Source organism: Streptococcus henryi DSM 19005, from assembly GCF_000376985.1.
Lineage (GTDB): Bacteria > Bacillota > Bacilli > Lactobacillales > Streptococcaceae > Streptococcus > Streptococcus henryi.
This window is the reverse complement of the sequence record NZ_AQYA01000036.1, coordinates 115,344-220,347: the sequence shown is the minus strand read 5'-3', so window position 1 is coordinate 220,347 and position 105,004 is coordinate 115,344. Positions and strand designations below refer to the sequence as shown.

97 protein-coding genes, 4 tRNA genes, 2 pseudogenes and 1 riboswitch (1 of these 104 running past the window's edge) are annotated in these 105,004 nt (G+C 38.7%); of the genes and pseudogenes, 83 read left to right on the top strand and 20 right to left on the bottom strand.

Features of this window, described 5'->3' with window-relative positions:
* Window positions 1-3: 3 nt before the first annotated feature.
* The 10 genes from F601_RS0109875 (at window position 4) to F601_RS0109825 (ending at window position 8,529) form a co-directional block, all read left to right on the top strand.
* A tRNA-Lys gene (locus F601_RS0109875) sits at window positions 4-76 on the top strand.
* Between the two features lie 7 nt (window positions 77-83).
* Window positions 84-165: transfer RNA gene (locus tag F601_RS0109870), tRNA-Leu, on the top strand.
* Window positions 166-176: 11 nt separating this feature from the next.
* A tRNA-Thr gene (locus tag F601_RS0109865) sits at window positions 177-249 on the top strand.
* A gap of 6 nt (window positions 250-255) precedes the next feature.
* Window positions 256-327: transfer RNA gene (locus tag F601_RS0109860), tRNA-Glu, on the top strand.
* A 278-nt stretch (window positions 328-605) separates the two neighbouring features.
* Window positions 606-1,652 (top strand): D-alanine--D-alanine ligase, encoded by a 1,047-nt coding sequence (locus F601_RS0109855; protein WP_018165522.1) that lies wholly within the window; start codon window positions 606-608, stop codon window positions 1,650-1,652.
* Window positions 1,653-2,251: 599 nt separating this feature from the next.
* Window positions 2,252-3,616: a UDP-N-acetylmuramoyl-tripeptide--D-alanyl-D-alanine ligase gene (locus F601_RS0109845; RefSeq protein ID WP_018165520.1), complete on the top strand. Its 1,365-nt coding sequence runs from the start codon at window positions 2,252-2,254 to the stop codon at window positions 3,614-3,616.
* A 111-nt stretch (window positions 3,617-3,727) separates the two neighbouring features.
* Complete coding sequence (locus F601_RS12545) at window positions 3,728-4,417, top strand: TMEM164-related integral membrane acyltransferase (RefSeq protein WP_018165519.1); 690 nt, start codon at window positions 3,728-3,730, stop codon at window positions 4,415-4,417.
* 225 nt (window positions 4,418-4,642) lie between these two features.
* On the top strand, window positions 4,643-6,187 hold the full coding sequence (locus F601_RS0109835) for a peptide chain release factor 3 (RefSeq protein WP_018165518.1): 1,545 nt from the start codon (window positions 4,643-4,645) through the stop codon (window positions 6,185-6,187).
* A 347-nt stretch (window positions 6,188-6,534) separates the two neighbouring features.
* A complete protein-coding gene (locus tag F601_RS0109830) occupies window positions 6,535-8,052 on the top strand; it encodes a flavocytochrome c (RefSeq protein WP_018165517.1) in 1,518 nt (505 codons plus the stop codon).
* An 81-nt stretch (window positions 8,053-8,133) separates the two neighbouring features.
* Window positions 8,134-8,529, top strand: coding sequence for an HIT family protein (locus F601_RS0109825; protein ID WP_018165516.1), 396 nt, complete (start codon window positions 8,134-8,136; stop codon window positions 8,527-8,529).
* 49 nt (window positions 8,530-8,578) lie between these two features.
* Here F601_RS0109825 and F601_RS0109820 read toward each other — a convergent pair whose 3' ends face one another.
* Window positions 8,579-9,814, bottom strand: coding sequence for a YkvI family membrane protein (locus F601_RS0109820; RefSeq protein WP_018165515.1), 1,236 nt, complete (start codon window positions 9,812-9,814; stop codon window positions 8,579-8,581).
* A gap of 314 nt (window positions 9,815-10,128) precedes the next feature.
* Here F601_RS0109820 and F601_RS0109815 point away from each other — a divergent pair, with 314 nt between their 5' ends.
* From F601_RS0109815 to F601_RS0109805, 3 genes are read left to right on the top strand one after another with little or no spacing between them, the layout of a single operon-like run.
* On the top strand, window positions 10,129-10,566 hold the full coding sequence (locus F601_RS0109815) for a MerR family transcriptional regulator (RefSeq protein WP_018165514.1): 438 nt from the start codon (window positions 10,129-10,131) through the stop codon (window positions 10,564-10,566).
* Window positions 10,559-11,473 carry an amidohydrolase family protein gene (locus F601_RS0109810; protein ID WP_018165513.1) on the top strand — a complete coding sequence of 305 codons (915 nt, stop codon included), beginning with the start codon at window positions 10,559-10,561 and terminating at the stop codon, window positions 11,471-11,473. Before F601_RS0109815 ends, F601_RS0109810 begins: the two co-directional genes overlap by 8 nt.
* 1 nt (window position 11,474) lies before the next feature.
* On the top strand, window positions 11,475-12,116 hold the full coding sequence (locus F601_RS0109805) for a putative quinol monooxygenase (RefSeq protein WP_018165512.1): 642 nt from the start codon (window positions 11,475-11,477) through the stop codon (window positions 12,114-12,116).
* Between the two features lie 204 nt (window positions 12,117-12,320).
* Here F601_RS0109805 and F601_RS0109800 read toward each other — a convergent pair whose 3' ends face one another.
* On the bottom strand, window positions 12,321-12,515 hold the full coding sequence (locus F601_RS0109800; protein ID WP_018165511.1) for a hypothetical protein: 195 nt from the start codon (window positions 12,513-12,515) through the stop codon (window positions 12,321-12,323).
* Between the two features lie 103 nt (window positions 12,516-12,618).
* Window positions 12,619-13,629, bottom strand: a complete 1,011-nt coding sequence (locus F601_RS0109795; protein WP_018165510.1) for a lactonase family protein — start codon at window positions 13,627-13,629, stop codon at window positions 12,619-12,621.
* Window positions 13,630-13,808: 179 nt separating this feature from the next.
* Here F601_RS0109795 and F601_RS0109790 point away from each other — a divergent pair, with 179 nt between their 5' ends.
* The 7 genes and pseudogenes from F601_RS0109790 to F601_RS0109760 all read left to right on the top strand — a co-directional run bounded on the left by F601_RS0109790 (window position 13,809) and on the right by F601_RS0109760 (window position 20,366).
* Window positions 13,809-14,291, top strand: coding sequence for an NUDIX hydrolase (locus F601_RS0109790; protein WP_018165509.1), 483 nt, complete (start codon window positions 13,809-13,811; stop codon window positions 14,289-14,291).
* A gap of 104 nt (window positions 14,292-14,395) precedes the next feature.
* A complete protein-coding gene (locus F601_RS0109785; protein WP_018165508.1) occupies window positions 14,396-15,583 on the top strand; it encodes an AI-2E family transporter in 1,188 nt (395 codons plus the stop codon).
* Window positions 15,573-16,799 (top strand): tetratricopeptide repeat protein, encoded by a 1,227-nt coding sequence (locus F601_RS0109780; protein WP_018165507.1) that lies wholly within the window; start codon window positions 15,573-15,575, stop codon window positions 16,797-16,799. Before F601_RS0109785 ends, F601_RS0109780 begins: the two co-directional genes overlap by 11 nt.
* A 216-nt stretch (window positions 16,800-17,015) precedes the next feature.
* Window positions 17,016-17,735 (top strand): acetolactate decarboxylase, encoded by a 720-nt coding sequence (gene budA / locus F601_RS0109775; RefSeq protein ID WP_018165506.1) that lies wholly within the window; start codon window positions 17,016-17,018, stop codon window positions 17,733-17,735.
* Window positions 17,736-17,942: 207 nt separating this feature from the next.
* Window positions 17,943-19,373 (top strand): glycoside hydrolase family 1 protein, encoded by a 1,431-nt coding sequence (locus F601_RS0109770; RefSeq protein ID WP_018165505.1) that lies wholly within the window; start codon window positions 17,943-17,945, stop codon window positions 19,371-19,373.
* A gap of 273 nt (window positions 19,374-19,646) precedes the next feature.
* Window positions 19,647-19,730 (top strand): annotated as a pseudogene (locus tag F601_RS13710) (DUF3267 domain-containing protein); the annotation flags it as partial.
* Between the two features lie 72 nt (window positions 19,731-19,802).
* Window positions 19,803-20,366 (top strand): DUF3267 domain-containing protein, encoded by a 564-nt coding sequence (locus F601_RS0109760; RefSeq protein ID WP_026183184.1) that lies wholly within the window; start codon window positions 19,803-19,805, stop codon window positions 20,364-20,366.
* A 168-nt stretch (window positions 20,367-20,534) separates the two neighbouring features.
* On the opposite strand, the gene F601_RS0109755 is transcribed toward F601_RS0109760, so the two are convergent.
* Window positions 20,535-22,040 carry an ATP-binding cassette domain-containing protein gene (locus F601_RS0109755; protein WP_018165502.1) on the bottom strand — a complete coding sequence of 502 codons (1,506 nt, stop codon included), beginning with the start codon at window positions 22,038-22,040 and terminating at the stop codon, window positions 20,535-20,537.
* Between the two features lie 345 nt (window positions 22,041-22,385).
* On the opposite strand from F601_RS0109755, the gene F601_RS0109750 reads away from it, so the two are divergent.
* Window positions 22,386-22,823 (top strand): P-loop NTPase family protein, encoded by a 438-nt coding sequence (locus F601_RS0109750; protein ID WP_018165501.1) that lies wholly within the window; start codon window positions 22,386-22,388, stop codon window positions 22,821-22,823.
* Window positions 22,824-22,904: 81 nt separating this feature from the next.
* Here F601_RS0109750 and F601_RS0109745 read toward each other — a convergent pair whose 3' ends face one another.
* Complete coding sequence (locus F601_RS0109745; protein WP_018165500.1) at window positions 22,905-23,645, bottom strand: amino acid ABC transporter ATP-binding protein; 741 nt, start codon at window positions 23,643-23,645, stop codon at window positions 22,905-22,907.
* Window positions 23,645-25,813, bottom strand: coding sequence for an ABC transporter substrate-binding protein/permease (locus F601_RS0109740; RefSeq protein WP_018165499.1), 2,169 nt, complete (start codon window positions 25,811-25,813; stop codon window positions 23,645-23,647). Before F601_RS0109740 ends, F601_RS0109745 begins: the two co-directional genes overlap by 1 nt.
* A 359-nt stretch (window positions 25,814-26,172) precedes the next feature.
* Here F601_RS0109740 and F601_RS0109735 point away from each other — a divergent pair, with 359 nt between their 5' ends.
* Genes F601_RS0109735 through F601_RS0109720 form a run of 5 tightly spaced genes read left to right on the top strand, consistent with a single transcriptional unit; the run spans window position 26,173 to window position 30,170 of the window.
* Window positions 26,173-27,090 carry a CPBP family intramembrane glutamic endopeptidase gene (locus F601_RS0109735; protein ID WP_018165498.1) on the top strand — a complete coding sequence of 306 codons (918 nt, stop codon included), beginning with the start codon at window positions 26,173-26,175 and terminating at the stop codon, window positions 27,088-27,090.
* A gap of 58 nt (window positions 27,091-27,148) precedes the next feature.
* Window positions 27,149-29,140 carry an excinuclease ABC subunit UvrB gene (gene uvrB, locus F601_RS0109730; protein ID WP_018165497.1) on the top strand — a complete coding sequence of 664 codons (1,992 nt, stop codon included), beginning with the start codon at window positions 27,149-27,151 and terminating at the stop codon, window positions 29,138-29,140.
* Window positions 29,141-29,147: 7 nt separating this feature from the next.
* Window positions 29,148-29,513: an SbmA/BacA-like family transporter gene (locus F601_RS12540; RefSeq protein WP_018165496.1), complete on the top strand. Its 366-nt coding sequence runs from the start codon at window positions 29,148-29,150 to the stop codon at window positions 29,511-29,513.
* Window positions 29,514-29,531: 18 nt separating this feature from the next.
* Window positions 29,532-29,696, top strand: a complete 165-nt coding sequence (locus F601_RS13555) for a hypothetical protein (RefSeq protein WP_245686249.1) — start codon at window positions 29,532-29,534, stop codon at window positions 29,694-29,696.
* 9 nt (window positions 29,697-29,705) lie between these two features.
* Window positions 29,706-30,170: an 8-oxo-dGTP diphosphatase gene (locus tag F601_RS0109720; protein ID WP_018165494.1), complete on the top strand. Its 465-nt coding sequence runs from the start codon at window positions 29,706-29,708 to the stop codon at window positions 30,168-30,170.
* Between the two features lie 266 nt (window positions 30,171-30,436).
* On the opposite strand, the gene F601_RS13660 is transcribed toward F601_RS0109720, so the two are convergent.
* Window positions 30,437-30,523, bottom strand: a complete 87-nt coding sequence (locus F601_RS13660) for a putative holin-like toxin (RefSeq protein WP_342668885.1) — start codon at window positions 30,521-30,523, stop codon at window positions 30,437-30,439.
* A 163-nt stretch (window positions 30,524-30,686) separates the two neighbouring features.
* Between F601_RS13660 and F601_RS12535 the strand changes: the two are divergent.
* Window positions 30,687-30,863 (top strand): annotated as a pseudogene (locus F601_RS12535) (8-oxo-dGTP diphosphatase); the annotation flags it as partial.
* Between the two features lie 217 nt (window positions 30,864-31,080).
* Here F601_RS12535 and F601_RS0109710 read toward each other — a convergent pair.
* The 3 genes from F601_RS0109710 to F601_RS0109700 form a co-directional block, all read right to left on the bottom strand.
* Window positions 31,081-31,917: a sugar ABC transporter permease gene (locus F601_RS0109710; protein WP_018165492.1), complete on the bottom strand. Its 837-nt coding sequence runs from the start codon at window positions 31,915-31,917 to the stop codon at window positions 31,081-31,083.
* Window positions 31,917-33,284 (bottom strand): carbohydrate ABC transporter permease, encoded by a 1,368-nt coding sequence (locus tag F601_RS0109705; protein WP_018165491.1) that lies wholly within the window; start codon window positions 33,282-33,284, stop codon window positions 31,917-31,919. Before F601_RS0109705 ends, F601_RS0109710 begins: the two co-directional genes overlap by 1 nt.
* A gap of 436 nt (window positions 33,285-33,720) precedes the next feature.
* On the bottom strand, window positions 33,721-34,971 hold the full coding sequence (locus F601_RS0109700) for an extracellular solute-binding protein (protein ID WP_018165490.1): 1,251 nt from the start codon (window positions 34,969-34,971) through the stop codon (window positions 33,721-33,723).
* Window positions 34,972-35,300: 329 nt separating this feature from the next.
* Here F601_RS0109700 and F601_RS0109695 point away from each other — a divergent pair, with 329 nt between their 5' ends.
* From F601_RS0109695 to F601_RS0109670, 6 genes are all read left to right on the top strand, one after another.
* A complete protein-coding gene (locus F601_RS0109695) occupies window positions 35,301-36,341 on the top strand; it encodes a LacI family DNA-binding transcriptional regulator (protein ID WP_018165489.1) in 1,041 nt (346 codons plus the stop codon).
* Between the two features lie 185 nt (window positions 36,342-36,526).
* Window positions 36,527-38,053 (top strand): 4-alpha-glucanotransferase, encoded by a 1,527-nt coding sequence (malQ, locus tag F601_RS0109690; RefSeq protein ID WP_018165488.1) that lies wholly within the window; start codon window positions 36,527-36,529, stop codon window positions 38,051-38,053.
* 158 nt (window positions 38,054-38,211) lie between these two features.
* Window positions 38,212-40,473 (top strand): glycogen/starch/alpha-glucan family phosphorylase, encoded by a 2,262-nt coding sequence (gene glgP / locus F601_RS0109685; protein WP_018165487.1) that lies wholly within the window; start codon window positions 38,212-38,214, stop codon window positions 40,471-40,473.
* A 346-nt stretch (window positions 40,474-40,819) separates the two neighbouring features.
* Entirely contained in the window at window positions 40,820-41,245 is a 426-nt protein-coding gene (gene ndk / locus F601_RS0109680) for a nucleoside-diphosphate kinase (RefSeq protein WP_018165486.1), read from the top strand.
* Window positions 41,246-41,552: 307 nt separating this feature from the next.
* A complete protein-coding gene (gene lepA, locus F601_RS0109675) occupies window positions 41,553-43,388 on the top strand; it encodes a translation elongation factor 4 (protein WP_018165485.1) in 1,836 nt (611 codons plus the stop codon).
* A gap of 88 nt (window positions 43,389-43,476) precedes the next feature.
* On the top strand, window positions 43,477-43,662 hold the full coding sequence (locus F601_RS0109670) for a hypothetical protein (protein ID WP_018165484.1): 186 nt from the start codon (window positions 43,477-43,479) through the stop codon (window positions 43,660-43,662).
* A 190-nt stretch (window positions 43,663-43,852) separates the two neighbouring features.
* Here the strand turns inward: F601_RS0109670 and F601_RS0109665 are convergent, their stop codons facing one another.
* Complete coding sequence (locus tag F601_RS0109665; RefSeq protein ID WP_018165483.1) at window positions 43,853-44,113, bottom strand: metal-sensitive transcriptional regulator; 261 nt, start codon at window positions 44,111-44,113, stop codon at window positions 43,853-43,855.
* A gap of 148 nt (window positions 44,114-44,261) precedes the next feature.
* On the opposite strand from F601_RS0109665, the gene F601_RS0109660 reads away from it, so the two are divergent.
* The 11 genes from F601_RS0109660 (at window position 44,262) to F601_RS0109610 (ending at window position 53,279) form a co-directional block, all read left to right on the top strand.
* Window positions 44,262-44,591 (top strand): rhodanese-like domain-containing protein, encoded by a 330-nt coding sequence (locus F601_RS0109660; protein ID WP_018165482.1) that lies wholly within the window; start codon window positions 44,262-44,264, stop codon window positions 44,589-44,591.
* 1 nt (window position 44,592) lies between these two features.
* A complete protein-coding gene (locus F601_RS0109655; protein ID WP_018165481.1) occupies window positions 44,593-46,245 on the top strand; it encodes an FAD-dependent oxidoreductase in 1,653 nt (550 codons plus the stop codon).
* Window positions 46,238-46,537, top strand: a complete 300-nt coding sequence (locus F601_RS0109650; protein WP_018165480.1) for a rhodanese-like domain-containing protein — start codon at window positions 46,238-46,240, stop codon at window positions 46,535-46,537. The genes F601_RS0109655 and F601_RS0109650 overlap by 8 nt, the downstream gene beginning before the upstream one ends.
* A 55-nt stretch (window positions 46,538-46,592) precedes the next feature.
* Complete coding sequence (locus F601_RS0109645; protein WP_026183181.1) at window positions 46,593-47,246, top strand: HD domain-containing protein; 654 nt, start codon at window positions 46,593-46,595, stop codon at window positions 47,244-47,246.
* A 66-nt stretch (window positions 47,247-47,312) separates the two neighbouring features.
* Window positions 47,313-47,777: a GNAT family N-acetyltransferase gene (locus F601_RS0109640; RefSeq protein WP_026183180.1), complete on the top strand. Its 465-nt coding sequence runs from the start codon at window positions 47,313-47,315 to the stop codon at window positions 47,775-47,777.
* A gap of 147 nt (window positions 47,778-47,924) precedes the next feature.
* Window positions 47,925-48,431: a DUF2798 domain-containing protein gene (locus F601_RS13550; protein WP_018165477.1), complete on the top strand. Its 507-nt coding sequence runs from the start codon at window positions 47,925-47,927 to the stop codon at window positions 48,429-48,431.
* Between the two features lie 267 nt (window positions 48,432-48,698).
* A complete protein-coding gene (gene rfbA / locus F601_RS0109630) occupies window positions 48,699-49,568 on the top strand; it encodes a glucose-1-phosphate thymidylyltransferase RfbA (RefSeq protein WP_018165476.1) in 870 nt (289 codons plus the stop codon).
* Window positions 49,568-50,161: a dTDP-4-dehydrorhamnose 3,5-epimerase family protein gene (locus F601_RS0109625; RefSeq protein WP_018165475.1), complete on the top strand. Its 594-nt coding sequence runs from the start codon at window positions 49,568-49,570 to the stop codon at window positions 50,159-50,161. The genes rfbA and F601_RS0109625 overlap by 1 nt, the downstream gene beginning before the upstream one ends.
* A 260-nt stretch (window positions 50,162-50,421) precedes the next feature.
* Complete coding sequence (rfbB, locus tag F601_RS0109620) at window positions 50,422-51,468, top strand: dTDP-glucose 4,6-dehydratase (RefSeq protein WP_018165474.1); 1,047 nt, start codon at window positions 50,422-50,424, stop codon at window positions 51,466-51,468.
* A gap of 244 nt (window positions 51,469-51,712) precedes the next feature.
* The gene (gene trxA / locus F601_RS0109615) at window positions 51,713-52,027 is read left to right on the top strand and encodes a thioredoxin (protein WP_018165473.1); all 315 of its coding nucleotides are present in this window, start codon (window positions 51,713-51,715) and stop codon (window positions 52,025-52,027) included.
* A gap of 208 nt (window positions 52,028-52,235) precedes the next feature.
* Window positions 52,236-53,279 (top strand): zinc-binding dehydrogenase, encoded by a 1,044-nt coding sequence (locus F601_RS0109610; protein WP_018165472.1) that lies wholly within the window; start codon window positions 52,236-52,238, stop codon window positions 53,277-53,279.
* A 51-nt stretch (window positions 53,280-53,330) separates the two neighbouring features.
* On the opposite strand, the gene F601_RS12720 is transcribed toward F601_RS0109610, so the two are convergent.
* Both F601_RS12720 and mutY read right to left on the bottom strand, forming a co-directional pair.
* Window positions 53,331-53,852, bottom strand: coding sequence for a DUF6287 domain-containing protein (locus tag F601_RS12720; RefSeq protein WP_018165471.1), 522 nt, complete (start codon window positions 53,850-53,852; stop codon window positions 53,331-53,333).
* A 42-nt stretch (window positions 53,853-53,894) separates the two neighbouring features.
* The gene (mutY, locus tag F601_RS0109600; RefSeq protein WP_026183179.1) at window positions 53,895-55,043 is read right to left on the bottom strand and encodes an A/G-specific adenine glycosylase; all 1,149 of its coding nucleotides are present in this window, start codon (window positions 55,041-55,043) and stop codon (window positions 53,895-53,897) included.
* Window positions 55,044-56,477: 1,434 nt separating this feature from the next.
* Between mutY and rpsF the strand changes: the two genes are divergently transcribed.
* The 3 genes from rpsF to rpsR are packed head-to-tail and all read left to right on the top strand — an operon-like array spanning window position 56,478 to window position 57,569.
* Complete coding sequence (gene rpsF / locus F601_RS0109595) at window positions 56,478-56,768, top strand: 30S ribosomal protein S6 (protein ID WP_018165469.1); 291 nt, start codon at window positions 56,478-56,480, stop codon at window positions 56,766-56,768.
* 11 nt (window positions 56,769-56,779) lie between these two features.
* Window positions 56,780-57,292 carry a single-stranded DNA-binding protein gene (locus F601_RS0109590; RefSeq protein WP_018165468.1) on the top strand — a complete coding sequence of 171 codons (513 nt, stop codon included), beginning with the start codon at window positions 56,780-56,782 and terminating at the stop codon, window positions 57,290-57,292.
* 37 nt (window positions 57,293-57,329) lie between these two features.
* Window positions 57,330-57,569 (top strand): 30S ribosomal protein S18, encoded by a 240-nt coding sequence (rpsR, locus tag F601_RS0109585; protein ID WP_000068664.1) that lies wholly within the window; start codon window positions 57,330-57,332, stop codon window positions 57,567-57,569.
* Between the two features lie 159 nt (window positions 57,570-57,728).
* Here the strand turns inward: rpsR and F601_RS0109580 are convergent, their stop codons facing one another.
* Together F601_RS0109580 and F601_RS0109575 are read right to left on the bottom strand one after the other, a co-directional pair.
* Window positions 57,729-58,394, bottom strand: coding sequence for a DUF1129 domain-containing protein (locus F601_RS0109580; protein WP_018165467.1), 666 nt, complete (start codon window positions 58,392-58,394; stop codon window positions 57,729-57,731).
* Between the two features lie 132 nt (window positions 58,395-58,526).
* Window positions 58,527-59,471, bottom strand: coding sequence for a magnesium transporter CorA family protein (locus tag F601_RS0109575; RefSeq protein WP_018165466.1), 945 nt, complete (start codon window positions 59,469-59,471; stop codon window positions 58,527-58,529).
* A 660-nt stretch (window positions 59,472-60,131) separates the two neighbouring features.
* Here F601_RS0109575 and uvrA point away from each other — a divergent pair.
* From uvrA to nusB, 10 genes are all read left to right on the top strand, one after another.
* The gene (gene uvrA / locus F601_RS0109570) at window positions 60,132-62,957 is read left to right on the top strand and encodes an excinuclease ABC subunit UvrA (protein ID WP_026183178.1); all 2,826 of its coding nucleotides are present in this window, start codon (window positions 60,132-60,134) and stop codon (window positions 62,955-62,957) included.
* A 164-nt stretch (window positions 62,958-63,121) separates the two neighbouring features.
* Complete coding sequence (locus F601_RS0109565) at window positions 63,122-64,186, top strand: M24 family metallopeptidase (RefSeq protein ID WP_018165464.1); 1,065 nt, start codon at window positions 63,122-63,124, stop codon at window positions 64,184-64,186.
* Window positions 64,187-64,196: 10 nt separating this feature from the next.
* On the top strand, window positions 64,197-64,556 hold the full coding sequence (locus tag F601_RS0109560) for a hypothetical protein (RefSeq protein WP_155979165.1): 360 nt from the start codon (window positions 64,197-64,199) through the stop codon (window positions 64,554-64,556).
* 23 nt (window positions 64,557-64,579) lie between these two features.
* On the top strand, window positions 64,580-65,032 hold the full coding sequence (locus F601_RS0109555; RefSeq protein ID WP_026183177.1) for a deoxycytidylate deaminase: 453 nt from the start codon (window positions 64,580-64,582) through the stop codon (window positions 65,030-65,032).
* Window positions 65,033-65,235: 203 nt separating this feature from the next.
* Window positions 65,236-66,552: an SPFH domain-containing protein gene (locus F601_RS0109550; protein ID WP_018165461.1), complete on the top strand. Its 1,317-nt coding sequence runs from the start codon at window positions 65,236-65,238 to the stop codon at window positions 66,550-66,552.
* Window positions 66,553-66,599: 47 nt separating this feature from the next.
* The gene (locus tag F601_RS0109545) at window positions 66,600-67,688 is read left to right on the top strand and encodes a TFIIB-type zinc ribbon-containing protein (RefSeq protein ID WP_018165460.1); all 1,089 of its coding nucleotides are present in this window, start codon (window positions 66,600-66,602) and stop codon (window positions 67,686-67,688) included.
* 16 nt (window positions 67,689-67,704) lie between these two features.
* Window positions 67,705-68,874, top strand: a complete 1,170-nt coding sequence (locus F601_RS0109540) for a TPM domain-containing protein (protein WP_018165459.1) — start codon at window positions 67,705-67,707, stop codon at window positions 68,872-68,874.
* A 255-nt stretch (window positions 68,875-69,129) separates the two neighbouring features.
* Window positions 69,130-69,690 carry an elongation factor P gene (gene efp / locus F601_RS0109535; protein ID WP_018165458.1) on the top strand — a complete coding sequence of 187 codons (561 nt, stop codon included), beginning with the start codon at window positions 69,130-69,132 and terminating at the stop codon, window positions 69,688-69,690.
* A 34-nt stretch (window positions 69,691-69,724) separates the two neighbouring features.
* Window positions 69,725-70,114 (top strand): Asp23/Gls24 family envelope stress response protein, encoded by a 390-nt coding sequence (locus F601_RS0109530; RefSeq protein WP_018165457.1) that lies wholly within the window; start codon window positions 69,725-69,727, stop codon window positions 70,112-70,114.
* The gene (gene nusB, locus F601_RS0109525; protein WP_018165456.1) at window positions 70,107-70,544 is read left to right on the top strand and encodes a transcription antitermination factor NusB; all 438 of its coding nucleotides are present in this window, start codon (window positions 70,107-70,109) and stop codon (window positions 70,542-70,544) included. The genes F601_RS0109530 and nusB overlap by 8 nt, the downstream gene beginning before the upstream one ends.
* 164 nt (window positions 70,545-70,708) lie before the next feature.
* On the opposite strand, the gene F601_RS0109515 is transcribed toward nusB, so the two are convergent.
* Together F601_RS0109515 and F601_RS0109510 are read right to left on the bottom strand one after the other, a co-directional pair.
* Window positions 70,709-71,674: a LacI family DNA-binding transcriptional regulator gene (locus F601_RS0109515; protein ID WP_018165454.1), complete on the bottom strand. Its 966-nt coding sequence runs from the start codon at window positions 71,672-71,674 to the stop codon at window positions 70,709-70,711.
* Complete coding sequence (locus tag F601_RS0109510; RefSeq protein ID WP_018165453.1) at window positions 71,674-73,113, bottom strand: sucrose-6-phosphate hydrolase; 1,440 nt, start codon at window positions 73,111-73,113, stop codon at window positions 71,674-71,676. The genes F601_RS0109515 and F601_RS0109510 overlap by 1 nt, the downstream gene beginning before the upstream one ends.
* A gap of 236 nt (window positions 73,114-73,349) precedes the next feature.
* On the opposite strand from F601_RS0109510, the gene F601_RS0109505 reads away from it, so the two are divergent.
* The 18 genes from F601_RS0109505 (at window position 73,350) to F601_RS0109415 (ending at window position 94,081) form a co-directional block, all read left to right on the top strand.
* Entirely contained in the window at window positions 73,350-75,230 is a 1,881-nt protein-coding gene (locus tag F601_RS0109505) for a sucrose-specific PTS transporter subunit IIBC (RefSeq protein ID WP_018165452.1), read from the top strand.
* A 149-nt stretch (window positions 75,231-75,379) separates the two neighbouring features.
* The gene (scrK, locus tag F601_RS0109500) at window positions 75,380-76,261 is read left to right on the top strand and encodes a fructokinase ScrK (protein WP_018165451.1); all 882 of its coding nucleotides are present in this window, start codon (window positions 75,380-75,382) and stop codon (window positions 76,259-76,261) included.
* 224 nt (window positions 76,262-76,485) lie between these two features.
* Window positions 76,486-77,433: a mannose-6-phosphate isomerase, class I gene (gene manA / locus F601_RS0109495; RefSeq protein ID WP_018165450.1), complete on the top strand. Its 948-nt coding sequence runs from the start codon at window positions 76,486-76,488 to the stop codon at window positions 77,431-77,433.
* A 111-nt stretch (window positions 77,434-77,544) separates the two neighbouring features.
* Window positions 77,545-80,073: a preprotein translocase subunit SecA gene (gene secA / locus F601_RS0109490; RefSeq protein WP_018165449.1), complete on the top strand. Its 2,529-nt coding sequence runs from the start codon at window positions 77,545-77,547 to the stop codon at window positions 80,071-80,073.
* 219 nt (window positions 80,074-80,292) lie between these two features.
* On the top strand, window positions 80,293-81,324 hold the full coding sequence (locus tag F601_RS0109485) for a 3-deoxy-7-phosphoheptulonate synthase (RefSeq protein WP_018165448.1): 1,032 nt from the start codon (window positions 80,293-80,295) through the stop codon (window positions 81,322-81,324).
* Between the two features lie 5 nt (window positions 81,325-81,329).
* Window positions 81,330-82,397, top strand: coding sequence for a 3-deoxy-7-phosphoheptulonate synthase (locus F601_RS0109480; RefSeq protein WP_018165447.1), 1,068 nt, complete (start codon window positions 81,330-81,332; stop codon window positions 82,395-82,397).
* Between the two features lie 216 nt (window positions 82,398-82,613).
* Window positions 82,614-82,976 carry a holo-ACP synthase gene (gene acpS / locus F601_RS0109475; RefSeq protein ID WP_018165446.1) on the top strand — a complete coding sequence of 121 codons (363 nt, stop codon included), beginning with the start codon at window positions 82,614-82,616 and terminating at the stop codon, window positions 82,974-82,976.
* 141 nt (window positions 82,977-83,117) lie between these two features.
* Complete coding sequence (alr, locus tag F601_RS0109470; RefSeq protein ID WP_018165445.1) at window positions 83,118-84,221, top strand: alanine racemase; 1,104 nt, start codon at window positions 83,118-83,120, stop codon at window positions 84,219-84,221.
* Between the two features lie 147 nt (window positions 84,222-84,368).
* A complete protein-coding gene (locus F601_RS0109465; protein WP_051070631.1) occupies window positions 84,369-85,964 on the top strand; it encodes a CHAP domain-containing protein in 1,596 nt (531 codons plus the stop codon).
* Between the two features lie 48 nt (window positions 85,965-86,012).
* Entirely contained in the window at window positions 86,013-88,028 is a 2,016-nt protein-coding gene (gene recG, locus F601_RS0109460) for an ATP-dependent DNA helicase RecG (RefSeq protein ID WP_018165443.1), read from the top strand.
* Between the two features lie 417 nt (window positions 88,029-88,445).
* Window positions 88,446-88,802 carry a hypothetical protein gene (locus F601_RS0109455; protein ID WP_018165442.1) on the top strand — a complete coding sequence of 119 codons (357 nt, stop codon included), beginning with the start codon at window positions 88,446-88,448 and terminating at the stop codon, window positions 88,800-88,802.
* Between the two features lie 282 nt (window positions 88,803-89,084).
* Complete coding sequence (locus F601_RS0109450) at window positions 89,085-89,543, top strand: hypothetical protein (RefSeq protein ID WP_018165441.1); 459 nt, start codon at window positions 89,085-89,087, stop codon at window positions 89,541-89,543.
* A 20-nt stretch (window positions 89,544-89,563) separates the two neighbouring features.
* The gene (locus tag F601_RS0109445) at window positions 89,564-90,433 is read left to right on the top strand and encodes an ATP-binding cassette domain-containing protein (protein ID WP_018165440.1); all 870 of its coding nucleotides are present in this window, start codon (window positions 89,564-89,566) and stop codon (window positions 90,431-90,433) included.
* A 13-nt stretch (window positions 90,434-90,446) separates the two neighbouring features.
* On the top strand, window positions 90,447-91,154 hold the full coding sequence (locus tag F601_RS0109440; RefSeq protein ID WP_018165439.1) for an ABC transporter permease: 708 nt from the start codon (window positions 90,447-90,449) through the stop codon (window positions 91,152-91,154).
* Window positions 91,155-91,167: 13 nt separating this feature from the next.
* Complete coding sequence (locus tag F601_RS0109435) at window positions 91,168-91,737, top strand: hypothetical protein (RefSeq protein WP_018165438.1); 570 nt, start codon at window positions 91,168-91,170, stop codon at window positions 91,735-91,737.
* A gap of 349 nt (window positions 91,738-92,086) precedes the next feature.
* Window positions 92,087-92,716, top strand: a complete 630-nt coding sequence (locus F601_RS0109430) for a hypothetical protein (RefSeq protein ID WP_018165437.1) — start codon at window positions 92,087-92,089, stop codon at window positions 92,714-92,716.
* A gap of 11 nt (window positions 92,717-92,727) precedes the next feature.
* A complete protein-coding gene (locus tag F601_RS0109425) occupies window positions 92,728-92,937 on the top strand; it encodes a helix-turn-helix domain-containing protein (RefSeq protein ID WP_018165436.1) in 210 nt (69 codons plus the stop codon).
* Window positions 92,938-93,163: 226 nt separating this feature from the next.
* Window positions 93,164-94,081: an aldo/keto reductase gene (locus F601_RS0109415; protein ID WP_026183176.1), complete on the top strand. Its 918-nt coding sequence runs from the start codon at window positions 93,164-93,166 to the stop codon at window positions 94,079-94,081.
* A 425-nt stretch (window positions 94,082-94,506) separates the two neighbouring features.
* Here the strand turns inward: F601_RS0109415 and F601_RS13315 are convergent, their stop codons facing one another.
* Both F601_RS13315 and F601_RS0109400 read right to left on the bottom strand, forming a co-directional pair.
* The gene (locus F601_RS13315; RefSeq protein WP_155979164.1) at window positions 94,507-94,659 is read right to left on the bottom strand and encodes a hypothetical protein; all 153 of its coding nucleotides are present in this window, start codon (window positions 94,657-94,659) and stop codon (window positions 94,507-94,509) included.
* Window positions 94,660-94,689: 30 nt separating this feature from the next.
* Window positions 94,690-95,658 (bottom strand): asparaginase, encoded by a 969-nt coding sequence (locus F601_RS0109400; protein ID WP_018165431.1) that lies wholly within the window; start codon window positions 95,656-95,658, stop codon window positions 94,690-94,692.
* A 142-nt stretch (window positions 95,659-95,800) separates the two neighbouring features.
* Between F601_RS0109400 and F601_RS0109395 the strand changes: the two genes are divergently transcribed.
* Window positions 95,801-97,195 (top strand): HAD-IIB family hydrolase, encoded by a 1,395-nt coding sequence (locus tag F601_RS0109395; protein ID WP_026183175.1) that lies wholly within the window; start codon window positions 95,801-95,803, stop codon window positions 97,193-97,195.
* Between the two features lie 77 nt (window positions 97,196-97,272).
* Here the strand turns inward: F601_RS0109395 and F601_RS0109390 are convergent, their stop codons facing one another.
* Window positions 97,273-97,725, bottom strand: a complete 453-nt coding sequence (locus F601_RS0109390) for a universal stress protein (RefSeq protein ID WP_018165429.1) — start codon at window positions 97,723-97,725, stop codon at window positions 97,273-97,275.
* Between the two features lie 350 nt (window positions 97,726-98,075).
* On the opposite strand from F601_RS0109390, the gene F601_RS0109385 reads away from it, so the two are divergent.
* From F601_RS0109385 to mnmL, 7 genes are all read left to right on the top strand, one after another.
* Window positions 98,076-98,330: a DUF1912 family protein gene (locus F601_RS0109385; RefSeq protein WP_018165428.1), complete on the top strand. Its 255-nt coding sequence runs from the start codon at window positions 98,076-98,078 to the stop codon at window positions 98,328-98,330.
* Window positions 98,331-98,529: 199 nt separating this feature from the next.
* Entirely contained in the window at window positions 98,530-99,090 is a 561-nt protein-coding gene (locus tag F601_RS0109380; RefSeq protein ID WP_018165427.1) for an HAD-IA family hydrolase, read from the top strand.
* Window positions 99,091-101,043 carry a DNA topoisomerase (ATP-hydrolyzing) subunit B gene (gene gyrB, locus F601_RS0109375; RefSeq protein WP_018165426.1) on the top strand — a complete coding sequence of 651 codons (1,953 nt, stop codon included), beginning with the start codon at window positions 99,091-99,093 and terminating at the stop codon, window positions 101,041-101,043.
* Window positions 101,044-101,150: 107 nt separating this feature from the next.
* On the top strand, window positions 101,151-102,875 hold the full coding sequence (ezrA, locus tag F601_RS0109370) for a septation ring formation regulator EzrA (RefSeq protein WP_018165425.1): 1,725 nt from the start codon (window positions 101,151-101,153) through the stop codon (window positions 102,873-102,875).
* A gap of 330 nt (window positions 102,876-103,205) precedes the next feature.
* Window positions 103,206-103,440: riboswitch (FMN riboswitch) on the top strand.
* A 79-nt stretch (window positions 103,441-103,519) separates the two neighbouring features.
* The gene (locus F601_RS0109365; RefSeq protein WP_018165424.1) at window positions 103,520-104,080 is read left to right on the top strand and encodes an ECF transporter S component; all 561 of its coding nucleotides are present in this window, start codon (window positions 103,520-103,522) and stop codon (window positions 104,078-104,080) included.
* A gap of 22 nt (window positions 104,081-104,102) precedes the next feature.
* Complete coding sequence (locus F601_RS0109360) at window positions 104,103-104,759, top strand: phosphatase PAP2 family protein (RefSeq protein WP_018165423.1); 657 nt, start codon at window positions 104,103-104,105, stop codon at window positions 104,757-104,759.
* Window positions 104,760-104,809: 50 nt separating this feature from the next.
* Window positions 104,810-105,004, top strand: partial view of a tRNA modification radical SAM protein MnmL/YtqA gene (gene mnmL, locus F601_RS0109355; protein WP_018165422.1) — the 5' end (the start) only. It continues 738 nt past the right edge of the window; only the first 195 of its 933 coding nucleotides appear in the window; its start codon is at window positions 104,810-104,812; its stop codon lies off the right edge, out of view.

Sequence of the window (105,004 nt, the reverse complement as noted above, 5' to 3'; positions counted from 1 at the left end):
GAAGACTCGTTAGCTCAGTCGGTAGAGCATTTGACTTTTAATCAAAGGGTCGCTGGTTCGAGCCCAGCACGGGTCATAAATTTGCGGGTTTGGCGGAATTGGCAGACGCACCAGATTTAGGATCTGGCGCCGAAGGGCGTGGGGGTTCAAGTCCCTTAACCCGCATTAAGAGATGAGCCGGCTTAGCTCAGTTGGTAGAGCATCTGATTTGTAATCAGAGGGTCGCGTGTTCAAGTCATGTAGCCGGCATTATATGGTCCGTTGGTCAAGGGGTTAAGACACCGCCTTTTCACGGCGGTAACACGGGTTCGAATCCCGTACGGACTATATTTAGATACCTTTGGGTATCTTTTTTTGTTGACTTTTACTTCAAAATATAAGTATTTTTGATAAGCAAACTTCAATTTAATGATTTGGTTGATTTTTATCAGGCTATTTCAGGCTATATTCTGCATCTTCTAGAGGTAGAATGTAGCTTTTAAATTTCCGTTCTATTTTATCAGCTAGTTTCATTGTTTTTTGATTATTATTTACTTTTCATTGTGTATGCTTTGTGGTAAGATAGAACTTGGTTATTTCTGAATTTTTTGAATGGAAGAGAGATTATGTCTAAACAAACATTAGTGATTTTGTATGGTGGGCGTTCAGCTGAGAGGGAGGTTTCAGTACTTTCTGCTGAAAGTGTTATGCGTGCCATTAATTATGATAAATTTTTTGTAAAAACTTTCTTTATTAGTCAAAATGGGGATTTTATTAAGACTCAAGAATTTGATTCTTGCCCATCTTCAGATGTAAAGTTGATGACTAATAATTCAATTGTAGATAGTCAAAAGGTTAAGCCTAGCGATATTTATGAAGAAGGGGCTGTTGTTTTTCCAGTGCTTCACGGTCCTATGGGTGAAGATGGTTCTATTCAAGGATTTTTGGAAGTTTTGAGAATGCCTTATGTTGGTACAAATATTTTATCTTCTAGTGTAGCTATGGATAAAATTACAACAAAACAAGTTTTAGCATCTGCTGGAGTGCCTCAAGTAGCTTATGTTACTTATTTTGAAGGATCAGATCTTGAATCTGCAATTGCTCAAGTTAATAGTAATTTGGAGTATCCTGTTTTTGTTAAACCTGCTAATATGGGTTCCTCTGTTGGTATTTCAAAAGCAAATGATGAACTTGAATTACGTTCGGCTATTACATTGGCATTAAAATACGATAGCCGTATCTTAATTGAGCAAGGAGTTGTTGCTCGTGAAATTGAAGTTGGTTTGCTTGGTAATGAAGAGGTGAAGACAACACTTCCAGGAGAAGTTGTTAAAGATGTAGCTTTTTATGACTATGATGCTAAGTATATTGATAACAAGATCACTATGGCTATTCCAGCAAAAATCGATGCTCAAATAGTAGAGCAAATGAGATCATATGCAGGCATCGCTTTTAGAGCGATTGGAGGTTGTGGTCTTTCACGATGTGACTTCTTTTTGACTGAGGATGGTAATATTTACCTTAACGAATTAAATACTATGCCAGGTTTCACACAGTGGTCAATGTATCCTCTTCTATGGGAAAACATGGGCTTAGCTTATTCTGATTTAATTGAAGAGTTGGTTAGTCTGGCTGTGAAGATGTTTGAGAAACGTGAAAGTCATTTGATTTAGTCGAAGAATAGGGGAATTGATTCCTTTACTTCGCTGTTTGTAATTGATAATTTTATAATAATTAAGAGGGCTGGGATATTATTGTTCTAGCCCTTCTTGTTGTTTATACTCTTTTAAAACCAAAATGGTAGACGGTAGTTTTAATTTGACCTATTCTATTATTGCCATTTGAAGAGCTTTGATACATCGTCACCTTGGTCTTGCTGTACTCTGAACTGACTGAAAGACCTTTTCTTAATTTACCGTCTCCAAGAGTCTATCCACAGACTCTTGGAGCTTCCGACACTCAATTCCTTGTCTGGAAGCTCTTCATGCGACTAGACTGCCTTTGTCTCACTTCCACGGCTGTTTTTGATTTTTTATGTTATGAGCATGAAAAATATCTTATGTAAGTAAGTTTATAGTGATTTTTAGGAACTCATTCGAAAAGTAAAGACTTGTTTGATAATAGATTTCTTTTGATATATTTTTTGAGGTAAGATACCTTCTTTTTATGAAATTGGGTTTCTATGAAAACTTGTGCTATAATATTCTTATTCTAGCCTATGAGATGGGTTTAAATCTTTATCAAGAGGCTTTATTATTGCAAAGGAAAAAATATGAAATTAACATTACATGAAGTGGCCAAAGCAGTTGATGCTAAAAACACTATCACAGATTTTGATGACGTCCCACTGAATAGTATTGAATTTGATAGTCGTAAAATTGGACCAGGAGATATCTTTCTCCCACTTAAGGGAGTCAGAGATGGTCATGACTTTATCAATATAGCTTTTGAAAATGGAGCTGTCGCTACTCTTTCAGAAAAAGAGATTGTTGGCTATCCTTACATTCTAGTTGATGATTGCTTAGCTGCGCTACAAAAATTAGCAGCCTTTTATTTAGAAAAAATGCGTGTTGATGTCATTGCAGTTACAGGATCTAATGGTAAAACCAGCACTAAGGACATGATTGCAGCAGTGCTTTCATCTACCTATAAAACCTATAAAACTCAAGGAAATTACAATAACGAAATTGGTCTTCCATATACTGTTCTTCACATGCCAGAGGATACGGAAAAAATTGTCTTGGAAATGGGACAGGATCACATGGGTGACATTAAGCTTTTATCTGATATTGCTAAGCCACGTATTGCTGTAGTGACCCTTATCGGTGAGGCGCATTTAGAATATTTTGGCAGCAGAGATAAAATTGCAAAAGGTAAAATGCAGATAACATCAGGAATGGATTCTGATGGGATTTTGATTGTTCCTCAAGATGATATTATCAACCCTTATCTTCCTGATAATCAAATGGTTATTCGCTTTGGTCAAGGAGCTGAAATCTACGTGAAAGATCTTGAGGAGCGGAAGGAATCCCTAACATTTACTACAAATGTTTTGGAGCAAGCAGTGACTTTGCCAGTTCCTGGGAAATACAATGCGACAAATGCTATGGTAGCTGCTTATGTCGGTAAACTTTTGGCTGTTGCAGATGAAGATATTGTTGATGCACTTGAGCAATTGGAATTGACCCGTAATCGTACAGAGTGGAAGAAAGCGGCAAATGGGGCTGATATTCTTTCTGATGTTTATAACGCGAATCCGACTGCTATGCGTTTGATTTTAGAAACATTTTCTTCCATTCCAGCTAACGAAGGTGGTAAGAAAATTGCTGTACTGGCAGACATGAAAGAATTAGGAGAAGAGTCTGTTGCAATGCATACTCAAATGATAACTAGCTTAGCTCCAGATGTTTTGGATACTCTAGTCTTTTATGGTGAAGATATTGCTGAATTAGCTCAATTAGCTAGTCAGATGTTTCCTATTGGAAAAGTTTATTTCTTTAAGAAAACAGCTGAAGAAGATCAATTTGAGCAATTGGTTTCTAAAATGAAGGAAGTCATAGAATCAAGAGATCAAATCCTTCTAAAAGGATCGAATTCAATGAATTTGGCTAAGGTTGTTGAAGCATTGGAAAACTAAATGAACTGAAATCTCCATGCTGAAGTGGAGATTTTTCGTTTTAACGCTTATTTGTGATTAAAATTCATGTGTAATATAATTGAAGTAGAAAGAAAAAGTGGATAAATTATTATGAAATTTTTTGCAATCTTTCCCTCAAGCCCCCCAAAACTAGATGCGAATTGGTATAGCTTGGGTACGATATTAGTGGTTTTGCTCTTATATCTAACTTTTAAGTACTATCAAAATGAGGACTTCAAGAAAACTTTTAAGTTAATTCAGCTAGTTCAGATGATAGTGCTCTATTCTTGGTATTTGAGTGCAGGAGGTCCGTTAAAGGAAGCTCTGCCATTTTATCATTGTCGCATTGCCATGTTTGGTTTTTTTCTATTACCTAATCGACATCGATTTAAGCAGTTTCTCATGATTATGGCTCCGATAGGTTCATTTATGGCTTTGGCATTTCCTGTTTTCGACCCATTTGGATTCCCACATGTGACTAATTTTTCATATGTAATAGGTCATTTAGCTCTTTTGGTCAATAGCATAGCATATTTGCTGACCTATTATGAGATGGGAAATTTAACTGCTAAATCTGTTTTTCTCTATAATCTAAGTTTGAATAGCTTTTTGGCTGTTGTCAATATGCTTCTAAGGGCAAATTATGGTTTTATTATGGATTTTCCTGTGATTCAAAGTAGACAGCCAATTCTTAATATTTTCTTAGTAACAGTTGGGCTCTCAAGTTTGATGCTCCTAGTTGATAATCTTTGTTTAAGATTGAATGGTGATTCTCTAGGTATTTTTCAAAATAAATTATAATTTAGGTTATTGAAGACTAGATATAAATATGACTATTTTTGACTAGACTGGTTGGTAATCATTGCCAGTAGAGCGATTTTTCGTTATAATAAAAGAGCTGCAAAGCGCAGCTCTTTTTGTATGCGCTCAAAATGAACAAGGGAAGTAAGTCCTATGTAGAAATGTAAACCAGAGTTCAGCTCTGCTATTGACCAAGAAATATAGAAATCAAGTAAAGGAAGAAAAATGACAATTCAAGACGATATTAAAAAGCGCCGTACTTTTGCCATCATCAGTCACCCGGATGCTGGTAAAACGACTATAACTGAGCAATTGCTTTATTTTGGTGGTGAAATTCGTGAAGCAGGTACTGTTAAGGGGAAAAAGACAGGGAATTTTGCTAAGTCTGACTGGATGGATATTGAGAAACAGCGTGGTATCTCTGTAACATCATCAGTTATGCAATTTGATTATGCTGGTAAGCGCGTCAATATCCTTGATACGCCTGGGCACGAGGACTTCTCTGAAGATACTTACCGTACCCTTATGGCCGTGGATGCTGCTGTCATGGTAGTAGACTCTGCTAAGGGTATTGAGGCTCAAACTAAAAAGCTTTTTGAGGTTGTTAAACACCGTAACATCCCTGTTTTTACCTTTATCAATAAATTGGACCGTGATGGGCGTGAACCGCTTGATCTCTTGGAAGAGTTGGAAGAGGTTCTCGGTATTGCTAGTTATCCAATGAACTGGCCAATTGGTATGGGGAAAGCTTTTGAAGGGCTCTATGATTTACACAATCAACGACTAGAACTCTACAAGGGTGATGAGCGTTTTGCAGACCTTGAAAAAGGGGCGGAGCTTTTTGCTAACAATCCTTTCTATGAACAAGTTTTGGAAGATATTGAATTGCTTCAAGAGGCTGGGAATGAATTCTCAGAAGAAGCTATTCTTGCCGGTGAACTGACGCCGGTCTTCTTTGGATCAGCTCTTACTAACTTTGGTGTGCAAACTTTCTTGGATACTTTCTTAGAATTTGCACCAGAACCACACGGGCACAAGACGACTGATGGTGAGATGATTGCCCCTCATAACAAGGACTTCTCAGGTTTTGTCTTTAAAATCCAAGCCAACATGGACCCTCGTCACCGCGACCGTATTGCTTTTGTACGTATTGTTTCAGGTGAATTTGAACGCGGTATGAGTGTTAATTTAACACGTACTGGAAAAGGTGCTAAACTATCAAATGTAACTCAATTCATGGCTGAATCTCGTGAAAACGTAGAAAATGCTGTCGCTGGTGATATCATCGGGGTTTATGATACAGGAACTTATCAAGTTGGTGATACTCTGACTGTTGGTAAGAATAAATTTGAATTCGAACCACTGCCAACCTTTACACCTGAGCTCTTCATGAAGGTTTCTGCTAAAAATGTCATGAAGCAAAAATCATTCCATAAGGGTATTGAGCAATTGGTGCAAGAAGGTGCCATCCAGCTCTATAAAAACTATCAAACTGGCGAGTACATGCTTGGTGCTGTTGGTCAACTTCAGTTTGAAGTTTTCAAACATCGTATGGAAGGTGAATATAATGCTGAAGTAGTTATGACACCTATGGGTAAAAAGACTGTACGCTGGATTAAGCCAGAAGATTTGGACGAACGTATGTCTTCAAGCCGTAATATTCTGGCTAAAGACCGCTTTGACCAACCAGTCTTCCTCTTTGAAAATGATTTTGCCCTACGCTGGTTTGCGGATAAGTATCCTGATGTTAGTCTAGAAGAAAAGATGTAGGATATCTTAAAGCATAAAATATTTAGAAAAAAATAAGGAATTGAATTTTGCAATTCCTTATTTTTATTCCCTTTTATCAAAATCCTCATTTCATTAAAATTTGATTGCAATCAATTTTTTTATTAAATTGAATATAAAATAGACTTAATATTAACTTCATTAGCACTCATTTTTTGAATAAAAGGTATGAGTTATTTGTCGATATCAGGTTAAAAGTAAACAATATATTTTATAAAAATATTAAAAAACTGAACGTTTTTTTATGAAAGGGGATGCAAAAATCGATAAATTAAGGTATAATAGTTTCAGATCTTTTTATCACAATAATTAAAAAAAGGAGATTTAAGATGAAGAAAAAGAGCATTTGGTTAGCGTTTTTAGCAGCCATGTTTACCGTTTTGTTGGTAGCTTGTGGTTCTAAAACAGCCAAAGAATCAGAAACATCAAGTACATCTAGTTCAAGTGAAGAAGTTGTATCTGGTGCTTCTGTAAAAGAATACACAGATCCAAAAGAATTAAAAGATAGCTATGATGTTGTCGTGATTGGTTCTGGTGGTGCAGGGATGACAGCTGCAATTGCTGCAAAACAAGCAGGTGCAAGCGTAGCTATTTTTGAAAAAATGCCAGTTATCGGCGGGAATACTACTAAATCTTCAGGTGGTATGAATGCTTCAGAAACTAAGTTCCAAAAAGAACAAGGTATCGAAGATACAAACGACCTTTTCTATGAAGAAAGTCTTAAAGGTGGTAAAGGAACTAACGATCCAGAATTGCTTCGTTACATGGTTGATAATTCAGCTGAAGCTATTGACTGGTTGGATAGCATTGGTATCACTCTAAGCGATATCAGTTTCTCAGGTGGTTTCTCTGTAGCTCGTATCCATCGTCCAGCTGATGGTTCTGCCGTAGGTGGTTACCTTGTTGATGGTCTTTACAATAACTTGATGGAAAATGAAATTCCAATTTTTGTAAATTCTGATGTTACAGAAATCATTGAAAAAGACGGTGCAGCTGCTGGTGTAAAAGTGACTGTTGAAAGTAAGAAGAAAACTGTTTCTGCCAAAGCTGTTGTAGATGCTGCTGGTGGTTTCGGTGCTAATATGGAAATGATTACTAAGTTGAAACCTGAGTTGGATGGTTATGTAACAACTAACCAAGAAGGTGCAACAGGTGATGGTATTGCCCTTGCACAAAAATTAGGTGCAGCGACAGTTCAACTTGATCAAATTCAAATTCACCCAACTGTTTATCAAGAAAAAGGAAAGGAACCATTCCTTGTTTCTGAAGCAATCCGTGGTGAGGGTGCTATCCTTGTTAATGCTCAAGGTAAACGTTTCTACAACGAAATGGAAACACGTGATAACGTATCTGCAGCAATTAATGCTCTTCCAGAAGGATACGCTTATGTAGTCTTCGACCAAGACCTTCGTGAACATTCTAAATCAATTGATACTTACGAAGAAAAAGGTATGACTGTTAAAGCTGATACTATTGAAGAATTGGCAAAAGAAATCGGTGTTTCTGAAGAGAACTTGAAAGCTACTGTAGAATCTTGGAACAAATATGTTGCAGATAAGAATGATACAGAGTTTGGACGTAACACTGGTATGGACCGTGATATGTCTAAAGCGCCATACTATGCAATCAAAGTTTCACCTGGTATCCACCACACAATGGGTGGTCTTAAGATCAACACAAACACTGAAGTCTTGAAAGAAGATGGTTCAGCAATTCCAGGTCTTTTCGCAGCAGGTGAAGTAACTGGTGGTGTTCACGGAAGCAACCGTATGGGTGGTAATGCCGTAGCGGATATTGTTATCTTTGGACGTCAAGCAGGTACTCAAGCGGCAGCTTACGTAAAATAATATTTGTGATAAAAAAAGTAAAGTCTGAGTTTTTACCCAGACTTTTTCTTATAAGCTATTAAATTTTTTAAGGAGATTGTAATGACCTGTATATTCTGTTCTTTATTAGATAGTGATCAGATAGCAAGCTCAGATTATTTTTTCGCAGTTTGGGATATAGACCCTATTCAAGAAGGCCACCTATTGGTCATTTCAAAACGTCACTGTATGTCAATCAGTGAACTTAGCAACATGGAAAAGCTAGATTTAATCAATTTTCAATCAAAATTGATTGAAAAAATGGAGTTATATTCTGAAATACTTGGAATTACGATAGCAAGTAATAATGGAAAAGTAATGGATGATGGAACGCACTTTCATAGCCACCTGATTCCTAGGTATGCTAATGACGGATTCTGGGAAGCTATAAATGTTGATCTTAAATCTTTTCCGAGAGATAAATTTGAAAGTATCATAAAGAGTGATTTGAATGGCTAGATTAAGTCAAATATAAAAAGGAGCTCAGATGAGTTCCTTTTTATATTGTTTAGATACTGCTCAGTTCTTGCTGGACAAAATCATGAATATCTATTTTAATTGTCTCCGTTTGGACGTTCGACTCTTCGCTAAGGTTTTGGTATTCTTTTTTATCAGCAATAGTGAAGATTTGATCTTTTTTATGTTTCTTTGATATAAGTTTAATCATACGACGTCTTAACTGTTTTTCTTCCTGAACATTATTTTTTTCACGAATCCAGGCAGAAGATAAAACTAGAAGCATAACGAGTCCGATATAACCCAAAGCAGGATACATGAGTCCAACAAGTTCCCTGAAACCTAGAAATGACAAAGCAAAGCCAATAGTAACGGAAATAATAAGGTATAATTTAAAACGAGGCTCACTTTCACCGGCTAAGCGTTTGGCTAAGGCGTAGTATAGACTAAAAGCTGTATTAAATATAAGTCCGAATACAACAATAGCGTATAAAAAGGCAAACCAAGGGTGAACTTCATTTGCTAAAACTAGCATAGGAATATCTACACCAGATAACTGGTCAACTCTGGTAAATAGAACAAAGGAAGCTAGAGCGATGATAAAGCCAACGATACTTCCACCGATAGTCCCACCTTTTTCAGCAACGCCGATACGGATAATGGAACCGCCTAAGACGAATGCCATAGACACCCCTGTCATGACGCAAAGAGCAAAGTAGTTAATGACAGACATCCAAATATTAGGCATTGGAGATTCCATAGCTACTGCCGAATGATGCAACTGATTCAAATCAAAATTTTGTCCAAGAAGAGTATGTCCAGCAATAATGACAATCATGACAATAACTATAGGTGTAAAGATTCCGATGATATTGGTTATTTTTTCAAAATCCAGAAAACTTACAGATATAACTAAAAGTGCACAGATTAATGCTCCAATCCATATAGGTAATCCAAATTGTTGATTGAGATTAGAACCAGCTCCAGCAATCATGACGAAACCTATGACAAAACAAGAAATAACCAGAGAAATATCTAAAATCCAATTAGTGATTGGATGAGATATCTTCGAAAGCACTTCCGAATGATCATTAGAACGGTAATAACTTCCAAGAGTAACAATGATGCGCCCAAAAATGGCATTTAAAATACCTAAAACTATGACCCCAATTAAGCCCCATTTACCGAAACTAATAAAATATTGCATTAAATCTTGCCCTGAAGAAAGACCCGCGCCTACAATAATTCCAACGTAGGCTAAGGCTACAGACATTATTTTCTTAAACATAAGTCCTCCTTTGGTATAATCAAAAACAATGATTAGTGTCAGTATATCATTTGACTGTTAAGAGAAAGTATCGTTTATTACAACTGAGTATCTCATTCATCTTTGAATAGTGAAGAGAGATGTGTGCCATGGAAAGATGTTTATCAGATTTTTCCCAATATTATCAGTCAGAGATGCTTTTTGAAAGAAAGACAAGTGATGTAAACTAATTGTAAAGAAATGATACAGATTGCCCTATATATCATATTTTATTGACTTATAGTCAGCTATAAGTGGTAGAATAGAGTGAGAAGAACTCTAAGAAAGGAGAGACTATGTCTGACTCTAAAACATACACCATCTCTCAAGTAGCTGAAATCTATAAGATTAACCCTACGACTTTACGTTATTATGAAAGAATTGGACTCTTGCCTCCTATACCGCGGCAGCCCAATGGCAATCGTTATTTCACTGATGACCTTAATAAGTGGCTGGAGATGATTATTTGTCTGCGTCATTCGGGTGTTCCTATTGAGGCCCTTATTGAATACAGCCAGATGGTTCTGGAAGGGGAAGCAACGCTTGCGGCGCGTGAGAAATTGTTACGTCAACAACGTGACCTTCTCCTAGAAAAACAGGCCAATCTACAGCGCAGCATTGACCGACTTGACCATAAAATCGGACTTTACGAGTCCGGAGCTATTGCCAAAGAAGAATCTTACTACCGAGAATATGGCATTGATACTGATGGAAAGGAGAAGTCTAATGACTAAAATTGACGTTTTTGCCCATGTCCTCATGCCTGATTTTTATGAGAAAATGCTCATGCTGGACAAGGAATTACCCACTAAGATGCCCTTTATCCTCAACCCAGTCCTGACCGATATGGCCAAGCGCCGTGAGACCATGCCAGCGGACACTCGTCAAATTATCAGCTATGTCAACACCAATCCAGAGGATTATTTACCTGGGAAAATGGCTGCGCTCTTGGTAAGAAAGGCCAATGAGGAATTATTGGCTGCGGTTCAAGAAAATAGAGACCTCTTTGCTGGCGCAGTAGCCATGCTTGTCTTTAATAACATTCCAGAATCAATCCGAATGATCGACGACTTTGTTCTGACAAACAAGGAAGTGCTGGGTGTTCAGGTCTTTAGCCGCCATCTGGGCAAGTCCCTAGCTGACCCAGATTTTCGTCCCATCTTTGAATACCTGGCCTTGCATGATATCCCTATCTGGCTCCACCCTGTTTTTGATTCGCGCAAGCCTGACAACAACATCATTTTCAGCTGGGAGTACGAACAGACCCAGGCCATGCTTGATCTCGTTCAGGCCGGCTATTTCCAGGATTTTCCAAATCTTAAGATTATTGTCCACCATGCTGGTGCCATGGCTCCCTATTTTGCGGGGCGGATTGACCGCATCCTACCTGAAAATCAAGCGGCAGATTTCCGTAAGTTTTATGTTGATACGGCTCTTTTGGGCAATAGCAAAGCTTTGGAACTTTGTCTAGATTTCTTCGGTTTGGACAGAGTCCTCTTTGGCACAGATGCCCCTCTTGGAATCCTGCCAGCTGGCGCGACTGAAGAGATTTCGCAAGCTATTGACGCTCTGCCATTGACCCAAGGCCGAAAAAATCAAATCTTCTATGGCAATGCGCAAAACCTTTTTGGAGGACTGTGAGATGACAAAACCAATTTTTCGTATATTCAAGCTGGGAATGGACTTGGCCTATGAAGCAGACTATGATCAAGTGGGCTATGATAATCTGACAAAGTCCATAGACATGGAAGCTGGTACCATGGCCATGTTTGCCAACCACTTGCAAGGTGACAAGTCCCAACAAGTTGTCGTGGAAGTTTATAAGGATGAGGCAGCTTATCAAGAACACATAGCCTCAGCTCACTTCAAGGCTTTTGCAGGCTTGGCGGGCAAGGCTCTGACCAGTCGTGAGGTTATCAGCCTTGAAGCAAAAGCCCTCTACAAAAAGGCCCCTGCCATAAAGGTGACAGAGGCAAATGATTTGGCCATACGCTTGGCCCATGTCCAAGTTAAGGATAGTCAGGCTTTTGCGGACATTGTTCTCCCTGAAATGAAGACCAGCATAGACCTAGAAGAGGGTGTCCTTCTCATGTTTGCTGGACAAGATGTCAGCCAGCCAGATCATTGGTATTTTTATGAAATCTATGCCAACCAAGCAGCCTATGACAGTCATTGCCTGACAGCACACTTCAAAGACTACATCAGTAGATCTGCAGACTTGGTCCTTGAAAAGGAGCTCCAGCAACTGTCTGGAGATATTCTAGTTTCTAAGGCTTCTGAGTAATCTTGAAATAAAAAATACGACTAAGCATTCGTTTAAGACTACTTAGTCGTATTTTATAGTCATTTGAATTAACTCTGATAGGCTGTCACTTCCATCTTGCTGTACTCTAATTGAGAGCAAGAAGTTTCTTTCGATTTCTAACTTCCAAGATTCTGTTCTTTACGTTCCTATCTGAAAGACTTTCATGCGACTATAGAAAATAGCTTATTTATCGCCGAAGAATCCTTTAACTTTATCAAGAACGCCGTCGACACCCCCAGCACCTTCTACAAGTTTTTTAGCTTGTTCAAAATAGTCACCGAGTTGGTCTTTATTGTCATTGATAAATTTTTGAGCTGCTGAGAAATCTTTCTTTTCGATAAGCTCTTTGACTTGGTTTAAAAGTTCATTTGGGTTCATGGGATATCCTCACTTTGTTTTTTTTCTTTATTAAACCATAAATGGAAAGGATTTCAAACTTATTTGATTTGAAAATAGTACAAGCAGATTTTCGTGAGAAAACTTATTTGAAAACAAGACAGACGGCTTCTGGGACTTTAAAATCATGGCTAATTTCAGTAAGTAAGCCTGACTTTGGATCACGTTTAAAAACTGTTGCATTGTCAGAGTCTTGATGAACAGCGATTAGAAAATTATCATCCGGTGAGAGGTTGAAGTCCCTCGGTGAACGTCCTGCACTTGGGATAATTTGACGGCGTTCTAAAACCCCATCTCCGATAACTTCAAAAACAGCAATAGAGTCGTGTCCACGGTTACTGACGTAGACAAATCGACTGTCATGGCTGATGCGAATAGCAGCGCAGGCATTGAAACCGTCATAGTTATCAGGTAAGGTGCTGACTGTCTGATAATGCTCAAATTGACCATAGCCATCATAAATTAAAACTTTAATAGTAGCATTTAATTCACAGACTAAATATGCAATTTTGAACTCTTTATGGAAAACAAGATGACGGGGCCCAGAACCTGAAGCTGCCTTATATTTTCCGATTTCTATCAGCTGACCTTGAGGACTAATCATATGCGTTGTGACTTCATCTGTTCCCAAGTCACAGGTAATGAGATACTTGTCTGGAGTCAAATCTGAAAAATGGACATGTGCTCTTGCTTGGTTTGGATGTGGCCCTGAACCATGGTGTTGTAAGGTGTTAAGTAAAGTTAGGCTACCATTTTCTTCGCATTTATAGATATTAAGTTGTCCTTTGTGATAATTTGCTCCGTAGACAAGCCCTCTTTTGTTATCCACAGCAATATAGCAGAGACCAGGCCCATCTTCGACAACCTTGTTAAGAAGTTGGAAATCTGAGTCGTAGCTAGCAATGCCACCTTTTTCTTTACCATTTGTTACAGTATATAGATTACCTTCAGTTGAAAACGAGAGATAAGTTGGATTATCTTCTTTAGCAACCAGTTGAAGATTACTGATTTCACCATTTGATGAATCAAAATCAGCACAATAAATTCCTTGTGATGTTTTTTTCGTGTAGGTTCCAAAATAGATTGTTTCTATCATACTTTTCTCCTTGGTCTTATGTCAAAATTATAGCATATTTTTGAAATGAACAGACATTTTTTCTGTAACTTACTGGTCTGGGAAATGAGGTGAAATTTCTTAAATTCCCTGATTCGGATTGAGCAAGTTTTATGATTTCTTGATATAATTAAAAGAAAAGATTTGTAAGGAAGTATGAAATGACAAAGCTAGCAACCATTTGTTATATTGATAACGGTAAGGAGCTCTTGCTCCTGCATCGCAATAAAAAACCAAATGATGTTCATGAAGGTAAATGGATTTCAGTTGGTGGAAAATTGGAAGCGGGAGAAACACCGGATGAATGTGCCAAACGTGAAATCATGGAAGAGACTCATCTAACAGTTAAGCAAATGGATTTTAAGGGAGTCATAACTTTTCCTGAATTCACTCCAGGACATGATTGGTATACCTATGTTTTTAAGGTTACTGAATTTGAAGGGGAACTTATCTCTGATGAGGAGTCTCGTGAAGGAACACTTGAGTGGGTTCCTTATGATCAAGTGCTCAGTAAGCCAACTTGGGAAGGTGATTACGAAATTTTCAAATGGATTTTAGATGATGTGCCGTTTTTCTCTGCAAAATTTACATATGATCAAAATCAAGTTTTGCTTGAGAAAGATGTCACTTTTTATACTCACTAGATTTAATCAAAAGGGTATAGTTGGGAACGGTTTATTCTTGTGGAAAATGATATAATGACAAGAGTTTAGAAAAGAATTGACAGTAATAAAGTAAGGAGACTATAATGGAATCTCAAAAAAACAAAAGATTTTCAGATTCATTATTTTATAAATGGTTTTTAAATAATCAGGCGGTTATCGCGATTTTAATCACACTATTAGTGTTTCTAACAGTCTTTTTATTTACCAAAATTTCATTTGTTTTCGCCCCAGTTGTGTCATTTTTGACTGTTATTATGTTGCCTATAGTCATTTCGGCTCTTCTTTACTACCTAATTAAGCCTTTGGTAGATTTTTTGGAGAAACGCGTCGGACTTAGCAGGGTAAGTGCCATTTTTACAGTATTTACAATTATTGTAATTCTTTTGATTTGGGCAGGATCAGGATTTTTCCCTATGATTCGAACTCAGGTGCTGTCCTTTGTTGAAAATTTACCTGGTTATATCCGTGTGGTCAATAGCGAAGCTGACAAGCTATTACAAAATCCTTGGCTGACAAGTTATCAGGCAGAGTTGCAAGAAATGCTAGCCAATATCACTAGCAAAGCTGTTGACTATGCTGAGAGCTTTTCGAAAAATGCACTTGATTGGGCATCCAATTTTGCTGGAGCAATTGCTCGTGTCACAGTTGCTATCCTAATTTCACCATTTATACTATTTTACTTCTTGAGAGATAGTGGTAAGATGAAAAATGGTCTGTTACAGATTTTTCCAACTAAGATTCGTCGTCCCACAGCGCGTGTATTGGGTGATATTAACAAGCAATTATCTGGTTATGTTCAAGGTCAGGTAACGGTTGCTATTATTGTCGGCTTGATGTTTGCTGTTATGTACAGTATCGTTGGTTTACGCTATGCAGTGACCTTTGGTATATTAGCTGGTTTTCTTAATATGGTCCCATATTTGGGAAGTTTTCTTGCCCAACTGCCAGTTATTATTCTGGCGATGGTTCAAGGTCCCCTTATGGTTGTCAAGATTGCTATTGTCTTTGTCATTGAACAAACGATTGAAGGACGTTTTGTCTCACCATTAGTTCTAGGAAGCAAACTTAGCATCCACCCTTTGACAATAATGTTTATTTTGTTAACAGCTGGATCAATGTTTGGTGTTTGGGGAGTCTTTTTGGGGATTCCAATTTATGCCTCTGCAAAGGTTATTGTTAAAGAAATTTTTGATTGGTATAAGGCTGTCAGTGGCCTTTATGAAGAAGATTTACATGTAAAAGGAGAAAAAGAATCGGAAGATGCTAAATAGTGAAAAAATGCTAGCCTCAATCCAAAATCAGGATTTGGCGCATGCTGATAAATATTTTGAACGTGCCTTAAGAGAAGATGGCAGTGAAGTCCTTTTGGAGTTAGCTGAGTATTTGGAATCAATTGGCTTTTTACCCCAAGCTAAACGTATTTATTTACAGGAACGAGATGAGTTTCCTGAGGTTAATATTAATTTGGCTCAGATTGCCTCAGAAGATGGTGACATCGAGGAGGCCTTTCTTTATTTAGATGCTGTCTCTCCAGATAGTGAAGATTATCTATCTGCTTTGCTAGTCATGGCAGATCTCTATGATATGGAAGGATTGACAGATGTGGCCAGAGAGAAACTCCTAGAAGCTAATCAGATTAGTCAAGATCCACTAGTTATCTTTGGTTTGGCTGAAATTGAGTTTGAATTGGAGAACTATGAACAAGCTATTAAGACCTATGCTAAATTAGATAATCGTGAAATATTAGAATTAACCGGTCTTTCTACTTATCAAAGAATTGGTCGTGCCTACGCTAGTCTTGGAAAATTTGAAGCTGCTATTGAATTTTTAGAAAAAGCTGTTGAAATTGAGTACGAAGATCAGGCTGTTTTTGAACTAGCAACATTGCTTTACGATCAAGAAGAGTACCAAAAAGCAAATCTTTACTTTAAACAATTGGATACTATGAACCCTGATTTCTCAGGTTATGAGTATGTCTACGGTTTATCCTTACGAGAAGAACACAAGACTGAGGAAGCTTTGCGATTGATCCAACAAGGATTAACCAAAAATGATTTTGATGCTAATTTACTTTTGGCAGCATCTCAATTTTCTTATGAACTTCATGACAGTGAGCAGGCAGAGTCCTACTTACTAAAAGCAAAATCAGTTGCTGAAGATGATGAGGAAGTACTCATGCGTTTATCAAACCTTTATTTGGAAGAAGAACGTTATGATCAGGTTGTCTCATTAGACCGCGAAGATATTGACAATGTTTTGACAAAATGGAACATTGCTAAAGCCTATCAAGCTCTGGAAGATGAAGAAGCGGCATTTGCTATCTATGAAAATTTAGCTGGCGACTTGGCTGATAATCCAGAATTCTTGCAAGATTATGCTTATATTTTACGTGAGTTTGGTTATCGTCCGAAGGCAAGAAAAATAGCAGAGCAATATCTGAAATTAGTTCCTGATGATGTTAATATGTTAGCCTTTTTAGAGGATTAATGTCACTTATATTTTATAATAAATTGAATAAGCGATAGATTTGACCAGTCTGTCGTTTTTAAGTTGTTTCGGCAAAGATTAGGAAAAAACTGTGATATAATTGAGAAAGAACAATACGATTAGAAATTAAAATCATTTCAGAACAGGTGAGTGTAGTCAAAGAATTTACTTGTTTTACTTTTGATTTTACTTGACGAAGCAAAGAGGAAGAGAAGAATGTCGGAACCAATTAAACTTTTTCAATATAATACATTAGGTGCTCTTATGGCAGGTTTGTATGGCGGAAGTTTGACCATTGGCGAACTCTTAGAACATGGAGATTTAGGCATTGGTACGCTTGATTCAATTGATGGTGAGCTCATTATCTTAGATGGTAAGGCATATCAGGCTAAAGGTTCTAGCGGAAAGCCAGAAGTCGTGGAGGTATCTAACGATGTTATGGTTCCATATGCAGCGGTGGTTCCGCATCAAGCTGAGGTCATTTTTAAACAACGTTTTGAAATGAGTGGCAATGAGCTAGAAAAACGAATTGAGTCTTATTATGATGGTGTCAATCTGTTTAGGTCTATCAAGATTAAGGGGCATTTTTCTAAAATGCATGTCCGAATGATTCCAAAGTCCACTCCAGATACTAAGTTTGCTGATGTTGCTACACGTCAACCAGAATATACAAGAGAAGATGTTTCAGGTACAATTGTAGGTATTTGGACTCCTCAAATGTTCCATGGTGTTAGCGTAGCGGGGTATCATCTGCATTTTATTTCTGATGATCATAGCTTTGGTGGGCACGTGATGGACTATGTGATCACTGAGGGGATGATTGAAGTTGGTCCAGTCGATCAATTGGATCAGCGTTTCCCAGTTCAAGATCGTCAATACCTTTTTGCAAAGTTCAATATGGATGAATTAAAAAAAGATATTGAAAAGAGTGAATAAAACAGATTACTTTTACTATGTTATATCATTTTTGTTAAGTGGTGTAGTTAGGATGATTTGATAGCAAAGTAGACTATCAAAATCGGACAGGCTGCACTGCTTTTATTTTGTACAGATTTCTATTAAAAATGACAGATTTATGATTTCTAAAAGACTAGTCTTTTGATATAGTTAGGGATAAGTAGATACTTGGAAAGGAATTTTAAAATGAAAGAAATTACTAAGAATCTGTCACCTGATTTTCTTTGGGGATCAGCTTCTGCAGCTTATCAGGTTGAAGGGGCATGGGATGCTGATGGTAAATCCCCATCGGTTTGGGATAAGTATGTGCATATCCCTGGAACTACGTTTAAGGGGACAACTGGTGATATTGCTGTTGATCATTACCACCGTTACAAAGAAGATGTTGCACTGATGGCAGAAATGGGATTGAAAGCTTACCGTTTTTCAGTTGCCTGGACTCGTATTTTGCCAGAGGGGCGTGGGACTGTCAATGAAGCAGGGATTAAATTCTACTCTGACCTGATTGATGAATTGCTAGCTCATGATATTGAGCCATTAATTACTCTCTATCATTGGGACTTGCCTCAGTGTCTTATGGATGAGTATGGTGGTTGGGAGTCACGTCAAATCATTGATGATTTTAATGAATATGCAAGTGTCTTATTTAAAGCATTTGGTGATAGAGTTAAATACTGGATTAGTTTAAATGAGCAAAATGTTTTTGTTAGCTTGGGCTACCAACTTGCTCTTCATCCACCAGGAGTTAGTGATGATAAGCGCATGTACCGTGTCAATCACATCGCTAATCTTGCTAATGCTAGGGTCATCAATACTTTCCATGATATGGTACCAGATGGCAAGATTGGTCCTAGCTTTGCCTATTCGCCAGTTTATGCTAAAGATTCTAATCCTATTAATGTTTTAGCTGCAGAAAAAGCTGAAGATTTGCAGTCTCATTTTTGGTTAGATGTTTATTTATATGGACGCTATCCAAAATTTGCTTTAAAACACCTCACGCAGCAAGGGATTGACTTAGATATTCAGGAAGGTGATTTGGCTCTTTTGAAATCAGCAAAACCTGATTTCCTAGGAATTAATTATTATCAATCAAACACTGCAGCCTATAACCCGATTGATGGAGTAGGTAGAGGGGAAATGAATACGACAGGTAAGAAAGGTTCTTCAGGTGAATCTGGAATTCCTGGTCTTTATAAGCGTATTGAAAATCCTTTTGTCGAAAGAACGAATTGGGATTGGGAAATTGATCCCACAGGCCTATCAATTGCCTTAAATCGCCTTACTAGTCGCTATGACATTCCAATCCTCATTACAGAAAATGGCCTAGGTGAGTATGATAAGGTAGATGAAGATGGCAAGGTTCATGACACTTATCGTATTGACTATTTAGAATCACACGTTGCAGCCGTAAATCAAGCAGTCGAAAATGGTGCAACTGTTTTAGGATACTGTACGTGGTCTTTCACAGATCTCCTGTCATGGCTAAATGGCTATCAAAAACGCTACGGCTTTGTCTATGTTGATAAACATGAAGTGGAAGAAGGAACACTTGAACGTCTCAAGAAAGATAGTTTCTATTGGTATCAGGACTTGATTAAAGTTCATTCAGAGCAATAAGCCACAAAAATTAGAGTCTGAAGTCATTTAAAATATGATTTCAGGCTTTTTGTTGTTCTCAAACAGATTCTGACAAGAATTTATACTCATACAAATTCAAAATCTGAAGAGCTGTACAGTTCAAAGGAAAACGTTTGGCGATGATCCAGTCCCCAACCTCTAAAACTCCACTTGAGAAAAGCAAGAATGAGTCTCTTACTTAAAGACATGAAGTCGTAATTGGTGGAACGGGTTAGATTTATTCAGATTTTGAATTTCATTGAGTGTTAAAAAATGACAAAAATCATCATATTTTTGACTAAGATATTTATTAAAAAGAAAAAGAAGTGTTACAATATAATCAAGTTAAGGGAAAAATTTCATGATTTATTATTGTTATCAGGGTGTTCAGCAGGAAAGCTAATTTTTTTAGAAAATAGAGGTGGTCCTATGAAATTATTAAAAGAGACAGATATTCTACATAATAAGAAGTTAGTTATAGTTTTGAATCTTGTTGCTCTAATTTTATTCCTTGCCTTTTTGCCACTTTTCTATAGGTTGGGCTTGGTAATTCAGGAAAGTAGTGGTAGAACGCTGGTCATTAATCCATTAGATCCCTTTCTAGCTCTGCTATGCTTCCTGGTCATTCTAGTCGTCCATGAATTAATACACGGGCTTTTTTTCAAAATCTTTAAACCAGAGAATAAGGTAACTTTTGGGATTGTGTGGAAATCGGGTATGGCCTATGCTACCAGCCCAGGCTCTCACTATACTAGAGTACAGATGCTCGTCATAACCCTAGCTCCCTTTGTCTGCTTGACATCTTTTTTAACTCTGATTTACGCTTTAAATCTTATGTCACTCATGGGCTATACCCTGCTAGCAGCTATGCATGCTGCTGGATGTACGGGTGATTTCTATTATACCTATCTCCTTACTTGCAAATTTACCAATCAAAAAATTTTGGTAGAAGACACAGAAAGTGGTCTTAGAATATATGGTCTTGAGGACTGAGAATTATTGGTTAAAGAGTAGCATACATATTGCATAGCAGTGATTGGTGTAATAGATTGTGATGTTTGAAGAAAATGACATCGGAAGAATTCCTCAATTTTTTCTTTTTAAACAAAAAGACTCTCGGCTGTTTGTTTTCGAGAGTCTTTAATATGAGATTATGTTGCCTTAGTCTATATTGATTAAACTTTTATCGATTAAATGGTACCGTAAAGCTGGGACTTCTTCAATATACTTCCTATCATGTGATACACTGATAATGGCTCCCGCGAAGTCCTGCAGCATTTGTCGCAGGAGTGGCTGACTGATTGGTGAGAAGTGGCGGGTTGGCTCATCCAAGATAAGCACATTGTTTCCTTCCAAAACCATTTTGGCTAGGAAAAGCTTGGCCTTTTGACCGCCAGAAAGGTCTGAAACAGGGTGATTGATTTCTTGTCTGGTGAACTGCAGACTGGCTAAGAGGCTCCTAATTTTTTCTTGGCTGGCAGAGTCTTGCAGAAAGTGCAGAGCAGATTGACTCATGTCCAGCTGATCCTCATAGTTCTGGGGCATATAGCCAACAGACAGACCTTGCTCAGCAGACAATTCACTAAAGATTTGATTAAGCAGGCGAGTCTTTCCCATTCCATTCTTACCTGTAATGACCATTTTATCTTGCCCTCGAACCAGTAAATCAACCTTTTGACCAGTGTCTAAAACCTTGTTTTCCCAGGACAAGAGGAGCTTACTGGCTGGTAAAGGTTTGATGTCAGAGAAGAAGAGCTGGATTGCATCCATCTCTTGCTGAATTTCTGTGAAATTCTCGGCTTCTTTCTCCAATCTTTTTTCTTGTCCCAAAACGACCTTCATCCTCTTAGCTAACAAACGTCCTGCAGTGCTATCATGTGTGTTACGCAAGACATGCTCTACACTTTGGTGGACGCGGTGATGCTTGTCCATCTTTTTAGCATGCTCCTCTCGCTCCTTGTTAGCAATCTGAAGTTGCTTCTCAAAACGATTGCTCCGATTGGTTTTATATTCCTCATAATTTCCTTGAAAATAGCTGGCGCGTGCTTGCTGACGCTTCTTGACCAGCTCAAGGTGGAGGATAGCAGAAGCTGCCCTAGTTAGCAGAGCTTCGTCATGGGAGATGAAGATGACTGTCTTGTCTGTTCTCTCGATGAATGAGCCTAGCCATTCTAAACTCTCTAAATCTAAATCACTGGATGGCTCATCAAAGAGCAGTAAATCAGGGTCATTGGCTAATAATTTTAGCAGCTGGAGCTTGATTTTCTCACCACCAGATAGAGATCTGACAGTCTGTTGGCTATCATCAAATTTAAAGCTATCAAAACCAAACTGCTCTGCTATTTTATAAAAAAGGTTAAAATCAAAGCTATCGTAATCAATGTTATGGTAGAGGTAGTCATTGAGATCTCGATCCAGGTCAGACGAGGTCATGTTTTGAGGAAGGTAACCCATGCGGTTGAAGTGATTAGTGATGCTGCCTTCTTGCTGGCAGTAATCTGCAATCAGCCCGGTATCATAGATAGCCTTGATGAGAGTTGACTTGCCAGTACCTTCCTCTCCAATTAAAGCTAATTTATCACCCCCATTAACAACTAAGGACAAGTCATCAATAAGTGTCTGGAGGTCTTTTTGGTGAGTGATTGTCAGGTGATTAATAGTTAACATATAAACTCCTTCTATTTTAGGCTTAACTTTCGTCAATTCAACAGTTAAAAAACTCTCTACCTTATCAGGTAAAGAGTTAAAAGTGAGCTAAAATGATAAGCAAAATACCTTGATTCTAGCCAGAGTTTTTGCATCAAATCAAACAAAGAATCTGTTTGTAAAGAGAAAAAACAGGATAGCTAGATGGTTTTGGAGCGCACTAAAAACATTACTTGATAAGGTTTATCACTGTAAATGTTTTTAGATTTTCATGTCTCCTAGTCCTCCAAGTGTTTTAAAGATAAAGTTATTGTAATTGGTTGCCCAGGCAGTGGAAAATCCACTTTTTCAATAAAACTTGCAGATTTGACAGGTTTACCTTTAGTTCATTTGGATTTATTGAACTGGAATTCTGATGGGACAACGGTTGATAGAGAAGTCTTTTTAGAAAGACAGAAAACTAACTTAAAAAAAGAATCCTGGATTATTGATGGCAATTATGGAGCTAGCATGGACAGTCGTTTTCAAGCTTGTGATACTGTCATGTTTCTTGATTATCCTCTGCAAGTTTGTCTGACAGGCATTGATAATAGAAGAGGGAAAGCAAGACCTGATATGCCTTGGGTTGAAGATGAGATTGACCAAGAATTTATCGATTTTGTTAAGGCGTTTCCTGAGACTGGCAGAGAGCAGATTATTAGTTTAATTGATCAATTTCCAGATAAGAAGGTTTATATTTTTAAGAATAGACATGAGGCAGATGTATTCTTGGAAGGGTTAGCTGATTGTCAGGATATTCTATGATTATTTTAAAAACCAAGCAACTAGATAGCGTGAAGAATTAAGAAAGAGAGTCAGATTAAATCTGGCTCTCTTATAAATTAGTTAAACATTCAAGACTTTATCTAGGAATTCAATAAGTCGTGGGTGTTGTGGGCTATCAAAAATTTGTTCTGGAGTGCCATCTTCAAGGAATTGGCCTCCGTCGGTAAAGATAACACGATTAGCAACCTTGCGGGCGAAGCCCATTTCATGGGTTACGATAAGCATGGTCATACCTTGTTCTGCCAAGTCTTTCATAACATTAAGAACGTCACCGACCATTTCAGGGTCAAGGGCAGAAGTTGGTTCGTCAAAGAGCATGATATCTGGATTCATAGCCAAGCTTCGAGCGATGGCAACACGTTGTTTTTGTCCACCTGAGAGACTATCTGGTTTAGCATCTGCTTTATCTGCTAGTCCAACTTTTTCAAGTAATTCCATAGCATGCTTTTCAGCCTCTTCTTTACTTTCTTTACCCAATTCAACTGGAGCAAAGGTAATGTTTTCAAGGACTGTCATATGTGGGAAAAGATTAAAATGTTGGAAGACCATACCGATATTTTCACGAGCCTTGTCAACATTTGTTTTAGGGTCTGAGAGTTCATAACCGTCGACGACAACTTTACCACTTGTAACACTTTCGAGAAGGTTAAGGGTACGAAGAAAGGTTGATTTACCAGAACCGGAAGGTCCGATGATGCAGACCACATCCCCTTCATAGAATTTGGCATCAATACCTTTGAGAACTTCATTTTTTCCGTAAGACTTGTGCAAGTCTTGGACGTCAATTTTCAATTCTGTCATTATTTAAGCCTCTTTTCTAAACGTTTTGCTAGGCGTGTCAATAGAGTAATCATAACCAAATAGATGACTGCTAAGATAGCATACATACGGAATGATTGGTAGTTACGAGCAATGATGATTTTACCAGTTTGGAAAAGTTCAATCAAACCGATAGCAGATACGATAGTAGTATCTTTCAATGAGATAACAAATTGGTTAATGAAGTTTGGCAACATGAGTCGAACAGCTTGTGGCAAGATAACTTTTTGCATGGTCTTACCATATGAAATACCAAGACTTCGACTGGCTTCCATTTGTCCACCAGGAACGGCTTCAATACCACCACGAACGATTTCAGCAATATAAGCTCCGCCATTTAAGGAAAGAGCAATAGTAGCCGCAACAAAGTCATTGATTGGGCTTTGGCGTCCAGTTAGTGATTCAAAGAGGTTAGGAATACCCCAGAAAATGAAGGCTGCAACAATCATAAGTGGGATACCACGAACAACGTCAACGAAGATAGCAGCGATAGTTCTAAGAGCACGGCTAGGTGATACTGCCATCATACCAAAGATGATACCGATAATCATAGCGATGGCAAAGGAAATCAATGTCAAACTTAGAGTTGTACCTAAACCAGAGAGGAGTTGTTTGTAGTTGTTAGAGATGAGACCCGGGATAGTTGTTTCATCTACTGTAGATGTTGTTGTAGTTTCCTCAGAGCCGAGATATTTTTCAATAATAGTATCATACTCACCTGATTTTTTGAGAGCAGCAAGACCATTGTTGAACATTTCAATTAATTCAGGATTATTGCCTTTTTTAACTGCAAAACCATATTCACCAGATGGTTCTCCCTTAATAGGTGTTTCAAAGTTACGTCCCTGTTGGATAGCATATTTAAGAACAGCTTCATCATCCATTAAAGCATCAATAGAGCCAGAGTTTAAACTGTCATACATTGAAGATGCTTCATCAAAGGCTTTGAGTGAGTATCCATATTTGCTTGCATTACTTTCAAGGAAAGAATAAGAAGCTGTACCATTTTTGGAACCAACTGTTTTTCCACTCAAGTCTTCATATGACTGAACAGTGCTTCCAGCTTTAACAGCAAGAAGAATGTTTGAAGTGTAGTAGCTATCAGAGAAATCAAAGATTTCTTTACGGGCATCTGTAATAGACATACCGGCCATTACAGCATCAGCTTGTCCGGCTTGTACTGCATTCAGCGCAGCATCGAATCCAGGATTAGAGAGCTCGATTGTGAAACCTTGTTGATCAGCAATTGCTTTAATGAGGTCAATATCAATACCAACGTATTTACCTCCATCATTCTGATACTCGAAAGGAGCAAAAGAGGAATCCATAACGATTTTGTATGTAGATTTTACAGGTGTCGCTTTGGCTGAAGCATCTCCAGTTGTTTCACCAGTTTGGGTACTTGCTGCTCCCAACCATTTTGTCATAATACTTTCATAAGTACCATCAGCCTTCATAGCAGCTAGGGCTTCGTTGAATTCAGGGATAAGGTGTTCATAGGCTGAGCCTTTTTTAACTGCAAAACCAAAGCTTCCAATGGATTCACCAGACATATTAACAGCATATTTTTTGCCTTGGCTGATAGCATATTGAACAACGGGCATGTCATCCATAGCGGCATCAATGGAACCAGTATCAAGACTATTATTCATTAAATCACCGGTGTCGAATGTTTTAATGCTATACCCATACTTATCCTTGTTCTCTTCTAAGAAAGTTTGGGCAGCTGTGCCGTTTTTGACACCAACTACTTTACCTTTGAGCTGGCTATATTTTGAGATGCTGGAGCTATCTCGTGTATAGACAACAATTTTTGTATCATAGTAGGGATCAGAGAAAGTGAAAACTTTCTGGCGAGCTTCAGTGATAGTAGTTCCTGCCATAAGAGCATCAGCTTGTCCAGCTTGAACAGCATTGACAGCGGCATCGAAACCAGGGTAGGTCATATTAATGTCCCATCCTTGACGTGAAGCAACTTCGTTGATAATGTCAACATCAATTCCTTTATAAATTTGGTCAGAGTCTTTAAATTCGAATGGGGCATAAGCTGTATCAGATACAATGTTAATAGTATCTGCGCTAACTTTAGCACCAAACACAAAGAATACTGAGAGCATTGCTAGCATTAGAGCTTTAAATTTGTGCTGCATGATAGTCTCCTTTAATATTATTAGATAAAATTATAGCAAAATTCAGTAATTTTAGCAAGAAATACGATATTTCGGTGTCAGGTTATATAACATTTAAAGTTAGGAAGTTAATAGTTGAATTTGATGATGAAAAGAAGTACAATAGTTGTATTAATGTTATAGTACGGAAACAATTAAAGAAATAACTGCTGTAATCGGAGGCCCGCCCCTTCTCACCATGCTTCATAATTCAATGGAACATTATTATAGATTCTTTTTGAGATTCTAAAACTGTCTGTGACTTGTAATTTAAGCTAACATATTTTTATTGAAGAGTAACATTTTTTATCAAAAGTTAATAGAAGAGGAGTAATTATAGGATGAAAAAAAGAATGTTGGAAAACACGACTACACGGTATGAAAAACTGCCAGCATGGTTGATGATTATTCTCGCATGTTTGATGGTAGAGATTTTCTTTTTTGGTGGTTCTTTTCTTGGTGGGATAGTAGTTGGTATTCTTGCCATACCTTACTATATGATGAATATAACTAATCTTGATGCTGTAGCTGATATTTTTAACCTTTTGCATCTTGAACTTGGTCTATTTGCCTTTGTTGCTCTGACTCTTTTTGCATGGGTTAAGTGGTACGAGAAGCGTCCAATTTCTAGTCTTGGATTTTTCAGGAAAAAATGGTTTTTTGAGATTCTTAAAGGTTGGGGAGTAGGGATGCTCATTTTCAGCCTTGCCTTTTTATTGACTTATATCTTTGGTGGTGTTGAATTGACTGCTGTCGATTTTTCAGGTGCTAGCCTTCTTTATGTGTTGACAACAATACCATTTTGGTTTATCCAGGGCGGCACTGAGGAGCTTTTAACACGCGCCTGGCTCCTGCCTATCATTAATAAGCGTTCTAATTTGGCTATTGCAGTTGCTATTTCAAGCAGTCTATTCGGGCTTATGCATTTAGCTAATGCTAATGTCACATTTTTATCAATTTTAAGTATCATCCTGTCGGGTGTTTTCATGGCCCTCTACATGCTTAAGACTGACAATATCTGGGGTGTTGCTGGTCTGCACGGCGCTTGGAATTTCACTCAGGGCAATGTTTTCGGTGTTGCCGTCAGTGGTTCAGGTGCAGGTTCTTCTCTGTTCTACTTTGGAAATAAGGCTGGCGCTGCAGATTGGATTTCTGGTGGAGCCTTTGGAACCGAAGGCAGTCTAATGGCAAGCATAGCCTTGCTTTTAGGAATTATCTACCTAGCTCTGCAATTGAAAAAAGAAAATACAGAAGACTGAGTTTCAAAGCTCAGTCTTCTTTTTACTTGTGATAAAATAGTAGGAAATGAGGTAAATTATGATAGACAGACAAGAAAATAATCACTTTAAATTAGTATCAAAATATGAGCCATCTGGAGATCAGCCTCAGGCTATAGAAGCCTTGGTTGATAACATCGAAGGTGGTGAAAAAGCGCAAATTCTCATGGGGGCAACAGGGACTGGTAAGACCTATACCATGAGTCAGGTTATTCAGAGAGTAAACAAGCCAACGCTGGTCATCGCCCACAACAAGACCTTGGCGGGTCAGCTTTATGGGGAATTCAAAGAATTCTTCCCAGACAATGCTGTGGAATACTTTGTATCCTACTATGATTATTATCAGCCCGAGGCCTATGTCCCTTCATCTGATACCTATATCGAAAAAGACAGCTCAGTCAATGATGAAATTGATAAGCTCCGCCATTCTGCCACTTCAGCCCTACTAGAGCGCAATGATGTCATCGTGGTAGCTTCTGTGTCTTGTATCTACGGTTTGGGTTCACCTAAGGAATACGCCGATAGCGTGGTCAGTCTGCGTCCTGGTCAGGATATTTCCCGAGACCAATTGCTTAATGACTTGGTGGATATCCAGTTTGAGCGCAATGATATCGATTTTCAGCGTGGGCGCTTTCGTGTTCGTGGGGATGTCGTGGAAATCTTCCCAGCCAGCCGTGACGAGCACGCCTTTCGTGTGGAATTCTTCGGGGATGAAATTGACCGCATTCGTGAGATTGAAAGCCTGACTGGTCGTGTATTGGGTGAAGTTGATCACTTGGCTATTTTCCCAGCCACCCACTTCATGACCAATGATGAGCACATGGAGCATGCCATCCAAAATATCATGGACGAGATGGAAGAGCAGGTCAAGCTCTTTGAATCTGAAGGAAAGCTGATAGAAGCTCAGCGCATTCGCCAGAGAACGGAATACGACGTGGAAATGCTGCGAGAGATGGGCTACACCAACGGTGTCGAAAACTATTCTCGTCATATGGATGGCCGTTCTGAAGGGGAACCGCCTTTCACCTTGCTGGACTTCTTCCCTGAGGATTTCCTCATCATGATTGATGAGAGTCATATGACCATGGGTCAGATTAAGGGGATGTATAATGGAGACCGCTCTCGTAAGGAGATGTTGGTTAATTATGGTTTCCGCCTCCCATCTGCACTGGACAACCGTCCGCTGCGCCGAGAAGAATTTGAGAGCCATGTTCACCAGATTGTCTATGTGTCAGCGACACCGGGCGACTACGAAAAAGAACAAACAGATACCGTCATTGAGCAAATTATTCGTCCGACAGGTCTTTTGGACCCAGAAGTTGAAGTACGTCCGACTATGGGGCAGATGGATGACCTCCTGGGTGAAATCAACCTTCGTGCTGAAAAAGGTGAGCGTACCTTTGTCACAACCTTGACCAAGAAGATGGCCGAGGACTTGACCGATTATTTCAAGGAGATGGGTGTCAAGGTCAAGTACATGCACTCTGATATCAAGACCTTGGAGCGTACTGAGATTATTCGTGACTTGCGCTTGGGTGTCTTTGATGTTTTGATTGGGATCAATTTGCTGCGCGAAGGTATTGACGTGCCAGAAGTGAGCTTGGTTGCCATCTTGGATGCGGACAAGGAAGGATTCCTCCGCAATGAACGCGGACTGGTTCAGACCATCGGTCGGGCTGCTCGTAACTCCGAAGGGCATGTTATCATGTATGCCGATAAAATCACGGACTCCATGCAGAGAGCCATGGACGAGACGGCCCGCCGTCGTGAAATCCAGATGGCCTACAATGAGGAGCACGGCATTGTCCCACAAACCATCAAGAAAGAAATCCGTGACCTTATCGCTATTTCTAAAGCCAACGAGACCGACGTGGCAGAAGACACCGTGGACTACAGTGCCATGAACAATAAAGAGCGTCAAGAGGCCATCAAAAAACTGCAAAAACAAATGCAGGAAGCAGCCGAACTGCTTGACTTTGAGTTGGCAGCCCAAATCCGTGATATGGTGCTGGAATTGAAGGCCATGGATTAGGGGAGTTATGGAAAAAGATACAAAGAATTTGATTTTAGGGTGGATTACATTAGCTTTTTTTGTTGGCATTATCTATATGTTTTTTAATTGGTTTTTGAAGTTACTATCTATAGTTAAAACACTAGATGCAGTTATAATAGTTGCAATCATTACAGGTTTAGTAACAATTACAACAACTGCTGTAAAAACTATTATTGATATAAAGCAAACTAGACTACAATATTTAACCCAGAAACGTGAAACTGCCTATTATCAATTTATTGATATGGTGTATAAGATTAATCAATCAAGTAAAGATCAATCGAGTTATTCTTCGGAGGAACAAATCAAAGATCTTACGAAATTTAGCAAAGAGATAACGATGTGGGGTTAAAAAAATGTAGTTGAAAAGTTGACGGAATTTAGAAGAGTTAGTAATACAAGTGCAGATGGTATGCAACTTTTGAAAATTTCTGTGCAATTAATGAATGAAATGAGAAAAGATTTAGGTGTTTCAAAAGTAAAAGAGAAATCTTTGCTAGCATTTTTTATAAATGATATAGAGAATATAGAATAGGAGTACACTATGTCACGTTCGCAAGCTACCATTCTCACCAACATGTGTCTGATTGAGGATGGTCAGGGAAATATTGTTATGCAAATTCGTAATCCAAAGCGCTATTCTTGGTCAGGGGCAGCATTGCCTGGTGGGCATATTGAGCCGCATGAAGGCTTGGTTGAGTCTGTTATTCGTGAAGTTAAGGAAGAAACAGGTTTAACCATTAAAAATCCCAGCTTAGTTGGAATGAAGCATTGGTACACCAAAGAAGATGAACGTTACCTAGTATTCCTCTATCGAACAAATGAATTTACAGGAGAAATTCATTCAACAGAAGAAGGAGAAATCAAATGGGTAGCTCGTAAAGATTTTGCTCAAATGGATTTGGCTTACGACATGCTCAATCTGCTGCGCGTGTTTGAGGAAGAAGAGTTATCAGAACTCTTTTATCGCGAACGCCTTGAAGATGATTTTGTCAGAGAGTTTTGGTGAAAACAGTTATTTGACTATCTCTTTTATGATTATTGGATGAATAGCAGAATTTCGTCAAGCTGGATACTTTTTCAAAAAGTCTGATGAGATATTTCACATGTGTAAAGTTTTGACAAGTCTATACAAGTTTGTTATCCTAGAAGTACAAAAGGAGACAAGCGCCAACTTGCCTCCTATGTAGGACCGTTTTAAAGACGGGACAGATGGAAATAGCAAAACCGCTACTTCAAGCTGGTCAAAGTTTGAGAGGTAGCGGTTTTACTGTTTTATTTTTTCTTATCAAGATAAGCTAATAAAGCCAGTAGCAATATGCCTGAGTTTATTATCAAGGACAAAGCCTCGTAAACAGACATAGATGGTTACCTTTCTAAGGTGGATAGTGTCATAGGCACCACCTCCCTGGATAGATTTCCATCCCGCTCCTTTGGAACTTTCCTACACTTATTAATTCGAATTTAAAATGGAAAATAGGTATTGTAAGGAAAATAATATTTTTGAGACGCTTCTTTTGTCATAGGAATAATCCGCTCAACTGATGAAGGAGAAATCAAATGGGTGCCCCGTAAAGAACTTCCCGAGATGGGCTTAGCCTATGACATGCTCAATCTGCTGCGCGTGTTTGAGGAAGAAGAGTTATCAGAACTCTTTTATCGCGAACGTCTTGAAGATGATTTTGTCAGAGAGTTTTGGTGAGAAAATATTGGCTTAGACTATAACTTCAAGTATTCTATAAGTTGTTAGAGGAATAAGCTCCGCATTCATTCAGAATATACCAAAAAGGTAGCGCCATCTGGCGCTACCTTTTCAGGTCTTATCAAATTATTTTGATATACGGTGATTAATACTCAATGAAAATCAAAATTAGAGAAGGCTAAACGATCTATCATTTTGATTTTCGAAGAGTATAAGGTTATTTAACTGATCCACTTGTGACACCCTCAACATAGTATTTCTGCATGTAGATGAAGAGGAGTGTGATTGGGATAGCTATAATAACGGATGCCGCTGCAAAGGAGCGGAACCATTCGTTGATGGTATCTTGTTCCAACATGGCAAAGAGTCCGATGGCCACTGTATATTTGTGAGTGGCATCACCTAGGATAACTTTGGCAAAGATGAAGTCTACCCATGGCCCGATAAAGGCTGTGAGAGCGGTATAGACAATGATTGGTTTTGACAAAGGTAAGGTAATTTTAAAGAAGATATCCTTGCGGGTTGCTCCATCAATCATAGCTGATTCATCTAGAGAATAAGGAATGGTATCAAAGAAGCCTTTGGCAATGTAGAAACCAAGAGCAGCTCCTGCCGAATAAACTAAAACTAAGGCAAACAGTGTTTGAGTCAAATTGAATGCTTTCAAGATGTAGTAAACAGCAATCATTGACATGAAACCAGGGAACATGTTAAGGACAAGGGCTAGTTTCAAGAAACCATTGCGGTGTTTGAATTTAATACGGCTGAGTGAGTAAGCCATGGCAACAGTGATAAAGGTTGAAATGATACAGGTTGCTGTTGCTACAATCAAGGTATTAAAGAACCATTGAGCAAAGGGGAATGATGAGTTGCTAAAGAGTTTAGCGTAGTTATCCAAGGTGAAGGTTTTTGGGATAATATAAGGTACGTAAGCACCAGTTTCACCACGGAAGCTTGTCAGAACGACCCAAAAAATTGGAAAGAGCCAAATAAGTGACAAAACTGTCAATAAGATATAAGTTAAAGTTAACTGTAGACGTCGTTTATTTTTCATTATTTAACAGCTCCTTCCTTGTAAGAGTTGGTTCTTGTGTAAGCTAGCAAGCTAAAGATAGCTGAAATAGCAAAGATGAGGATACCAATAACAGAAGCTAAATTGTAGTCAGCTGCTGATACGGTCAGTTTGTAAAGCCAAGTTACCAAAAGGTCGGTTGAACCTGCTTGGTAGTAGTTCGGATTGGTTGGATTACCACCAGTCAACAAGTAGATAACATTGAAGTTATTAATGTTACCAATGAACTGTTGAATGAGGTTTGGTGTCATAATCAAGAGAATTTGAGGGAAAGTAATGCTACGGAAGATTTGGAACTTATTAGCCCCGTCAATTTCAGCAGCTTCCAATTGTTCTTGTGGCAAGTTCATAATGATAGATGTTGCCAATAACATAGTAAATGGAATACCAACCCACATATTAACAAAGATAATTGAGAATTTTGCCCAAACTGGATCTGTCAAAAATGGCAGTGGATTTTTAGCTGAAACCAGGCCGATTTTAATCAGCATTGAATTGAGTGGACCGCCATCAGTTAAGAGATTGCGCATGATGAGCAGGGAGATAAACTGAGGTACGGCAATTGTGATGACGAAGATTGTTCGCCACATCTTCTTAAGCTTCAGACCTTTGGTATTGATAATTAAAGCCAAAACGATACCAAAGAAGAAGTTGGTAGCTGTAGCGGCAACCGCCCAAATTAGAGTCCAGGTCAAGACTGGGAAGAATGTTCCTGCCATACGACCTGTAAGGACATTTCCAAAGTTTGCCAAACCAACCCAATCAAAGAGGGATTTTGGTGGTAAATGATTATGATCATAGCTAGTGAAGGCTAGACAGATCATATAAACTAGGGGCACAATAGTGAAGAGAAGGACACCCAACAAAGGGATTGACATGAGGGTCATGTGGAAACGACCGTCTGTCAGCGTATGGAAATCCTCCATGAAGCTTGGAATCTTTTTATTCTCAGCCTTTAAAACATAAAGTTTTCGAGCACTTTTAAGGTTACACCAATAAATATAGGCAAAGACAAGACAGAAGATTAGTGAAGCTAAACCAAAAATCAGCATCAACATAGAGTTGTCGCCATCAACAGCTTGGGTGATTTTTATACCATCAATTTCAACAACCTGCTGACCTTGAGCTTGTGTTCCCAAGGTAATGAGGCCACCCATAGCTGGGATTACTTGTAAAACAAAGGTAATCAAGAAAAGAATTTCACTGAATAAGAAAAGTAATCCTTTGATAATTTGCTTGTTGGCAAGATTGGCAAAGCCCATTACCAAAGCTGATAATTTAATGTCTGTGCCGCCTTTTTTCAGGGCTTCAAGAACTGAAACCTTTTCAAAATAGACAGAGTCGTTCATTATTATTCCTCCCTATTTGTCATAAAACTGGAACGGTACCAGTACTCAAACGAGCCATAAGTATATGTAGCTCATGAATAAAAGTAAAATACAATTGAAGTATAGGTGACTCTCTTATAGAAGCAGAGACAATCTTATCAATATCATAGTAATCAATTGATAATCTATCGTTTCAGCAAGTCATTATTTCTGATTACTATGATATTGACAAGGCATATTTCAATTAATACTCTTTGAAAATCAAAATAATAGATTGTTAAGCCTTCTTACCTACCATTAGGTATATCTGTAACGGCTTGCCTTCTCTAATTTTGATTTTCATTGAGTATAAGATTTAAGGGGCCGAGACTTCTGTCCCAGCCCCTTCCGTTTATTCAAAATCGATGATTTGAGAATAACTGATTTAAATAAGCATTCTCAAGCATTTGCGAGTTTCTTACTCAGTTGCAGCCAAGTCTTTATCGAATTGTTGCAATTTAGCTAGGAAGTCAGCAGGAGCAATTTTACCTGAATATGGTCCGCTAAGAAGCGCCGCTGATTCAGTCCAGAAAGTAGCCATTTGGTTAACTTTAGGCATTACTGTAGTGTGTTCAGCTGAACCAGTCATGCTTGAAACAGCTTTAGCCAATTGGTTGTTAGCAACAGCATCTGATGATTGTACTTCTTTGTTTGAAGGAATGATGTTACGTGTTTCAAATTGGTTCTTTTGGCTTTCAGCTTCAGTGAGGTATGCAGCCAATTTATAAGAAGCAGCAATACGTTTTGCATCTCCGCCAGCAGGAGCTTGGTTAACAGCGTAAAGTTTAACACCCATGAATGCTTGTTGTTGTACAGTTTCACCATCGATAGTTACAGTTGGATAAACAGTAACACCTAGGTTGTCAGCACCGATAGCTTCTTCGGCAGCAGCATAGTTCCAAGGGCCTGTTTCGATAGCAGCAACTGTACCATCTCCAAATTTTGAAACAGCTTCTGCATCAGTGACATTTACAAAACCACTGTTATCTTTTTGGTCAGCCAACCATTGCATGACAGCAACACCTTTATCGTTACCCCAGTTTGTACCATCGATAGTTTCACCATCTTCACCAAAGAGAGTGTTACCAACTGAAAGCATCAAAGGAGCAATAGCATATGCATTAACTTCTTTGAGCGAAGCACCGAATGTAGCTTTTGAAGTGATACCTTCGTAAGTTTTAACATCATCTTCAGAAAGTTTAGATTTGTTGTAGAAAAGAACTTGTGATTCTACACCGAATGGGAAAGCATATGTTTTACCTTGGTATTGTGCACCAGCAACAGCATTTTCAACGTTGTTTTCTGCAACTTCAGTAGCATATTGTTCAGGGATTTCTTGGATAACACCTGACTCAACTAATTGACCGAGTTGGTCATGTGGAAGTGAGAAGACATCAGCTGCTTTTTCTGGGTCTTTCTTCACATTTTCTTGAGCTTTAGAATCGTTTGATTCTACGATTTTTACAGAAACGCCTTCAGCTTCTTCAAAAGCTTTAACTGTAGCCTCATAAGATTCTTTAGCATCTGTAGGGACCCAAAGTTTTAGACTGACAGTGTCTGATGAAGACTTTGCATCTTCTGTTTTGTTCGAAGAACAAGCAGCGAGAGTAGCAACTGATGCCAAAGCAACACCGCTAGTAACGATTGTTTTCCAAGTAGACTTTTTCATTTTTTTCTCCTCCTAGAGAATGTTTTGATGTTTACACACTATATTATGCAACCGTTTGCAATCTTTGTCAAGTACTTTTTGCCAATTTTTTTAAAAATTTATAAAGTTTTTTTGTTTTTAAAATAAATGAGGAAGTATTTTTTAAGAAAACGCTTGCGTTTGATTGTCAAAACAGGTATGATGGAGCAGTATTGTAAACTGTGGCCTATTTAGGTTATAAAAAAATGAAGTAAATATGAAACAAGTATTAGAAAATATATGGTTTATTCCTATATTTTAGCTTGTCACTGCTTATAAACTAGTATAAAATGGAATAAAGGAGGTAGATCATGGTTACAATTAAAGATGTGGCTGCTAAGGCTGGTGTTAACCCTTCAACGGTTAGTCGCGTTTTGAAGGATAATACCTCAATTTCTCAAAAGACAAAGGAACGTGTTAGAAAAGCAATGCAGGAACTTGGATATGTACCCAATGTTGCTGCACAAATGTTGGCTAGCGGTTTAACCTATAATATTGGTTTGATTTTTCCACCATTGGTGACTCCAGATCGTTTAAGTGAACCTTTCTTTATGAGAATCTTGTCTACGATTACTAATGAAGCTAAGGCAAATGACTTCACAGTTTCTATTGCGACTGGTCTTTCTATAGAAGAGGTTGAAGACCAGGTAAAACTTATGCACCGCCAGAAAAGGGTGGATGGTTTTATTATTCTATATTCAGATATTAATGACCCTGTACGAAAGTATCTTATGGATAATAAAATGCCTTTTGTTGTAGTCGGAGCCCCAGAGGGATTTGAGAATGACATAACTTATGTTAATAATGATAATCAGCTTATGGGTAAAACAGCTGTAGACTACTTATATAGAAAAGGGCATCGGAAAATTCTTTTCATCACAGATGATAAGGAATCTGAAGTTGCAGTTGAGCGCTATTTTGGTTATGTACGAGGATCTGATAGATTAGGGATTCCAAGTAGAGAAGCTCTGCTATTTGACCGAAAAAAACCAGAAGTATTACAAGAGCTTATTGATACTATAGATGAAGAAAAACCAACTGCTCTAATCGTTATTGGTGATATTGTTGCGATTCGCTTAATGCAATTTTTATCTTTCTATGACTTGTCGGTACCAGATGATATTTCATTGATTACTTTCAATAACTCTATCTATTCAAAATTAATTCATCCATATTTAACAACATTTGATGTCAATATTGAGAATCTTGGCAGAACAAGCCTTCGACATCTTTTAAGTATTATTAAGAGCCCTGATGAGGTCAGTCATGAGACTATTATTGTTCCTTTTATTCTAAAAGAGAGAGAAAGTGTAAGACAATTAATAGTAGAAGATAAAGCAGAAAATAAATAAATATGAACTTCGGTAACATAGTTATCGAAGTTTTTTAAAAAAACTATTGACTTACGCAAACGATTGCGCTAAAATTGCATTATAGAAATTAATTATTTTGTGTTATTTGAAGTCTTATGGGGACTGATCCCTGATAGACTTGATTCTTATGGAATATAAAATGAAAAAGAAATGAGGCGCAAGTTATGGAAAAACGCGCAAGCGGTGTCTTAATGCACATCACATCTCTTCCAGGTTCATTTGGAATCGGAACATTTGGTAAATCAGCTTACGATTTTGTTGATTTCCTAGTTGAAACAGATCAAAGTTATTGGCAAATCTTGCCTCTCACCACAACAAGTTACGGTGATTCACCTTATCAATCTTTCTCAGCAGTTGCAGGTAATACTCATCTAATCGATTTTGACTTGCTTGCTAAAGAGGGTTATCTTACTGAAACGGATTATGTCAATTTAAACTTTGCTCCTAATCCTGAATCAGTCGATTACGAACTTATTTTTGAAATGCGTAGACCTGTTTTGGAAAAAGCAGTTGCAGGATTTCTTGCAAGTAAGTCGGGGTTGAAAAAATTAGCTGATTTTGAAAAAGAAGCTGATTGGCTAAGAGACTTTGCTGAATTTATGGCCTTCAAAGAACATTTTGGAAATAAGGCTTTACAAGAATGGGACGACGTTGCCCTTATTCAAAGAGAACCTGAAGTTCTAGATAAATATCGCAAAGAATTAGCTGATGTTATTAATTATCATAAAGTAACTCAATACTTCTTCTTCAAACAATGGCTAGCTCTTAAAGCATATGCTAATGAAAATGGAATTGAAATCATCGGAGACATGCCAATCTATGTCTCTGCTGACAGTGTTGAAGTTTGGACCATGCCGGAACTCTTTAAACTCGATGAAGATAAAAAACCAATCTATATTGCTGGTTGTCCACCAGATAGTTTCTCAGATGAAGGTCAGCTTTGGGGAAATCCAATTTATGATTGGGATGCTCATGAAAAAACATCATTTGCCTGGTGGGTTTACCGTATTCGTGAAGGATTTAAAATATATGACCTCCTTCGTATAGACCACTTCAAGGGATTCTCAGATTTTTGGGAAATTCCTGGAGAAGATACATCAGCTAAGAATGGTGAATGGCAATCTGGACCTGGACGCGCTCTATTTGATACAGTAAAAGCTGAATTAGGTGATCTGCCTATTATTGCTGAAAATCTAGGTTATATTGATGAAAAAGCTGAGCAACTGCTAACAGATACAGCTTTTCCTGGCATGAAAATCTTAGAATTTGGCTTGCTTGACACTGAAGGGCAAAGTATTGATATCCCGCACAATTATACTTCAAATGTTGTGGCTTACACTGGTACCCATGATAATGAGGTTATTAATGGTTGGTATGAAAATCTTACAGCTGAGCAAAAAGCATTTACAGATGCCTACATTCGCCGTCAAAAAGACGAACCAATTAATGAAGCAATGCTACGCGCACTTTTTGCAACAGTTTCTGATGTTGCTATTGTCTGCATGCAAGATTTATTGGACAAACCTGCTGATGCTCGAATGAATATTCCTAATACGCTTGGCGGCAACTGGCAGTGGCGTATGCTAGCTGAAGATCTGACTGCTGAACGAAAAGCTTTCTTAAAAGAAATTACTGCTCTTTATGCTCGTAAAAATACCTTTAAAAAAAGTAAAGAAGAGCTCAAAAAATAAACAATACAAAAGCACAGATGACTTAGGCTTAGTCAATGAAAACTAATTTTTCTTTGACTAGTTCATCTGTCAAATAGTTATTAATTGGTGAATTCGTTAATAAGAAATTATTCGAGTTCGATCTAACCCTATAAACATCTAAAGGAACGACTGAAAACATGACTAACTTTACAACCTATATTGAAAAACAAGGCAAAAAACTTAACGAACTTAGTAATGAAGAAATCTATGTAGCGCTTTTACATTATGTAAAAGAAGCTGCTGCTGGCAAAGAGAAAAATACAGCTAAACGCAAAGTTTACTATATCTCTGCAGAATTCTTGATTGGGAAACTCCTCTCAAACAACTTGATTAACCTTGGTATTTATAAAGATATCAAACAAGAATTAGCTATTGCTGGTAAGAGCATTGCACAAGTTGAGGATGTAGAACTTGAACCTTCACTTGGTAATGGAGGACTTGGACGCTTGGCATCATGTTTTATTGATTCTATGTCATCTTTAGGAATCAATGGTGAAGGTGTAGGACTAAATTACCACTGTGGTCTCTTCAAACAAGTTTTCCGACACAATGAACAAGAGACTGAGCCAAACTACTGGATTGAAGAAGATAGTTGGTTAGTTCCAACAGATATCAGCTATGATATCCCATTCAAAGATTTCACTTTGAAATCACGTCTTGACCGTATTGATGTTTTGGGTTACCAACGTGACACTAAAAATTATCTCAATCTTTTTGATATTACAGGAATTGATTATGGTCAAATCAAAGATGGTATTGATTTTGACAAAACAAATATTGTTCGCAATTTGACACTTTTCCTTTATCCAGATGATTCTAATAAAAATGGTGAATTGCTTCGCATTTACCAACAATATTTCATGGTTTCAAATGCAGCGCAGCTATTAATCGACGAAGCCATTGAACGTGGGTCAAATATCCACGATTTGGCTGATTATGCTTATGTTCAAATTAACGACACTCACCCATCAATGGTTATTCCTGAATTGATTCGTCTTTTGACAGAAAAACATGGAATTGACTTTGACCAAGCTGTATCAATCGTTAAAAATATGGTTGGTTACACTAATCACACAATCTTGGCGGAAGCGCTTGAAAAATGGCCGCTAGATTACCTCAATGAAGTTGTACCACACTTGGTAACAATCATTGAAAAATTGGATGCTTTGGTGGCTGATCAAGTAAAAGACCCTAGTCTCCAAATCATTGATGACAGTCGTCGTGTTCACATGGCGCACATGGATATTCATTTTGCAACTTCAGTTAACGGGGTAGCTGCACTTCACACTGAAATCCTTAAAAATAGTGAACTTAAAGGTTTCTATGAACTTTATCCTGAAAAATTCAACAACAAAACAAATGGTATTACTTTCCGTCGTTGGTTGGAATTTGCTAACCAAGACTTGGCTGATTGTATCAAAGAGTTGATTGGTGATGACTACTTGACTGATGCTACTAAGTTGGAAAAACTTTTAGCTTTTGCAGACAATGAAACAGTTCATGCTAAACTTTCTCAAATCAAGTACAATAACAAATTAGCACTTAAACGCTACCTCAAGGACAATAAAGGTATCGATCTTGATGAAAACTCAATCATTGATACTCAGATTAAACGTTTCCATGAGTACAAACGTCAACAGATGAATGCCCTTTATGTTATCCACAAGTATTTGGAAATTAAACGTGGCAATCTTCCACAACGTAAAATTACAGTTATCTTTGGAGGAAAAGCAGCACCTGCTTATACCATTGCCCAAGATATCATTCACCTTATCCTTTGTCTCTCTGAACTTATCAACAACGATCCTCAAGTTAGCCAATACCTCAATGTTCACCTTGTGGAAAACTACAATGTGACGGTAGCTGAACACCTCATACCTGCGACAGATATCTCCGAGCAAATCTCCCTCGCATCTAAAGAAGCATCTGGTACAGGTAACATGAAGTTCATGCTAAATGGGGCACTAACTCTAGGAACAATGGATGGGGCTAATGTGGAAATAGCAGAGCTTGCCGGTATGGATAACATCTACACATTTGGTAAAGATTCTGATACAATCATTGACCTCTATGCTGATAGTTCTTATGTATCTGCAGAATACTACGAAAATGATGAAACCATTAAAGAAGCAGTTGATTTTATCGTAAGTGATGAACTTATTAATCGTGGAAATGCTCAACGTCTCGAACGTCTCTATAATGAACTTATCAACAAAGACTGGTTCATGACACTCATTGATTTGAAAGAATATATTGCAGTCAAAGAAAAAATGCTTTCAGATTATGAGGACCAAGATGTTTGGATGACAAAAGTTGTTAAAAACATTGCCAAAGCTGGATTCTTCTCATCAGATCGTACAATCGAACAATATAATGAGGATATTTGGCACTCAAACTAAAGATAAGTCCCTTTAAAAAACTTTAGCAAGAACTCTAGATTCATAACTCTGGAGTTCTTGTTTTTTGATACAGTCATTTGAAGAGTTTTGATACATCGTCACTTTCGTCTTGCCATACTCTTGGATGAGTGAAAGACCTTTCCTTAATTTCCCGCCTCATTTCCTTGTCTGAAAGTTCTTCATTAGACTATATATAGGTTAATCTTTATCTGCGAGAGTGCGTGAAGGTTTTGCAAGTTGATTTAATGATGATTTTGTAAGAAAAAACAATTAGCTCTATCAAAGAAAGCGCTTTTATGTTAAAATATAAGAAATAAACGTTTTATGACTTAGAAAAGAGGCAATTATGACTGAAAAAACTTTCTTCATGATTAAACCTGACGGTGTTGAGCGTCGCCTAATTGGTGAAATTATTCATTTAATTGAACGTCGTGGTTTTACTATTGAACGATTGGAGCTAAGGATGGCAACTGAAGACATCCTCCGTCAGCACTATAGTCATTTAGTTGATAAGCCGTTTTTCGGAGATATTCTTGGCTACATGCTTAGCGGTCCCGTTTTAATTGGCGTTATTTCCGGTCCAAAAGTAGTTAAGAGTTGGCGTATCATGATGGGGGCAACCAACCCAGTTGATGCGGTTCCAGGAAGCATCCGTGGAGATTTTGCAATGGGGCCAGTAGATGGCAATATTAAGAATGTTGTCCATGGTTCGGATTCTAAAGAAGCAGCACAACGAGAAATTGCACTTTGGTTTGGTCAATCAAATAATTAATCTTAAACTTGAAAAACTAGATTTTATTAAAAGGACAGACTTTATGTTTAGGTTTGTCTTTTTTAGTTTTCCATATTTAAAATTAATGTGTATGTGGCTGATTGATTCTCATTGAAAATTGATTTTATAACGTTTCACTCAGCCTTAATTATTATCAGATCAAGAGCTGAAGATGAAACTCAAGAGCAAGCTATTTTTGAGATGGTAAGATGAGATAATCTTAAATAAAAATAGGTGATAAAATGCGCACGCTACCCATCTTTTTGATATAATAGATTGGAATGACTAAAAAGTATAGGAATTGTAAATGAATATAGAAGAATTGAAAAAACGTCAGGAGAAGATTCGCAACTTCTCCATTATTGCCCACATTGACCATGGGAAGTCAACGCTGGCTGACCGTATCTTGGAGCAAACTGAGACAGTTTCGAGTCGTGAGATGCAGGCCCAGCTCCTTGACAGTATGGACTTGGAGCGTGAGCGTGGGATTACCATCAAGCTTAACGCTGTGCAATTAAACTACACTGCTAAAGATGGGGAAACTTACATTTTCCACTTGATTGACACCCCTGGACACGTTGACTTTACCTATGAAGTATCACGCTCCTTGGCTGCCTGTGAAGGTGCTATCCTAGTTGTGGATGCGGCTCAGGGTATTGAAGCCCAAACTTTGGCTAATGTCTATCTAGCTCTTGATAATGACCTTGAAATCATGCCAGTTATCAACAAGATTGACTTGCCTGCTGCAGATCCAGAGCGTGTTCGCCAAGAAATCGAGGATGTTATTGGTTTAGATGCTTCAGATGCTGTACTTGCTTCAGCTAAGGCTGGTATTGGGATTGATGAAATCCTTGAGCAAATCGTGGAGAAAGTACCTGCACCAACAGGTGATGTGGAAGCACCTCTCCAAGCCCTTATCTTTGACTCAGTTTATGACCCTTATCGTGGGGTAATCTTGCAAGTTCGTATCGTCAATGGTATGGTTAAACCTGGAGATACCATCCAAATGATGTCTAATGGTAAGACTTTTGATGTTACTGAAGTAGGAATTTTCACGCCTAAGGCTATGGGTCGTGATGTTCTTGCGACAGGTGATGTTGGTTATATCGCTGCCTCTATCAAGACTGTTGCAGATACCCGTGTGGGGGATACCGTAACGCTGGCAGATAATCCTGCTTCAGAGGCGCTAGCGGGTTACAAACAGATGAACCCAATGGTCTTTGCTGGTCTTTATCCAATTGAGTCTAACAAGTATAATGACCTTCGTGAGGCTCTTGAAAAACTTCAACTTAACGATGCCAGCCTGCAATTTGAGCCTGAGACTTCCCAAGCCCTTGGTTTTGGTTTCCGTTGTGGATTCTTGGGACTTCTCCATATGGATGTTATTCAAGAACGTTTGGAACGTGAGTTCAACATTGACCTCATCATGACGGCGCCATCCGTAGTTTACCATGTTAATACCACTGATGGAGAAATGATTGAAGTATCTAACCCTTCAGAGTTCCCAGATCCAACCAAGGTTGAAAGTATTGAAGAACCATACGTTAAGGCTCAAATCATGGTGCCACAAGATTATGTTGGAGCCGTTATGGATTTGGCCCAACGTAAACGTGGTGACTTTGTGACTATGGACTACATTGATGATAACCGTGTTAATGTTATTTACCAAATTCCATTGGCTGAGATTGTCTTTGACTTCTTTGATAAGCTCAAGTCATCAACCCGTGGATATGCTTCATTTGACTATGAAATCTCTGAATACCGTAAGTCTAAATTGGTTAAGATGGACATCCTTCTTAATGGTGACAAGGTTGATGCCCTCAGCTTCATTGTCCACAAAGAATTTGCTTACGAACGTGGAAAACTCATTGTTGAAAAACTCAAGAAAATCATTCCACGTCAACAATTTGAAGTGCCTATTCAAGCAGCTATCGGTCAAAAAATCGTTGCCCGTTCAGATATCAAGGCCCTCCGCAAGAACGTTCTTGCTAAGTGTTATGGTGGTGACGTTTCTCGTAAACGTAAACTCCTTGAAAAACAAAAAGCTGGTAAGAAACGTATGAAAGCTATCGGTTCTGTAGAAGTACCGCAAGAAGCCTTCTTGAGTGTCCTTTCTATGGATGATGACGAGAAGAAGAAATAAGAGTCTTGGATAATTCCAAAAAAAGATGAGCCAAGAAATCTTTTTGGCTCATTTTGTTTTTTTCTGTTAAAATGAAAGGTAATTACAAATGAAAAAAATGCCCTTTGTATCTAGTTCAGACTTAATGACCCTTGTCTTTGTCCTACTCTATGGCTTAGGTGTCTATGTCAATCTCAAAAATAATAATGTCATTATGGCTTGTGTTTGGGGAGCTCTAATTGTCATTAATTTAGTCTTCTTTGCTATGCGCCATCTCAAGAAAGATGACAAATAGTCTGGGTTTTAGAAATCTAGGAAGAATATACTCTTCGAAAATCAAAATGATAGTTCGTTAAGCCTTCTTGCCTACCATTAGGTATGTCTGCGTCGGCTTGCCTCCTCTAATTTTGATTTTCATTGAGTATTAGCTTCTATCTTTGACTATCAACAAGAAAATCCTGTAAACGGCTGTTTACAGGATTTTTTTACTTCTTAACAATCATATCCAAAACTTGTTGAATTTTAGCTTCTTGCTCTTCCGGGTTATCCACAGGATTCTCCATGACTTGGTTAATCTTGTTTCCGATAACGAGACCAAGTGTGCGGTTAATGCTGGAACGAACCGCAGTCAATTGGGTAACAATATCAATACACTCTTGTTCGTCCTCAATCATTTTTTGGATACCACGAAGCTGACCTTCGGCACGTTTGAGGCGGTTTAATATATCTTTTTTCTCTGTTCTCATAGCTACCTCCATTTTTCTTTTATTATACCGACCTGGGGTATAATTGTCAATTAAGAGTGACTCAATCTTTCTATTTGACAGCTATCTTTGAAATGTGCTATCATTTAAATATACCTATAGGGGTATTTGAAAGAAGGAGAAAATATTGGTGAATTTTCTGAAAAGATTCTTTTCTTCAGCCATAAAAAGCATTTCTAGCAAGGAATTAGAAGAGCTTCTGGCAAAAGAAAAGATTACATTATTAGATGTACGCACAAAGCAAGAATACCAGGGAGGGCATATTAAAGGAGCTAGAAATTTCCCGCTGGATCAACTTGAAGCCTACAAAGAGCCTAAAGTTGGGCCACTTTATGTCATCTGCCAATCAGGTATGCGCAGTAAACGCGCAGCTAGCCTACTAAGTAAAAAAGGCTACCAGGTCATCAATGTAAGAGGTGGCATGTCAGCCTACACAGGAAAAATTATTGGAGGAAAATAAGATGAAAATCATTATCGTTGGTGGTGTTGCTGGTGGTATGTCGGCAGCAACTCGTCTTCGCCGTCTCATGGAAGATGCGGAAATTATTGTTTTTGACAAGGGACCATTCGTTTCCTTTGCCAATTGTGGTTTGCCTTTCCACGTTTCTGGGGAAATAGCAGAGCGTTCTAGCCTATTAGTTCAAACACCAGAGCGTCTCAAGGCTCGTTTTGAATTGGATGTTCGTCCAGAAACAGAAATTCTGGCAATCGATCCTGTTAAGAAAGAAGTGACTGTTCGCCACCAAGACAAGACTTACAGCGAAAGCTATGACAAACTCATCTTGTCACCAGGAGCAAAGCCGTTTGTACCGCCAATGGAAGGGTTAGAGGAAGCAAACAATGTCTTCACTCTCCGCAACATTCCTGATTTGGATAAAATCATGGCCAAGCTTGCTGGTGTCGCTAGTGGCAATGCTACAGTTATCGGAGCTGGTTTCATCGGCCTTGAAATGGCAGAAGCCCTTGCCAAGAAAGGCTTATCAGTTACAATTGTGGAGAAAGCTCCGCATGTCTTGCCACCATTGGATGAAGAGATGGCTGCCTTTGTCCAGGCTGAATTAGTTGCGAATGGCATCCGTGTCATCACTGGTCAATCTGCTCAAGTCTTTAAAGACCAAGGACAATCTATCGTTTTGGAAGATGGTACAGTCCTTGAATCAGACATCACCATCCTTTCAGTTGGAGTTCAGCCTGAAAACGACTTGGCTAAGTCAGCTGGTGTGGATTTGGGACTTCGTGGAGGTATCTTGGTCGATGAGAATTACCAAACGAACCAAGCTGATATCTATGCTGTCGGTGATGCCATTGTGGTTAAGAACCAGATTACAGGTCAAGATGCCCTGATTTCCCTAGCCAACCCGGCCAACCGTCAGGGTCGTCAGGTTGCCGATGTCATTGCTGGTCAAGCTCGTGAAAACAAGGGCTCAATCGGCACAGCTATTGTCCGAGTCTTCAATATGGCAGCTGCGTCAGCAGGTCTTAGTGAACGTGTGGCTCGTCAAAGTTTTGATGATGTAGCTGTTGTTCATACGACAGGTAACGACCATGCTGGCTACTACCCAGGTGCAACTGGCATCACCATGAAATTGGTCTTTAACCCTAAGACAGGTGCCATCTACGGTGCTCAAGCTGTCGGTCAAAAAGGTGTGGATAAACGTATCGATATCCTTGCTACAGCTATCAAGGCTGGTCTTACTATCTTTGATTTACCAGAGTTGGAATTCACTTATGCACCTCCATTTGGTTCTGCCAAAGACCCAGTTAATATGATTGGCTATGCAGCTATTAACCTGGCTGAAGGACTCAGTGATAGTGTTCAATGGTATGAGCTCAAGGATGAGTTGGCCAAGGGCAAGGTCTTGCTGGATGTTCGCACAGCTGCTGAAGTGGCTAATGGGCGTTTCCCAGATGCTGTTACTATTCCACTTGATGACCTGCGCTCGCGCCTAGCCGAGCTGGATGCTGATAAAGAATACATCGTCAGCTGTCACAGTGGCTTACGTTCTTACTTAGCGGAGCGTATTCTCAAACAAAAAGGCTTCAAGGTTGCAAATCTTGACGGAGCCTACTCACTTTATAATACGGTTAGACCAGAGGAGATTATTCATGACTAAAAACATTTCAATCGCAGACTTGCAAGGACTTTTGGATCAAGGTGGGGTTAATTTGGTAGATGTCCGCGAAGCTGACGAGTTTGCTGCGGGTCATGTTCCAGGTGCAGTCAACCTGCCCTTGAGCGAATTTGCTGGACGCTACACAGAATTGGCAGCAGATAAGCCTTATCACATTATCTGCCAAATGGGCGGACGTTCGGCCCAAGCTTGCGCCTTCTTGGATGCCCAAGGCTACGATGTTACAAATGTTGATGGCGGAACTGTGGCATGGACAGGAAATTTGGAAAAATAATAATTTGATGCAGACGGCGGGAGGAAATCCTGCCGTTTTTTGCTATAATAAAGGCATGTTAGATAAAGAGATTGATATTTTAAATGCGGCGGAAGAACTGGTTTCCGCAAGGTTGTCTGGTGAGGCAAGTGGTCATGACTGGTGGCATATTGTTAGGGTTCGCAACACTGCTCGCAGCATAGCACAAGTAGAAGGAGCAGATGTTTTTATCTGTGAACTGGCTGCTCTTTTGCATGATATGGCTGATGAGAAATTGTCCGACAATCCTGACCAAGAATTGGGTAACTTACAAACTTGGATGGCAGAACATGGAATGACAGCTATTGCTATCAAGCAGGTTCTCGACATCATTAGCACCATGTCTTTCAAAGGTTCTGGTTCAAGTAAACCGTCTACACTAGAGGGGCTTATTGTTCAGGATGCAGATAGGCTGGACGCCATTGGTGCCATCGGTATTGCACGTTGCATGGCCTATTCTGGCAGCAAGGGAAGACTGATTCATGATCCCAATAAGCAGGCTCGCGAGAACCTGACAGCAGAAGACTATCGTAAGGGTGATGATACTGCCATCATGCACTTTTATGAAAAACTATTGAAACTTAAGGATTTGATGAACACTGACTATGGTCGGAAAATGGCAGAGCAGCGCCATGCTTATTTGGAAGATTTTTTAAGTGAGTTTTACGCGGAATGGGATGGCCAGCGCTAGCCATTGCCCCAAGAAAAAAGAAAGGGATTGTACACAGCCAAAGGTTGTGACATAAGGTATCTGATGATGACGATTAGACGTGCAGTAGCAGCTGATATTCCAGCGCTTGAAAACCTATTAGGACAAATTCTATTGGTTCACCATAAGGTTAGACCTGATTTGTTTCAGGCTCAGGGCAGTAAATTTACACGCCAGGAACTAGAAGAACTCGTGAAAAATGATCAACGTCCTATTTTTGTTTATGAAAATGATCAAGGTCAGGTTTTGGGACATCTCTTTACAATTATTGAAGAATCAAAAGCTCCTCAAGTAGTCCATAAGACGCTTTTTATTGATGATCTTTGTGTGGATGAGGCGGCGCGTGGCCAGAAGATTGGTGAGGAGCTTTATTGCTTTGCTCTTGATTACGCTAGAGAAATTGGCTGCTATAACCTAACGCTTAATGTCTGGAATGATAACCTAGGCGCTCTGCGATTTTACCAAAGACAGGGGCTAAAGCCCCAAGAAACACGCATGGAGCAGATTTTGTAGATGAAATAAAAGGGAAGAAGAAAACGTTTTCTTTGAAATTTTTTAAAAAATTCACTTACACGAAAATTTTTTTTGTGCTAGAATAACTCCTGTTGTTGTTTAAAAAAACTTTTAAATAGCATCTATATATTAGAATGGAGTAAGTAAATGCCTCGTAATTTTAAAGAAGCAATAATTTTCACCTGTCTTATGTGCAGCATGATGGTTTTGGGGATGAGTATCTGGAACCTAATTGTAGCTGGGCAGTTTTCTTGGGCACACGTCGCTTTAGGTTTTATCCCTGGGTTTATTGTTGCCTTCTTGCTTGATGTTGTTATCGTTGGTCCAATTGCTAAAAAGATTGCTTTTGCTATCTTAAGCCATATCAACCCACATGATAAACGCTGGATGAAAATTGGAGCAATCTCAGGAACAATGGTACTTTTTATGGTTACTTTTATGTCTCTATATGGACTCTTGTTTAACCGCGTGCCACTGTCATTGCCAGTCTATGGTCGTGCTTGGATTACCAACTTTGTCGCAGCTTTGCCATTAAACTTCTTAATCGTTGGTCCAATTTCTCGTTTTATCTTAGGTCACATTCAAAAACCACTTCCTGGAGAAGATAAGGTTGAAGACTTTGATGACGATGACGAGTTACCTACTATTATTTAAAATTAATATAGAAATGTCCTGGTGGCATTTCTTTTGTTTTTGTCTTGAAAAAAACTGATAAAATTTTAATAAGGAGGGAACTATTGACCGCAATGAGAAACAAAATTCAGTAAATAATGACAGTGGTTGCAAAAAATGGTAAAATGGTAGCGACTATTAAAATTGAACACGGGCTAGGACTAGCAAGAGAATTTTTTCTATTGTAAAAATACTATTTTGCTTAGTGCTTAAAATGCCCTTTATATCTTTTTAAAAGGAGAATCACATATGAAAGGTATTATTCTAGCAGGAGGTTCTGGAACGCGTCTCTATCCCTTGACTCGCGCCGCTTCCAAACAGCTCATGCCCATCTATGACAAGCCTATGATCTATTATCCCCTATCAACTCTCATGTTGGCTGGGATTAAAGAAATTTTGATTATTTCAACGCCTCAGGATCTCCCTCGCTTTAAGGATTTGCTTGGCGATGGATCTGAGCTCGGCATTTCTTTGTCATATGCAGAGCAACCAAGTCCAGATGGATTGGCTCAAGCCTTTATTATCGGTGAAGACTTCATTGGTAATGACCATGTTGCCCTTATTCTTGGTGACAATATCTATCACGGTGCTGGAATGACTAAAATGTTGCAACGTGCAGCAGCTAAAGAAAAGGGTGCCACTGTCTTTGGTTATCAAGTTAAAGACCCAGAACGCTTTGGTGTGGTTGAATTTGATGAGGACATGAATGCCATTTCTATCGAAGAAAAACCAGAAGTGCCTAAATCAAACTTCGCAGTTACTGGTCTTTATTTCTATGATAATGATGTGGTTAACATTGCCAAAAATATCAAACCATCTCCTCGTGGTGAATTGGAAATCACCGACGTTAACAAAGCTTATCTTGATCGAGGAGACTTGTCTGTTGAACTTATGGGACGTGGATTTGCTTGGTTGGATACGGGAACACACGAAAGTCTCTTAGAAGCCTCTCAATATATTGAAACCGTTCAACGTCTACAAAATGTTCAAATCGCTAACTTGGAAGAAATTGCCTATCGTATGGGTTATATCACCAAAGAACAAGTCTTTGAATTGGCACAGCCACTTAAGAAAAATGAATACGGACAATACTTGCTCCGTTTGATTGGAGAAGCTTAATGACAGAACAATTTTTCGGTAAAGAACTGGCAGCTCGCCAAATTGAAGCTATCCCAGGTCTCTTAGAGTTTGACATTCCAGTTCACGGCGATAACCGTGGCTGGTTTAAAGAAAACTTCCAGAAAGAAAAGATGGTGCCACTCGGTTTTCCTGAAAGCTTCTTTTCGGAAGGGAAACTTCAAAATAATGTTTCCTTCTCACGTAAAAATGTCCTTCGCGGTCTCCACGCTGAACCTTGGGACAAATACATCTCAGTAGCGGATGAAGGGAAAGTTCTCGGTACTTGGGTTGACCTTCGTGAAGGAGAAAGTTTTGGTAAAACCTACCAAACCATCATTGACGCTTCTAAAGGCATCTTTGTGCCCCGCGGTGTTGCTAATGGTTTCCAAGTCTTGTCCGATAAAGTAGCCTATAGCTACTTGGTTAATGACTATTGGGCATTAGAGCTCAAACCTAAATATGCCTTTGTTAACTATGCAGACCCAAGCCTAGGTATTGAATGGGAAAACTTGGCTGAAGCAGAAGTCTCAGAAGCTGACAAGAATCACCCGTTGCTTAAAGATGTGAAACCACTGAAAAAAGAAGATTTGTAAAGATCCGTAAAAAATATCTAAACTACAAAAAATCAGCTTCTTAAAACCCAACATTAAGATTCTAAAAGGCGAGTGAAGCGAGCCTAAGAGGGATGTTTGACGCAGTGGTGAAAAGATATCTTGCAAGATTGCTAGATATCTCGGAAATTTTGAGACTCTTGGCTCAAAATTTAGGCATGGAATTCCGATGGAAGTCGCTGCCGTCCGCACCACCTTAGTCGAACAACAAAAACCAAAGAAATTTCGGAGAAAAAGAAAACATGTCTGAATTTAAAAACATTATCGTTACCGGTGGCGCTGGTTTCATCGGTTCAAACTTCGTCCACTATGTCTATAACAACCACCCTGATGTCCATGTGACTGTCCTTGACAAACTCACATACGCTGGTAACAAGGCTAACATCGAGTCAATCCTTGGTGATCGAGTTGAATTGGTTGTCGGTGACATTGCTGACGCTGCATTGGTGGACCAATTGGCTGCCAAAGCGGATGCTATTGTTCACTATGCGGCTGAAAGCCACAATGACAACTCACTTAATGACCCATCACCATTTATCCACACTAACTTTATTGGAACCTATACCCTTTTGGAAGCAGCTCGTAAATACGACATCCGTTTCCATCACGTATCAACGGATGAAGTTTATGGAGATCTTCCATTGCGTGAAGATTTGCCAGGACACGGTGAAGGACCAGGTGAGAAATTCACTGCAGAAACTAAATACAACCCATCATCACCTTACTCATCAACTAAGGCCGCTTCAGACCTTATTGTTAAGGCTTGGGTGCGTTCATTTGGTGTCAAAGCGACCATTTCAAACTGTTCAAATAACTACGGTCCTTATCAACACATCGAAAAATTCATTCCACGTCAAATTACCAACATCTTGTCAGGGATTAAACCAAAACTTTACGGTGAGGGTAAAAACGTTCGTGACTGGATTCATACTAATGACCACTCAACAGGTGTTTGGGCTATCTTGACTAAGGGCCGTATCGGTGAAACTTACCTCATCGGTGCAGATGGTGAAAAGAACAACAAAGAAGTTTTGGAACTCATCCTTGAAAAAATGGGTCAACCCAAAGATGCCTATGACCATGTAACAGATCGTGCAGGTCATGACCTTCGTTATGCTATTGATTCAAGCAAATTGCGTGAAGAACTCGGTTGGGAACCACAATTCACAGACTTCTCACAAGGCTTGGAAGAAACCATTAAATGGTACACAGACAACCAAGACTGGTGGAAAGCTGAAAAAGAAGCTGTTGAAGCTAACTACGCAAAAACACAAGAAGTACTTAAATAATTGAACAAAACCTTGTCGAATCAATGTTTATTGAGATAGACAAGGTTTTTTGAAATTATATAGGAAATAATCAGGTTACAGAATGCATTTGACTTTATGTGCATTTTTTTGATATCAGATGTAAAGATTAATAAAGTGTTTTGGTCATAGTTCTTTGGTAATTTAAAACACGTAGCAATTATTTGCCTAAAAGACTCTTTTCGCGTAAAATATCTTTATAAACTAGATGAAACGGAGAAATCTTATGGCACATATCGTGACTGATAAAACTTTTGAAGCAGAAACAGCAGAAGGACTTGTCCTTGTTGACTTTTGGGCAACTTGGTGTGGTCCATGTTTGATGCAAGCACCTATTCTTGATCAATTGGCAGGAGAATTGAGCGAAGATGAACTTAAAATCGTTAAGATTGATGTGGATGAAAACCCTGAAACTGCTCAAAAATTTGGCATTATGTCTATTCCAACACTTCTTTTCAAAAAAGATGGAGAAGTTGTAAAACAAGTTGCAGGTGTTCACACTAAAGCTCAGCTTAAAGCAATTGTTGAAGAATTAAGCTAATAATGATTTAGAAGCTTAGCTTTTTTAAAGCTAGGCTTTTTGCAATTAATCTCTATTGTTTTAAATTATCTATTTTCGAGTTTGCTGATATAACTACCGAGATAGCCTAGTATGTAGATAGCCTAGAATATTTTTTCTTGACTTATAGTTGACTACAAGTAGTATAATAAGAATAATTAATGCTAACTTTAAATACGGAGGAAAATAAATGAAAACTGCTATTTTTGAAAAAGCTGGTTCTATGATTATCGAAGAAGTTGCTAAACCAAGTCTTCAAGCGGATGACGATGTTGTCGTAAAAGTCGTTCGTGCTTGTGTATGTGGTTCTGACCTTTGGTCTTATTCTCACGGTGACAACAAGGCTGAGCATTCAACCAATTCAGGGCATGAAGCGCTTGGTATCGTCGAAGAAGTAGGCTCTGCTATTAATACAGTGAAACCTGGTGACTTTGTTATCGTGCCATTCACTCATGGCTGTGGCCAATGTGACGCTTGTCGTGCTGGTTTTGATGGTTCTTGTGATAATCATATTGGCAGCAACTTTGGTAATGGTTACCAATCTGAGTATATCCGTTTCCACTATGCTGACTGGGCTTTAATTAAAGTTCCGGGCCAACCATCAGATTATTCAGAAGGTATGATTAAATCACTCCTTACCCTTGCTGATGTTATGCCAACAGGCTACCATGCTGCGCGAACTGCAAATGTCCAAGTTGGTGATAAGGTTGTTGTTATCGGTGATGGTGCCGTTGGTCAATGCGCGGTTATTGCGGCAAAAATGCGCGGAGCTTCTCAGATTGTGCTCATGAGCCGTCATGAAGACCGTCAGCAAATGGCTCTTTCTTCAGGAGCTACCGCTGTCGTAGCAGAACGCGGTGAAGAAGGGATTGCCAAGGTTCGTGAAATCCTCGGCGGAGGAGCGGATGCTGCGCTTGAATGCGTAGGAACAGAAGCAGCCATTGAGCAAGCTCTCGGAGTTCTTCATAATGGCGGACGTGTTGGTTTCGTTGGGGTACCACACTATGGCAATCGCGCTATCGGTTCAACATTCGGACAAAACACCACTATCGGTGGCGGTCCAGCATCAGTAACGACCTATGTCAAACAAACCTTGCTAAAAGCTGTGCTTGACGGGGACATCAATCCAGGTCGCGTCTTTACGGATACCTACGACCTTGCTGATATCAACCAAGCCTACCAAGATATGGCAGACCGCAAAACTATTAAATCAATGTTAGTTGTTTCAGATTAAAAATAAGATGGCATAAAATAAGGGGCTGAAAATATTCAGTCCCTTATTAATTTAATTAAGAAAGAAAAGGTTCATACCTTCACCATCAATTATGACACGATCTCTTGTGTTATCATCAGTGCCTAAAAAGTCTGGTACTGATACGGGTGAGTCCACACCAGCCGGTATGACATAAAATGTAAAGTTGTTGGAAGATAGCACAGCCATACCATTTTCCACCTTCCCGTCTGTAATAGGGAAGGTTAAATCTCCATCAGATTTGCTATAGGTAAAACTTCCATCAGTATTGATGATGTAGTTGCCACCGCTAGCCTCATATGAACCAGCAATGCTAGAAAAGTCTTGATTTGCAATTGCTTGAAGATCTAAACTAGCTGAAGGCACTTCTTGATTACTAGTCTCATTGCTGCTATTTGTTTCTACATCTGCATCAGTTGAGTCAGTCTGGCTAGTAGAAATTTGACTAGTTTGAGAGCTACTGGAGTCTTGTTTACTTTCTTTCTCCGTTGGTTTACAAGCGCTAAGGAGAAGCAAAGCAAGTAAAGAAACACTTAACAGTGACATTTTTTTCATAAAATTACCTCCACTTTTTATTTTATTATATCATTTTTTAATTTATTTTTTATTTTTGAAAAGTTCCTGAACCATTTTCTTTTGTGGTGTAGCCATAGGGAATTTATCAAAATCTTGAGGTGTAACCCATAGGAGATCTTTTGAGGGCAATAGCGGAGCTTTTTTAGAAAGTCCTTCCACCATCTCAATTGTCCATTTTTGATGACTAAAAGTGTGTTTTACAGGAGTAAAGTATTGCTCAGACCAAACTGGTTTGAGATTGTACTCTTGCTCGAAAATTGTTTTTTTCGAAAGGGTTTCAAGCACGGAGCTATCATTTTCGAATAAATCAAGTTGTTGTCCAAGGAAGTCAGTTTCCATAATAGGAAAAGACCAAAATCCACCTAGAAGTCGACCGTCATTATTTTTATCGATAAGAAACTCACCGTCTTCATTTTGTATAATAAATGCCTGAATTTGTATAGGTTTAGGTTTCTTTTTAGGAGCCTTAATAGGGTACTTATCATATGTCCCATTTAAATAGGCAGCGCAAAAAAAGCGAATTGGACTCTCATCTGGTCTCGGATTCTTTGCTGATTCAATATCAGTTCCTAAATCCATCAATGCTTGATTAAAATCTCCGGGGCGGTCTGGATCAATGAGTTTTTCCATGACAGCTTGGAAGATCTTGCGATTCTTGGGTTCACCAACATCATAGTTAATTTCAAATAAGCGCGCCATGACACGCATCACATTTCCATCAACTGCAGGTTCAGGAAGGTTAAAGGCAATTGATGCTATAGCACCAGCAGTATAAGGGCCAATCCCTTTCAATTTTGAAATATCGGAGTGAGTCGATGGGAATGTCCCATCGAAATCAGTCATGATTTGCTGCGCTGCTTTCTGCATATTACGGACTCTTGAGTAGTAGCCCAATCCTTCCCAAGCCTTTAATAATTGTTGTTCAGGGGCGTTAGCTAATTTCTCAATAGTAGGAAACCAATCTAAGAAGCGCTCGTAGTAGGGGATAACTGTCACAACTTGAGTTTGCTGCAACATTATTTCAGATACCCAGATGTGATAAGGGTTTTTAGTCCGTCTCCATGGGAGATCTCGTTTTTCATTATCGTACCATGCTAACAAGGTACGACGGAATGATGAAATTTTATTGTCATCCCACATTTCTATGCCGTAATCTTTAAAATCTAACATGTTACTATTGTAACAGAGTTTCGTGCTTTTAAAAAATTTAAAGACCAGAAACTCTATTTTACTCACTGATAGGTAATCCCAAAGATAAATAAAAAAATAAAACAAAAATAAAGTTTTCTCTTGCAAAAAGTAAACGGTTACATTATAATAAAAATATAAAGAAGTAAGAGATATTAAGGAGGTACATCAAATGCTAAATCTTAATGTTTCGAGGTACAAGAATGGAGACTAGTCTCCAAAAAGCAGTAGGCAAAACGTAACTTTGCGTCAAGGAAGAACGGCCGTTCGATTCCTAATGGTAACAAAATCTTGCAAAAGTAAAAGAGGTGACGTCTTATGTTGATGTTTAATATGAGTCGTTTTAAAAACGGAGACACAGAACCTGTTGCATAAAATAGTGACGAAGGGGTGATACCGATTACATAGGAACTCTTAAATTTATATCGTTACAGATTAGAGGAATTAGCTAGTGCAAGAGAAACCAGAAAGCTAGCCTGGCTTGTTACTAGTACAACAGTTATTGAAGAGCTTTAATCTAATTGATTTTATAGACTTAATATACATTCTAAAGTGAGAAAGTTGTAAGAGTTATGAAAACAATTAATGTTAGCCGTTACAAGAACGGCGATAATGAGCTCATTAGTTTGGACAACTAGAGGTAAGTAGGTTCAGGACAAAACAAAAACGGGTTTGTTTTGATAATGAGGTTACTTAGTAGGAGTTGTCTGTCGTATTCTACCTTCCCGCGGGGAGAATGGTGAATGTCGAAATACTCTGAGTAAATTACAAAGAGTATAATTATTGGTGATGAGTCAATCGCCAATAATAGCTATCGTGTGTGAGTATTTTCAAATAAATGGAGGTATCTTATGAACGTAGCAAGATATAAGAACGGAGACACAGTACTTAGCCGCACAAAATAGGCTAAGGGGTGAATCCAATGTAAAATGTAGAGAATTATTTTGAATTATTGATAATGTGAGGTAACCTTATGTTAAAGATGAATTTAAGTCGCTACAAAAACGGAGACAATTCTGCAAACTAACTCCTTATGAGAAAGTTTGTGGGAGCACAAACACAGATATTTTTTAAAAGAGGCGAGCGAAAGCTCGCCTTTTTTTGAAAAATACAAGTCTGCATAAACTTTATGAGTTCTTAGCTGAGTTACTAGAGACAGTTAGATTTTTAAATAAACTTTGCTATTGATAAAATAATCAGACTGCTAGCACACTGAAAACTTGTCTCAGACTATCAAGGTAAATTGTGAGAAAATGAAGAAGGGTGAATCTTTTAAGCCAAGACAAAAATAATGGTAATTTCAATTAAAATACTTGCATCTTAAATATTATTACTGTATAATAGTTTCTTGTGAGTGCACCTCACTTACTCGTGGCGAGGGTCACGGGTCATTAGACCAAAAGGAGGAAAATATCAATGGCTAAATACGAAATTCTTTATATCATTCGTCCAAACATTGAAGAAGAAGCTAAAAATGCTTTGGTAGCACGCTTTGACTCTATCTTGACTGACAACGGTGCAACTGTTGTTGAATCAAAAGATTGGGAAAAACGTCGTCTTGCATACGAAATCAACGATTTCCGTGAAGGACTTTACCACATCGTTAACGTTGAAGCAAATGATGATGCAGCTCTTAGCGAGTTTGACCGTCTTTCAAAAATCAACGGTGACATTCTTCGTCACATGATCGTTAAAGTAGACGCTTAAGAAGGTAGTTTATGATTAATAATGTAGTACTTGTCGGTCGTATGACCCGCGATGCAGAACTTCGTTACACACCATCTAATCAAGCAGTTGCAACCTTTACACTAGCTGTAAATCGTAACTTCAAGAATCAGTCTGGTGAACGTGAAGCTGACTTTATCAACTGTGTTATTTGGCGCCAACAAGCTGAAAACTTGGCAAATTGGGCTAAAAAAGGAACACTTGTTGGAATTACAGGTCGTATTCAGACTCGTAATTATGAAAACCAACAGGGTCAACGTGTATATGTAACAGAAGTGATTGCAGATAGCTTCCAAGTTTTGGAAAGTCGTGCTACACGTGAAGGACAATCTGGTGGTTCTTACAATGCTGGTGGATTTAACAACAATTCATTTGGCGGTGGGGCATCAACTGGTGGTGGTTTCTCATCACAGCCTTCACAACAAACACCAAACTTTGGTAGAGATGAAAGCCCATTTGGCAATTCGAACCCAATGGACATCTCAGATGACGATCTTCCATTTTAATGGACTAAACGAATTAAATATATAAAGGAGAAAACACATGGCTCAACAACGTCGTGGCGGATTCAAACGCCGTAAAAAAGTTGATTACATCGCAGCTAACAAAATTGAATATGTTGATTACAAAGATACTGAGCTTCTTAGCCGTTTCGTTTCAGAACGTGGTAAAATTCTTCCACGTCGCGTAACTGGAACTTCAGCTAAAAACCAACGTAAAGTAACAACAGCTATCAAACGTGCTCGCGTTATGGCTCTTATGCCATTCGTTAACGAAGACTAATTCGTTACGAACTTAATCGTGAATTAATCAAGTGATTCCTTAGGGAGTCGCTTTTTTTGTTTCACTTCTTTTAAAGGTAAGAAAATGTACTATTTGTATGGATAAAAAAAGACCGAAGAGAATATCGTGTGAGATAAATTCTTCAGTCTGTAGAGTTTGTTATTGTTGTACTTGAGGAGTCATAGCGTTAAGAATGTTATATTTCTTTTGTAGGTAATAGCGTAATCCGAAAGATGCAGCCGCAATGATAAGCATCACTAAAGCAGGGAGTTGTGGATTTAAGTAACTTGGAAGAAGGCTAGCAGCGGTATAAACGAGAATCCATGCTAGCATAACTAGAGTCAATATACCAAAGACTTTATACCAGCGAGGGCGTTGACTCTTTTCTTTACCCATATGACGATAAATCATTAGGTAGCTAGCATACATTGCCCCACCTCCAGCGAAGCTAAGTGCAAGGATTGATGTAATTCCTGAAACATTTGCTTTTGAATTGAAGAAGGTCATGATAGCTTGAAGTAGTGTGACAACAGCTAAGAAGAGGAGAGAAGTATCAAGCCACATTAACCAAGGGTTTGTGTTTTTTTCTTCCTGTGTTTTTTTATCATCTTGTCCTTCTTTAGGTGTAAATGCACTAGCCCAAACAGTTGGTGCTCCAAGTAAAGTTCTTGCTGGGATACCTTTTTTTTGTGCTTCAAGAATAGAGGGAATAACATCTTGAAGAATAGTCTTAATTTCAGCGTCTGTTTTACCATCCTGAATCAATTGGTTTGTAGCGATGTGAATAAATTCTTGGTTCTTTTTAGTGAGGTTTTGTAAATCCATGAGATTCTCCTATATTGAATAAATAAGTTGTAACGGATTGAATGAAAAAATGTTCAGAAACTTTTTGCTAAGATACTGTGACTTGGTCAATTTCTTAATAATTTCAAGGGTTAAAATGAGTCTTATCTCGAATTAGAACCATCGTTTTCTAATAAAGTAAATGACGACAATAGTACTTAAGATAGCGGCTATGAATACAATATACCAAAAAGAATGCTCTAAGCCATTTAAAGGAAGCCAGTTATTTTGGAAGTTCATTCCATAGGCTGAGAAAATGACGGTTGGAATATCTAGGGCCATAGTCATCAGAGCTAAAGTTTTCATAATGGTATTCTGATTATTTCCGATGATGGCTGCTGAAGTTTCGGTCATGGCATTAAGGACATTTTCGTAAATGTCAGCCATTTCGATGGCCTGCTGTGTTTCAATCAGGGTATCTTCAAGCAAGTCCTCATCTTCGATGTATTTTTTCAAAGAGCTAGTACTTGATGAAAGTTTCTTAACGATTCGTTCATTAAGTTTGAGAGAAGCTTTTAGGTAGACGATTGATTTTTCCAATTCCATCATGTCAATCAGTTGTTCGTTTCTGGTTGCATTTTCAAGTTGAGCTTCAATTCGATCACTTTGTCGGTCAATAGTACGTAGAGCGGTTAGGTACAGCTCTGCATTTCGATAGAGAAGTTGAAATACAAAGCGTGTCTTCATAAAAGTATAAAAGTTCTTAATGCGACGATTGTAGAAATGATCAAAGAGTGTTAATTCTTGTAAACACGTCGTGATAACTGCATTTTCAGTAACAATAATTCCTAAAGGAATCGTCATGTAGTAACTTTTGTTATTACGTTCTTCATAGGTTGGAACGTCAACGATAATCAGAGTGTAATCATCTTCAATTGTTATACGAGATGTTTCTTCAACGTCGAGTGGGGCACGTAAATCGGTAATATCGATATTGAATTTTTCTGCAAGCTTAACAGATTCTTCCTGGGAAGGGTTTACCAGATTGATCCAAGCGCCAGGCTCGAATGTCTCAATTTCTTTGAATTCTAATGCCGTTGATAGAAACATTTGTTTCATAGCAAACCCTCCTTCTGATAACTATTGTTTTAAAAATAGCAGAGCTAAAAAGTGACATCTGCTCAGCAATTTTACATACTTACCTATTATACTATAAATCTCAGACTTTGGGGACAAGTAAGCGTAGAAAATTTGTTATAATAAAGGGAAGAAAAGAGGTCTAGGATGGTAGTTTTTTATAAAAAAAGTGAAGATTAGACAAAGTCGTTTGGTAGAATAAGAATCACTATCTTATTTACTACGAAAAGGAGTTGAATTAGACCTGAATACATGTGAGAAGAAAAAATGTTCGGGCTGTCAAGTCACCACCCTTCTCTTTAAACCTAGAAAGGATTAGAACACGGGCTAAAGCCGGTGTGAAAAAGATAAACTTTCCTTGAGTCTCTAGGACTCGGTGTCAATCTTACGTCGTAGACGTCTGTACTTTCTTCGGCTTCGCCTGTGAAAATACTAGTCGTCCTGACGAGGGTGCGTCTACAAAATCAGAGATTTTGGACTTACCGCTTATTTTCACTTTGGCTTTTTAACGCCCTTTGTATCATAGAAAGGAAATGAACCCGCCCTAAGGACTGTGCAAAAAAGATGAATCTTCCTAGGTATTTGTGCCTAGGTCAGATTCCCTATTTTTGCTTTGTCCTTTACGGGCTTGGTATCTTAATTATGCAAGATAAGTTAGTTATTCATGGGGCGCGTGCCCATAATTTGAAAAATATTGATGTGGAGATTCCTCGTGATAAGTTGGTTGTTGTGACTGGTTTGTCTGGTTCTGGGAAGTCTTCTTTAGCTTTTGACACGATTTACGCAGAGGGGCAAAGGCGTTATGTTGAGAGTTTGTCGGCCTATGCTCGTATGTTTTTGGGAAATATGGAAAAGCCTGATGTGGATTCTATTGATGGTCTCAGCCCTGCTATTTCCATAGACCAAAAAACCACTAGCAAGAATCCTCGCTCTACCGTGGGGACAACGACGGAAATCAATGATTACCTGCGTCTGCTCTATGCTCGTGTGGGGACGCCATATTGTATTAATGGCCATGGGGCTATCACGGCGTCTTCTGTTGAGCAAATTGTTGACCAAGTGCTGGACTTACCTGAGAGAACCCGCATGCAGATTTTGGCGCCAATTGTTCGTCGTAAGAAGGGGCAGCACAAGACTATTTTTGATAAGGTGCAAAAGGATGGTTATGTTCGGGTGCGCGTGGATGGGGACATCTATGATGTGTCCGAAGTTCCCGAACTTTCTAAGACCAAGATGCACAATATCGAGATTGTGGTTGACCGTCTGATTAATAAGGAGGGGATTCGTTCTCGTCTCTTTGATTCGGTGGAAGCTGCTTTGCGTCTTGGGGATGGTTATGTCATCATCGACACCATGGATGGCAATGAATTGCTCTTTTCAGAACACTATTCTTGTCCAGAATGTGGCTTTACGGTTCCAGAACTGGAGCCTCGTCTCTTTTCTTTCAATGCGCCTTTTGGGTCTTGTTCAACCTGTGATGGCTTGGGCAACAAATTGGAAGTTGATATGGATTTGGTCATTCCTGACAAGACTAAAACACTTCGTGAAGGTGCGCTTGCTCCATGGAATCCTATTTCATCCAACTATTATCCTGCCATGCTTGAGCAGGCCATGACTGAATTTGGGGTGGACTTAGACACACCTTTCGAAAACTTGACGGAAGAAGAGCAGAATCTGGTTCTTTATGGTTCTGGCGACCGCGAGTTCCACTTCCACTATGTCAATGATTTTGGCGGTGAGCGCAACATTGATATTCCCTTTGAAGGGGTGGCTACCAACGTCGATCGCCGTTACCACGAGACTAACAGTGACTTTACCCGTAATGTTATGCGAGGTTACATGAATGAGTTGCCTTGTCCAACCTGCCACGGCTATCGCCTCAATGACCAGGCACTTTGCGTACGTGTGGGTGGCGAGCAAGGCATGAACATCGGACAGATTTCTGACCTGTCCATCGCTGACCACTTAGAATTGCTCAATCAGATTGAACTCACCGACAATGCAAAAACGATTGCAACACCAATCCTCAAGGAAATCAAGGATCGTTTGACCTTCCTTAATAACGTTGGTCTTAATTACCTGACTCTATCTCGCTCTGCCGGCACCCTTTCAGGTGGTGAGAGCCAGCGTATTCGCCTGGCAACCCAGATTGGATCTAACTTGTCTGGTGTCCTCTACATCTTGGATGAACCTTCTATCGGATTGCATCAGCGTGACAATGATCGTCTGATTGCCAGCCTTAAGAAGATGCGCGATTTGGGTAATACCCTCATTGTTGTTGAGCACGATGAAGATACCATGATGCAGGCCGACTGGCTTATTGATGTGGGACCGGGAGCTGGCCAATTTGGTGGAGAAATTGTTGCCTCAGGAACACCTGCTCAGGTGGCTAAGAATAAGAAATCCATCACGGGACAGTACTTGTCTGGGAAAAAATCTATCCCTGTACCACTGGAACGTCGCACAGGCAATGGGCGTTTTCTAGAAATTAAGGGGGCTTCTGAAAATAATCTCCGAAACTTAGATGTCAAATTCCCACTTGGTAAGTTTATCGCTGTCACAGGTGTTTCTGGTTCTGGTAAATCAACTCTTATCAATAGCATCCTGAAAAAGGCTGTCGCTCAAAAACTTAACCGCAATTCAGCTAAACCTGGTAAACACAAAGCCTTGTTGGGTATTGAACATATTGACCGCCTGATTGATATTGACCAAAGCCCGATTGGACGTACACCGCGCTCAAATCCTGCAACCTATACAGGAGTCTTTGATGACATTCGTGACCTTTTTGCTCAGACTAATGAGGCTAAAATTCGCGGCTATAAGAAGGGACGTTTCTCTTTCAATGTCAAAGGGGGGCGTTGTGAAGCCTGCTCAGGTGATGGTATCATCAAAATTGAAATGCACTTCCTACCAGATGTCTATGTCCCTTGTGAAGTCTGCCATGGAACTCGCTATAATTCAGAGACCTTAGAAGTTCATTATAAGGAAAAGAACATTGCAGAGATTCTTGATATGACGGTTAACGATGCCGTAGACTTCTTTGCACCCATTCCCAAGATTGCCCGCAAAATGCAGACCATCAAGGATGTTGGTCTTGGCTATGTGACCCTAGGTCAGCCAGCTACCACGCTTTCTGGTGGTGAAGCTCAGCGTATGAAACTGGCTTCTGAACTTCATAAGCGCTCAACTGGTAAGAGTCTCTATATTCTGGATGAACCGACAACAGGACTCCATACAGATGACATTGCCCGTCTTCTCAAAGTCTTAGAACGATTTGTAGAAGATGGTAATACTGTTCTGGTTATTGAACATAACCTTGATGTTATCAAAACTGCGGACCACATTATTGACCTTGGTCCAGAAGGCGGTATTGGTGGTGGAACCATCGTTGCCTTAGGAACGCCAGAAGAAGTAGCAGCCAACCCAGCTAGCTTTACTGGTCACTATTTAAAAGGAAAATTGAAGTAAGCAAAAATCAGTCAAGTTAATGTGACTTCATCAGTCTATTAATCTGAATTCGTATTACCTAAGGATTAAACGGCAGAAATGCCGTTTTTCTTTACCTTATTTTATAGAATTAGGGCCAATTTCATGATAAAATAGTAGAAATCACTCAAGAAAAAGGAAGAGACATGAAAGAACGATTAGCAAGATTGAAGGCTAGAATTTCTCAATCTCCAGTTGATGGTATTTTAGTGACAAATCTTAAAAATATTTACTATTTAACTGGTTTTTCTGGGACTAATGCGACCATTTTTATAAGTGATAAGCATCAGATTTTCGTGACGGATGCGCGTTACTCACTCATTGCCAAGGATGTAGTCAAGGATTTTGATATTGTGGAATCTCGAGACGCGCTGACTGAGATTGCCAAGATGCTTGCTGCTGATGGCATCAAGTCCATTGGTTTTGATAATCAGGTTACCTATGCCTTTTACCAGCAGTTATCAACTGCTTTTGAAGGTTATGATTTGCTGGCTCAGTCTAATGTCATTGAAGAGCTGCGCATGATCAAGGATGCTAGCGAAATCGCTACTATTCGTCAAGCCTGTGCCATTTCTGATAAGGCATTTATGGATGTCTTGGAATTCATCAAACCAGGTCAGACTAGTGAATTAGATGTGGCTAATTTTCTTGATTTTCGTATGCGTCATTATGGGGCCACTGGGGTTTCTTTTGAAACCATTGCTGCCTCTGGTTATCGCTCTGCTATGCCCCATGGGGTGGCAAGTAGCAAGATTATACAAAGCGGTGAGAGTTTGACGCTGGATTTTGGTTGCTACTACAATCATTATGTCAGCGACCTGACAAGGACCGTTCATATTGGACATGTGACCGACCAAGAGCGAGAGATTTATGACATCGTGTTGCGTGCTAATCAGGCTCTGATTGAGGCCCTAAAGCCTGGTATGACCTATCGTGATTATGACAAGGTGGCGCGTGATGTTATCGTGGAAGCTGGTTATGGTAGCCATTTTACCCATGGTATCGGCCACGGAATTGGTTTGGATATCCACGAAATTCCCTTCTTTGGCAATGTGGAGGGAGAGATACAAACTGGTATGACCATCACGGATGAGCCTGGTATTTATTTGGATGGGAAATATGGCTTGCGCATCGAAGATGATTTGTTGGTTACTGAAAATGGCTGTGAGCTTCTAACACTTGCGCCTAAAGAATTAATCGTTTTGAAGTGAGTAAGAAATGATGACTATGAAAGAATGGACAAAAAAAGAGAAGATTTATACGATTATCGCCCTTGTCATTTTAGTGATATTTTTAGGACTAATTATTGCGGATTTGCTGCAAGGCCCCAAAACCTATTTTGTTCTTCAAATTTCCTCACTCCTCTATTTTTCGCTTATGGAAAAGCAACTGCCCTTTAAACTTTATCAAGTAAGAATGGTTTATGGATTTGGGATTGCTTTGACTGGTTTGGTTTATTTTTCTAATAACTATTCAGGTCTATTTATACTATTCAGTGCCATAATTGTTATTTTGGCGGGACTTTCTTACGCTTATTTCAATTGGTGCCAAGGTCATGGCAAACAGAAAGAGGTTAACTAATGCTGGAAAAAGGAGGACATAAGATGCCAAATCGTTTATCATGGGAAGATTATTTCATGGCCAATGCGGAGCTCATTTCCAAGCGTTCTACTTGTGATCGAGCTTTTGTTGGAGCAGTATTGGTCAAAGATAAGCGCATCATTGCTACAGGTTATAATGGTGGTGTTTCTGAAGCAGATAATTGTGATGATGCTGGCCACTACATGGAAGATGGACACTGTATCCGAACGGTCCATGCTGAAATGAATGCCCTTATTCAGTGTGCTAAGGAAGGCATTTCTACAAAAAATACGGAAATTTATGTAACACATTTTCCCTGCATCAATTGTACTAAAGCCCTTTTGCAAGCGGGAATCAAAAAAATCACCTATAAAGCCAACTACCGACCGCATCCATTTGCGATTGAGCTCATGGAACAAAAGGGAGTTGAATACATTCAACATGACGTGCCAGAAGTCAAACTTGGCATGGATTAAATAACGTTACAAACAGACCTTGTAAAAAGGCTGTTTTTTTTTCTAAATTTTCCATTAAATCTAAGCAAAATCAATGAAATAGGAGTATAATAAAATCATGAATGGAAGCGCTTGTTTTATTTGGGTTATCAAATTGTAGAGCTTGAAATCATATAAAGAAAGTTGCATCCGAATCAAAGAAAAATGAGAAAAGAGGTAGATTTATGGGACTCATTAAAGCAGGAGCTGGAGCCGTAGGCGGTGTACTTGCTGATCAGTGGAAGGAATTCTTCTATTGTGATGCCCTTGATAAGACTGTTTTGATGGTAAAGGGTGAAAAGCGAGTTTCTGGACGGTCATCCAACACAAAGGGAAGCGACAATATTATTTCTAACGGTTCTGGTATAGCAGTCGCTGATGGTCAATGTATGTTGATTGTTGATCAAGGTAAAATTGTTGAAGTCTGTGCTGAACCAGGTGAGTTCACCTATGATACTTCAACAGAGCCAAGTATTTTTACTGGAAAACTGAGTGAAGGTATTCGTGAGACTTTCAAGACTATCGGCAAGCGATTTACATATGGCGGAGATACTGGCAAAGACCAGAGAGTTTATTATATCAACACCAAAGAACTGATTGACAATAAATTTGGTTCTCCAAGCCCAATTCTTTTCCGGATTGTTGATAGGAATATCGGACTAGATATTGATGCTGCAATTCGATGCTCAGGTATTTATTCTTACAGAATTACTAATCCACTTTTGTTCTATACTAACGTTTGTTCAAATGTGGAAAAAGAATATTTGCGTGAAGAACTAGACAAGCAACTTAAAACTGAATTTATTAGTGCCTTGCAGCCAGCCTTAGCTAAAATTTCTGAAATGGAAGTTAGACCGAGTGCACTTCCAGCACACACTGAAGAATTATCATCTGCTATGAATGCTGCATTGACACAAAAGTGGTCAGATTTACGTGGTATCTCTGTTGTTTCAATCGCCTTAAATCCGATTATTTTGGCAGAGGAATATGAAGAAATCATCAGAAGAGCACAAAGTGAATCTATTTACCGCAGTAGTTCAATGCGTGCGGCAGCTATGACTGGTGCAACAGCAGATGCTATGCGTTCAGCTGCTGAAAATCCAGGAGGTGCCTTCATGGGATACATGGGTATGGGAATGGTTCAACAACAAGCAGGTGGGATGCAGGGAGTCTTTGATGCTGCAGATAGAGAAGAAGCGGCTCGTATGGCTCAGGCCCAACAAACTCAGCAAGTCCAAACACAAGCTGCGGATGCTTGGAACTGTTCTTGTGGAGCTGTTGCTACTGGGAAATTCTGTCCAAACTGTGGATCTCCAAAACCTCAGGCAAACGGTTGGGTGTGTGCAGACTGTCAAACAAATAACACGGGTAATTTCTGTCAAAATTGTGGAAAACCAAAACCAGCTGCAAATCAAGTTAAACATTGTAGCAATTGTGGCTGGCAGGTACCAGATCCAAGTCAAGCACCTAAGTTCTGCCCTGAGTGCGGAACTCCTTTCTAAAAACTGAAGTTTGATTGAAAGATTCTAGATAGGGAGGGGTGACTTAGATGGCAGACAGTTTTGAATACAAATGTCCTTCTTGCGGTGGCGCAATTGCCTTTGATTCCAAGCTTCAGAAAATGAAGTGTCCATATTGTGATGCTGAGTTTGAAATGGATTCCCTCAAGCATATGGACGAACACTTGGAAGAACTACCGGCTTCAAAAGATTTGAGCTGGGAAAAAACTTCAGGAAGTGACTGGCAGGAAGGTGAAGAAGACCAATTAAAAGTTTATATTTGCCAGTCTTGTGCAGGTGAAATCATTGCTGATGAAACAACCGCAGCGACAGCCTGCCCATATTGTGATAACCCAGTCGTTCTTAAGGAAAGACTTGCAGGGGATTTAAAACCAGACTTTGTCCTTCCTTTTAAACTTGATAAAAAAGCAGCAAAAGAAGCGCTTAATAAACATCTTTTGGGCAAACGCCTATTGCCAAAAGTATTTAAGGATCAAAACCACATTGACGAAGTTAAAGGCGTCTATGTACCATTTTGGGTCTTTGATACAGATGTTAATGCGGATGCTCGATATAAGGCGACAATTGTAAGACATTGGACAGATCGTGACTATGAATATACTGAAACAAGTTACTATTCAATTTTGAGAGCCGGGAAACTCAGTTTTGAACATGTTCCGGCAGATGCTTCTAGCAAATTGGATGATCAGTTAATGGAGTCCATAGAGCCTTTTGATTTTAGTGAAGCTGTTGACTTTCAAACGGCTTACTTAGCTGGCTACATGGCCGACCGTTATGATATGTCTTCTGATGATAGCCTCAAGCATGCTAACCAGCGTGCGCAAAAAAGCACCATCGATACCTTAACCAGTACGGTACAAGGGTATGCAACAGTTGTTCCAGAGTCTACGAGTGTACGTTTTGAAAATAGCAGAGCCACTTATGTGCTTTATCCTGTTTGGCTCTTAAATACAACATGGAATAATAAAAAGTATATTTTTGCAATGAACGGCCAAACCGGTAAGTTCGTTGGCGACCTTCCATTAGATAAACAAGCCTATTGGCGCTACTTTGCTATCATAGCAGTGCTGGTTTCAGTAATGACCTATGGTCTAGCTTGGCTAGTCAATGCATTATGAGAGGGAGGATAAGAAAATGATGAAAAAAATAATATCACTAGTTTTTACCATCTTTCTTAGTTTCTTCCTGATTAGTCCGGCTTTCGCTGATGAAGAAGTGAACTATATTCGTGATGATGTGGGCTTCATTACAACTGAAGAAGATCAAAAACTTGAAGAACAAGCTGCAGCAATAGCTAAGGAATTTGATTTCCAACCCTATTTTCTAGTTACTGAGTTTGTGGAGGAAGAATTAGAGTATTACGCTGACAGAATTTACCAAACTAATGCAGGTGATGTTGATGGTGTTATCTTAGTCTTAGATAATCTGGATAAAGTCTGGCATATTACATATGGCGGTAAAGGAAAAGAGCGACTCAGTGATGATAGTGAAGCCTTATTATGGGGTGCATTTAATAGCGAAGATACTTGGTATGGAGCTATTAGTAACTATCTCACCGCTATCAGATCTCAATTTCAGCCACAACTTCGTTTAGTAGATGAAGCGGACTTGCTCTCATCAGATGAAGAAAAAACACTTCTTGCTAAGTTAGATGAAATTAGTGAACGTCAAAAATGTGACGTAGCAGTACTTACTGTTGATGGACTAGGTGGTAAAACACCAGAAGCTTTTACAGATGACTATTTTGATTATAATGGTTATGGACAAGGTGATAATCATGATGGTCTTCTATTGATGGTGAGTATGGAGGAACGTGATTGGCATATTACAACGACCGGCTATGCTATAGAAGCATTCACAGATAAGGGTATAGAGTATCTCTCTAAAAAGTTCTTATCTGATTTAAGTAAAGGAAACTATGCTGAAGCATTTACCATTTTTGCAGATCAAAGTGATGCCTTTATTACCCAAGCTCGCACTGGAGAACCTTTTGATGTAGGAAATCTTCCTAAAGAACCTTTAAGTTGGATTTGGTTGCCTATTTCCGCAGGTTTGGGTGTTGTTGTAGCTTTTATTTCCGTATCTGCAATGTCTAGTAAATTAAAAACTGTTAGACATGAGTCTGCTGCAAGTCATTATATCAAGAAGGATAGTCTCGAATTGACAAGAACAAGAGACTCCTTCCTTTACAGAAATGTTAATAGACGCTTGAAACCAAAACCAAGCAGTTCAAGTGGTGGTGGCAGCAGCAGTCACAGTTCTTCTTCAGGACGAAGTCATGGTGGCGGTGGGGGTAAATTCTAAAAATCTCCAATAATAATGATGTCTTTCCAAAACTATTTTTGTAGTTTTCCTAATCCTAGAAAGCGAGAGCTGTTAATGCAGCTTTCGCTTTTTATTTTTGATCTTTTGACTGGTTTTAGAGAAAATGAAGTTCAATTTTTAGAAAACAAGTGATGTAAGCTCTGCCATTTTCCAAAAGCCTTACAAAACATTTGAGACATCAAGGATTTTATGTTAGAATGAAGTGATAAATATTTTATAAGAGGTAATTTACGAATGATTGAAGCAAGTAAGCTTAAAGCAGGTATGACTTTTGAAACAGCAGACGGAAAATTGATTCGCGTTCTCGAAGCTAGCCACCACAAACCAGGTAAAGGGAACACAATCATGCGTATGAAATTGCGTGACGTTCGTACTGGTTCTACATTTGATACTAGCTACCGTCCAGAGGAAAAATTTGAACAAGCTATCATTGAGACTGTACCAGCTCAATACCTTTACCAAATGGATGACACTGCATATTTCATGAATACTGAAACTTATGATCAATATGAAATTCCAGTTGCAAATGTTGAAAATGAATTGCTTTACATCCTTGAAAATGCTGATGTAAAAATTCAATTCTACGGGACAGAAGTTATTGGTGTTCAAGTTCCAACAACTGTTGAATTAACAGTAACTGAAACTCAACCATCAATCAAAGGTGCTACAGTTACAGGTTCAGGTAAACCAGCTACTCTTGAAACAGGTCTTGTTGTAAACGTCCCAGATTTCATCGAAGCAGGACAAAAATTGATTATCAACACAGCTGAAGGTACGTACGTATCACGTGCCTAAGCTCAGCGATTTCTAAGATAGAGAGGAAAGAGCTATGACAACTGAAAATATCGGTGAAATCGTTATTTCACCACGTGTTCTTGAAGTAATCACGGGGATTGCGACTGCTAAAGTTGATGGTGTGCACTCTCTCCACAACAAAACAGTGGCTGATGGTTTGAGCAAAACTACTCACGGAAAAGGTGTCTATCTTCAAACAGAAGAAGACGGAACAGTAAATGCTGACATTTATGTTCATCTTCAATATGGTGTAAACGTCCCAGCAGTATCAATTGCTATTCAACAGGCAGTAAAGGCAGCTGTCTATGAGATGGCTGAGGTTACGATTTCTGCAGTCAATATCCATGTTATGGGAATTGTTCCGGAAAAAACACCAAAACCTGAGTTGAAATCACTATTTGAAGAGGATTTCTTGGATGACTAATAAGGTGTTTGTTGATTCAAGAAGAGATTTACGTGAACGTGCCTTCCAAGCCCTATTTAGCCTTGAATTTGGAAGAGGAGCTGTAGAAGCTGCACGCTTTGCTTATGAGTATGATAAAAACCTTACTGATGACCAAGTTTTGGATGTTCCAATTTTCTTGCTCAACTTAGTGAATGGTGTGTGTTCACATCTTGAAGAACTAGACAGCATCATTGAGAGTAAATTGAAAACTGGATGGAGTCTATCACGTTTGACAATTACCGACAAAACCCTCTTACGTTTGGGTCTATTCGAGATTAAATTTTTTGAGGAAACACCAGGTCGTGTTGCAGTCAATGAAGTGATTGAAATGGCAAAAAAATACTCAGATGAAACTTCTGCTAAATTTATCAATGGTCTCTTGAGTCCATTTGTAACAGAAGAAGACTAAGTAATGAAACGATTGACGCTCTTTGAGTGGAATTTATTATTCCAATTCAAAGAGCGTTTTTTCATTGTTAAGGTAGACATTTAGAATTTTGAAATGATCAAGATTTTTTGACAAAATAAAAACAAGCACTGAACTTGCCGAAAAAGTCAATGCTTGTTTTTATTTTAAATACTTCCTCCAGGTAATAGAGAGATAGGTAGAATATAATCTTTGCTGGTTTTCTCACCTTTGATTTTTTTCAAAAGAACCTCAACCGTTAATCGTGCAATCTCTTGTATAGGTTGTCGAATAGTAGCAAGTTGAGGGAAGTAATCTTCTATGAATCGAGTACCGTCATAGCCAATAATTTTAAGGTCATCTGGAACATTTAAATCTAGACTCTTAGCAACTTTCATCGTTAGAATTGCAGTTAAATCATCAGAGGTAAAAATGCCGTCAGGTTTACGTGTGGCTAAGATAGATTTGATCTCCATTTCTCGACGAATAGCTGATAAGTTGTTAGGGAGTTTGATGATTTCAGACTGTTTATTGAGCTGAAATGAGAAACCAAGTTGACGTAGTCCAGTAGGTGAATCAGTATTGTCATTCCCAGTAATCATAATAATATTTTGACAGCCGTGTTTTTGTAAAGTCTTAGCTGCCAGCTTTCCACCTTCGAAATTATCCGAAGATACAATCGGAATATTTGGTGCAAGATTACGGTCAAAAGCAATAATCGGAGCTTCTACACGCTCATAATCATCGATACCAAGGTTATGACTAGATGAGACAATACCATCCACTTGATTAGCTTCAAGCATCTCAAGGTATTCTCTCTCTTTTACGGGGTCGTTTTCACTATTACATATGATAGCTTTGTAACCATGTTTGAATAGTTCAATTTCAAGGTGTTCAATAAGTTCTGAATAGAAAATGTTGCTAATATTTGGGAAAATCAAGCCAATAAGTTGAGCTGACTTTCCTTGAAGGCTTCTAGCAAGGTTATTAGGTTTATAGCCAAGAGTTTTCATGGCTTCTTTAACTTTAAGGATAGTCTTTTCAGATAAGTAGCCTTTATTGTTAATGACGCGAGAAACTGTAGTTGGGCTAACTCCAGCCAGTTCTGCAACATCAGTTAATTTTGCAACCATTAGTATTTTAATTCAAAGTATTTACCACTTGGTTTACCTGAGACAATTTGAATACCATCTTGACCTTCTTCAGGGAAGACACGGCTGGTAAAGACTTTTTCTCCTTTATTGATGAAAATTTCAACGATAGATTTATCGACGAAGATGTTAGCTGTCGTTTCGTCTTTATCAATGCTGCAATGACGACTAGTTCCAAAATCAGTAGCATATTGGACACCAGCTTTGCTACGATCAAGGGTAACAATTCCTTCTTTTGTATCAACTGTCAAACGAAGGCCGTTGCCTTTATCGTCTGCAAAAAGCAAGAGTTCTGATTTATCATTGGCAGGGAAGGTTACTTCTAACTCATAAGTATTAGATGTAGTTGATTTTTCAGAGAAGTTTTCTTCGCTATCACGAAGACTAGTGATGGTTTCTACAGGATACTGATAGAGTTTACCATCTTTGATTGTAAGCTCTTTTACAAGACTCATAGCTCCTTGGTAGTCATATTTGTCAGTTGGGTAGTCAACATCAGGAAGTCCAATCCAGCTCACAATAAGAGTTCGACCGTCTGGAGCATTGAAACCTTGAGTGGCGTAAGCTTCAAAACCATAATCAAGGTTCAAAATTTCGGAAGCACCAATAAGTTCTGCATTCTTTGTGTCAAACGTTTGACAGATTTTATAAGTATTTGGATAAATATTGTCGTAATCTAGTTCTGATTTATCCAAACCTTGAGGGCTGTATAGTAAAACAGGTTTATCATCTACAAAGACAAGGTTTGGACACTCAATCATGTACTCAGAACCAGTACCACCGAATTTCAAATCGCCAACAAATTCCCAATTTTCAACATTATTATCGACTGCTTTATATAATTTGATAAAACCTTTTTTATCAAGGCTTTGCGCCCCTACGATAGCAAAAAATTGACCTTTGTATTCAAAAATCTGTGGGTCACGGAAATGCTCCGTAACATCATTTGGTTGCTGGATTAGGACATTTTCAAATTTTTCAATTTTACCTTCTTTGTCCATCCAAGCACCAATTTGCAATGGATCACGTACCCAATTTTCATCACGAACATTTCCTGTGTAGAAAAGGAAGAGTTTTCCATCAATCTCATATGCTGAACCAGAATAAGCTCCGTGACTATCATGAGCGTGGTCTGGTAACAAGCGAACTGCAGTTTCTGTAAAATGCACTAGGTCTTCTGATTCAGTGTGTACCCATTGTTTCAGTCCGTGAGCAGCTCCAAAAGGCCAATTTTGATAGAAGAGAGTGTATTTTCCATTGAAAAATGAAAAACCATTAGGGTCATTTAAAAGTCCTGTTTTAGGTTCAATATGATAAGTAGCATGCCATGGAGATTTCTTGACATTATTGTTGATTTCTTGAATCTCTTGGCTTGTCCAATCGCTATAAGCACGGTATCGGACGTTTTGAGGCATATCCATAATTATTTCTCCTTGTTAAATTCACCAAAGTGTAGTGATACTATAATAATAGTCAGATTGGCTATTACTCCTTATTATATATAGTAAACGTTTTCTGATGAAAAATCAACGATTTTACGCAAAAACGAAAAAAAACTGCAAAACGCTTGACATATTGATAAAAAGTGATAAAATGTAAAACGTGAAACGCTTTCAAAAAGAAGTTCACAAAAATTAAAAAAAGGAGTTTTTTGCAAATGGACAACACACAAATTGCAAAAGAAGTCATCAAGGCTATTGGTGGTCTTGAGAATGTCAGCAGTGTAGCACACTGCGCGACTCGTCTTCGTGTCATGGTAAAAGATGAAGCGAAAATTGACAAAGACACTGTAGAAAACATCGAAAAAGTTCAAGGTGCTTTCTTTAACTCAGGTCAATACCAAATCATCTTTGGAACTGGTACTGTTAACAAAATCTATGATGAGGTTGTGGCGCTTGGTATGCCAACTGCATCTAAAGATGAACAAAAAGCAGAAGCTGCTAAACAAGGTAATGCTTTCCAACGTGCAGTTCGTACATTCGGTGACGTTTTCGTCCCAATCATTCCTGCAATCGTAGCAACAGGTCTTTTCATGGGTCTCCGTGGACTCTTAGGAGCTTTGGGTATCGTACTCCCAGAAGATTTGAAAGTTTACTCAGAAATTTTAACTGATACTGCCTTTATCGCTCTTCCAGCCTTGGTTGTGTGGTCAACGTTCCGTGTATTCGGTGGTAACCCAGTTATCGGTATTGTTCTTGGGATGATGCTTATTTCAGGCTCACTTCCAAATGCTTGGGCGGTAGCTTCTGGTGGTGATGTGACACCAAAAATCTTCTTTGGATTTATTCCGGTAGTTGGTTTGCAAGGTTCTGTATTGCCAGCTTTCATCATTGGTATTATTGGTGCGAAACTTGAAAAAGCTCTTCATAAAGTAGTTCCTGATGCACTTGACCTTTTGGTTACTCCATTTATGACACTCTTTGTAATGTCAATTCTTGGACTTTTCGCAATCGGGCCAGTCTTCCACGTTGTTGAAAACTACATCCTAATCGGTACTGAAGCTCTTCTAAACTTGCCATTTGGTCTTGCAGGTCTTATCATTGGTGGTCTTCACCAAGTTATCGTCGTGTCTGGTGTTCACCATATCTTCAACTTGCTTGAATCACAATTGGTTGCAAACACTGGTGCTGACCCATTCAACGCTATCATGACTGCTGCTATGACTGCACAAGGTGCAGCTACTGTTGCGGTTGGTGTTAAAACTAAAAACGTTAAATTGAAAGCTCTTGCTTTCCCAGCAGCTCTTTCTGCCTTCCTTGGTATTACTGAGCCAGCTATCTTTGGGGTTAACTTGCGTTTCCGTAAACCATTCTTCCTATCATTGGCAGCAGGTGCCTTTGGTGGTATGGTCGCTTCACTTCTTGGTCTTGCTGGTACTGGTTTTGGTATTACAATCATCCCTGGTACTCTTCTTTACCTCAATGGTCAACTTTTCCAATACCTCATCATGGTAGCAATCTCATTTGCAGCAGGTTTCACTCTTACTTACCTCTTTGGTTATGAAGATGAGGAAGGAGCAGCTCCTGCAAAAAAGCCTGAGGCTCCAGTTGCAAGCCCAGCTGAAGAAGCTTCAGCTCCTGCAACAAAAGAAGAAACACTTGTTAGCCCACTTGCTGGTGAAACTGTAGCTTTGACTTCAGTAAATGACCCAGTATTTGCTTCAGAGGCTATGGGTAAAGGTATTGCTGTTAAACCAAGTGGTAATAAAGTTGTTTCACCAGTTGATGGCGTTGTTCAAATCGCATTTGAAACTGGTCATGCATACGGTCTTAAATCTGACAACGGTGCAGAAGTTCTTATCCACATTGGTATCGATACGGTCTCAATGGATGGTAAAGGCTTTACACAAAAAGTTAAAGCTGATCAACGTGTTAAAAAAGGTGATGTTCTTGGAACATTTGATAGCGCAGCTATCGCAGCGGCAGGTCTTGATGACACAACTATGGTTATCGTGACAAATACAGCTGACTATGCAGAAGTAACACCTCTTGCTTCAGGAACAGTTGTTGAAGGTGCTGACCTTATTTCAGTAAAATAATCACTGATTAAAGAGTGGAATTTTCCACTCTTTTTTATTGTAAAAAACATGATAAGATAGCGGATTTAAAGGGTTTTTACCTTGATTTTTGAAAGAATTTTATCTATAATTAATATTAGATATTTAAAGATTAAAAGGGAGAAATTTAGATGACTAAACTCTATGGAAGTGTAGAAGCAGGCGGTACAAAATTTGTCTGTGCTGTTGGGGATGAAAATTTCCAAGTTGTTGAAAAAGTACAATTTCCAACGACTACCCCATATGAAACAATTGAAAAAACAGTTGCATTTTTTAAGCGCTATGAAGCTGATTTGGTTGGTGTAGCTATTGGATCATTTGGGCCAATCGATATTGATGAAAATTCAGAAACTTATGGTTATATTACTAAAACACCAAAACCAAACTGGTCAAATGTTGATTTGGTTGGGTTGATTGCTAAAGATTTCAAGGTACCATTTTACTTTACAACTGATGTTAATAGCTCTGCATTTGGTGAAGCTATGGTACGTAAAGGTGTCGATAGCTTAGTTTATTACACAATCGGTACAGGAATTGGTGCTGGGGCTATTCAGCGCGGTGAATTTATTGGTGGTACAGGACATACAGAAGCTGGTCATGTCTATGTTGCACCACACCCACATGATATTGCTCATGGATTTACTGGTGTTTGTCCTTTCCATAAAGGATGTTTGGAAGGGATGGCTGCTGGACCATCACTTGAAGCTCGTACAGGTATTCGTGGTGAGTTGATTGAAAAAAATTCTGATGTTTGGGATGTCCAAGCCTATTACATTGCTCAAGCGGCTGTACAAGCAACACTTCTTTACCGTCCGCAAGTGATTGTTTTCGGCGGAGGGGTTATGGCACAAGAACATATGTTACGACGAGTTCGTGATAAATTCGCTGCCTTGATGAATGGATACCTTCCAGTTCCAGATCTCAGTGATTACATCGTTACCCCAGCAATTGCTGAAAATGGTTCTGCTACTGTTGGAAATTTCGCACTTGCTAAAAAAGTTTCTGAACGATAAATCTAATTATATATTTTCAAGTAGGCTAAAAGCCTACTTTTTAAGTTTAATATCAATAATTACTCTACTGGGCTTTGTTATGGTTTCACTAAATATGAAAGAGCGATTTTTTGATTTATAAAATAATAAAATTTGGTTATTGGATGCAAAAGTTAGCAACAATTGGATTTTTTGAAATAGAAAATGATATAATAAAGCAATAATGCTATAAAAGAGGAATCGAAATGTCAGAACCGTTATTTTTGCAATCAGTAATGCATGAAAAAATTTGGGGTGGAACTAAACTTCGTGATGAATTTGGTTATGCTATTCCCAGTGAATCTACTGGTGAATATTGGGCAATTTCTGCACATCCGCATGGCGTGTCGACTATCAAAAATGGGCGATTTGAGGGGATGAAGCTAGATGGTCTTTATCAGGAAGAACCTGCTTTATTTGGTCATCCGACTGAGAAAGTTTTTCCTCTGCTTACTAAAATTTTAGATGCCAACGATTGGCTGAGCGTGCAAGTTCATCCTGATGATACTTACGCAATGGAGCATGAGGGTGAGTTAGGGAAAACTGAATGCTGGTATGTGATATCAGCCGAAGAAGGCTCAGAAATCATTTATGGCCATAATGCAAAAAGCAAAGAAGAATTGGAACAGATGATTCACTCTGAAGATTGGGAACATTTGCTGACACGAATTCCTGTAAAAGCTGGTGACTTTTTCTACGTACCAAGTGGCACCATGCATGCTATCGGAAAAGGGATTCTGATTTTAGAAACTCAACAATCAAGTGATACAACATATCGTGTTTATGATTTTGATCGAAAAGATGCTAATGGTTACAAACGTGATCTTCATCTCAAACAATCAATTGATGTGTTAACAATTGGTGAACCTGAAAATAGTGTTCCAGTTGGTCTTGGCCTAAAAAATATGACATCGACATTATTGGTATCGAATCACTTTTTTGCGGTTTACCATTGGAAATTCTCTGGGCCTGAATTGATGACCCAAACAGCTCCCTATTTGTTGTTAAGTGTCTTGGCTGGAAAAGGTCATCTAAAAGTCGATAATCGGATGTATTATCTGAAAAAGGGAGATCATTTGATTTTGCCGAATGATGTTAAAAACTGGGAAATTGATGGGCAGTTGGAAGTGATTGCAAGCCATCCAAATACATAGAAAAATGGGGTCGGAATTTTCTGACTCTTTCTTTTTTATATAAGACGTTTTCTTGAATGAGAGGCCATTTTATGTTAGAATGGGGTGATAAGACTATCGAAAGGAATAAGAATGGCAAATATTCTACGTACAGTCATTGAAAATGACAAAGGTGAATTAAGAAAATTAGAGAAACTTGCTAAGAAAGTTGAGGCTTACGCTGATGAAATGGCAGCTTTAACTGATGAAGAATTACAGGCAAAAACACCAGAATTTAAAGAACGTTATCAAAAAGGTGAAACACTGGATCAACTATTACCAGAGGCATTTGCAGTAGTCCGTGAGGCTTCAAAACGTGTCTTGGGACTATATCCTTACCATGTTCAAATTATGGGGGGAATTGTACTCCATAATGGTGACGTTCCAGAAATGCGTACAGGGGAAGGTAAAACTTTGACGGCGACTATGCCTGTTTATCTTAATGCCTTGGCAGGTGAAGGGGTTCACGTTATTACTGTTAATGAGTACCTTTCAACACGTGATGCGACTGAAATGGGAGAGGTTTACAGTTGGCTTGGTCTATCTGTAGGGATTAACTTGGCCGCCAAATCTCCATCAGAAAAACGCGAAGCTTATAACTGTGATATCACATATTCAACTAACTCAGAGGTTGGTTTTGACTACCTTCGTGATAATATGGTCGTTCGCGCAGAGGACATGGTTCAACGTCCATTGAACTTTGCATTGGTTGATGAGGTTGACTCAGTTCTTATTGATGAGGCCCGTACGCCATTGATCGTATCTGGTGCTGTAAGCTCAGAAACTAGTCAGTTGTATGTTCGTGCAGATATGTTTGTTAAAACACTTGAATCAACAGATTACATCATTGATGTACCGACTAAGACAATTGGTTTATCAGACTACGGTATCGACAAGGCTGAAGAATATTTCCACTTGGAAAATCTTTATGATCTTGAAAATGTTGCCCTTACTCACTATATTGATAATGCTTTGCGTGCCAACTTTATCATGCTTTTAGACATTGACTACGTTGTTTCTGAAGAGCAAGAAATCCTCATTGTCGACCAATTTACAGGTCGTACAATGCCAGGACGTCGCTTCTCAGATGGTCTTCACCAAGCTATTGAAGCTAAAGAAGGCGTTCGTATTCAAGAAGAGTCAAAAACGAGTGCGTCAATTACTTACCAAAACATGTTCCGCATGTATAAAAAATTGGCGGGTATGACGGGGACAGCAAAAACAGAGGAAGAAGAGTTTCGTGAAGTTTATAATATGCGAATCATCCCTATTCCAACAAACCGTCCTGTCATTCGTATTGACAATACTGACCTTCTTTATCCAACACTTGAGGCTAAATTTAGAGCAGTAATTGCAGATGTCAAGGAACGCTATGAAAAAGGTCAACCTGTACTTGTTGGTACAGTTGCTGTTGAAACATCTGATTTGATTTCTAAAAAACTAGTAGAAGCTGGTGTTCCTCATGAAGTGTTGAATGCTAAAAACCACTTCAAAGAAGCTCAAATCATTATGAACGCTGGACAACGCGGTGCTGTTACAATTGCAACCAATATGGCCGGACGTGGTACAGATATCAAGCTTGGTGAAGGTGTCCGTGAATTGGGGGGACTTTGTGTCATTGGTACTGAACGCCATGAAAGCCGTCGTATTGATAATCAGCTTCGTGGTCGTTCAGGACGTCAAGGTGACCCAGGTGAATCACAATTCTATCTCTCTTTAGAAGATGATCTTATGCGTCGTTTCGGTTCTGATCGTATCAAAGTCTTTATGGAACGTTTGAGCGACGGGGAAGAAGATGTTGTGATTAAATCACGTATGTTAACTAAGCAGGTTGAAGGTGCTCAAAAACGTGTTGAAGGTAATAACTACGATACACGTAAGCAAGTCCTTCAATATGATGATGTTATGCGTGAACAACGTGAAATTATCTATGCAGAACGTCGTGATGTCATTACTGCAGATCGTGATCTTGGACCTGAAATCAAAGCAATGATCAAACGTACAATTGATCGCACAGTCGATGCACATAGCAGAAGCGAACATACAGAAGCTTTAGAAGCAATTTTAAACTTTGCTAAGACTAACTTGGTTGCAGAAGATTCAATTCAATTGTCAGACATTGAAGGTTTGAAATTTGATGAAATCAAAGACTATCTCTACGATCGTGCGCTCGCTGTTTACGACAATCAAATGTCTAAATTACGTGATGAACAAGCAGTAAGAGAATTCCAAAAAGTACTGATTTTGATGGTTGTGGACAACAAGTGGACTGACCACATTGATGCATTGGATCAATTACGTCAAGCAGTTGGCCTTCGTGGATACGCTCAAAACAATCCTGTCGTTGAATATCAATCTGAAGGTTTCCGTATGTTCCAAGATATGGTGGGAGCTATCGAGTTTGATGTGACGCGTACGATGATGAAAGCACAAATTCACGAACGCGAACGTGAGCGTGCAAGCCATCATGCTACAACGACAGCTGAGAAAAATATCACTGCAAAAGCACCAACATCAGTAAATAAAGAAAAAATTGATTTCTCAGGAGTTGAACGCAACGATCTGTGTCCATGTGGTTCAGGTAAGAAATTTAAGAACTGTCACGGACGCCGACAATTCTAAATTGTACGTATAGGCTGAAAATTCTGAAAAATCACTTTGAAAAAGAGCTCCAAAATGGTATAATAGAAAAAATTTAAAATTTTCATGGAAATTTTATGCTTTTCTATTCTTGTCCATATTGGAGATTAGGCTGATTGACTATATATTGCCTAGTCCCTTGTGGACTAGGCATTTTGTTGTTTTCTGTGAAAGAGTCTCAGTATTTATAAAGGAGAAGCCATGTCATTCAAAGCTCTAGGTGAAAAAATTAATTTCGAAACTGTGAAAGAAGAATCTACCTTGTCTGGTGAGATTTTAGCTAATAAAATTGCGCGTGATAAAGAGTTGGCTGCTATCATGAAGGGTGAAGATGACCGTATGCTTTTGGTTATTGGTCCATGTTCGTCTGATAATGAAGAGGTTGTGCTTGATTATGCAAATCGTCTTGCTAAGCTTCAAGAAGAAGTGAAAGATCGTGTATTTATGGTTATGCGTGTTTACACTGCTAAACCTCGTACCAATGGTGATGGTTATAAAGGACTTGTTCACCAACCAGATGCTCAAGGTGAACCAAATTTAATCAATGGTATTCGTGCAGTTCGTAATCTTCATTATCGTGTAATTACTGAGACTGGAATAACAACAGCTGATGAAATGCTTTATCCAGAGAATCTGCCTTTGATTGATGACTTGGTATCTTACATTGCTATAGGTGCTCGTTCTGTTGAAGACCAGCAACACCGCTTTGTAGCATCAGGCATTGATGTGCCGACTGGAATGAAAAATCCTACTTCAGGTAATCTTAACGTTATGTTCAACGGTATTTATGCTGCACAATCAGCACAAAACTTCCTATTCAACGGGGAAGAAGTTGAAACTTCTGGTAACCCATTAGCGCATGCTATTTTACGTGGAGCCATTAATGAGTATGGAAAAAACATTCCAAACTATTATTATGATAACCTTTTGGATACTATAGCTCAGTATGAAAAAATGGGCTTGGAAAATCCATTTATCATGATTGATACTAATCATGATAATTCAGGTAAAAACTACCTTGAACAAATCCGTATTGTTCGTCAGACCCTTATCAATCGTGATTGGAATGAAAGTATTCGTAAAGCAGTTCGTGGTTTCATGATTGAGTCATATATTGAAGACGGTCGCCAGGATAAGCCAGAGGTTTATGGAAAATCAATTACTGATCCCTGCCTAGGTTGGAACAAAACAGAAGAACTTGTTCGTGAAATTTACAATACATTAGGAGAATAAAGCTTATGGGTATTCATCAAAAAAGTGCCAGCATTGATATTGCACAAGTTAAACAGTTATCAAAATTAGAAGGTGCATTTCTTGAGCGTAAAGAAGCGCGTGATAAGGAATTAGAGGCTATTATCAAAGGAGATGATCAACGTATCCTCTTGGTTATTGGTCCATGTTCATCTGATAATGAAGAAGCAGTCTTAGAATATGCTAGACGTTTATCTGCACTTCAAGAAGAAGTTGCTGATAAGATATTCATGGTCATGCGTGTCTATACAGCTAAACCTCGTACGAATGGTGATGGTTACAAGGGGCTTATGCATCAGCCTGACACATCAAAACTTCCTGATTTGATCAATGGGATTGCAGCGGTTCGTCACCTTCACTATCGCGTCATTACTGAAACTGGTTTGACTACTGCTGATGAAATGCTTTATCCAGCCAATTTACCACTTGTAGATGACTTGGTTTCATACCATGCTATCGGAGCACGTTCTGTCGAAGACCAAGAGCACCGCTTTGTAGCATCAGGAATCGATGTTCCAACTGGAATGAAAAATCCAACCTCAGGTAACCTCAACGTCATGTTCAATGCCATCTACGCTGCTCAAAACGAACAAAACTTTATCTACCATAATGCAGAAGTAGAAACTGATGGTAATCCCCTCGCTCATGCCATCTTGCGTGGTGCAACCAATGAGCATGGTGAAAATGAGCCTAATTATTACTATGATATTTTGGAAAAAGCTATCGCTCAATACAAAAAAATGGGCTTAGCTAATCCATTTATCGTCTTGGACACTAATCATGATAATTCAGGTAAAAACCCACTTGAACAAATTCGTATCGTCCGTCAAACCCTTATCAATCGCGATTGGAATGAAGAAATTCGTAAGTATGTTCGTGGCTTCATGATTGAATCTTATCTTGAAGATGGTCGTCAAGATCAACCTGAGGTTTTTGGAAAATCTATTACAGATCCATGCTTGGGATGGGAAAAGACAGAAAAACTTATTCGTGAGATACATGCAACCTTAAGTCATGATTCTTTTGAGGATTTGATTTTTAAAGATGCAGAATAATATAATTTGGAGGAGTTGAGGTCACTCAACTTCTTCTTTTTTGCTTTTAAAAAAAGAATAGTTTACAATAGGTATGTTTGTAAAAATAAGAAAATATATAATATTTGATTTTCAAAAATGATGATGAGTAATTCTATTAACTAGAAGCAAGTAGTAGTGAACTGATTTTTCTATGTCCACTTGAAGCTCTTTGTTTCTTAATTTTAAGGAGAATATATGATTATCGGACATGGGATTGATTTACAGGAAATCTCAGCTATAGAGAAAGCTTATAATAAGAATTCAAAGTTTGCAGAACGCATTTTAACTACCAATGAATTTGTTGTCTTTTCACAGCTAAAAAATCATAAAAGGAAAATAGAATTTTTAGCTGGTCGTTGGGCCGGGAAGGAAGCTTTTTCTAAAGCTCTAGGAACAGGAATTGGCCAAGTAGGTTTCAAAGATATTGAAATATTGCCTAATGAAAAGGGGGCTCCTTACATTAATCAAGCAATTTTTCAAGGAAATGTTTATATTTCGCTAACACATAGTGGAAATTTTGCTCAAGCAAGTGTGATTTTAGAAGAAAATAATTCCTAAAAGTGGTAAGATAGTCTTATCACTTCTCAAGGTTCATATTATCTTCATTCTATGACAGCTCTATTGGGTAAAGGATATCTTGAGTGAGCATAATCAGGACTAATTGAAAATTATAGAAAACTATAAAGACAAGGAGTTTAGATGATTTCAAGTTTTCATCGTCCGACAAAGGCGATAATTGATTTATCTGCTATTGCAGATAATATACGTACCATACAAGCGCATCTTCCACAAGGGAAAAAAAGTTTTGCAGTTGTCAAAGCAAATGCCTATGGGCATGGAGCAGTAGAAGTTGCGAGTCATATTCGAACATTTGTAGATGGTTTTTGTGTTTCAAACATTGATGAAGCATTGGAGTTGCGAGAAGCAGGAATTGATGAACCCATTTTAATTCTTGGTGTTGTGATGCCAGATGAAGTTGATTTGGCTATTGAAAATGATATTATTATTGCAGTAGCGAGTTTAGAATGGTTACATCTTTCTCAGGCCCAAAATATTTCACTCAAGGGACTTCAGGTGCATATTAAGGTTGATTCTGGAATGGGTCGTATTGGAGTTGGTTCTTTAGAAGAAGCAGATAAACTGATTGCAGGTTTACAAGCCCAAGAGGCTGAAGTTCTTGGGATTTTTACTCATTTTGCAACTGCTGACGAGGCAGATGACAGTAAGTTTAATGAGCAACTAAGCTTTTTTACAGAACTAGTATCAAACTTAACATTTAAACCTGAAATGGTTCATGCAAGTAATTCTGCAACTAGCCTTTGGCATGCTGATACCATTTTTAATGCAGTTCGTCTTGGAATTGTTATTTATGGCCTCAACCCAAGTGGTAGAGAATTATCTTTACCTTACCCACTAAGACCAGCTTTATCATTAGAGTCTGTTTTGGTTCACGTTAAAGAGATTGACAAGGGAGCCAGTGTTGGTTACGGAGCCACTTATGTGGCCAGTGAAAAACAATTTATAGGTACAATTCCAATTGGTTATGCTGATGGATGGACTAGGGAGTTGCAAGGATTTTCTGTTCTCATAGATGGAGAATTCTGCGAAATCGTTGGTCGAGTTTCTATGGACCAGATAACTGTTAGATTACCTAAAAAATATGCACTTGGTACACCTGTTGTTCTTATTGGACAAGACGGCAGTCATGAAATTACGGCTACAGATATTGCGGTTAAAAGGCACACGATTAATTACGAAGTGCTATGTCTTTTGAGCGATCGTATACCTCGTTATTTTCATTAAGTACTGTAAGGGTTATTATTAGAATAATCCTTGTTTTTATGTTAATATGATGTTATAAAAGGAAAATGATGTAAAAGAAAGGAGATTGTCGTGAAAAAATTAAATAAAAGTGCAACAGCCTTACTAATTGTATTGTTATCGTCGCACATGACAAATTTTGTCGCGTTGGCTGATGATGCTGATACCTCAGAGTCTAGTCAAATCGTAACAGAGATCGAGGCTGATGCAGCAACGGATCAGGTCATTGCCCAAGATACTGTTTCAGTTGCAATTGCACCAGAACCAGTGATTTTAGAGCCAGAATTGGCTAACTCAGCTGCTGATAATCTAGTAGCAGATGCTACAAACGATGATCTTCCTCAAAGTCAAGAAGCGGATGTTGATGTAACGTCTGAACCAGTTTCAGAGTCGAATGGTGAGGATAAACCTGCTTCAGAAGGACAAGAAGATAGTGACAAAACGGTCGATGAAGAGCCATCAGAGCAAAATCAAGCAGAAGATGAAGCTCCCACAGAAACTAATGACCAAAGTTCAGATGTAGTTGAAGAAAAACCAGCAGAGACACCAAATACTAGTACAGATAAGCCTGCGCCATCAGAAAACAAAGCGCAAGAAGTTCAACCTGCTCCTAGTGCCCCAAGTGTCCCTAGTACGTCCAATGTGGCTCCAACACCAGTAGTTGAACAAATTACTGTGGATCTACCTCAACAAACTTACGTACAGGATTTTGACTATGTTTCTTATGATGACGACGATATTTTAACCTATACGACATATGTTGAACATTGGTCTGGTAAGGATGCTTATACTCATAATTTATTGTCTCATCGTTATGGTATTACAGCTGAGCAATTGGATGGCTTTTTGAAGAACACAGGTATTAACTATGATTCTAAGCGTATCAATGGTGCTAAACTATTGGAGTGGGAGAAGAAGAGTGGACTTGATGTACGTGCCATTGTTGCTATTGCTATGGCAGAAAGCTCTCTAGGAACACAAGGTGTTGCAAGATTGAGTGGTGCCAATATGTTTGGTTATGCTGCTTTTGATTTATCTCCAAATCAAGCATTAAATTATAATGATGATACTGCAGTTCGCAAACTAACTAGCGAAACTATTGTGCGCAATAAAAATTTGACCTTTAAAGTTCAAGATCAAAAGGCTCAAAAATTAGCTGCAGGACAATTTAATTTTGCAACTGACGGTGGTGTTTACTTTACAGATACTTCAGGAACAGGTAAACGTCGTGCTCAAATCATGGAAGATCTTGATAAATGGATTGATGAACACGGTGGCACACCAGAAATTCCAGCCGAGTTACGCACATTAAACACTGTCATGCTTGCAACAGTTCCTGCTGATTATACTATTAGCACAGCAATCAATTCAACGCTTTATAGTGGATTTTCTTATCCATGGGGTGAATGTACTTGGTATGTTTATAATCGTGCTCAAGAATTAGGCTATCGTTTCGATGCCTATATGGGAAATGGTGCAGATTGGCAATTAAAAGCAGGTTATGAAACAACTCATGAGCCAAAAACAGGCTATGCGCTATCATTCTCACCAGGTCAAGCAGGTGCTGATCCAACTTATGGTCACGTAGCCATTGTTGAGGAAGTTAAGGAAGATGGTTCTATCCTTATCTCTGAATCCAATGCTATGGGACGTGGTGTGGTTTCTTACCGTACTTTCTCAGCTGCCCAAGCTGCTCAATTTACTTATGTTATTGGACACCAATAAAAGTATTAAAGACGCAAAAATATGCGTCTTTTTTGTTATAATTAAATTATGCATTTAAAATCACCAATAGCAGATTTAAAGGGTTTTGGGCCAAAATCTGCTGAAAAATTTCAAAAATTAGATATCTATACCATAGAAGACCTCTTATTATACTATCCTTTTCGTTATGAGGACTTTAAATCTAAATCCGTTTTTGAACTGGCTGATGGGGAGAAAGCCGTTATCACTGGAACAGTGGTAACGCCTGCCAATGTTCAGTATTATGGCTTCAAGCGTAATCGACTGTCTTTCAAAATTAAGCAGGGCGAAGCCGTTATTGCCATTTCTTTCTTTAATCAGCCTTATTTGGCTGATAAGATTGAATTGGGGCAGGATGTTGCTGTTTTTGGTAAATGGGATCAAGCTAAGTCTGCTCTAACTGGGATGAAACTATTGGCTCAGGTTGAAGATGATATGCAGCCTGTCTATCGAGTGGCTCAAGGAATCTCGCAGTCTGCACTGGTTAAGGCTATCAAAGCGGCTTTTGATGCTGGCGCTGTTTCTTGGCTTGAAGAGAATCTGCCACAAGTTCTCTTGGATAAGTATCGTTTGCTCAGCCGTTCTCAGGCTGCGGCTGCTATGCATTTTCCAAAAGATTTGGCTGAGTACAAGCAGGCTCTCCGCCGCATCAAATTTGAAGAACTCTTTTATTTTCAGATGAACTTGCAGGCTTTGAAAGCGGAAAACAAGTCTGAGTCAAATGGCTTAGCCATGGCTTTTGATAATAAAGAGATTAATGAAAAGATTGAAGCTCTGCCATTTCCCCTAACAGTCGCCCAAAAGCGAAGTTTAGATGAAATTTTAGCAGATATGAAATCTGGAGCTCACATGAATCGCCTTCTTCAGGGGGATGTGGGGTCAGGTAAGACGGTTATTGCCAGTCTTGCTATGTATGCTGCTTATACGGCTGGCTATCAATCTGCCCTAATGGTACCAACGGAGATCTTGGCGGAACAGCATTTTGAGAGTCTGACTCAGCTTTTTTCAGACCTCTCCATCGCCATTCTAACTTCTGGCATGAAAACAGCTGCTAAAAAGGCTGCCTTAGCAGCAATTGCTGATGGCTCGGTGGATATGATTGTGGGGACTCATACTCTCATTCAGGATGCAGTGCTTTACCATAAACTGGGTTTAGTTATCACGGATGAGCAGCACCGTTTTGGTGTCAATCAGCGCCGTGTCTTTCGAGAAAAAGGAGAAAACCCAGATGTCCTTATGATGACGGCAACACCAATCCCACGTACACTAGCCATTACAGCCTTTGGTGAGATGGATGTTTCCATTATCGATGAAATGCCAGTAGGTCGCAAGCCTATTGTCACGCGCTGGGTCAAGCACCAACAGCTGGAGACAGTCCTAAACTGGGTCAAAAAAGAACTGGCAAAAGATTCCCAAGTCTATGTTATCTCGCCCTTGATTGAAGAATCAGAAGCCTTGGATTTGAAAAATGCTGTTGCACTGCATGAGGAACTATCTGCCTACTTTGACGGAGTAGCCACGGTCGCCCTCATGCATGGACGCATGAAAAATGAAGAAAAAGACCAAATCATGCAAGACTTTAAGGATAAAAAAACTCAAGTCTTGGTATCAACGACAGTTATCGAAGTTGGGGTTAATGTTCCCAATGCTACTGTTATGATTATTATGGATGCTGATCGCTTTGGGCTCAGCCAGCTGCATCAGCTGCGCGGGCGCGTGGGCCGAGGACATAAACAATCATACTGTGTTCTGGTTGCCAATCCCAAAACAGACAGCGGTAAGGAACGTATGAAGGCCATGTGCGATACGACTGACGGTTTCGTTCTTGCTGAAGCTGACCTCAAAATGCGAGGGTCTGGTGAAATTTTCGGCACGCGCCAGTCGGGAATCCCAGAATTTCAGGTTGCTGATATCGTGGAAGATTATCCTATTTTAGAAGAAGCCAGACGCCTAGCAGCGGAAATCGTATCTGATAAAAACTGGCAAGAAGACCAGCGTTGGGCACCTATTGTCAAAAACCTCAAAGAAAGAGGAGATTTTGACTGAGACTTAGTCTAGAAAATCTAAAAATAAGCTCCCTGTATCTATCAAGAATGCAGGGAGTTTATGTTTTCTACTATATAGCCGAATGAAGAGTTTTCAGACTAGGACTGCTCAAACAGTCAGGGGAGTGACTGTTTGAGGTTGGAAATAAAAACTGACGTCAGTCAGTTCACCAAACAGTCAGGGGAGTGACCGTTTGAGGTTGGAAATAAAAACTGACGTCAGTCAGTTCACCAAACAGTCAGGGGAGTGACTGTTTGAAGAGACAAAGAAAAAACTAGCCCTAAAATGTAAGCGTTTAACAAAAGATGCAAAAAATGCTATAATAAACATAGAATATTTGTCTGCAGGTTAGTAATAAAACGAGTGAAGGCAAGGTACACCCTAAAAAGTAATTTTGCTTAGATGAGGAGGCGTCTCATGGTATTTAATAGTGACTGGTTATTGAACCAAATTAGGGGAACTGCAAATACAATAGGGAAAGTCTTTAGGCTAGAGACAATCAATATTGATTTAGGAATGGTCGAGGATAAAGAAGGTAAAGCAGTTAACGGAAATGACTATCTGGACTTTTTGTTGGCTAAAGAAGATTTTGATAGAGCTGCGGCTGTCATCGGTGGTCAACTCAAGCGATTAAGTCCTCATCAATATAAATTCCTTGTTGATACCTTTATTGATCACTTAAAGACACTGGATGCGGAGTCTTTGGAAAGAAATCATTTGACTTTGGATAAAATTGAAAAACTCCATGAGGATTTGAAAGAATTTAAGTGGTAAAAACTAAACTTTAGGAGATTAAGCTCAGCCAAGTGCTGAGTTTTTTGTTTTCAACAATAATATAGTAAGGGTAATTTTTCTAAAAAACAGATATTAAAATACGACAATAGATAAAAAAATATCGAAAAACGATATTTTTCTTGACAAAAGAATTACTGTATTGTATTATAAATATATCGAAAGACGATAAAAAACGAATCAAAAACAAGAAATCGTCATCGAAAAAAAGAAAAAGTAGGAGCTCAGCTTTTTCTCGAAAAAAAGAAATAAAAGGAAAAACTCATGAAAACAATCAAATCAATGGCAAACATTATTCTTACTATTGCAGCAGCCCTACTTGTCCTACAAGTTCTTTTAGCCCTCATGGTCAATTTTCTCCCAACTTCCCTTCTTACCAACTCGCAAAATCTAGGCGTCAAAATTTCTGGTCAAGCAGGACTAGTGAATGTCCTAGTTCTTCTCATTCGTAATGGACTTTGGGTCTTTGGCCTGGCACACTTGAAAACCTTTATTAAAACCTTCCAAGTCTCAGACCTGATGACAGAGGCCTTTGCAAGCTTTATCAAAAAAGCCGGCCTCTTTGTTCTAACGACAGAAGTTTTTTCCAGCTACCTTGCAACTCTTCAAGCACCAGCAGGAACCTATCTTATTAGTCTTAAATACGGTGTGACCCTAATTTTGCTTGGCTTTGCCTGTGATTACTCAGGTCGTTACCTTGCTAAACACGGTTTTAGCCTTTAAAGATATGGAAGGAGCATATCATGCCAAACTTACTGACCATCGAACATATTAGTAAAAGCTACGGCAAACAAAAAGCCTTAGACAGCGTCAGCTTTTCCATCAAAAAAGGAGAAATTTTAGGCCTCGTGGGACAAAACGGGGCAGGGAAAACCACTCTCATCCGCATCTTGTCAGGGCTGATTAGTAAGGGTGGAGGCTCTGTCAAGCAAGCCCAAAACTATAAAATCGGTTCTATCATTGAATCTCCGGTCCTCTATCCTAATATGTCAGCCCAGGACAATCTGACTTACGCTGCCTTGCAAATTGGAATCAAGGAAAAAGAAGCTCGGATTGCTGAGGTCCTCAGTCTTGTTGGCCTTTCTCAGGTGGATAAAAAGAAAAAGGTTAAGGATTTTTCACTTGGTATGCGTCAGCGCATGGCCATCGCCCTTGCCATTCTAGACTTTCCAGACTTTCTGGTTTTGGATGAGCCGGTCAACGGCCTGGACCCCTCTGGCATCAAGGAAATGCGAGAGATTATCCACAATCTCCGGGACAACTACGGCATTACCGTCCTTATTTCTAGCCACATTCTCTCTGAGCTAGAGCTGGTGGTGGACCGCTTTGTCATCATGCACAAGGGCCGCATTATCAAGGATATTGAGAAGTCTGCCCTAAAAACTGAAGTCGAGGAAAAGATTATCCTTTCTACTTTGGACAATAAGCTGGCGCAGAAGACTTTAAGTGACTTGGGCTTAGAGTTTACCGTCCAAAGGGACAAACTCTGTCTGTCGCCTGAAAAATCAGTTCAGGAGCTAATCCTTTATCTCCTTGAGCAAAACATTGAAATCACAGATATCTATCATGCTGGAAGCAGCTTTGAAGATTATTATTTGAGTTTATTAGACTAGAAAGAGAGTTATCATGCTTAACTATTTAAAAGCCGATTGCTATCGCATCCGCAAAGAGCGCTTGTCTCTGGTATCGCTAGGTCTCTTGATGACATTTGCTATACTTTTTGCCTTTCTCTATCGAGAAGAGACTTCCAATCAAGTGGGACAAAGCCTTGTCATGGTCTGGCCAACGCTACTTCCTCTCTTTTTTGTCACACCGGCAAAGATTTTCTTGGGGGAAGATTTGACCAATCGTACTATCAATAATATCCTTGTTAAGAGTCAGAATCGTTTGAAGGTTTTTTCCTATAAGTGGCTTATGACCCTTGCCATGACTTGGCTTTACATTCTTTTAGCTCTCCTTCTGACAGCCTTTGCTCATCAGATGTTTACGGGAGTGGCTTCTTACCAGACCATTTTGACCTATTTTCTCTATCAACTTCCTATCTACACGGTTATTGCCAGCCTCTGTGCCTTTATCTTTGCCTTCTTTGACAAAATCTATCAATCTTATATGGTTTACATTATTATCGCCCTGCTTTTTGACCAACTGGCCAGTCTCATGATTGGAATGATTTTCAAAACAGATGCCTTAGCGCCTTATATGATGTTTAACCAACTGAGTCAGGTAGATGTGGCAGGAAACTATTTTACCGCAACGGTTCTGGTGGCTGTTCTCTTTACAGTGCTTTATTCAGTGATGGCTTATATGCTCTTCGAAAAACGCGAGTTCAAATAAGAAGGAGAAAATCATGAAGAAGAAAATGTTATTTGCATTCTTAGCTTTCCTAGTTGTGGGCCTTGGATTTTTAGTCTGGCAGGGTGTGGAAAATGATAAGGCAGATACTGAATACGACAAGGTGCTGACTGTCCCAGCTCAAGCTATCAATACCCTGCATCTTTCTGGTCTGGAGCAACCCGCCAAAGTGATTGTAACTGAGACAGAGCAGGAGGAGACGACTGTCCATGTTTCTGGACTCCTTGCTCAATCTAATATCAACGCCTTAGAAGAACAATTTGAGATTGACCATGAAGGTGACTTAATCATTTCTTTCACCAAAGAAGGTTTAACGATGACGGTCATGACTGAGAAACCAACCCTAACCATTGAGATTAACTTAGCAAAAGGAGCTAGTTTTAACGATTTCTATCTTTTTAGTAACAATGGCGGAGCAGAAGTTTCACTACCAGCATCCTTTGACGGTGTTTACAAGCTCAAAAGCAAGAGTGGAGACATTAACCAACCACAGGATGGTAGGAATAATAAACGTCAGGTTAGTGTAGAAGTGACTGGAGATATTAAAGTTGAACTAGAAAAATAGAAAAAACTCACCAAGTAGATAAAAAAGTGGTCTTAAAATTTAGTGAAAACTCTAAAAGATAAATTTTACTCTTTTAAAATCAAAATGATACATCGTCAGTTTCGACTTGCCGTACCCTGGTACTGCCTTCGTCTCACTTCCTCGTCTGATTTTGATTTTATTTGAGTATTACTTATCGTTCTAAAATAAAAAATTGTTCTTGGTCAGTAAATTGTGTATAATGGAAATGGAAAGTGGATAGAGTCTAGAAAACACCAATAATTTTAGAAGTCGCGGTTTAAAGAGACCTAAACATCCAGATTTTTTGATCAGAGTAGTCTACAAATCTATCCTAATAAAGGAGTTTATCATGTTAACGATCTTATATTTTTCAGTATTTCTTGTATTATTGATTATCCTATTTTTAATTTGGTATTTAATCAAAGTCAGAAAAAATCCAATGGCAAATCGTGAGTTTGGATACTTACGTTGGGTAATCTACTTAATTAATATTGTTATTTTTGCCTTATCACTTAGCGCACTTGCAGGAATTATCTATACTTTGCTTTCTTTATTTGGAAAATTAGACCTATTGACTCAATTTTCTACTAAAAGTGGAACAGGAATATCCTTTACAGCAGAATTGTCAACCTTTGGTTCGTTTGTTGAAGTTATCAATCTTTTAGCTGCAATTGGTATTTTAATCTGTATGCGTTTATTTATGAAGAACATTTTATCAGAGGAGATTTTTGTTGCTAAAAATGTTAACTTGGCTCGATTATCAACTGTTTTCCTAGTTCTTGGCTCACTTATCAGAGAGGGTTCAGATTCAGCAAGTTTAATTTTACAAAGTGGCGTGAGCAAAGATGGGGTGATGCGTACAGCAACTTACAGCCTATTTAATCTAAATTATCTGTTAGCAGCTGTTTTGGTCTGGACGATTTCCATTATTCTGGAAAAAGCTATCGCTATTGCAGACGAAAATGAATTTACAATCTAGGGAGGTCAGGGATGATTATTGTTAATCTTGATGTAGAACTGGCCAAAAAGAAAATGCGTTCAGGAGAGTTGGCTGAGAGAATTGGAATTACCAATGCCAACCTTTCCATTTTAAAGACTGGAAAGGCTAAGGCTATTCGCTTTTCAACTCTTGATGCCATATGTAGAGAATTGGGCTGTCAGCCAGGTGATATTCTTGAATACAGACCAGATGAGGAATAATTGATGTCCAGAAATCCGTTTTAGTCTGAGTCTCAATACAAAAGAGATAAGAGATCTTGTGCATGCCAATCAGCCGATAGTTGCTATTAATGAAAAAGTGATTCAAATCTTGTTGGTCAATTGGCATACAAATGAAAAAGGAGCGAAATTTTCGCTCTTTTTTAAAACGATACAAGAAAACGTTTTCTTTTTATGATATACTAGAGTCAATTAGAAAAGAGGGAAAATAATGTTACAGGAAATTGGACAAACTAGTGTAGAGGGCTCTCGTATTGCCTTAGGTTGTATGCGCATGGCTGCGCTTGATAAGGTTTCAGCTGAAAAGGTACTTGATAGAGCTCTTGCTGAAGGGATAAATTTCTTTGATCATGCAGATATTTATGGTGGTGGTGAGTCAGAACTACGCTTTGCTCAGGCTCTTAAAAATCTTGGGATTGCGCGTGATAAACTCATTCTTCAGTCTAAATGTGGTATTCAAAAAGGTTACTTTGACTTTTCAAAGACACATATTTTGAATTCGGTTGATGGTATTCTAAAACGTTTAGATACAGATTACCTTGATTTTTTGGTTCTTCACCGACCAGACGCCTTGATGGAGCCGGAAGAAGTAGCGGAAGCCTTTAATCAGCTTAAAAAAGCTGGCAAGGTTAGGCATTTTGGTGTCAGCAATCAGAACCGCTTCCAGATCGAACTCTTGCAGACCTATTTGGATCAGCCTCTGGCGGTTAATCAGATGCAGCTGTCTCCTGCACATACACCTATGATTGATGCCGGCCTTAACGTTAATATGCAAAATAGCGGAGCCATTGACCGAGATAATGGGGTGCTTGATTATTGCCGTCTAAAAGGTATGACCGTTCAGGCTTGGTCGCCTTTCCAAATTGATTTGGGACGTGGTCTCTTTATGGGTAATCCAGATTATGCAGACTTAACAGCTACTATTGAAAAATATGCAGAGCAGTATGAGGTATCTACTGAGGCCATCATTATTGCTTGGATTCTTCGTCACCCAGCTCAAATGCAAGCTATTGTAGGTTCCATGAACCCTGACCGCATTAGCAAGATTGTAGAAGCTAGCAAGGTTAGACTTACGCGCCCTGAGTGGTATGACATCTACCGCAGTGCAGGCAATGATTTGCCTTAGAAAAAGGTTTTACAATGAAGAGCAGAGTCAAGAAAAGTAGAGAAGAATGGTATAAACTTGTTCAAAATGTCATCGCTATCTTATGGTGTGTGCTTTTCTTAAATGGGTTTTTTGCCTTCGATTTTCATGGCAATAGCAAACTTTTTATAGCACCTTCAAGAGTGATTACGCTTCTTGGAATCTATATCATTACAATTAAAGTAATGGACAAGGAATCGCGAGGCTGTCTGTCTCTTATTTGGATTTGGCTTAAAATAGCCATTCCATTGTCCATATTATCTGCTCTATTAACGAGACTACCAGACCTTTCACTTGACCTAATATCTTGGCTGGCCTTGCTTACTATACTTGCACTTATCTGGCTTCCCTTGTACTACAAAATGAAATAAGACTTAGAAAAACGGCCACTTTAGCGACCGTTTTTCTTATGCTTTAAAACGTTTTAGAGCAATACAGGCCAAGATTGTTCCACAAATGGCAAGTGTTGTCAGAATAACTTGCTTGTCTGAAATTTCTAGGTCATAGTGGAAATCTTGATTAGCCTTCTTATCTCTTGCAGCTATAGTTAATCTCATCATTTCTCCTCCTTTATGGAAAATAGCAGAGCATCACCCCTGTATATAGTCTTTTAATTCTTGACCTTTTAATCCAGCGTTTAAGGCAATTAAGAGTTTGAGGCGAGCTTTTTGAGCATTTAGTTCCTTAACAAACATGACACCGGCTTCCTGGAGTTTTACACCACCGCCAGCATAAGCGTAAACTGGTTCAGCAATGCCATTAAAGCAACGGGATACCAGAACAACCGGAATTCCTTTAAACATGAGATTCTCTAACTCTTGAGCAGCCTCAGGCGGTAGATTACCAGCACCCAGAGCTTCGATGACCACACCATCGATTTTTTGAGGATCTAAGAGGCTGATAATGCCGTCACCTAAGCCCATACCAGCGTAAGCTTTGATAATAGGAATAGTTCCAGAAATTTGGTCTAGATTAAAGCGGACTCGAGGTTCAGCTGTTTTAAAAAAGAGAATTTCATGTTTCATAACGATACCAAGAGGTCCGTGAGTCGGTGTATTAAAAGTGGCAACATTTGTTGTGTGGGTCTTAGTGACATATTTTGCTGCATGAATTTCATCATTCATGACAACCAATACCCCTTTGTCTGCAGCTTTATCATGGCTAGCGACTCTAAGAGCTGAAAGATAGTTATAAACACCATCACTTCCTAATTCATTACTACTTCGCATGGCACCGGTGAGGACAATTGGAATCTGAGGCAGAGCCATGGTATCTAAAAAATAAGCTGTCTCTTCTAAGGTATCAGTACCATGTGTGATGACGACTCCGTCATATTGTCCCATGGTATCTCTAATCTTATGGTATAGGGCTAGCATATGGTAGGGTGTAATATGAGGGCTAGGGAGATTGAAAAAGTCAATGACAGTCAAGTCTAAGTTCTCTAAATTAAATCCAATTTGGTTCATAGGATTTTCAGTTGATGAATTAACATTACCTGAAGCATCAGCCTGCATTGAAATCGTTCCACCTGTGTGTAAAACGAGGATTTTTTTTGTCATTTCTATACTTCTTTCAAAATTATGTTATAATCTATTTTATCATAAAGATTAGAAAGCGATTCTCTTTAATCTAAAATACTTTTTAAGAAAAGTAGCATTTTTTCTGAGGAGTATTATAGATTAATGGATGTTTGGAAATATTTTGGCAATCAAAGCAGTATTTTTTGATATTGACGGAACACTTTTGAATGACCGTAAGAATGTACAAAAATCTACCCAGAAAGCTATCCAAAGTTTGAAAAAGCAGGGAGTGTTTGTTGGCTTAGCGACGGGACGCGGTCCAGCATTTGTCCAGCCTTATCTGGAAAATCTAGGTTTGGACTTTGCGGTTACCTATAATGGTCAATATATCTTCACACGAGATCAGGTTTTATATGAAAATCAGCTTCCAAAGTCATTAATTTATAAAATTATGCGAGATGCGACAGATAAGAGAAGAGAAATCTCGCTCGGAACTTCTGCAGGGCTAGTCGGCTCTCGTATCATTGGTATCGGCACAAGTTCTTTTGGTCAGGTATTGAGTGCCCTTGTTCCTAAGAAAATGGCTAAGATGGTTGAGCGAAGTTTTAAACATCTTATTCGACGCTTCAAACCTCAAAATTTTGATAACTTATGGACGATGGTTCGTCAGCCAATTTACCAAATTGTTTTGGTAGTTACAGAAGATCAAACGGCTAAAATTCAAGAAAAATTCCCTCAAATCAAAGTCACGCGCAGCAGCCCCTACTCTGCAGATTTAATTTCAAGAGGACAATCAAAGATCAAAGGTATTGAGCGTGTAGGGGAGTATTTTGGATTTGAATTGTCAGAGGTCATGGCTTTTGGAGATTCTGAAAATGACCTAGAAATGCTGTCTGGTGTTGGAATTGGTGTAGCAATGGGTAATGCTGCTGATGGTATTAAAACAAGAGCTCACTATACCACTTCAACAAATAATAACGATGGTATTTCTAAAGCACTAGCACATTACGGATTGATAAGTTTGGAGAACGATGCTAGCTTTACAAGTAGAGATGACAATTTCAACAAGGTTAAAGATTTCCATCAGTTGATGGATGGTGAGACGGTAAAACTTCCGCGAAGTTATGGAATTGAAGAAGCTGGACATCGAGCAGATTTCAAGATCGAAGAACTTGTTGAATTCTTATATGCAGCCAGTCAAGGAGATCGTCGACAATTTACTCAAGCTCTCTTAAACCTCCATGCAGCGATAGACAAGGCGGCGGAAAAAGTCCAGTCAAAAGAACATCCTGAGACACCTTTGGTTGGACAAGTAGATGCTCTCACAGATTTGCTATATTTAACCTATGGTTCTTTTGTTTTAATGGGTGTTGATCCAAAACCTCTCTTTGATACGGTTCATGAGTCCAATATGGGGAAACTTTTCCCTGACGGCCTTGCGCATTTTGACCCAGTTACACATAAAATATTGAAACCAGAGGACTGGGAAGAACGATTTGCTCCAGAACCAGCTATCAAGCGAGAACTAGACAGACAAATTCAAAAAGCACTTAAACGCGATGAGAAAAAAGGATAAGTTATTCTTGTTAAACATATATATAAAGAGGGTTGGAGAATGATTCCCTACCCTCTTTTTGTTTATGTTTTAAATCATTAAAGTGTTTTAGACTTATCCCGAACAACCAACAAATCAACCTTCGCATGGCGCATGATATATTCTGAAGAAGAACCAATAAGAAGTCGTTCAAAAGTATTTAGACCTGTAGCCCCAACCATGATTAAATCAACTTCTTCCTTATCAGGTATATCTCTTGCGAGCAGACTTTTCGGATTACCGAATTCAATAATTTGTCTCACTTTTTCAAGACCTTGTTTGCGTGCCTGATTTTCATAGTCTGTCAGGACGTCTTTAGCTTCTTTTTCAAGCTTCTCGTAGATGTAAGTATCAAATGTGGCAACACTTTGAAGAGCACGTGTGTCAATGACATGTGTTAGAAGTAGTTCAGCATCATTACGGAGAGCAACGTTAACTCCTTTTTCAAAAGCTAATTCAGATTCATAAGAACCATCAATGGCAACCATAATTCGTTCATATTTTTGTGACATGTTAAACCCTCCTTAAATGATGAGCAAAGTAGTGGAGGCTGACATTTAAAATGTGAGTGATATATTCAGTTTTATTAAACTTTTCTGATCTAATAGATCAATCACATTACGATCAATAAACTAAATGAAAAGCACTTTGTTAAACGCCAAGTCCAAGACTAATAAGAATATCATTTATTTTCTACACTTTTATTATACTCTTTTAAAGTCGAATTTGAAAGCGTTTTATATATTTTCCTCTTATTTCTTTTTCTGAACAAAATTGATTTTCATAAAACGATGCCATTTTAAAAAGCTATTAAGATATGTTATAATAAAGCAAGAAAAAGAAATGAGGGTATGAAGGTATCATGTCGTACGAAAAAGAATTTCTGAAAGATTTTGAAGCATGGGTAAACAACCAAATCGCAATCAACGAAATGGCTATGGATGTTTCTCGTAAAGTAATTGAAGAGGATAAGGATGAGCGCGCAGCAGATGCCTTTATTCGTTATGAGAGTAAGCTAGATGCTTATCGTTATCTTCAAGAAAAGTTCGCAAACTATCATGATGGAAAATCATTTCATGATATGCCAGATGGTCTGTTTGGCGAACGCCATTATTAATTAAAAAGTCTTCTATTTTGAATCTGACTGAAAAATTGGTCTTTAATAATCCAGTTTTAACAGAAGTTCGATTAGAAGACTTTTTATATTTATGGATTTTGGTAAATGGCTATTATGAAAAATCTGAATAGGAAACATTATGCACCTAAATGTGATATCTTACTATAATATCACTTGAAAATGTGATATAATAAAAGGTATGAATTATCACGATTATATTTGGGATTTGGGTGGAACTTTACTTGATAATTATGAGATTTCCACTCAGGCTTTTGTAGAAACCTTAGCGACATTTGGTGTAATAGCAGAGCATGATGCTGTATATGCTAAACTTAAAGAGTCGACGGCTGCTGCAATTGCCTATTTTATTCCCAAAACCCCATCGTTTTTGGAAACCTACAAAAAGAATGAAGCAAAGCATTTGGAAAATCCTCTCTTGTTTAAGGGGAGTAAAGAAATTTTGGAAAAAATAGTCCAGTCAGGTGGTCGAAATTTCCTCGTTTCACATCGAAATGCCCAAGTTCTTTCTCTCTTGGAAGTAACAGGTATCCTGCCATATTTCACCGAAGTTGTGACTTCAGAAAGTGGCTTTGCACGAAAACCCAGTCCAGAGAGTATGTTGTATTTGAAAAATAAATACCAAATTGATAGTGGTTTAGTAATTGGTGATCGTGAGATTGATAGACAAGCTGGTCAAGCAGCAGGATTTGAAACATTGCTGGTTGACGGTTCAGTATCCTTGATGGAGATAGTAAAGTAAATGACAGAAGAAAAAAAAGATTTAGCTGCTTTGGCACAAGAATATGATGCAAGTCAAATTCAGGTTTTAGAAGGTTTAGAAGCTGTTCGTATGCGTCCGGGGATGTATATCGGATCAACTTCTAAAGAAGGTTTGCATCACTTAGTTTGGGAAATTGTAGATAACTCAATTGACGAGGCTTTGGCCGGTTTTGCATCTAAGATTGATGTATTCATTGAACCAGACAACTCTATCACAGTAGTAGATGATGGTCGTGGTATTCCTGTTGATATTCAAGAAAAGACTGGTCGACCAGCGGTTGAAACTGTCTTTACTGTCCTACACGCGGGTGGTAAATTTGGCGGTGGCGGCTATAAAGTATCTGGTGGTCTTCATGGTGTAGGTTCATCAGTCGTAAACGCCTTGTCTACTCAGTTAGATGTAAAAGTACATAAAAATGGTTTGATTCATTATCAAGAATACAAACGTGGTGTTGTTGTAGATGATTTGGCAGTCATTGGTGAAACAGATCGTCATGGAACAACTGTTCATTTTACACCAGACCCAGAAATCTTTACTGAAACTACAGAATTTGATTTTAGTAAATTGGCTAAACGTATTCAGGAACTTGCCTTCCTAAATCGAGGCCTTAAAATCTCCATCACTGATAAGCGTGAGGGTCTTGAGCAAACTCAAGAGTTTCACTATGAGGGCGGTATTGCTAGTTATGTTGAGTTCTTGAATGAAAATAAGGATGTTATCTTTGATACACCTATCTACACTGATGGTGAATTGGATGGCATTTCAGTTGAAGTTGCTATGCAATATACAACTGGATATCACGAATTAGCTATGAGTTTTGCCAACAACATTCACACACATGAAGGTGGAACGCATGAACAAGGTTTCCGAACTGCTTTAACTCGTGTAATCAATGATTATGCTAAGAAAAATAAAATCCTTAAAGAAAATGAAGATAATCTCACAGGTGATGATGTTCGTGAAGGACTAACAGCAGTTATCTCTGTTAAACACCCTAATCCACAGTTCGAAGGACAAACCAAAACAAAACTTGGTAACTCAGAAGTTGTTAAGATTACTAATCGTTTGTTTAGTGAAGCATTTAGCAGATTTCTTTTGGAAAACCCACAAATTGCTAAAAAGATTGTGGAAAAAGGAATTTTGGCTTCAAAAGCCCGTATTGCCGCTAAACGTGCACGTGAGGTAACTCGTAAAAAATCAGGTCTTGAAATTTCAAATCTCCCAGGTAAATTAGCAGACTGTTCTTCTAATGATGCCTCTATGAACGAACTCTTCATCGTCGAAGGGGATTCTGCCGGTGGTTCTGCAAAATCAGGACGTAACCGCGAATACCAAGCGATTTTGCCAATTCGAGGTAAAATTCTTAACGTTGAGAAAGCAAGTATGGATAAAATTCTTGCTAATGAGGAAATCCGTAGTCTCTTTACTGCAATGGGAACTGGATTTGGTGCTGATTTCGATGTTTCAAAAGCTCGCTATCAGAAACTTGTCATCATGACAGATGCCGATGTCGACGGTGCTCACATTCGTACACTTCTTTTGACTCTAATCTATCGCTTCATGCGCCCAGTTTTAGAAGCAGGATATGTCTATATTGCACAACCGCCAATCTATGGTGTTAAAGTTGGTAGTGAAATTAAAGAGTATATTCAACCTGGTACTAATCAGGAAGAAGAATTGCAAGCAGCACTTAAACGTTATAGTGAAGGTCGATCAAAACCAACCGTTCAACGTTACAAGGGTCTAGGTGAGATGGATGACCACCAATTGTGGGAAACAACAATGGATCCAGAAAATCGCTTGATGGCACGTGTATCGGTTGACGATGCTGCCGAAGCTGATAAGATTTTTGATATGCTTATGGGTGATCGCGTTGAGCCACGCAGAGAGTTTATTGAGGAAAACGCTGTATATAGTACGCTTGATATTTAATCCAAATAATTGACGAAAAAATAGTGCATACGGTAAGTAAGTATGTTATAATCGTAATGTTATAGCTAATTTTTACGATAAACAGACAATAAAATAAGGAGATAAGGATGTCTAGCGGAATTATATTGCTAATTGTGGCGATTGTCCTACTAGTAATTGTAGCCTATTTGGCTGGCGTTATCGTTCGTAAACGTAATGATGGCCTAATTGCAAACCTAGAAGAAAAAAAACAAGCGCTCTTTTCACTACCTGTAAATGATCAAATTGAAGAAGTTAAAGCACTGCATCTTATTGGGCAAAGTCAGACGACTTTTCGTGAATGGAATCAAAAGTGGGTTGATCTTTCACTAAATTCATTTTCAGATATTGAAAATCATATTTTTGAAGCTGAAAATCTTAATGACACATTTAAATTTATCAGTGCTAAGCATGAAATTGATAGTGTAGAAAGCCAGCTTGCTGTCATTGAAGAAGATATTACAGCTATTCAAGAAGCACTTTCAATCCTGAAAGAACAAGAAGAGAAAAATAGTGCACGTGTCACACATGCTCTTGATCTCTATGAAAAATTGAAAGATTCTATTTCTGAGAAAGAAGACAACTTTGGTTCTACAATGCCAGAGATTGAGAAACAGTTGAAAAATATTGAAACAGAATTTTCCCAATTTGTTACCCTCAATTCCACAGGTGACCCAGTAGAAGCAGCTGAAGTTTTGAATAAGGCAGAGGAGCACACTATTGCACTAGGACAAATTTCAGAGCAAATCCCAGCTATTGTTGCAAAATTAGAGGATGATTTCCCAGATCAACTAGATGATTTAGAATCAGGCTATCGTCGACTTCTTGAAGAGAATTATCATTTCCCAGAAAAGAATATTGAAACTCGTTTCCAAGAAATTCGCGGTGCAATTCGTGAAAACTCTTCAGAGTTGATTACATTAGATTTGGATCGTGCGCGTGATGAAAATGAACATATTCAAGAGAAAATTGATTCTCTGTATGCAATTTTTGAACGTGAAATTGAGGCTCATAAACAAGTTGTAAAAAACAAGAGAATTATTCCTCAATATTTAACTCATGCTAAAAATAATAATGCTCAATTAGAAGCTGAAATTAAACGATTATCACATAAATACATTTTAAGTGAAAACGAAGACCTCAATGTTAAAGCTTTCAATAAAATCTTGACAGAAATTGAAGAAGTTATTCAACCAATTTTTGAAGATTTCGACAATCAAGAAAAACCTTTCACTGACTTGCAAGTTCTTTTTGCTAATACCCTTGAAAAATTAGCTCAAGTTGAAAGTGGTCAAATGGAAGTTTTTGCGGAAGTTAAAGATATCGAAAAGATTGAAAGTGATGCGCGTTCTAATTTGGATAATCACATCAATAAATTACATGCCATTAAACGTTTCATGGAAAAACGTAATTTACCTGGAATTCCTCAGGATTTCCTAAGTCTATTCTTTACGACAAGTTCTCAACTTGAAGCTTTGATGGACGAGCTTAGTCGTGGTCGAATTGATATTGAAGCAGTTTCTCGTTTGTCAGAAGTTGCTGAATCAGCTATCCAAAATCTTGAAGATACGACTTATCGTGTCGTTCAAAATGCTGTTTTAACAGAGCAACTCTTGCAATATTCAAATCGCTATCGTAGTTTTGAACCAAGTGTTCAAAATAGTTTTGAGCATTCTCTCTATCTTTTTGAGACTGAAAACAATTACCAAGCATCATTTGATGAGATTTCTTACGCATTAGAAACTGTCGAACCAGGTGTGACTGATCGATTTGTAAGTTCTTATGAAAAAACTAGAGAACAAATTCGCTTTTAACAATTCAGTAGTCTGATTTATTTCAGGCTACTTTTTCTATTTTAGAAATGCCGTCAGCTGAAAAAGTATGGTTAATACTCAAATATTATCAAAATCAGACGAGGAAGTGAGATGAGTGTAGTACTAGGGTAGGGCATGTCGAAACTGATGATGTATCATTTTGATTTTAAGAGAGTATAAGATTCTCCAATAGGAGAATAAGCGAGTGCCTATATGTCTAAAAAGGATTAGAAGAATCATTTTTGTGAATAATACAAACATATTTTTGTAAGTATTGACAAAACTGTAGGCCCAAGCTATTGCTATTTCAAATTTTTTTTGATATTCTATAAATGTCTTCAGGGCAGGGTGTAATTCCCGACCGGCGGTGACTTTTCTCCGTTGCCTATTTTTGCTTTAATTTGTTGTTGACTCGGCTCGCCTAACTTCAGTTATGCTTACGCCCAATCGACTAGACAAAAAGCAAATTCTTAGTCAACTTCAGTGGGAAAAGAAGTCCGCGAGCGAAAGCTGATGTGGTGAAATTCCACAACCGACAGTAAAGTCTGGATGGGAGAAGACCAGGACTTTTGACGTACACTTTTTTGTGTGCGAAAGAAATCATGGAACTTCTTTCAATTTGTATAAATTGGAGGAATTTTTTTATGACAAACACACGTAAGATGGCCTATGTCGCCGTACTTTCAGCTATTTCATTTATTTTGATGTATTTTCAATTTCAACTTTTACCTACAGTAAACTTTTTGAAATTAGACTTTTCAATTATTCCGATTTTAATTGGTTTGGTTGTTCTTGATTTAGGAAGTGCTTTTTGGATATTAATCATCCGTTCTATTTTGCAGCTTCTCATTAATAATAATGGTGCATCTTCTATGATTGGTATGCCAATGAATGTGATTGCTTATGCCTTTTTCATTTTGGCTTTGGCTCTAATTTGGAAGAAAGCACCAACAGTAAAAACTTATATTCAAGCTTGCTTAGTTGGTACAATTTCATTAACAGCTGGAATGATGGTTTTGAATTATTTTTATGCTCTGCCTATGTATAAAATATTTGCTGGTTTTGATGTTGCAGCTATGGTAGGTAGTGTTTCTAACTACATTTTTGGTATGGTTTTGCCATTTAATTTCTTGCAGGGAGTGATTTTCTCAGTCGTTTTCTATCTTGTTTATCAAGCAATGAAACCTGTTTTGAAGAAAATTTAAGTAATTATGCTATAATGGCTTTATGAAAAATAAGCAAACCTATTTAACTAGGGCATCTTCTGCCTTACTTATCTTCATTATGTTAGGTTATTTAGTCAAGTTTTACCCTGAGACTTTAACTAATTTTGATTCTAGCATTCAGTCTGCAATTCGTGGAAATTTACCTAAGACTTTAACGACTTTCTATAAAATAGTTACAGAGTTTGGGAATGAAGTTTTTATATTTATCTATGTTTTTGCCATTGCTGCTATATTCTATATTTGGAAAAGATGGAAAGCAGAAGCCTATTTCTTGGTAATCAATCTTCTAGCTATGGGTGTTTTTTCAACGGTGTTTAAGTATCTCTATGGTCGTGAACGTCCAAGTTTGGCCTATCTAATTCCTAAGCCAATGGGACCTTCCTTTCCAAGTTGGCATGCCGCTTCAACCATGATTGTAGCTCTAACACTTCTTATTGTTATTGAGCAGAGATTGTCAAAATCCTATGTTAAACGCATTATTCAAGGTTTATTTTTGTTAATTGCGGTTTTGACGGCTATTTCACGAATTTATCTTGGTGTACATTATCCATCAGATATCGTGGGAGGTTGGTTATTAGCTTATACCATTGCAACAGTAGCCTTTCCTTTCTATGACCAAAAACGCTTTGAATGGCGTTTTCAATCTAAACAGAAGTAGTGATAAAAAGTCACTACTTTTCTTTTGCTCAAAGTGATATAATAGTTTTTATGAAAAAACGATACAATACATTAAATGATTATTATCGAGAACTCTTTGGAGAGAAGATTTTCAAAGTGCCCATTGATGCGGGCTTTGACTGTCCTAACCGTGATGGAACGGTGGCCCATGGTGGCTGTACTTTTTGTACGGTGTCAGGTTCTGGGGATGCCATTGTGGCTCCTGATGCCCCTATTCGTGACCAA

What these genes read in the sequence shown, in the direction of transcription:
- F601_RS0109830 (WP_018165517.1), top strand. Translation starts at nt 6,535, where the DNA reads ATGAAGAAAAAGAGCATTTGGTTAGCGTTTTTAGCAGCCATGTTTACC.
- ndk (WP_018165486.1), top strand. Translation starts at nt 40,820, where the DNA reads ATGACTGAAAAAACTTTCTTCATGATTAAACCTGACGGTGTTGAGCGT.
- F601_RS0109740 (WP_018165499.1), bottom strand. Translation starts at nt 25,813, where the DNA reads ATGCAGCACAAATTTAAAGCTCTAATGCTAGCAATGCTCTCAGTATTC.
- secA (WP_018165449.1), top strand. Translation starts at nt 77,545, where the DNA reads ATGGCAAATATTCTACGTACAGTCATTGAAAATGACAAAGGTGAATTA.
- F601_RS13550 (WP_018165477.1), top strand. Translation starts at nt 47,925, where the DNA reads ATGCCTCGTAATTTTAAAGAAGCAATAATTTTCACCTGTCTTATGTGC.
- F601_RS0109795 (WP_018165510.1), bottom strand. Translation starts at nt 13,629, where the DNA reads ATGATAGAAACAATCTATTTTGGAACCTACACGAAAAAAACATCACAA.
- F601_RS0109650 (WP_018165480.1), top strand. Translation starts at nt 46,238, where the DNA reads ATGACTAAAAACATTTCAATCGCAGACTTGCAAGGACTTTTGGATCAA.
- F601_RS13315 (WP_155979164.1), bottom strand. Translation starts at nt 94,659, where the DNA reads ATGATGAGATTAACTATAGCTGCAAGAGATAAGAAGGCTAATCAAGAT.
- F601_RS0109820 (WP_018165515.1), bottom strand. Translation starts at nt 9,814, where the DNA reads ATGTTTAAGAAAATAATGTCTGTAGCCTTAGCCTACGTTGGAATTATT.
- F601_RS0109735 (WP_018165498.1), top strand. Translation starts at nt 26,173, where the DNA reads ATGAAAAAAAGAATGTTGGAAAACACGACTACACGGTATGAAAAACTG.
- F601_RS0109580 (WP_018165467.1), bottom strand. Translation starts at nt 58,394, where the DNA reads ATGGATTTACAAAACCTCACTAAAAAGAACCAAGAATTTATTCACATC.
- F601_RS0109720 (WP_018165494.1), top strand. Translation starts at nt 29,706, where the DNA reads ATGTCACGTTCGCAAGCTACCATTCTCACCAACATGTGTCTGATTGAG.
- F601_RS12545 (WP_018165519.1), top strand. Translation starts at nt 3,728, where the DNA reads ATGAAATTTTTTGCAATCTTTCCCTCAAGCCCCCCAAAACTAGATGCG.
- F601_RS0109530 (WP_018165457.1), top strand. Translation starts at nt 69,725, where the DNA reads ATGACAACTGAAAATATCGGTGAAATCGTTATTTCACCACGTGTTCTT.
- F601_RS0109700 (WP_018165490.1), bottom strand. Translation starts at nt 34,971, where the DNA reads ATGAAAAAGTCTACTTGGAAAACAATCGTTACTAGCGGTGTTGCTTTG.
- F601_RS0109465 (WP_051070631.1), top strand. Translation starts at nt 84,369, where the DNA reads ATGACAAATTTTGTCGCGTTGGCTGATGATGCTGATACCTCAGAGTCT.
- F601_RS0109545 (WP_018165460.1), top strand. Translation starts at nt 66,600, where the DNA reads ATGGCAGACAGTTTTGAATACAAATGTCCTTCTTGCGGTGGCGCAATT.
- lepA (WP_018165485.1), top strand. Translation starts at nt 41,553, where the DNA reads ATGAATATAGAAGAATTGAAAAAACGTCAGGAGAAGATTCGCAACTTC.
- F601_RS0109825 (WP_018165516.1), top strand. Translation starts at nt 8,134, where the DNA reads ATGACCTGTATATTCTGTTCTTTATTAGATAGTGATCAGATAGCAAGC.
- F601_RS0109380 (WP_018165427.1), top strand. Translation starts at nt 98,530, where the DNA reads ATGAATTATCACGATTATATTTGGGATTTGGGTGGAACTTTACTTGAT.
- uvrB (WP_018165497.1), top strand. Translation starts at nt 27,149, where the DNA reads ATGATAGACAGACAAGAAAATAATCACTTTAAATTAGTATCAAAATAT.
- scrK (WP_018165451.1), top strand. Translation starts at nt 75,380, where the DNA reads ATGACTAAACTCTATGGAAGTGTAGAAGCAGGCGGTACAAAATTTGTC.
- F601_RS0109550 (WP_018165461.1), top strand. Translation starts at nt 65,236, where the DNA reads ATGGGACTCATTAAAGCAGGAGCTGGAGCCGTAGGCGGTGTACTTGCT.
- F601_RS0109445 (WP_018165440.1), top strand. Translation starts at nt 89,564, where the DNA reads ATGCCAAACTTACTGACCATCGAACATATTAGTAAAAGCTACGGCAAA.
- F601_RS0109755 (WP_018165502.1), bottom strand. Translation starts at nt 22,040, where the DNA reads ATGTTAACTATTAATCACCTGACAATCACTCACCAAAAAGACCTCCAG.
- F601_RS0109640 (WP_026183180.1), top strand. Translation starts at nt 47,313, where the DNA reads ATGACGATTAGACGTGCAGTAGCAGCTGATATTCCAGCGCTTGAAAAC.
- trxA (WP_018165473.1), top strand. Translation starts at nt 51,713, where the DNA reads ATGGCACATATCGTGACTGATAAAACTTTTGAAGCAGAAACAGCAGAA.
- manA (WP_018165450.1), top strand. Translation starts at nt 76,486, where the DNA reads ATGTCAGAACCGTTATTTTTGCAATCAGTAATGCATGAAAAAATTTGG.
- acpS (WP_018165446.1), top strand. Translation starts at nt 82,614, where the DNA reads ATGATTATCGGACATGGGATTGATTTACAGGAAATCTCAGCTATAGAG.
- F601_RS0109365 (WP_018165424.1), top strand. Translation starts at nt 103,520, where the DNA reads ATGACAAACACACGTAAGATGGCCTATGTCGCCGTACTTTCAGCTATT.
- F601_RS0109480 (WP_018165447.1), top strand. Translation starts at nt 81,330, where the DNA reads ATGGGTATTCATCAAAAAAGTGCCAGCATTGATATTGCACAAGTTAAA.
- F601_RS0109810 (WP_018165513.1), top strand. Translation starts at nt 10,559, where the DNA reads ATGACTAAAATTGACGTTTTTGCCCATGTCCTCATGCCTGATTTTTAT.
- ezrA (WP_018165425.1), top strand. Translation starts at nt 101,151, where the DNA reads ATGTCTAGCGGAATTATATTGCTAATTGTGGCGATTGTCCTACTAGTA.
- F601_RS0109540 (WP_018165459.1), top strand. Translation starts at nt 67,705, where the DNA reads ATGATGAAAAAAATAATATCACTAGTTTTTACCATCTTTCTTAGTTTC.
- rpsR (WP_000068664.1), top strand. Translation starts at nt 57,330, where the DNA reads ATGGCTCAACAACGTCGTGGCGGATTCAAACGCCGTAAAAAAGTTGAT.
- budA (WP_018165506.1), top strand. Translation starts at nt 17,016, where the DNA reads ATGTCGGAACCAATTAAACTTTTTCAATATAATACATTAGGTGCTCTT.
- F601_RS0109645 (WP_026183181.1), top strand. Translation starts at nt 46,593, where the DNA reads ATGTTAGATAAAGAGATTGATATTTTAAATGCGGCGGAAGAACTGGTT.
- F601_RS0109360 (WP_018165423.1), top strand. Translation starts at nt 104,103, where the DNA reads ATGAAAAATAAGCAAACCTATTTAACTAGGGCATCTTCTGCCTTACTT.
- F601_RS0109745 (WP_018165500.1), bottom strand. Translation starts at nt 23,645, where the DNA reads ATGACAGAATTGAAAATTGACGTCCAAGACTTGCACAAGTCTTACGGA.
- malQ (WP_018165488.1), top strand. Translation starts at nt 36,527, where the DNA reads ATGGAAAAACGCGCAAGCGGTGTCTTAATGCACATCACATCTCTTCCA.
- F601_RS0109695 (WP_018165489.1), top strand. Translation starts at nt 35,301, where the DNA reads ATGGTTACAATTAAAGATGTGGCTGCTAAGGCTGGTGTTAACCCTTCA.
- F601_RS0109510 (WP_018165453.1), bottom strand. Translation starts at nt 73,113, where the DNA reads ATGGATATGCCTCAAAACGTCCGATACCGTGCTTATAGCGATTGGACA.
- F601_RS0109670 (WP_018165484.1), top strand. Translation starts at nt 43,477, where the DNA reads ATGAAAAAAATGCCCTTTGTATCTAGTTCAGACTTAATGACCCTTGTC.
- uvrA (WP_026183178.1), top strand. Translation starts at nt 60,132, where the DNA reads ATGCAAGATAAGTTAGTTATTCATGGGGCGCGTGCCCATAATTTGAAA.
- F601_RS0109800 (WP_018165511.1), bottom strand. Translation starts at nt 12,515, where the DNA reads ATGAACCCAAATGAACTTTTAAACCAAGTCAAAGAGCTTATCGAAAAG.
- F601_RS0109845 (WP_018165520.1), top strand. Translation starts at nt 2,252, where the DNA reads ATGAAATTAACATTACATGAAGTGGCCAAAGCAGTTGATGCTAAAAAC.
- F601_RS0109440 (WP_018165439.1), top strand. Translation starts at nt 90,447, where the DNA reads ATGCTTAACTATTTAAAAGCCGATTGCTATCGCATCCGCAAAGAGCGC.
- rpsF (WP_018165469.1), top strand. Translation starts at nt 56,478, where the DNA reads ATGGCTAAATACGAAATTCTTTATATCATTCGTCCAAACATTGAAGAA.
- F601_RS0109790 (WP_018165509.1), top strand. Translation starts at nt 13,809, where the DNA reads ATGACAAAGCTAGCAACCATTTGTTATATTGATAACGGTAAGGAGCTC.
- F601_RS0109665 (WP_018165483.1), bottom strand. Translation starts at nt 44,113, where the DNA reads ATGAGAACAGAGAAAAAAGATATATTAAACCGCCTCAAACGTGCCGAA.
- mutY (WP_026183179.1), bottom strand. Translation starts at nt 55,043, where the DNA reads ATGTTAGATTTTAAAGATTACGGCATAGAAATGTGGGATGACAATAAA.
- F601_RS0109425 (WP_018165436.1), top strand. Translation starts at nt 92,728, where the DNA reads ATGATTATTGTTAATCTTGATGTAGAACTGGCCAAAAAGAAAATGCGT.
- F601_RS0109555 (WP_026183177.1), top strand. Translation starts at nt 64,580, where the DNA reads ATGCCAAATCGTTTATCATGGGAAGATTATTTCATGGCCAATGCGGAG.
- rfbB (WP_018165474.1), top strand. Translation starts at nt 50,422, where the DNA reads ATGTCTGAATTTAAAAACATTATCGTTACCGGTGGCGCTGGTTTCATC.
- F601_RS0109390 (WP_018165429.1), bottom strand. Translation starts at nt 97,725, where the DNA reads ATGTCACAAAAATATGAACGAATTATGGTTGCCATTGATGGTTCTTAT.
- nusB (WP_018165456.1), top strand. Translation starts at nt 70,107, where the DNA reads ATGACTAATAAGGTGTTTGTTGATTCAAGAAGAGATTTACGTGAACGT.
- F601_RS0109835 (WP_018165518.1), top strand. Translation starts at nt 4,643, where the DNA reads ATGACAATTCAAGACGATATTAAAAAGCGCCGTACTTTTGCCATCATC.
- F601_RS0109450 (WP_018165441.1), top strand. Translation starts at nt 89,085, where the DNA reads ATGAAAACAATCAAATCAATGGCAAACATTATTCTTACTATTGCAGCA.
- F601_RS0109565 (WP_018165464.1), top strand. Translation starts at nt 63,122, where the DNA reads ATGAAAGAACGATTAGCAAGATTGAAGGCTAGAATTTCTCAATCTCCA.
- F601_RS0109760 (WP_026183184.1), top strand. Translation starts at nt 19,803, where the DNA reads ATGAAATTATTAAAAGAGACAGATATTCTACATAATAAGAAGTTAGTT.
- alr (WP_018165445.1), top strand. Translation starts at nt 83,118, where the DNA reads ATGATTTCAAGTTTTCATCGTCCGACAAAGGCGATAATTGATTTATCT.
- F601_RS12720 (WP_018165471.1), bottom strand. Translation starts at nt 53,852, where the DNA reads ATGAAAAAAATGTCACTGTTAAGTGTTTCTTTACTTGCTTTGCTTCTC.
- F601_RS12540 (WP_018165496.1), top strand. Translation starts at nt 29,148, where the DNA reads ATGGAAAAAGATACAAAGAATTTGATTTTAGGGTGGATTACATTAGCT.
- F601_RS0109610 (WP_018165472.1), top strand. Translation starts at nt 52,236, where the DNA reads ATGAAAACTGCTATTTTTGAAAAAGCTGGTTCTATGATTATCGAAGAA.
- F601_RS0109515 (WP_018165454.1), bottom strand. Translation starts at nt 71,674, where the DNA reads ATGGTTGCAAAATTAACTGATGTTGCAGAACTGGCTGGAGTTAGCCCA.
- F601_RS0109710 (WP_018165492.1), bottom strand. Translation starts at nt 31,917, where the DNA reads ATGAAAAATAAACGACGTCTACAGTTAACTTTAACTTATATCTTATTG.
- F601_RS0109815 (WP_018165514.1), top strand. Translation starts at nt 10,129, where the DNA reads ATGTCTGACTCTAAAACATACACCATCTCTCAAGTAGCTGAAATCTAT.
- F601_RS0109455 (WP_018165442.1), top strand. Translation starts at nt 88,446, where the DNA reads ATGGTATTTAATAGTGACTGGTTATTGAACCAAATTAGGGGAACTGCA.
- F601_RS0109625 (WP_018165475.1), top strand. Translation starts at nt 49,568, where the DNA reads ATGACAGAACAATTTTTCGGTAAAGAACTGGCAGCTCGCCAAATTGAA.
- F601_RS0109705 (WP_018165491.1), bottom strand. Translation starts at nt 33,284, where the DNA reads ATGAACGACTCTGTCTATTTTGAAAAGGTTTCAGTTCTTGAAGCCCTG.
- recG (WP_018165443.1), top strand. Translation starts at nt 86,013, where the DNA reads ATGCATTTAAAATCACCAATAGCAGATTTAAAGGGTTTTGGGCCAAAA.
- F601_RS13660 (WP_342668885.1), bottom strand. Translation starts at nt 30,523, where the DNA reads ATGTCTGTTTACGAGGCTTTGTCCTTGATAATAAACTCAGGCATATTG.
- F601_RS0109770 (WP_018165505.1), top strand. Translation starts at nt 17,943, where the DNA reads ATGAAAGAAATTACTAAGAATCTGTCACCTGATTTTCTTTGGGGATCA.
- efp (WP_018165458.1), top strand. Translation starts at nt 69,130, where the DNA reads ATGATTGAAGCAAGTAAGCTTAAAGCAGGTATGACTTTTGAAACAGCA.
- F601_RS0109805 (WP_018165512.1), top strand. Translation starts at nt 11,475, where the DNA reads ATGACAAAACCAATTTTTCGTATATTCAAGCTGGGAATGGACTTGGCC.
- rfbA (WP_018165476.1), top strand. Translation starts at nt 48,699, where the DNA reads ATGAAAGGTATTATTCTAGCAGGAGGTTCTGGAACGCGTCTCTATCCC.
- F601_RS0109780 (WP_018165507.1), top strand. Translation starts at nt 15,573, where the DNA reads ATGCTAAATAGTGAAAAAATGCTAGCCTCAATCCAAAATCAGGATTTG.
- F601_RS0109505 (WP_018165452.1), top strand. Translation starts at nt 73,350, where the DNA reads ATGGACAACACACAAATTGCAAAAGAAGTCATCAAGGCTATTGGTGGT.
- F601_RS0109785 (WP_018165508.1), top strand. Translation starts at nt 14,396, where the DNA reads ATGGAATCTCAAAAAAACAAAAGATTTTCAGATTCATTATTTTATAAA.
- F601_RS0109385 (WP_018165428.1), top strand. Translation starts at nt 98,076, where the DNA reads ATGTCGTACGAAAAAGAATTTCTGAAAGATTTTGAAGCATGGGTAAAC.
- F601_RS0109590 (WP_018165468.1), top strand. Translation starts at nt 56,780, where the DNA reads ATGATTAATAATGTAGTACTTGTCGGTCGTATGACCCGCGATGCAGAA.
- F601_RS0109560 (WP_155979165.1), top strand. Translation starts at nt 64,197, where the DNA reads ATGACTATGAAAGAATGGACAAAAAAAGAGAAGATTTATACGATTATC.
- glgP (WP_018165487.1), top strand. Translation starts at nt 38,212, where the DNA reads ATGACTAACTTTACAACCTATATTGAAAAACAAGGCAAAAAACTTAAC.
- F601_RS0109485 (WP_018165448.1), top strand. Translation starts at nt 80,293, where the DNA reads ATGTCATTCAAAGCTCTAGGTGAAAAAATTAATTTCGAAACTGTGAAA.
- F601_RS0109400 (WP_018165431.1), bottom strand. Translation starts at nt 95,658, where the DNA reads ATGACAAAAAAAATCCTCGTTTTACACACAGGTGGAACGATTTCAATG.
- F601_RS0109435 (WP_018165438.1), top strand. Translation starts at nt 91,168, where the DNA reads ATGAAGAAGAAAATGTTATTTGCATTCTTAGCTTTCCTAGTTGTGGGC.
- F601_RS0109655 (WP_018165481.1), top strand. Translation starts at nt 44,593, where the DNA reads ATGAAAATCATTATCGTTGGTGGTGTTGCTGGTGGTATGTCGGCAGCA.
- F601_RS0109430 (WP_018165437.1), top strand. Translation starts at nt 92,087, where the DNA reads ATGTTAACGATCTTATATTTTTCAGTATTTCTTGTATTATTGATTATC.
- F601_RS0109575 (WP_018165466.1), bottom strand. Translation starts at nt 59,471, where the DNA reads ATGAAACAAATGTTTCTATCAACGGCATTAGAATTCAAAGAAATTGAG.
- F601_RS0109855 (WP_018165522.1), top strand. Translation starts at nt 606, where the DNA reads ATGTCTAAACAAACATTAGTGATTTTGTATGGTGGGCGTTCAGCTGAG.
- gyrB (WP_018165426.1), top strand. Translation starts at nt 99,091, where the DNA reads ATGACAGAAGAAAAAAAAGATTTAGCTGCTTTGGCACAAGAATATGAT.